Raw genomic sequence first — 112304 nt, forward strand, 5'->3', positions numbered from 1 at the left:
TCGTTGTGCAGCAGGGCGCGGCCCAGGGCGTTGGGCACGAAGGCCAGCACCCCGCCCGCGGCGGAGAGGATGACGCCGGTGCCGATCACGCTGCACGACACCACCGTGCCCACGCCGTAGGCCGTGGCGCTGGCGGCGCGGCCGGTGAGTTCAATGCTGGCCTGGGCCCCATCCGAGGCGCGCTCCAGCACGATCACCGTGCCCGTGGCCGAGGCCTGCACGGCCTTCACCGTGAGCACGGCGCCGCCCGCCGACAGCGCCACCGGCAGCGCCGCCACCGCGCCGGCCGTGGCCGATGCCGCCCCCGACGCCACCACCACCGAAGCCACCGGCATCAGCGACAGGGCGGCCGAGGCCTCGCTTTGCGCCTGGGCGGCGCTGCCGCAGGCCAGGCCGGCAGCCAGCAGTGCCTGGGCTGCCAGGCGATGTATCCATGAAGGCATGTCGTTTCTCCTGAAAACCGGGTAAAGGGTGGGCACCGGCCGGTTCACTGGCCGGCCTCGCGGCGGCCCTGCAGGCGCGCCTCGCACAGATCGGCCTCGTGGCGGTCGCGCAGCATCTTGGCCAGGGTGAAGGCGGTGGTGATGAGGTAGAGCCAGCTCACGCCCAGGAAGGCCTTGTAGGTCGGGTTCACCTCCATGCCCCACAGGCCCCACCCGGTCAGGGCCATGGCGGTGCCGAAGCCGCCCCATACCACCAGCTTCCACAGCGGGGTGTCGCCGTCGCCGCTCTGGCTGTCGCGCACGAACTTGGCCAGCACGAAGGCCGCCGACAGGCAGAACACATAGCCCATGAACATGAAGGCGCGCGCCAGGGGCTCGCCGGGCAGCCAGGCCAGGCCCGTGGCGCAGAGCAGCAGGGCGATGCCGAAGGAGGCCCAGACCTGGAACTGCCAGGCCTTGGTGTCGCGCTGGAGGGGGAGAGGAGCGGTTTGCATGGTGGCTGCACTCGGGCGTTGGTTGAACATGGAACGCATGGTGCAGCGGGCGGGGCTTTAAAGTCTCATTTTTTGCACCAAGTTGCAAACCATTCACCACACGGCATCAAAAAACGATACTTCTATGCCGCCGCCAGCAGCCCCGCCACCTGCGCACGCAGCGGCTCCGGCTGCACGGCGGACGACGCCACGGGCACGCCCACGTTCAGCCCCACACGGTTCCAGATGCCGCGGCGGAACGGCCGCACCATCGCCCCGCCCTGCTCGATGCGGCTGAAGAACGAGCCCCAGAGGTTGGTCAGCGCCATGGGCACCACGGGCGCCTCCACACCCTCGGCGCGGGCGCGCTCGATGATCTTCATGATGCCGCCCTTGAACGGCTGCAATTGCCCGTCGCGCGTGATACCGCCCTCGGGGAAGATGGCGAGCAGGTCTCCTTCGCGCAGCACCTGCGCGGCGCGCTCAAACGCGGCCTCGTAGGTGGCGGCGTCCTCCTTCTGCGGAGCGATCGGAATGGCCTTGGCCAGGCGGAACAGCCAGCCCAGCACGGGCACGCGGAAGATGCGGTGGTCCATCACGAAGTAGATGGGCCGGGGGCTGGCCGCCATGAGCAGCACGGCATCGACGAAGCTCACATGGTTGCACGCCAGGATGGCCGCGCCCGTGGCGGGAATGTGCGCGTCGCCGCGCACCTTGAAGCGGTAGATGCAGCGCGACAGCACCCAGGCCACGAAGCGCAGCAGGTACTCGGGCACCAGCAGGAAGATGTAACCCGCCACCACGGCATTGGCGATGCCGGTGAGCAGGAACACCTGCGGCACCGAGAACCCGGCCGACAGCAGCGCCCCGGCCAGCAGCGCGCTGGCGATCATGAACAGCGCGTTGAGGATGTTGTTCGCGGCGATGATGCGCGCGCGGTGCGTGGGCTGGCTGCGCATCTGGATCAGCGCGTACATGGGTACGCTGTACAGCCCGGCGAACAGGCTCAGCAGCAGCAGGTCGGCCATCACGCGCCAGTGCGCCGCCTGCGCCAGGAAGGCGGCCAGCCCCATGATGGGCGATGCCGGCAGCGCGCGCGAGGCGAAGTACAGGTCCACGGCGAACACGCTCATGCCGATGGCGCCCAGCGGCACCAGGCCGATCTCGACGTGGCGGCGGCTCAGCACCTCGCACAGCAGCGAGCCGGTGCCGATGCCCACCGAGAACACCACCAGCAGCAGCGAGGCCACCTGCTCGTCGCCGTGCAGCACCTGCTTGGCGAAGCTGGGGAACTGGCTCAGGAACACCGCGCCGAAGAACCACATCCACGAAATGCCCAGCAGCGAACGGAACACCACGATGTTGCCGTGCGCCAGCTTCAGGTTCCGCCAGGTCTCGCTGAACGGGTTCCAGTTGATGACCAGGCCCGGGTCGGTGGCGGGCACGCTGGGAATGAACTGCGCCACGGCGCGCCCCGCCAGGGCCACGGCCACGCAGGCCACCGCCACGCTGGCGTGGCCCACGCCGGGCAACGCCACCAGCAGCCCGCCGGCCACCTGGCCCAGCAGGATGGCGACGAACGTGCCCATCTCCACCATGCCGTTGCCGCCCGTGAGTTCGCGCTCGGACAGCACCTGCGGCATGTAGGCGAACTTCACCGGCCCGAACAGCGTGGAGTGCAGGCCCATCAGGAACGTGCAGGCCAGCAGCACCACCGGGCTGCCCGCGTAGAAGCCCCAGGCCGCCAGCAGCATGATGGCGATCTCCAGGTTCTTCACGAAGCGGATCATGCGCGTCTTGTCCACCTTGTCGGTGAGCTGGCCCGAGGTGGCCGAGAACAGCAGGAACGGCAGGATGAACAGCGCCCCGATCACCAGCCCCGCCATGCTTGGTGGCATCCACGACACGCCGAGCTGGTAGGTCACCATCACCGTGAAGGCGAACTTGAACAGGTTGTCGTTGGCAGCGCCGGCGAACTGCGTCCAGAAAAACGGCGCAAAGCGCCGCTGGGTGAGCAGGGCGAACTGGTTGGGGTGGCCGTCATGGGCCACGGACGCGGCATGCGGGTTGGCCTGGGCTCGGCTCATCGTGCGCTCCCTCGCTGGATGGTGAACGCCCTTGCGGCGCGCAAAGGCAGGCTGGCGATTGTGCCCTCGCTTCCAGCCCCCCAGGGCCGCAGCGCCAGCACCAGCGGCAGCGCGGCAGCAGCGGCCACCACATGCTTGAGGCTGTGCCCGGACACCAGCATCTGCGTGGCGGCAAATACGGCGGCGTCGCCCGCTTCGAGCGCCTTGGCCACGGCATACACCGCCACCACCACGCCCCAGCGCACCGGCAGCGCCCCCGGCCGCGGCGCCACGCAGGCCAGCCCCAGCAGCACCAGCACGCCCCCGCCCTGCAGCACCGCCCAGGGCAGCAGGTTGCCCGTGGCCGTCCACACCTGCAGCGCGGCCACGCCCCCCAGCAGCACGGCCGCCGCCACGGCCCAGGCGGCGCGCGCATCCACGCGGGTGTGCACGGCCAGCCCCAGCAGCCCGGCAAAGGCCCAGAGCATGCCGAAGCGGTCCCACCACAGCGTGGCGTCGTGCGGCGCCCAGTGGTACCAGGCCGAGACGCCGCCGGTCAGCGCCAGCCCCGCAAAGCACAGCGCCGCCAGGGCACGCGGCGTGGCCGGCAGGCGGCGCGCCTGCGGCCCGTGCAGCGCCCAGGCGCCCAGCAGCGCGGCCAGCACGAAGGCGGCATTGCTCAGCACGTCCAGCGCGCAGGGCAGGCCCGCCCAGGCGCGCTGGTCGGCAAAGGCGTGGTAGTGGGGCGCCTGGGCCAGCGGCGGCAGCCCGCAGGCCAGGCCCAGGAAAGCGGCCACGGCAGCGGCCAGGAGCCAGCGCAGGCGCTGGGCGGAAAGGGTCGGCAGGTGCATCGCACACTCCTTCGGTCAGCGGCGCCCCCCTGCGGGACGCCATGGCGCGCAGTGTCGGCAGGCACGGCATTTTCGGCATTGCCTGGATGCACCAGCACAAACCATGGACGCTGCGGGTATCCATAATCGATACCCATGAGCACCACCGCCGACCTCGTTACCGCCCTGAAAAAGGAACTCAAGGCCGCCCAGATGACCTATGCCGACCTGGCGCAGGCCATCGGCATGGCCGAATCCAGCGTCAAGCGCATGCTGGCCAAGGGCGACATGCCGCTGTCGCGCATCGACGCCATCTGCCGCGCACTCAAGCTCGACTTCGCCGACCTGGCGCGGCGCGTGGCCGACAGCCAGCCGCTGCTGCAGGAACTGTCGGCCGAGCAGGAGCGCGCCGTGGTGGCCGACAAGAAGCTGCTGCTGATGGCCATCTGCGTGCTCAGCCAGTGGACGCTGGAGCAGGTGCTGGCCACCTACCGCCTCACCGAGGCCGAGGGCGTGAAGTACCTCGCGCAGCTCGACCGCATCGGCATCATCGAGCTGCGCCCGAGCAACCGCTACCGGCTCAAGCTCGCCAAGACCTTCCGCTGGCGCCCGCACGGCCCGGTGATGGACTACTTCCGCGAGCACGCGCTGCTGGACTACTTCGCCGGCGGCTTCGACGGCCCGGGCGAAGGCGTGCTGCTGGTGCACGGCAGCATCGGCCGCAGCCTGGCACCCGCCTTCATGGAGCGCATGCAGCGCGTGGCGCAGGACTTCGCCCAGCAGCACCTGGCCGACCAGCGCCAGCCCGAGGCCCAGCGCGAGGGCTACACGCTGCTGCTGGCCATGCGCAGCTGGGAGTTCGAGGCTTTCACGGGCATGCGGCGCGGCACGGCGGCCCCGAAAAACTCCTGATTCGATAGCTGCCAGCGCTTGATGGATAAGCGCTGGAGGCCATTTTGGCTATATATGGAGCGCCTGCCGCTCAACCCGCCGATTTGCGCGCCGGGCGGCGTGCCGGCGCCTTGGCCGTGGCCTTCGCCGCAGGTTTTGCCGCCTTCGCCGCAGGCTTCTTGGCGGCAGGCTTTGCGGCCTTCTTGGCGGGGGCCTTCTTGGCTGGCGCGGCCGGTTTCACACCCGCCGCCTCCTGCATGCTCTGCACGCCCTTGGCGGCGAACTGGGTGGCCATGTCGCTGGCCGTCTTGAAGGCTTCCTTGGCCAGCCCCGTGGCCACGTTGCGCGTGGTGTCCATGGCGCTCTGGCGTGCCGCATCCTTGAGCGCGTTGCCGGCGATCTGCTGGAACTGCGTGGTCAGCGCGCCCCACCACTGCAGCGGGTCGATCAGGCCGGCGTCGGCGGCGCCCTTGGCGGCCTTCGCGGCGGCGTCGGGCACGGCCTCGGCCGCGGCGCGCGCGGCGCCCGTCACGGCCTGGGCCGCGCTGGCGGCCGTGTCGCCCGCCTTCTGCACGCCCGAGGCCACGGTGTCCACCGCCTTGAGCTTGAAGGCGTTGGCCACGTCACCCATGCTGAAGTTCATGCCCTGCAGCGTGGCCAGGGTCATCTTCTGCACCTCCAGCGCCTGGACGGTGGCGGCCAGCGCGCGCGAGTTCTGCTCCAGCCAGAACTGCACCGACTTGAGCTCGGCGATGCGCTTGTCCAGTTCCTCGACGTTGAGCGTGGGTGCGACCCAGTTGGACAGGTTGGGCAGTTGCGGCACCCGGTCGGCCGCGCCCTTGGCAAGGTTCTGCAGGAAATCGAAACCGGGAACCAATTTGGCAAAACCAAAGGCGTTGTTGTCGCTCATGACCGCTCCGTGCTGGTTGTGATGGTGATGCGTTACAGCTTACTCCAAGCCAGCCGCGCATGGCACCCGGCGCGGGCCCTACACTGCACGCCATGCTGCGCTGGCTTCTCGTCGTCTTCCTGGCCCTGGTGCTCATCAACGGGCTGGCGCCGCTGCTGCGCCGCTGGGGCTTCGGGCGCCTGCCGGGCGACCTGCGCTTTCGCCTGGGCGGGCGCGAATGGGACATTCCGCTCGCTTCCACCCTGCTGCTGAGCTGGGTGGTCAGCCTGCTGGCGCGGTTGTTGTAAGCGGCCTGCCCACCCCCATCTGGGGGGCAGAAATGCAACTCCGGAGAACCGCACCGATGACCCCGCCCGACACCCTGCACATCGTCTGCCCGCACTGCCACGGCACCAACCGCGTGCGCGCGGCCGCCCTGGAGCACGCGCCCGACTGCGGCCACTGCCACCGCCCGCTCGTAACCGGCGCGCCCGTGGCGCTGGACGGCGCCACGTTCGACAAGCACGTGGGCCGCAGCCACCTGCCGGTAGTGGTGGATTTCTGGGCGCCCTGGTGCGGCCCCTGCCGCCAGATGGCGCCGGGCTTCGCCCAGGCGGCGCAGGCGCTGGCGCCGCAGGTGCAGTTGGCCAAGCTGGACACGGAGGCCCACCCGGAGATCGCCGGGCGCTATCAAATACGCAGCATCCCGACGATGATCGTGTTCCGCGCGGGGCGCGAGGTGGCGCGTGTCTCGGGCGCGCTGCCATCCGGCGAGATCGTGCGCTGGGTGCGCTCCGCGCTCTGACTCTGCGCTACGCCGACAGCCACGCCGCGATGGCGCGCTGGCGCGCCTGGGCCACGGCCTCGCCCACGGCGGGGCCGCGCAGCCCGCGCTGCGCCGCTGCGCGCGCCACGGGCGCGGTGTCCACGGCCAGGGCGGCCTGCAGCGCGGCCGCCAGGCGCGGGCGCTGCGGGTAGGGCACATCCTCCATGCCCAGCCGCCCGCGTGCGTCGCATTCGCAGGCCCACAGCGCCTGGGCAAAACGCTCAGGCCGGCGTAGCGCGTCGCAGCGCGTGAACAGGCGCAGCAGCGCGGCCGGCCCCAGGTCGCCGCTGCGGTGGATGTTGCCGTGCTCGCGCGCCACGATGCCGGCCAGCTCGCGGCATTCGAGCGGCACGCGCCAGCGCTCGCACACGGCCTGCAGCAGTTGCGCGCTGCGCTCCTCGTGGCCGATGTGGCGCGGCAGCACGTGCACCGGCGTGGTGCCCTTGCCGAAGTCGTGGCACAGGCAGGCGAAGCGCACGGGCAGCGGCGCCCGCAGGCGCGCGGCCATGTCGAGCACCAGCATGGCGTGCACGCCGGTGTCCACCTCGGGGTGGTAGTCGGCGCGCTGGGGCACGCCCCACAGGCGGTCCAGCTCGGGCAGCAGCACGGCCAGCGCGCCGCACTGGCGCAGCACCTCGAACATGCGCGCGGGCCGGTCTTCCATGAGGCCGCGCGCCACCTCCTGCCACACGCGCTCGGGCACGAGATGATCCACCTCGCCATCGGCCACCATCTCGCGCATCAGCGCCAGCGTTTCGGGGGCGACGGCGAAATCGCTGAAGCGCGCGGCGAAACGCGCCACGCGCAGGATGCGCACCGGGTCTTCGCGGAACGCATCGGTGACGTGGCGCAGCACGCGCGCGTGCAGGTCGCGCACGCCGTTATACGGGTCAAAAACGGCTCCAGCGCCCGTCCAGTCTGCGCTGGCAGCTATCGCATTGATAGTGAGGTCGCGCCGCGCCAGGTCTTCTTCGAGCGTGACGCCGGGCGCCGCCTGCACGACGAAGCCACGGTAGCCGCGCCCGCTCTTGCGCTCGGTGCGTGCCAGCGCGTATTCCTCGTGCGAGCCGGGGTGCAGGAACACCGGGAAGTCGCGCCCCACGGGCGTGAAGCCCCGGGCCACCATCTGCTCGGGCGTGGCGCCCACCACGACCCAGTCGCGGTCATTGACCGGGCGGCCCAGAAGCCGGTCGCGCACGGCGCCGCCCACCATGTAGATCTGCATGGGCGGCAGTGTAGGGCCGTGGCGGCCCGTGGTCAGGCCACGCGCCGCATGGGCTGCGCGGCGGCGGGCGCGAGCAGCGCGCGGTAGTAGCCGGGCAGGGCGAACAGGGCGGGATGGACCTCGGGGTTGTAGTACTGCAGATCGCCCACGCCGCGCTCGGCCAGGCGCTGGCGCACCTGCGCGGGCGCGAGGGCGGCCGCGTCCAAGTCCTGCGAGACCACGGCCATGCCCCAGTAGGCGCCGTACAGCGGGATGTACAGCCCCATGCAGCGCACCGTGGTGAAGCGCGCGCGCAGCGTGGCCGCCAGCGCGGCCACCTGCTGCGGGTGGAACACCGGGCTGCCCAGGTGCAGCACCAGGGCGCCGCCGGGCGCCAGCACGCGCTGCATGCGGGCCAGCGCGGCGTCGGAGTACAGCGCGCTGGCCGGGGTGTCGGGGTCGGTCAGGTCCATCAGCACGAGGTCGAAGCGCTCCTGCGTGGCATCGACGAAGGCCATGCCGTCGCCCAGGTGCAGTTGCACGCGCGCATCGTCGAGCGCGCCGCGGTGCACGGCCTGCAGGTGCGTGCGCGCGGCCTCGACCACGGCGGCGTCCAGTTCGGCCAGCACCACGCGCTCGATGCTGGGGTGCTTGAGCAGCTCCTCGGCCGCGCCGCCATCGCCGCCGCCCAGGATCAGCGCCTTGCGCGGCGCGGGGTGGGCCACGGCGGCGGGGTGCACCAGGGCCTCGTGGTAGAAAAATTCCTCGCGCTCGCTGGTCATGAAGCGGCCGTCCAGGCGCAGCACGCGGCCAAAGCGCGGGGTCTCCAGCAGCTCTAGCGTCTGGTAGGGCGTGCGCTGCTGCGTGCGCCGCGTGGCGGCGAAGGCAAAGCAGGCGTCGGGCGTGAGCTGCTCCTGCACCCACTCGGTGGGGCTGGCGGCACCGGGGCCGATGTCGCCGCGCTGCAGCTCCTGGCACACGCGGCGCCCGGGCGCGTAGGCGGCGATCACGCCCTCCATCAGCGCGCGCGCCTTGCCGGAGTTGTCGGCGGAGAAGTTGCACACGTACACGTCGATGGTGACGTTGCCGGTCTCGGGCCAGGTGTGGATGGCCAGGTGCGACTCGGCCAGCAGCACCGTGCCGGTGACGCCGCCGGGCTGGCCGTTGTAGGGCGGGAAGGTGACCCAGCGTTCGTCCACCAGGGTCAGGCCGCTGGCCTGGACCTGGGCACGGCACAGGGTGGCGATGGTGTCTGCGCACAGCATGTACGCCGTGTCGCCAGCGCATTGGTACAGATCGGCGGTCAGGTGCAGGCCTTGCATGGCGTCGCGGTTCCTCCAAGGGCCGGGCGCCCGGGGCCGGTCAGGCCATGGGCGCCATGGGCAAAACCCCGCATTCTAGCCAACCCACAAAAATCAATTTTTGCAAGCAGATAAAAACCGATAAAAGCAAGAAAAAGCAGCTTGCAAACCGTTGCCGGCAGCAACACCGAATCCCCGGGGCCAGCGCGCGCCCAGCGCCGTGGCGGGCGCGCCGCAGTACGCCTTCCGGCATTGATAAAAGTCATTTCAAACTCCTCTTTCTGTGGCATGCTTCGCAAATACGAATTGCTTCTATTCATATTTCGCATCCATCCGCCATGGCCCTGACCTTCCCCTTCCTCCGCACCCCCGTGGCGCGCGCCCTGTGGCCCGCCCTGCTGGCCGCTTCCTCCTGGGCCGCCGAGCCGGCCACGGCCTTGCCTCCCGTGACGGTGCGCGCCGAGCCCGGCAGCACGGCGCCGCTGGCCACATCGGCGCAGGCCGAACGCGAGCGCCTGGAGCGCGTGCCGGGCGGCACCAACCTGGTGCAGCCGCAGCAGGAGGCGCGCCTGGCCACGCTGCGCGATGCGCTGGACTACCAGCCCGGCATCGTGATCCAGGACTTCTTCGGCGCCACCGACCAGCCGCGCCTGTCGATCCGCGGCTCTGGCATCCAGAGCAACCCGCTGAACCGCGGCGTGCTGCTGCTGCAGGACGGCCTGCCGCTGAACGAGGCCGACGGCTCGTTCATCATCGGCCTGCTGGAGCCGCGCAACACCGCGCTGGTGAGCGTGCGCCGCGGCGCCAACACGCTCGCGCCCGGCGCCACCACGCTGGGCGGGGAGCTGGACTTCCAGTCGCTCACCGGCAGCGACGAGCGCGGGCGCGCCCGGGTGGAAACGGGCAGCTTCGGCCGCCACGCGCTGCAGGGCGCGGTGGGCCTGCAGGGCGGGCCGTGGGACGGGCGCATCAGCGTCAGCGGCGACCGCTTCGACGGCTGGCGCCACCATTCGGCCTCGCGGCGCGACGCGCTGCACGCCAACCTGGGCTTCAAGGGCGACGGCGGGCTGGAGAACCGCAGCTACCTGTCGTGGACCGATCTGCACTTCGACATCCCCACCGTCGTGCCCAAGGAGCGCGTGTACTCCAACCCGCAGGGCATCATGGGCGACGGCAACACGCCGCAGGACCAACTGCTCAACGTCTACCGGCGCGACCCGCACCGCACCGCCAAGCAGTTACGCCTGGCCAACCGCACGCGCTGGGGCGACGCGGCGCTGCGCCACGAGCTGGGCGTGTACTGGCAGGACACCGACGACACCTTCAACAACCAGACCAGCTACACCCTCACGCGCAGCCGCACCACGGGCGCGCAGTGGCAGGCCACCGGCCAGGCGGGCGCAGCGCTGCAGTGGCGCACCGCGCTGGCCTGGTCGCGCAGCCGCATGGACCGCGACCTGGACGCCACCAGCCCGCAAACCGGCGCGCCGCTGCAGCGCTTCGGCACCTACGGCCTGGTGGCCGACAACCTGCAGGCGCAGGCCGGCGCCGACTGGCGCCTGGCCCCGGCCTGGACGCTGGCGGGCCAGCTCGGCTGGAGCCGCCAGTCGCGCGACGCCGAGAACCTGCGCAACGGCCAGGCGCTGAACCAGCAGTGGAACTTCGCCACGCCCAAGGTGGGCGTGAACTGGGCGCCCACGCCCGCCACGCGCTGGTGGGCGAACGTGAGCCGCAGCCAGGAGGCCCCCACGTTCTGGGAGATCGTCGCCGCCACGGTGGCGCCCAACAACCCCGCTGGCGCCAGCAGCGAGCTGGTGCGGCTGAACCTGCAGCGCGCCACCACGCTGGAGGTGGGTGGCCAGGGCCGCTGGGGCGAAGGCAGCCACGCCACGCAGTGGACGCTGGCCGTGTACCGCAGCGAGGTGGACGATGAGCTGATGAGCACCACCGACGCCAACGGCATCAAGGTGGGCACCTACAACTACCAGGGCGGCACGCGCCACCAGGGCATCGAGGCCGGGCTCTCGGGCAGCTGGCCACTGGGTGCGGATGCGGGCGCGCTGCAGTGGCGCGGCGCATGGACGTTCAGCGACTTCCGCTTCAAGGGCGGCGAGTACGCGGGCAACCGCATCGCCGGCGTGCCGCGCCATCTGCTGAGTGCCGAACTGCTGTGGCGCGTGCACAGCGGCGCGGGCACCTGGCGCGTGGGCCCCAACCTGCGCTGGATGCCGACCGACACGCCCACCGACCACGCCAACACCCCCGGCAGCGAACAGGACGCCTACGCGCTGCTGGGCTTCAAGCTGGAATGGCAAAGCGGCCCCTGGTCGGCCTACCTGCTGGCCGAGAACCTGACCGACCGGCGCTACGCCAGCAGCTACGCCATCCGCAACCGCGCCACGCCGGACCAGCCGGGCTACCTGCCCGGCTTGGGGCGCAGCGTGGCGGCGGGCGTAAGCTACCAGTTCTGACCACCCGCTTTCACGCCATGCATCCCTCATCCCCACCCGAGCGCCGCCAGTGGCTGCGCCAGGCCGCCGCGCTGGCGCTGGGCGGACTGCCGCTGGCGCAGGCCGCGCGCGCCGCAACGGCCGCGCCGCTGCCGCGCATCGTGCTGGCCGGCCCGCCCGCCATCGTTTCGGCACCGCTCATCCACATGGCGCAGAGCAACGCGCTGGCCGGTGTGGCGCAGGCCACCGAGTTCACCCTCTGGCGCGACCCCGACCAGTTGCGCGTGATGGCGCTGGGCCGCAAGGCCGACGTGCTGGCCATGCCGAGCAACGTGGCGGCCAACCTCTACAACCGGGGCGCGGGCGTGCGCCTGCTGAACATCTCCACTTGGGGCGCGCTGTGGATCGTCACGCGCGACGCCCAGCGGCGCCAGTTGGACGACTACCGGGGCGAGGAAATCGCCGTGCCCTTCCGCGGCGACATGCCGGACCTGATGCTGCAGCTGCTCGCCGCCAAGCAGGGGCTGGACCTGCGGCGCGACCTGCGCCTGCGCTACGTGCCCACGCCCATGGAGGCGCTGCAACTGCTGCTGACGCGGCGCGTGCGCCACGCGCTGCTGGCCGAGCCGGCCGTGTCGCTGGCGCTGCGCAAGACGCAGTCCTTCCCCATCGGGCTGGTGGCGCCCGAACTGCACCGGGGCCTGGACGTGCAGCAGGAGTGGGGGCGCCTGTTCGCGCGCGCGCCACGGCTGCCGCAGGCGGGCATCGCCGCCGTGGGCGCGGTGCGCGAGCAGCCGCAGGTGCTGGCCGCCGTGCAGCAGGCCTACGCCCATTCGGTGGCCTGGTGCCGCACGCACCCGCTGGAATGCGGCCAACTGATGACGCAGCGCATCGACATGCTGACGCCCGACGCCGTGGCCGACGCCATCGCCACCAGCCAGCTCGATGCCGTGCCCGCAGCGCAGGCGCGGCCGGAGCTGGAATTCTTCTTCGCCCAGCTGCATGCGCGCGACCCGGCCTTGCTCGGCGGCAAGCTGCCGGACGCGGGCTTTTTCGGGGTCTGACATGCGCCTGCTGTGGCATGGGCTGCGCGGCCTGCCCGCCTACCTGTGGAGCGGCTGGGGCGCCATCGCCAGCCTGCTGCTGTTCATCGCGCTGTGGGAGGCGGGCGCGGGCTTCTACGGGCCGCTGATCCTGCCCGATCCGCTCACCACCTTCGCCACGCTGGGGCAGTTGCTGCAATCGGGCGCGGCCTGGCCCGAGCTGCGCACCACCGCGCAGCGCGCGCTGCTGGGCCTGCTGCTGGCGGCGGGCGTGGGCAGCGCGCTCGGGCTGCTGGCCGGGCTGTCGATGACGGCGGCCATGATGGCGCGCCCCTGGGTCACGCTGCTGCTGGGCATGCCGCCCATTGCCTGGCTGGTGCTGGCCATGCTGTGGTTCGGCGCGGGCGACGGCACGCCGGTGTTCACCGTCTTCGTGGCCTGCCTGCCGGTGGTGTTCACCGGCGCGCTGCAGGGCACGCGCACGCTCGACCTGCACCTGCGCGACATGGCGCGCGCCTACCGCCTGCCCTGGCGCATGCGCCTGATCGACCTGTATCTGCCGCACGTTGCGGCCTACCTGTTCCCGGCCTGGATCACGGCGCTCGGCTCGTCGTGGAAGGTGGCCGTGATGGCCGAGCTGCTGGCTACCAGCGACGGCGTGGGCGCGGCCCTGGCTGTCACGCGCGCGCACCTGGACATGGGTGCCTCGCTGGCCTGGATCTGCGCCGTCGTCGGCAGCCTGCTGCTGCTCGAATACGGGCTGCTGGAACCCATCAAGCGCGCGCTGGAGCGCTGGCGCGAGGCGGGCGCATGAGCGCCGACGGCCTGCAGGTGCGCGCGCTGCGCCACGCCTACGGCCCCACCGTGGTACTCGATGGCGTCGATCTGGCCGTGCCGCCCGGGCGCACCGTGGCGCTGGTCGGCCCCTCTGGCTGCGGCAAGACCACGCTGCTGCACCTGTGCGCGGGGCTGCTGGCACCGCAGCAGGGCGAGATCGTGCAACCCCTGGAGCCCGCCGCCGTGATGTTCCAGCAGCCGCGCCTGCTGCCGTGGATGAACACGCTCGACAACATCGCGCTGGGCCTGAAGGCGCGCGGCATGGGCCAGCAGGCACGCCACCAGCGCGCACGGGACATGGCGCTGGCGCTCGATCTGCCGGACCAGGCCCTGGCACAGTACCCGGCCGAGCTGTCCGGCGGCATGCAAAGCCGCGCGGCGCTGGCGCGCGCGCTGGTGCTGCAGCCCGCGCTGCTGCTGATGGACGAGCCGTTCGCCGCGCTGGACGTGGGCCTGCGCTACCAGCTGCACCAGTTGCTGCTGGCGCGCCAGGCCCAGACCGCGATGGCGGTGCTGCTGATCACGCACGACCTGATGGAAGCCGTGCGCCTGGCGGACGACGTGCTGGTCATGGCCCCGGCGCCCGGGCGCATCGTGGCCCATTACCAGCCGCCCGGCGCCGCCCTGGCGCGCGACGACGCCCTGGTGCACCAATGCGCCGCCGAACTGCAGCAGCACCCGGCGGTGCGCACCGCCTTCAGCCTGCCGGGCGCGGGGCAGATGCCCGCCAGCGGCCCCGGCGCCTGGCATGCGCCGTGATGCACCCATTACAAGCCAAATTGGCCTCCAGCCCTTGCCAGCCAAGCGCTGGCAGCTATGGTTTTTGAAAATGCCCGTTCCCCTGAACCCCTTGCGCATCCGCCATCCGGTATGGATCTGCGGCATGCGCCCCTTCTTCCTGCTGGCCATGGCCAGCGCGGTGCTGCTGCTCGGCCTGTGGAGCCTGGCGCTGGCCGCCGGCTGGCCGCTGCCGCCGGTGGCGGGCGGTGCACTGGTGTGGCACGTGCACGAACTCATCATGGGCTTTGCCATGGCGGGCGTGGCCGGCTTCGTGCTCACCGCCCTGCCGGAATTCACCGGGGAACCCGGCGCCACCCCAGCCCAGTTGCGCGCCCTGGCCGGGCTGTGGTGGTGCGCGCGCCTCGGGCTGTGGACCTCGGGCCTGCTGGGGCCGGGCGCGCTGGCGCTGGCGGCGTTCGGCCAGGTCGGCCTGGCGCTGGCGCTGCTGGCCGTGGCCCTGCCCGCCCTGCGCTCGCCGGCGGGGCGCAAGCATGCGTCGTTCGGCTGGCTGCTGGCCGGGCTGGCCTGCACCAGCGCGGGCTTCTACATCGACGCGCTGCGCGGCCTCGGCGGCCTGCGCTGGCTGCATGCCAGCCTGGGGCTGCTGATGCTGCTCATCGTGGTGGCCGCCAGCCGCATCTCCATGCGCATCGTCAATGCAGCCATCGACCAGGTCACGCCTGGCACGGCGCCCTATCTGGCGCGCCCGCCCCGGCGCAACCTGGCAGCGCTGTGCATCGCGCTGTACACGGCGGCCGAGTTCTGGGTGGGCGCCAGCGCCCTCACGGGCTGGCTCGCACTGGCCGCATCCGCCGCCATGCTGCACCTGCTCAACGACTGGCACATCGGCCCCGCGCTGTGGCGCAGGCGCTTTCCCTTGCTGCTGTACACCATGTACGTCTGCATGGCGCTGGGCTACGGCGCCCTGGGGCTGGGGGCGCTCGGCCTGCAGCCGAGCGCCACGGCCGGGCGGCACCTGCTGGGCATGGGCGCCATGGGCCTGGGTATCTTCATCGTGATCGCCATCGCCGGCCGCGCCCACGCGGGCCTGCACCCGGACACCGGCCCCTGGATACCGCTGGGGGCCGCCCTGCTGTTACTGGCAACGGCACTGCGCGCCATTGCCGCCTGGAACGGCCTCGGCCAGGCCTGGCTGGCCGCGGCAGGCGGCAGCTGGTGCGCGGCCTTTGGCGTGCTGGCGTGGCGCGTGGGGCCCGGCCTGTGGCGGCCGCGCACGGATGGGCGCAGCGGCTGCGCCGGCCCGGCCTGAGTGAGCCGGGCAAAGAAAAAGGCCCTTGCTTTTCAGCAAGGGCCTTTTCATGTTGGTTGCGCGGGAAGGATTTGAACCTCCGACCTTTGGGTTATGAGCCCAACGAGCTACCAGGCTGCTCCACCGCGCGTCAAGACAGTTAGTATAACCTATTTTCAGGCTGCTGCGGAAGAATCTGCAGCTTGTGCGTTTTCTTCCGCACGGTCGACCAGTTCGACGTAGGCCATCGGGGCGTTGTCGCCCACGCGGAAGCCCATCTTCAGGATGCGCGTGTAGCCACCAGGACGGGCCTTGAAGCGCGGGCCCAGGTCGTTGAACAGCTTGGTCACGCTGTCGCGGTCGCGCAGGCGGTTGAAGGCCAGGCGGCGGTTGGCCACCGAGTCTTCCTTGGCCAGGGTGATCATGGGCTCGATCACGCGGCGCAGTTCCTTGGCCTTGGGCAGGGTGGTCTTGATGGCCTCGTGCTCGATGAGCGAGTTCATCATGTTCTGCAGCATCGCGAGGCGGTGCGAGCTGGTGCGGTTGAGTTTGCGAAGGCCGTTTCCGTGGCGCATGGTGCTTTCCTTTTACATAGTTAAATCGGGCAGCCGTATCAGGTACTGCCCGATGCACTGGCTCTTGCGAGGGAGCCGAAGATTATAGATCAACGCTTGTCGAGGCCTGCGGGCGGCCAGTTCTCGAGCTTCATGCCCAAGGTCAGGCCGCGCGATGCCAGGACTTCCTTGATTTCGTTCAGCGACTTGCGGCCCAGGTTCGGGGTCTTGAGCAGCTCGTTCTCGGTGCGCTGGATGAGGTCGCCGATGTAGTAGATGTTCTCGGCCTTGAGGCAGTTGGCCGAACGCACGGTGAGTTCCAGCTCGTCCACGGGGCGCAGCAGGATCGGGTCGAACGTCGTCGCGCTGCTGCGCGAGGCGCCGGAGCCGGCCAGCACGCCATCGATGTCGCCGCCTTCGAGCTGGGCGAACACCGCCAGTTGCTCCACGAGGATCTTGGCCGAGGCGCGAACTGCTTCTTCCGCCGTGATGGCGCCGTTCGTCTCGATCTCCACCACCAGCTTGTCGAGGTCGGTGCGCTGCTCCACGCGCGCGCTTTCCACGGTGTAGCTCACGCGCTTGACCGGGGAGAACGATGCGTCGAGGACGATGCGGCCAATGGTCTTGGTCGGCTCGTCGCCATAACGGCGCACGTTGCCGGGCACGTAGCCGCGGCCTTTTTCCACCTTGATCTGCATGTCCAGCTTGGCGCCTTGCGACAGGTGGGCGATGACGTGGTCAGGATTGATGATCTCGACGTCATGGGGCGTCTGGATGTCACGGGCCGTGACCACGCCTTCGCCGTCCTTGCGCAGGGAGAGCGTGACCTCGTCGCGGTTGTGGAGCTTGAACACCACGCCCTTGAGGTTCAGGAGGATGTTGACCACATCTTCCTGCACGCCGTCGATCGAGGAGTACTCGTGCAGCACCCCGGCAATGGTGACTTCCGTCGCTGCGTAACCCACCATCGACGAGAGCAGGACGCGGCGCAGAGCGTTGCCCAGCGTGTGGCCGTAGCCACGCTCGAACGGCTCGAGCTCGACCTTGGCACGGTTGTGGCCCAGCTGTTCGACCTGGATCGTCTTGGGTTTCAGCAGATTGGTTTGCATGCAGACTTCCTCTCAATACCCCCAGCTCGTTACGCCGGTAAGGCTGACGCAGCGCCTGGACCACGATGCCTCGTGGTCCAGGAACTCTTTTGACGAATGATTAACGCGAGTACAACTCAACGATCAGCGATTCGTTGATGTCGGCACCGAACTCGTCGCGATCTGGCACCTTCTTGAAGGTACCTTCGGCCTTGTCGGCGGCCACTTCGACCCATGCGGGGAAACCCACTTGCTGCGCCAGTTGCAGCGCTTCGACGACACGGCCCTGCTTCTTCGACTTCTCGCGCACGGTCACGACATCGCCAGCCTTGATCAGGAACGAGGGGATGTTCACAGCCTGGCCGTTTACCAGAATGGCCTTGTGCGACACCAGCTGGCGCGCTTCGGCGCGGGTGGAGCCGAAGCCCATGCGGTACACCACGTTGTCCAGGCGGCACTCCAGCAAGGCCAGCAGGTTGGCGCCGGTGTTGCCCTTGCGGCGGTCAGCCTCGGCGAAGTAGCGGCGGAACTGCTTTTCCATCACGCCGTACATGCGCTTGACCTTCTGCTTCTCGCGCAGCTGCAGGCCGTAGTCGGACGTGCGCTGGCCAGAAGTACGGCCATGCTGGCCGGGCTTGGAGTCGAACTTGGCCTTGTCCGCGATCGAGCGGCGGGCGCTCTTCAGGAACAGGTCGGTGCCTTCACGGCGGGAGAGTTTGGCCTTGGGGCCGAGATAACGTGCCACTTGAGCTTCCTTGTGTCATCTTCCGCAAACCATTGCGGGAGCCGCCGGCGGCTTGTTCAGCTGCAGGCGGCGGTGGGCTTATGAAAAGATCAGATACGGCGGCGCTTTTGCGGGCGGCAGCCGTTGTGGGGCACCGGCGTCACGTCGGAAATGGACGTGATGCGGATACCCAGTGCGCCCAGGGCGCGCACCGAGGACTCGCGACCCGGGCCGGGGCCCTTGATCTCGACGTCCAGGTTCTTGATCCCCTGTTCCATGGCGGCGCGGCCAGCCACTTCCGAAGCTACCTGTGCAGCGAACGGCGTGGACTTGCGCGAGCCCTTGAAACCCTGGCCACCCGAGGAAGCCCACGACAGGGCGTTGCCTTGGCGGTCGGTGATCGTGATGATGGTGTTGTTGAACGAAGCATGCACGTGGGCGATGCCGTCGGAAATGTTCTTGCGAACCTTCTTGCGGACGCGTGCTGCGGCGTTATTGGCAGGAGACTTGGCCATAGTGATCTTTCAATCTCTTATTTCTTCAGAGCCGCTGCACCCTTGCGCGGACCCTTGCGGGTACGGGCGTTGGTACGCGTACGCTGGCCGCGCATGGGCAGGCCACGGCGATGGCGGAAACCACGGTAGCAACCGATGTCCATCAGGCGCTTGATGTTCATCGTGGTTTCACGGCGCAGGTCACCTTCGATGGTGAACTGGGCGATCTGGTCGCGGATTTTTTCCAGATCACCGTCCGTGAGGTCCTTGACCTTCTTGGAGTACTCGATGCCACAGGCTTCGCAAATCTTGCGAGCGCGGGTGCGACCGATGCCGTAGATGGCGGTCAGGCCAATCTCAGCATGCTTATGCGGCGGGATATTGATGCCAGCGATACGTGCCATATGCGTCCTCTAATACTTTCCAAATCAACCTTGGCGCTGCTTATGGCGCTGATCCGTGCAGATCACGCGCACCACACCCTTGCGGCGGATGATCTTGCAGTTGCGGCAGATTTTCTTGACCGAAGCCGAAACTCTCATTTCATTCTCCTAAAACTAGTCCATCCGTTCCGGCCAACTTCCCGGAACTTGGCTTCCCTGACTGGGCAGGGAAGCCGGTTTACCTCACGGGCCCCGCCATGCGTTGGCGCAAGGGGGACATTTTCCTCTATCTCAGCCGTTGAGCGTCGTCTTGAAGTTGGCCTTCTTCAGAAGCGACTCGTACTGCTGGCTCATCATGTAGTTCTGCACCTGGGCCATGAAGTCCATGGTGACCACGACGATGATCAGGAGCGACGTACCACCAAAGTAGAACGGAACGTTGTACTTCAGGATCAGGAACTCCGGCAGCAGGCACACGAAGGTGATGTACACCGCACCCACCAGCGTCAGCCGAACCAGGATCTTGTCGATATAGCGCGCAGTCTGCTCACCAGGGCGGATGCCCGGGATGAAGGCGCCGCTCTTCTTCAGGTTGTCTGCCGTCTCGCGGCTGTTGAAAACCAGCGCGGTATAGAAGAAGCAGAAGAAGATGATGGCCGCTGCGTACAACAGGACATAGATCGGCTGGCCGGGGGTCAGCGTGCTGGAGATGTCGCGCAGCCAGCGCATCGACTCGCCTGCGCTGAACCAGTTCACGACCGTCGCGGGCAGCAGGATGATCGACGAAGCGAAGATCGGAGGAATCACCCCCGCCATGTTCAGCTTCAGCGGCAGATGCGAAGACTGGCCGCCATACACCTTGTTGCCCACCTGGCGCCGCGCATAGTTCACGAGGATCTTGCGCTGGCCACGTTCGACGAACACCACGAAGTAGGTCACCAGGCCCACCACCACCACGATGAAGATGGCCGCGATGATGCTCATGGCACCGGTACGCACCAGTTCCAGCAACCCGCCGATGGAGCCTGGCAGACCCGCGGCGATACCGCCGAAGATCAGGATCGAAATCCCGTTGCCCAGACCGCGCTCGGTGATTTGCTCGCCCAGCCACATCAGGAACATGGTCCCCGCCGTGAGGCTGACCACCGCCGTGAGGCGGAAGCCGAAACCAGGGCTCAACACCAGGCCGGCAGAGCTTTCCAGCGCCACGGCGATGCCGAGGGACTGGAAAATCGCCAGGCCCAGCGTCCCGTAACGGGTGTACTGGGTGATCTTGCGGCGGCCCGCTTCGCCTTCCTTCTTCAGTTGCTCGAACGTCGGAACGACGTAGGTCATCAGCTGCATGATGATCGATGCCGAGATGTACGGCATGATCCCCAGCGCGAAGACCGTGAAGCGCGAAAGCGCCCCACCCGAGAACATGTTGAACAGGTTCAGGATGCCGCCTTGCTGGCCATTGAACAGCTGCTGCAGTTGCGCCGGGTCGATGCCCGGAACGGGGATATGCGCCCCGATGCGGTACACGACCAGCGCGAGCAACAGAAAAACCAGGCGGCGACGCAAATCGCCGAACTTGCCGGTTTTTGCGATCTGAGCTGCGCTAGTAGCCACGGATGTCCTCTTTCAGAACGGCTATCAGGCCAAGCTGCCGCCAGCCGCCTCGATGGCAGCCTTGGCACCTGCGGTGGCACCGACGCCCGTGAGCTTCACGGCCTTGGTGAGTTCACCGCGCTTGACGACCTTCACCACCTGGGCAATGGCGGGCACGAGACCTGCCTGCTTCAGGGCGGCGACATCGACTTCGGCCAGGCCGAGCTGCTCCAGCGTGCGCAGGGTCACTTCGGCATTGAACTTCAGCGACTGCGACTTGAAACCGCGCTTGGGCAGACGACGCTGCAGCGGCATCTGGCCGCCTTCGAAGCCTACCTTGTGGTAGCCGCCCGAACGCGACTTCTGGCCCTTGTGGCCACGGCCGGCGGTCTTGCCCAGGCCGGAGCCGATGCCACGGCCCACGCGGCGCTTGGCGTGCTTGGCACCCGCTGCAGGCTTGATGCTATTGAGTTCCATCATCAACCTCTCAGAGGACTTTGACCAGATAGCTGATCTTGTTGATCATGCCGCGCACCGCAGGCGTGTCCTGCAGCTCGCTCACGCTGTTCAGCTTGCGCAGGCCCAGGCCACGCACCGTGTCGCGGTGCGACTGCTTGGTGCCGATCGGGCTGCGAACCAGCTGAATCTTGACAGTTTGTTGTGTCGTCATTTCACACTCCGATCAGACGAACAGGTCTTCGACCGACTTGCCGCGCTTGGCTGCCACTTCCGCCGGGGTGGTGGAGTTGGTCAGGGCGTCGAACGTGGCGCGGACCATGTTGTAGGGGTTGGACGAACCATGGCTCTTGGCCACGATGTCGGTGATGCCCATCACTTCGAACACGGCGCGCATCGGGCCGCCGGCGATGATGCCGGTACCCTTGGGAGCCGGAGCCATCATCACGACCGCAGCGCCATGGTGGCCGGTCACGTTATGGTGAATCGTGCCGTTCTTCAGCGACACCTTCACCATGTTGCGGCGGGCTTCTTCCATTGCCTTCTGCACGGCAGCGGGCACTTCCTTCGACTTGCCCTTGCCCATGCCAACGCGGCCGTCACCGTCGCCGACCACCGTCAGTGCTGCGAAGCCGAGGATACGGCCGCCCTTCACGACTTTGGTCACGCGGTTGACCGCGATCATTTTTTCGCGCAGACCGTCGTCACGACCTTCGTCTTGCACCTTGGGGGAAAATTTAGCCATTTTTATCCGCTCCGCTTAGAACTGCAGACCTGCTTCACGGGCTGCGTCGGCCAGGGCCTTGACGCGGCCGTGGTAGGCGAAACCTGCACGGTCGAAAGCAACCTTCTCAACACCGGCGGCCTTCGCCTTCTCGGCAATGCGCTTGCCGATCAGCGTGGCGGCGGCCACGTTGCCACCCTTGCCAGCGGCACCCAGCTGGGTGCGCACTTCGGCTTCCGCCGTGGAGGCAGAGGCCAGCACCTTGGTGCCGCAGCCAGAAATCACGCTGGCGTAGATGTGGAGGTTGGTGCGGTTCACCGACAGGCGGGCAACGCCTTGCTGGGCGATGCGAATACGGGTCTGACGGGCACGACGCAGACGCTGCTCTTTCTTGTTCAACATGCTGCAGCTCCTTACTTCTTCTTGGTCTCTTTGATCACGACCTTCTCATCCGAGTAACGGATGCCCTTGCCCTTGTAGGGCTCGGGAGGACGAACGGCGCGGATCTCAGCGGCCAGCTGGCCAACGACCTGGCGATCGGCACCCTTGACCACGATTTCGGTCGGGGTCGGGGTAGCGACGGTAACGCCGGCGGGCATCTCGAAATTCACGGGATGCGAGAAGCCCACGCTCAGGTTCAGCTTCGAGCCCGATGCGGCGGCCTTGAAGCCCACGCCGATCAGCGACAGCTTCTTCTCGAAGCCCTTGCTCACGCCGACCACCATGTTGTTCACCAGCTGGCGCACGGTGCCGCTCATGGCATTGGCTTCGCGGGAGTCGTTCACGGGCTCGAACGAAAGCTTGCCTTCGTTGTTGGCCACCTTGACCAGCGCGTTCTGAGCGACGGACAGCGCGCCGCCCGAGCCCTTGACGTTGATCTTCTCTGCGGTGAGGGCCACTTCCACGCCTGCGGGAATGACCACGGGGGATTTTGCTACGCGAGACATTTCAGTATTTCTCCTTCAATGCTCGGTTAGGCCACGTAGCACAGCACTTCGCCGCCGACGCCGGTGGCACGTGCCTTGCGATCCGTCATCACGCCCTTGGGAGTGGTGACGATGGCCACGCCCAAGCCATTCATGACCTGGGGGATGGCGTCGCGGCCCTTGTACACGCGCAGGCCAGGACGGCTCACGCGCTCGATACGCTCGATCACGGGACGGCCGGCGTAGTACTTCAGGGTAATTTCGAGTTCGGACTTGCTGCCTTCGGTCTTCACCTGGAAGCCGTCGATGTAGCCCTCATCCTTCAGCACCTGGGCGATGGCGACCTTCACTTTGGAGGAAGGCGCCGTCACGGTGGCCTTGGAGACCATCTGGGCGTTGCGGATGCGGGTCAGCAGGTCAGCGATGGGATCACTCATGCTCATGTTGTTCTCTCCTGCTCGACTTACCAGCTGGCCTTGGTCACACCGGGGATGTCACCGGCGAAGGCCATTTCACGGATCTTGGCGCGGCCCAGGCCAAATTGGCGGAAGGTGCCGCGCGGGCGACCGGTGATCTCGCAACGGTTGCGCTGGCGCGTGGGGTTGGCGTTACGGGGCAGCTTCTGCAGGCCCAGGCGAGCGGCGTCGCGCTCTTCGTCGGAACGCTTGGCGTCGCCGGCGATGGCCTTCAGTTCTGCATACTTGGCAGCGTACTTGGCGGCCAGTTTTTCGCGCTTGAGTTCGCGCTCGATCAAAGCTTTCTTAGCCATGCGCCACCTCAGTTCTTGAAGGGGAATTTGAATGCCGACAGCAGCGCCTTGCACTCGTCGTCGGTTTTAGCCGTCGTGGTGATGCTGATGTTCAGACCACGCAGCGCATCCACCTTGTCGTATTCGATTTCCGGGAAGATGATCTGCTCTTTGACGCCGACGTTGTAGTTGCCGCGGCCGTCGAAAGCGCGGCCGGAGATACCACGGAAGTCACGCACGCGCGGCAGGGCCACGGTGACGAAACGGTCCAGGAATTCGTACATCTGAACGCCACGCAGCGTGACCATGCAGCCGATGGCCTGGCCTTCGCGGATCTTGAAGCCGGCGATGGCCTTCTTGGCCTTGGTCACCACGGGCTTCTGGCCGGCGATCTTGGTCAGGTCGCCCACGGCGTTGTCCAGCACCTTCTTGTCGGCCACGGCCTCGCCCACACCCATGTTCAGGGTGATCTTGGACAGGCGCGGGACTTCCATGATGGATTGGTAGCCGAACTTTTCCTTCAGTTCAGCCGCGATCTTTTCGCGATAGAGTTTTTGCAGTCGTGCCATGTGTTACCCCTTAGGCAGCCTTGATTTCGGCGCCGTTGGACTTGAACACGCGAACGCGCGCGCCGTCAGCCTGCACCTTGATACCGACGCGATCAGCCTTGCCGGTCGCTGCATTGAAGATGGCCACGTTGGACTGGTGGATAGGCATGGCCTTTTCCACGATGCCGCCGGTGGTGCCCTTCATGGGATTGGGCTTGACGTGCTTCTTCACCAGGTTGATGCCTTCGATCACCAGGTGGGAGTCGTCCTTGCGCAGCGAAACGGTGCCACGCTTGCCCTTGTCACGGCCAGCCAGCACGATGACTTCGTCGCCCTTGCGGATCTTGTTCATGGTGCGTCCTTCAGAGAACTTCAGGGGCCAGGGACACGATCTTCATGAACTTCTCGGTGCGCAGTTCACGTGTCACGGGGCCAAAAATGCGGGTACCGATAGGCTCTTGCTTGGCGTTGAGCAGCACAGCGGCGTTGCCATCGAACTTGACGAGCGAGCCATCGGCACGGCGGATGCCCTTGGCCGTGCGCACCACCACCGCGCTGTAGATCTCGCCTTTCTTGACGCGACCACGCGGAGCAGCTTCTTTCACGCTCACCTTGATGATGTCACCAACGCTGGCATAGCGACGCTTGGAGCCGCCGAGCACCTTGATGCACAGGACGGACTTGGCGCCGGTGTTGTCGGCAACCTCTAACCGAGATTCTGTTTGGATCATTTCAATATTCCCAACTTGCACCAGCACATCCCGACAGCCCCAGAGTCCTTCTCTCGGGCCGCGAGCAGCCAGTCAGTCTTGGGCCCGTCGTCCACGCCGCGAACCATTTCACGGCGCTTCCACTGGGCAGAAACCTCGCATAATTTTTACGCGAAGCCTGGCATTGTTGCAGAGCCGACCGAGCAAGTCAAGCCCTGCGCAGGCAGGAATCAGGCGGGCAGCTGCAGATACTGTTGCGCCAACGCCAAAAAGGCCGGCAGCCGCGGCTCGCCCTGGCCTTCTTCCTGCAGGATTTCCGCCACGCGCGGCGCCAGCCGGGCCGCCAGCCGGGCGTCGAGGAACAGCAGGCGGCAGCGCCGGGCCAGCACATCCTCCACGGTGCGCGCGTATTCGTGGCGCACGGCAAAGCGCACCATGGCCTCGCTCAGCCCCTCGGCCAGCCAGGCCTGCGCGCCCGGCAGGGCCTGCACCGCGGCGGCCTCGCTGCCATATGAATGCCAGCCCTGGGCCTCGTAGATGCGGTGGCGCACCGGGGCCGCGGGCGCCCCCACGAGGCGCAGCTGCACGGTGGCGCCAGCGGGCCGCGCCGGCAGCAGGCCTTCGTCGAAGCACTTCGCCAGCACGTCCTCGGCCATGGCGCGGTAGGTGGTCCACTTGCCGCCCGTCACGGTCACCAGCCCGCTGCGGCTGGCCAGCACGGTGTGCTCGCGGCTCAGGGCCTTGGTGTTGCCGCCTTCGTCGTCGGGCGGCCGCACCAGCGGACGCAGGCCGACCCAGATGCTGCGCACGTCCTCGGCGCGCGGCGCGCGGCGCAGGTACTTGGCCGACTCGCTGAGGATGAAATCCACCTCCTCGCGGAAGGCCTGCGGCTCGCGCGCCAGGTCCTGGCGCGGGCTGTCGGTGGTGCCCAGGATGAGCTTGCCCAGCCAGGGCACGGCGAACAGCACGCGCCCGTCGGCCGTCTTGGGCACCAGCAGCGCGTGGTCCGAGGGCAGGAAGTCGCGGTCCACCACGATGTGCACGCCCTGGCTGGGCGCCACCATGGGGCGCACGGGCCTGCCCAGCGCCTCGGCGTCCTGCTGGCGCAATGCATCGACCCAGACGCCCGTGGCATTGACCACGGCGCGCGCGCGCAGCGTGAAGCGCTGCCCGCTCTCGGCGTCTTCACAGACCAGGCCCGCCACCTTGCCGCCTTCGTGCAGCAGCTCGCGCGCCGGGCAGTAGTTGACCAGCAGCGCCCCCTGGGCCGCCGCGGTACGCGCCAGCGCCAGCGCCAGGCGCGCGTCGTCGAACTGGCCGTCCCAGTACTTGACGCCGCCCTTGAGCCCTTCGGCGCGCGCCGTGGGCAGGCAGTGCAGGGTGCGGGCGCGGCCCATGAATTCGGTGGCGCCCAGGCCGGCCTGGCCGGCCAGGGCGTCGTACATCTTCAGGCCGACGCCGTAGAACGGCGTCTCCCACAGGTGGTACGAGGGCATGACGAACGGCAGCGGCTGCGCCAGGTGCGGCGCGTTGCGCAGCAGCGTGGTGCGCTCGTGCAGCGCCTCGCGCACCAGCGCGATGTTGCCCTGCGCCAGATAGCGCACCCCGCCGTGCACCAGCTTGGTGGCGCGCGAAGAGGTGCCCTTGGCGAAGTCGTCCGACTCCACCAGCACCACCGAGAAACCACGCGCCGCCGCATCCAGCGCCACGCCCAGGCCCGTGGCACCGCCGCCGATGACCGCGAGGTCGTAGGTGATGGGCTGGGCCAGGCGGGCGAGCAGTTCGGCGCGCGGGGTGGGTGCGGGGGAGTCAGTGGTCATCTCGGTCATCCATGGTGTTCCCCCCAGCCCACGCAACCGGCGCGGCCCAAGCCAGCAGACGCCGCGCAAGGGCCGCCCCGCCGCGCTGGCGGCGTCCCCCTGCCCGCAGTGCGCAGCACTGCGAGAGCGGGGGGAAGCGGCGCAGCCGCTCAGGGGGGTGTGCATTTACATCAGCGCACCTTGCCGTTCTTCCAGGCCTGCAGCAGCGCGTCGTAGGCGATGGTTTCGCCCTTCGGCTTCTCGTTGTCGAGCTTCTTCCAGGGCGCGTGCTTGTCGCTCAGCCACTTGGCCGGGTCTTCCTTCTTGTTCAGCTTGGGCGCGCAGTGGGCCATGCCGGCGCGCTCCAGGCGGGCCATCACCTGGTCCATTTCGTCGGCCAGCGTGTCCATGGCGGCCTGCGGGGTCTTCTCGCCGGTGACGGCCTGGGCCACGTTCTTCCACCAGAGCTGGGCGAGCTTGGGGTAGTCAGGCACGTTGGTGCCGGTGGGCGACCAGGCCACGCGCGCCGGGCTGCGGTAGAACTCGACCAGGCCGCCGAGCTTGGGCGCCATGTCGGTCATGGCCTTGGAGCGGATGTCGGACTCGCGGATCGGCGTGAGGCCGACGATGGTCTTCTTCAGCGAGGTGCTCTTGGCTGTCACGAACTGCGCGTAGAGCCACGCGGCGGCCAGGCGGTCGGGGTTGTGGTCCTTGAAGAAGGTCCACGAGCCCACGTCCTGGTAGCCGTTCTGCATGCCCTGCTTCCAGTAGGGGCCGTTGGGGCCGGGGGCCATGCGCCACTTGGGCGTGCCGTCGGCGTTCACCACGGGCAGGCCGGGCTTGACCATGTCGGCGGTGAAGGCGGTGTACCAGAAGATCTGCTGCGCGATCTGGCCCTGGGCGGGCACGGGGCCGGCTTCGCCGAAGGTCATGCCGGTGGCTTCCTTGGGCGCGTACTTCTTCATCCAGTCCACGTACTTGGTGAGCGCGTAGACGGCGGCGGGCGAGTTGGTGGCGCCGCCACGGGCCACGCTGGCGCCCACGGGGGTGCACTTGTCGTCGGCCACGCGGATGCCCCATTCGTCGATCGGCAGGCCGTTGGGGTTGCCGATGTCGGCGCTGCCGGCCATCGAGAGCCACGCATCGGTGAAGCGCCAGCCCAGCGACGGGTCCTTCTTGCCGTAGTCCATGTGGCCGTAGATGGGCTTGCCGTCGATCTGCTTCACGTCGTTGGTGAAGAACTCGGCGATGTCCTCATAGGCGCTCCAGTTCAGCGGCACGCCCAGGTCGTAGCCGTACTTGGCCTTGAACTTCTGCTTGAGGTCCTTGCGCTCGAACAGGTCGGCGCGGAACCAGTACAGGTTGGCGAACTGCTGGTCGGGCAGCTGGTACAGCTTGCCGTCGGGCGCGGTGGTGAACTTGGTGCCGATGAAGTCGGCGATGTCGATGCCGGGGTTGGTGTATTCCTTGCCCGTGCCCGTCATGTAGTCGGACAGGTTCAGGATCTTGCCGTAGCGGTAGTGCGTGCCGATGAGGTCGGAGTCGCTGATCCAGCCGTCGTAGATGGACTTGCCCGACTGCATCGAGGTCTGCAGCTTCTCGACCACGTCGCCTTCCTGGATCAGGTCGTGCTTGACCTTGATGCCGGTGATTTCCTCGAACGCCTTGGCCAGCGTCTTGGACTCGTACTCGTGCGTGGTGAGGGTCTCGGACACCACCGAGACGTCCTTCACGCCCTTGGCCTGCAGCTTCTTGGCGGCGTCGATGAACCACTTCATCTCGGCCATCTGCTGGTCCTTGGAGAGCGTGGAGGGCTGGAACTCGCTGTCGATCCACTTCTTGGCCTCGGCCTCGCCGGCCCAGGCAGCCTGCCCCAAAGCCAGGGCCGCGGTGGCGAAAGCGATCGCCTTGAACTGCATCTTCATTGCTGTCTCCTCATTTTGAGACCCCCATTGGTGGATCGGCGCCTGCCCAGGGGGGAACCGGGCCGGGCCTGTGAAACCTGCAAAAACCATAGCTGGCAGCGCTTGCTGCACAAGGTTTTCAGCATCTTTTCTCTGTCAAACCCTTATGCAACAAGCGCTGCCAGCTCTCTTTTTCATATCACCCCTTGCGCAGCACCAGGGCCAGCGCCAGCATGGACAGCACGAAGCTGATCCACACCGAGGGCTCGGCCTCCAGCGAAAACCACTGCGCCATCTTCTCGCCCAGGCCCACCCAGATCAGGTTGATGTAGGCGGCGGTGAGCAGGCCGATGAACAGGCGGTCGCCGCGCGTGGTGGAAATGGGCAGGAAGCCCTTGCGCTCCACCGTGGGGCATTTGATTTCCCACACCGTCATGCCGACCAGCATGAGCGCGATGCAGGTGAAGAACACGGCCACCGGGGTGGTCCAGGCCATCCAATCGAACATGGGCGTTTCTCCTTCAGACACGGCCCATCGCGAAGCCCTTCGCGATGTAGTGGCGCACGAACCAGATGACGATGGCGCCGGGCACGATGGTCAGCACCCCGGCGGCGGCGAGCGTGGCCCAGTCCATGCCGCTGGCGCTCACGGTGCGCGTCATCGTCGCCACGATGGGCTTGGCGTTCACGCTGGTGAGCGTGCGCGCCAGCAGCAATTCGACCCACGAGAACATGAAGCAGAAGAACGCCGCCACGCCCACGCCGGCCTTGATGAGCGGCAGGAAGATGGTGAGGAAGAAGCGCGGGAACGAGTAGCCGTCGATGTACGCCGTTTCGTCGATCTCGCGCGGAATGCCGCTCATGAAGCCTTCGAGAATCCACACCGCCAGTGGCACGTTGAACAGCAGGTGCGCCAGCGCCACGGCGATGTGCGTGTCCATCAGACCCACGGTGGTGTAGAGCTGGAAGAACGGCAGAAGGAAAACTGCGGGCGGCGTCATGCGGTTGGTGAGCAGCCAGAAGAACACGTGCTTGTCGCCCAGGAACTGGTAGCGGCTGAACGCATAGGCCGCGGGCAGCGCCACGGTGAGCGAGATCACGGTGTTGATGGCCACGTAGATCAGGCTGTTGATGTAGCCCGAGTACCAGCTTTCGTCGGTGAAGATGGTCCTGTAGTTGTCCCAGGTGAAGTGCTGGGGCCAGAGCGAGAAGCTCGACAGGATCTCCTCGTTGGTCTTGAAGCTCATGTTGACCATCCAGTAGATCGGCAGCACGGCGAAGACGAGGTAGGCGATCAGGAACAGCGTGCGTTTCTGGAAGCGGGGCTCATTCATGGCCTGCGCCCTCCTTCGGCGTGGTGCCGACGCGCTGCATCCAGTTGTAGAGGATGAAGCACAGCAGCAGGATGATGAAGAAATAGATCAGCGAGAAGGCGGCCGCCGGGCCCAGGTCGAACTGGCCCACGGCCTTCTGCGTGAGGTACTGGCTCAGGAACGTGGTCGCGTTGCCCGGCCCGCCGCCGGTGAGCACGAAGGGCTCGGTGTAGATCATGAAGCTGTCCATGAAGCGCAGCAGCACCGCGATCATCAGCACGCCGCGCATCTTGGGCAGCTGGATGTAGCGGAACACCGCCAGCTTGCTCGCGCCGTCGATGCGCGCAGCCTGGTAGTAGGCATCGGGAATGGAACGCAGCCCGGCGAAGGCCAGCAGCGCCACCAGCGGCGTCCAGTGCCACACGTCCATGGCCAGCACCGTGAGCCAGGCCTGCGTGGCGTTGCCGGTGTAGCTGTACTCGATGCCCGCCGCCTTGAAGGCGGCGCCGAGCAGGCCGATGTCCGAGCGGCCGAAGATCTGCCAGATGGTGCCCACCACGTTCCACGGGATCAGCAGCGACAGCGCCACCACCACCAGCACGGCGGACGACTTCCAACCCTGCGCGGGCATGGACAGCGCCAGCAGGATGCCCAGCGGAATCTCCACCAGCAGCACGGCCAGCGAGAAGGTGATCTGCCGCAGCAGCGCGCTGTGCAGCTCCTCGTCGCGCATCACGGCGGCGAACCATTCGGTGCCCACGAACACGCGGCGCTCGGGGCTGATGATGTCCTGCACGGAGTAGTTCACCACCGTCATCAGCGGCAGGATGGCCGAGAACGCCACGCAGAGGATGACCGGCAAGATAAGGAACCAGGCTTTCTGGTTCACCGGCTTGGTCGTGGTGCTCATGGCAAAAGCTCCTCGTTTTGGTAGAAGCAGGTGTGCTCGCCCAGCACCTGCAGCCAGACAGTCCCCCCCTCACCGGGCAGCACCTGCTCGGGCGCGCAGCGCGCCTTGAGCACCTCGCCGCCGAGGGTGGCGGTCAGCATCTGGTGCGTGCCCAGGTCCTGCACGCGCGCCACGGCGCACGGCAGCGCACCGGCCTGCCCCGGCGCGGCCAGCGCCAGGTATTCGGGGCGCACGCCCAGGCGCAGCGCGCCATCGGGCAGCGCACGCGGCAGCGGCATGCGCTGGCCTGCCACCGCCAGCGCGCCGTCCTGCACCTGCGCGGGCAGGAAGTTCATGCCCGGCGAACCGATGAAGTGGCCGACGAAGGCGTGGCGCGGGCGCTCGAACAGTTCGTCGGGTGCGCCCACCTGCACGGCGCGCCCGCGCGTCATCACCACCACCTTGTCGGCGAAGGTCAGCGCCTCCACCTGGTCGTGCGTGACGTAGATCAGCGTCAGCTTCAGCTCGTGGTGGATCTGCTTGAGCTTGCGCCGCAACTGCCACTTCAGGTGCGGGTCGATCACGGTGAGCGGCTCGTCGAACAGCACCGCCGCCACGTCCTCGCGCACCAGGCCGCGGCCGAGCGAGATCTTCTGCTTGGCGTCGGCCGACAGGCCGGCCGCGCGCTGGTCGAGCTGGCCACTCATCTCCAGCATCTCGGCGATCTGGCCCACGCGCTGGCGGATGCGCGCCTCGGGCACCTTGCGGTTCTTCAGCGGGAACGCCAGGTTCTCGGCCACCGTCATGGTGTCGTAGATCACCGGGAACTGGAACACCTGCGCGATGTTGCGCTCCTGCGGGCTGGCGCGCGTCACGTCGCGTTCGTCGAACAGCACGCGCCCCTGCGAGGGCACGAGCAGGCCCGACATGATGTTCAGCATGGTGGTCTTGCCGCAGCCCGAGGGGCCGAGCAGCGCGTAGGCGCCGCCGTCATCGAACACCATGCTCAAGGGCAGCAGCGCGTAGTCGCTGTCCTGCTGCGGGTTCGGCCTGTACGAGTGCGCCAGATCGAGTGTGATGCGTGCCATCGCTCAGTTCCTTCCAGGCCGTGCCGGGGCCAGCAGCAAGGCCCCGTCCGCGCCGAATACGTAGGCCTGGGCCGGGTCCAGGTGCAGCGCCACGCTGCTGCCCAGCTCCAGGTAGTGCACACCGGTGATCTGCGCCACCAGCTCGCCCCAGGGCGTGGCGGCGTGCACGAAGGTGTCGGAGCCCGAAATCTCCGCCAGCTCCACCGTGCCCTGCACCGCCACGTCGCCGGGGCGTGCGTGCAGGCGCAGCGCGCTCGCGCGCAGGCCCAGGGTCACGTCGCCGCGATCGTTGCCGTGGCCGCCGGGCAAGGCCACCGGCAGTTCGGTGCCGCCGGGCAGGCGCAGGCCGCCGAGGGTGGCCTGCGCCCGCACCAGGTTCATCGGCGGGTCGCTGAAGGCGCGCGCCACGCGCAGCGAGTTCGGCGCGTGGAACACCTCGGCCGTGGGGCCGTACTGCAGCAGCCGCCCCTCGTGCAGCACGGCGGTGTAGCCGCCCAGCAGCAGCGCCTCGCCCGGCTCGGTGGTGGCGTAGACCACCGTCGAGTCGCCCGTGGCGAAGAGCTGCGTGAGCTCCTCGCGCAGTTCCTCGCGCAGCTTGTAGTCCAGGTTCACCAGCGGTTCGTCGAGCAGCATCAGCGGCGCGCCCTTGGCCAGCGCGCGCGCCAGCGCCACGCGCTGCTGCTGCCCGCCCGACAGCTCCGACGGGTAGCGCTGCAGGAACATCTCGATGTGCAGGCGCTCGGCCAGTTCGCGCACGCGCCGGGCCACGCCCTTTTCGCCGCGCAGCTTCAGGGGCGAGGCGATGTTGTCCGCCACCGTGAGCGACGGGTAGTTGATGAACTGCTGGTACACCATGGCCACGTTGCGCTCGCGCACCGGCATGCCGGTCACGTCCACACCATCGACGCGCACCCGGCCCTCGGTGGGTTCGTCCAGTCCTGCCATGATGCGCATCAAGCTGGTCTTGCCGGCCTGCGTGGCGCCCAGCAGCACCGTGACGGCGCCCGGCTGCAGCGCCATGCCGATGCCATGCAGCCACACCTGCGCGCCAACCCGCTTGACTATGCTGTCCAGAACCAAATCCATCTGTGTCTTTCCTGCCCCCGGGGAGCGGCCAATGCCTGCGCGAATCCGGCACGATACCAGAGACGAATTGCGTATCCGTTCATTTTTGTTCCTTATTGATCGAATGTCCTTCGGGATAACCCTCGGTTTTTTCGTTTTGGTTCGCTTTTAAAGTCAACGCTCTCATTGGGAGTCCATCCGCGTGAACAATCCCCGCCAACTCCAGCTGCTCGAAGAAGTGCGCCAGCGCCACACGGTCAGCGTCGAACAGCTCGCCGACACCCTGGGCGTGACACTGCAAACCGTGCGCCGCGACGTACAGCGCCTGGCCGAACAAGGCCTGCTGATGCGCTTCCACGGCGGCGTGCGCATGCCCGGCTCCACCGTGGAGAATCTGGCCCACACCCAGCGCGAAACGCTGCACGCCGAGGGCAAGGCGCGCATCGCGCGCGCCGTGGCGGCGCAGGTGCCGCACGGCTGCTCGCTCATCCTGAACATCGGCACCACCACCGAGGCCATCGCGCGCGCGCTGCTGCACCACCGCGGCCTGCGCGTGCTCACCAACAACCTCAACGTGGCCGCCATCCTCAGCGGCAACCCCGACTGCGAGGTGATCGTGGCCGGCGGCGTGGTGCGCCCGCGCGACCGCGGCATCGTCGGCGAGGCGGCGGTGGACTTCATCCGCCAGTTCCGCGTGGACATCGCGCTCATCGGCATCTCCGGCATCGAGCCCGACGGCACGCTGCGCGACTTCGATTACCGCGAGGTGAAGGTGGCGCAGACCATCATCGAGCACGCGCGCGAAGTGTGGCTGGCCGCCGACCACAGCAAGTTCAACCGCCCGGCCATGGTGCAGCTGGCCACGCTGGAGCAGATCGACCGCCTGTTTACCGACGCCGCGCCGCCCGAGCCCTTCCCCAGCCTGCTGCAGGCGGCCGAGGTGGTCTGCACCGTCTCCGGCTGAACGCCCCCCCTTCCACCCCCACCGCCTTTCCCGCCATGACCTACCTCCTCGCCCTCGACCAAGGCACCTCCAGTTCGCGCAGCATCGTCTTCGACGCGCACGGCCACATCGTGGCCCAGGCCCAGCAGGAGCTGCCGCAGATCTACCCCCAGCCCGGCTGGGTGGAGCACGACCCGATGCTGATCTGGCGCACCCAGCTCGCCACCGCGCGCCAGGCGCTGGCACAGGCCGGCATTGCGGCCGGCGACGTGCGCGCGCTGGGCATCACCAACCAGCGCGAGACCACCGTGCTGTGGAACCGCAAGACCGGCGCGCCCGTGCACCACGCCATCGTCTGGCAGGACCGGCGCGCCGAACCCGCCTGCGCGCAACTGCGCGCGCAGGGCCACGCCGACGCCATCCAGGCCAAGACGGGGCTGCTGATCGACGCCTACTTCTCCGGCACCAAGCTGCAGTGGCTGCTCGACAACGTGCCCGGCGCGCGCGCCGCCGCCGAGCGCGGCGAGCTGGCCTTCGGCACGGTGGACAGCTGGCTCATCTGGCAGCTCACCGGCGGCCAGCGCCACGTCACCGACGTGAGCAACGCCAGCCGCACCATGCTGCTGAACGTGCACACCAACCAGTGGGACGACGAACTGCTGGCGCTGCTGCGCATCCCGCGCGCGCTGCTGCCCGAGGTGCTGCCCTCCAGCGGCGACTTCGGCCGCACGGACGCCGGGGTGCTGGGCGCTTCGGTCGCCATCGGCGGCGTGGCCGGCGACCAGCAGAGCGCGCTGTTCGGCCAGGCCTGCTTCAAGGCCGGCATGGCCAAGAACACCTACGGCACGGGCTGCTTCATGCTCATGCACACGGGCCAGACCTTCCAGACCTCGCGCAATGGCCTGCTGACCACCAGCGCCGCGCAGCCCGGCCACACGCCCGAATTCGCGCTCGAAGGCAGCGTGTTCGTCGGCGGCGCCGTGGTGCAGTGGCTGCGCGACGGGCTGCGCGCCATCTCGGCCAGCTCCGAGGTGCAGTCACTGGCCGAGAGCGTGCCCGACTCGGGCGGCGTGATGATGGTGCCCGCCTTCACCGGCCTGGGCGCGCCCTACTGGAAGCCCGACGCGCGCGGCACCATCACCGGCCTGACGCGCGGCACCACGCTGGCGCACATCGCGCGCGCGGCGCTCGAATCCATCGCCTACCAGAGCGCCGCGCTGCTCGCCGCCATGGGCCGCGACGCCGTGGCCGCGGGCGGCGCCCCGGTGAGTGAGCTGCGCGTGGACGGCGGCGCCTGCGTGAACGACCTGCTGATGCAGTTCCAAGCCGATCTGCTGGGCATCCCCGTGGTGCGCCCGGCCGTGGTGGAAACCACCGCGCTGGGCGCGGCCTACCTGGCCGGGCTGTCGTGCGGCATCTACGCCGACACCGAGGAACTGGCGCACCTGTGGCGCGCCGAGCGCCGCTTCCTGCCCACGCTGGAGCGCGCCTGCGCCGCCGAACGCATGGCGCGCTGGGAGCATGCGGTGGCGCAGACCGCGCTCGGCCATGGCTGAGGGATATTCACGCTCATAAAAGAATAGCTTCTAGCGCTTGCTGGCCTTTGGTTTTTGGCTGTTTTTATGCTTGTGGTGGGTTTGCTTCCCGGAGCCGGGACTCGCCCCGGCGGGCGACCTCCTTTCTTGTCGCGCGACAAGAAAGGAGGCAAAGAAACGCGCCCCGCAGTCTGCGACCCCCACGCTGCGCGTGGGGGCACACCTGGGGCGAGACGCTGGCGGGGTGCGCTGCGGAACTCGCTGCGCGCTACGCGCTTCGCTCAAACAGCCGCAGCGAGTCAGTTCACGAAGCATGCGCGACTTCGCGCATGCCACCCCACCACCGCCTCGCCCCAGGCGCAGCCTGAAAGGGGGTGGAGACCGACACGGGCCATCGCTGCGCTCGGCCTCGCGGGCGCGGGCGCTACGCGCCGCGAAGTCCAGGCCGAGCGCAGCGATGGCCCGTGTCGTCTTCAACCCCCTTCTGGCCGTACCGAGGAGCGCAGGGCGTGGGGCGGGCGCGTGTGCCGAAGGACACACGCGCTTCGTGATCTGACTTGCCGCGTCTGTTTGAACGGAGCGCCGCAGGCGCGCAGTGAGTTACGCGGCACCGCCCCACGCCCGAGCACCGCAGGCTGCCCCGGAGCGAAGCGCAGGGGATACGGACAGCAGGGGCGTGCTTCTTTTGCCTCCTTTTCTTGCACGAGCAAGAAAAGGAGGTCGCCCGCCGGGGCGAGTCCCGGCCCCGGGAAACAAACCCACAAAACCACTACAAAAAAGAGAGCTACCAGCGCAATCCCCACGGGGATTTTGCACCCTATATACCCGCAATTTGCGCACAGACGCGCGCGGGCTGCTCCGTTTTTGGTAGTCTGCCGTCCGCAACCATCCACGGACCCGCCCATGACCACCCCCTTCACCATCGAAACCCCCATCGCCTTCATCGGAGGCGGCAACATGGCCAGCGCCATCATCGGCGGCCTGCTGCGCCAGGGCCTGCCGGCCGAACGCATCGACGTGGTCGAACCCTCCGCCGAGGCCAGCGCCGCGCTGCAGCGCCAGTTCGGCATCACGGCGCAGGAAAAGGCCGGCCCGCAGCTGGCCCGCGCACGGCTGGTGGTGTGGGCCATCAAGCCGCAGAACTTCCAGGAGGCCGCGCGCCAGGTGGCCGCGCACACGCCCGGCGCGCTGCACCTGAGCGTGGCCGCCGGCATCCGCACCGGCAGCATCGCCCAGTGGCTGGGCAGCGAGCGCATCGTGCGCGCCATGCCCAACACGCCGGCGCTGATCGGCCAGGGCATGACCGGGCTGTTCGCGCGCTCGGGCGTCAGCGCGGGCGAGCGCACCCTGGTGGAGCAGGTCGTGGCCACCACCGGCGCCTACCTGTGGGTCGAGGAAGAGGCGCTGCTGGACGCGGTGACGGCGCTGTCCGGCTCGGGTCCGGCCTATGTGTTCTATTTCCTCGAAGCCATGGCCCAGGCCGGCGTGGACATGGGCCTGACGCGCGAGCAGGCGCACCAGCTCGCGGTGGGCACCTTCGCCGGCGCGGCCGAGCTGGCGCGCCGCTCTGACGATCCGCCCCAGGTACTGCGCCAGCGCGTCACCTCCAAGGGCGGCACCACGCACGCGGCCATCGAGTCGATGGAGGCCGACGGCGTGGCCCAGCGGTTCATGCGCGCGCTCGACGCCGCCGAGGCGCGCGCGCACGAACTCGGCGACGAATTCAAGTAAAAAAGCCCTCCAGCGCTTTCCAGGCAAGCGCTGACAGCTATCAAAACAGGAGTTACTGCAGGGCGTAGCCGAGCGCCACACCGGCGAACAGGGCCACGCCGATCCAGTGGCTTTTGCTGAACGCGGTGAAGCAGCCCGCGCGCGTGCGTGCGCGGATCAGCGTGTAGTGCCATGCCACCTGCGCCGCCGCCGCGCCCAGGCCCAGCGCCAGCGGCCAGCCGGGCACCAGCGGCCACAGCGCCCAGGCCGTGAGCGCCAGGCACAGCGCGAAGAACACCATGATGCCGGCCACGTCGAAGCGCCCGAGCGTGATGGCCGAGGTCTTCATGCCGATCTTCAGGTCGTCGTCGCGGTCCACCATGGCGTACTCGGTGTCGTAGGCCAGCACCAGGAACAGGTTGGCCAGCCACAGCACCCAGGCCGTGGCCGGCACCTGGCCCTGCACGGCGGCGAAGGCGATGACGATGCCGAAGTTGAACGCGATGCCCAGGAACGCCTGCGGCATGGCGAAGAAGCGCTTGGTGAACGGGTACAGGATGGTGAACAGCACCGCGGGCACCGCCCAGGCGACGGCCTCCCAGCGCGTGGTCAGCACCAGCGCCAGGGACACCAGCGCGAGCGCGGCGCCCAGCAGCGCGGCCTCCTTCACCGACACCTGCCCGCTGGTGATGGGGCGCGCCTGGGTGCGCTTGACATGGCGGTCGAAGTCGCGGTCGGCGATGTCGTTGATGCAGCAGCCGCTGCTGCGCATCAGCACCGTGCCTGCCACGAACACCACCAGCAGGTGCCAGCCCGGAAAGCCGCCCGCCGCCACCCACAGCGCCACCAGCGTGGGCCAGACGAGCACCAGCCAGCCAGCGGGGCGGTTGAAGCGGACCAGGTCGAGGTAGAGCGAGAGGCGGCTGCGCCGCGGTGTATCCGGCATGTGCGTGATCCAAAGAAAAAAGGGCCGAAGCCCTTTTGCAGCTTGCGCTGACTGCTATCAATCTTCCAGCAGCGAGCGCAGCATCCACGCCGTCTGCTCGTGCACCGTCAGGCGCTGGGTCAGCAGGTCGGCGGTGGGCTCGTCGCCAGCCTTGTCGGCCAGCGGGAACAGCGCGCGCGCGGTGCGCGCCACGGCCTCGTGGCCTTCGACGAGGATGCGCACCATCTCCAGCGCATGGGGCGGCTTGACGGGCGCGTCGGCCAGCGAGGTCAGCTTGCCGAACTCGGCGTAGGAGCCGGGCGCGGCGTGGCCCAGCGAGCGGATGCGCTCGGCCACCGGATCGACGGCGTTCCACAGCTCGGTGTACTGCGCCATGAACATGGCGTGCAGCGAGTTGAACATCGGGCCGGTGACGTTCCAGTGGAAGTTGTGCGTGGTCAGGTACAGCGTGTAGGTGTCGGCCAGCAGGCGCGACAGGCCCTGGGCGATGGCGGCGCGGTCCTTGTCGCCGATGCCGATGTTGATGCGCGGCGCGCCGCCCTTCGCGGTGGCTGCTGCGGCGGCCGATTTGCTGCTGGATTTGGCCATGGGGTTACCTCCTGGTTGGGTTGCGGGACTTCAAGACAAACGGGTCACGCCAGGCAGTTCGCAGGCGTAGATGGCGTTGCGCAGCGCGGCGATGGCCTCGTAGCGCGTGAAGCTGCGGCGCCAGGCCAGCACCACGCGGCGCATGGGCGGGCCGGCGCCGTCGGCGTCCTGGATGGGCAGGTAGCGGATGTGGTTGTCGTCGCTCTTGCGGCGGCGCACGCCGCGGTGCAGCGCGTCGCGCGGCACCGACAGGCGCGGCACCAGCGTGACGCCCATGCCGGCCGACACCATGTGCTTGATGGTCTCCAGCGACGAGCCCTCGAAGGTGCGGCGGATGCCCTCGGCGTTGCTGGCGTAGCGCGCGAACTCGGGGCAGACCTCGAGCACGTGGTCGCGGAAGCAATGGCCCGTGCCCAGCAGCAGCATGGTCTCGTTCTTCAGCTCCTCGGTGGAGACGCTGTCGCGCTCGGCCAGCGGGTGGCTGCTGGGCACGGCGGCCATGAAGGGCTCGTCGTACAGCGTCGCCATGGCCAGGCCGGTGTCGGGGAAGGGCTCGGCCAGGATGGCGCAGTCGATCTCGCCGGTGCGCAGCATCTCCAGCAGCTTGATGGTGAAGTTCTCCTGCAGCATCAGCGGCATCTGCGGCGTACGCGCGATGGCCTGGCGCACCAGCTCGGGCAGCAGGTAGGGGCCGATGGTGTAGATCACGCCGAGCGTGAGCGCGCCGGCCAGCGGGTCCTTGCCGCGCTTGGCGATCTCCTTGATGGCCGCGGCCTGCTCCAGCACGCTCTGCGCCTGGCGCACGATGTCCTCGCCCAGCGGGGTGACGGTGACTTCGCCCGCGCTGCGCTCGAAGATCTTCACGTCCAGCTCGTCCTCGAGCTTCTTCACGGCCACCGACAGCGTGGGCTGCGACACGTAGCAGGCATCGGCAGCGCGGCCGAAGTGCTTTTCACGGGCCACGGCGACGATGTACTTGAGTTCGGTCAGTGTCATGGGTGCCATTGTGCCGCCTCGGAACGCTGGCACATTCTCAGGCTTTCAGAAAGTCGGATTTACCACCAAGCCAGCGGGCGATATGCCGCTGGGCCAGCGCCGGGTGGCGGTCCAGCATCAGCGGGGCGGTTTCGCGCGCCCATTCGAGCAGGGCCTTGTCGGCCTCCAGGTCGGCGAAGCGCAGCAGCGGCGCGCCGGACTGGCGCGCGCCGAGGAATTCGCCGGGCCCGCGGATCTCCAGGTCGCGCCGCGCGATCTCGAAGCCGTCGCTGGTCTCGGCCATGGCGCGCAGGCGGTCCCGGGCGGTCTCGCCCAGGCGCCCGCTCTCGCCCGTGGCGTACAGCAGCACGCAGGCCGACGCGGCGGCGCCGCGCCCCACGCGCCCGCGCAGCTGGTGCAGCTGCGACAGGCCGAAGCGCTCGGCATGCTCGATCACCATGAGCGAGGCGTTGGGCACGTCCACTCCCACCTCGATCACGGTGGTGGAGACCAGCACGCCCATGGCGCTGCTGGTGAACTGCGCCATCACGGCCTTCTTCTCGGCGCTGGGCATGCGCGAGTGCAGCAGGCCCACCTGCACGCCCGGCAGGGCTTCGCTCAGGTCGGCGTGCGTGGCCGTGGCGTTGGACAGGTCCAGCGCCTCGCTTTCCTCGATCAGCGGGCACACCCAGTACACCTGGCGACCCTGCGCCACCTGGGCGCCGATGCGCGCGATGACCTCGTCCTTGCGGCTGTCGGCGATCAGCTTGGTGACCACGGGCGTGCGCCCGGGCGGCAGCTCGTCGATGGTGGAGACGTCAAGGTCGGCGTAGTAGCTCATGGCCAGCGTGCGCGGAATGGGCGTGGCGCTCATCATGAGCATGTGCGGCTCCATGCGCTGGTCTTCGAGCTTTTGCCGCAGCGCCAGGCGCTGCGCCACGCCGAAGCGGTGCTGCTCGTCGATCACCGCCAGCCCCAGGCGCGCGAACTGCACCTGCTCCTGGATCACGGCGTGCGTGCCCACCACCAGCGCCGCCTCGCCGCTGGCCACCAGCGCCAGCATGGCGGCGCGCTCCTTCTTCTTCTGCGCGCCCGCCAGCCAGGCCACGCGCAGGCCCCGGGGCGCGAGCAGCGGCTCCAGCCAGCCCACGAGCTTGCCGAAGTGCTGCTCCGCCAGGATTTCGGTGGGCGCCATGAGCGCGCACTGCCAGCCGGCGTCGATGGCGATGACGGCCGCGAGCGCCGCCACCACGGTCTTGCCCGCGCCCACGTCGCCCTGCAGCAGCCGGTGCATGGGGCGGCTGCGCGCCATGTCGTGGGCGATTTCGCCGCACACGCGGCGCTGCGCCGCCGTGAGCGCGAACGGCAGCGCCGCCAGCAACTGCTCGTGCAGCGCCAGCCCGGGCGCGTCCTGCGCTGGCGCGGGCCGCAGCACGGGCGCGCGCAGGTGGTCGCGCTCGCGCTTGGCGGTGAGCTGCGACAGCTGCTGCGCCAGCAGCTCCTCGGCCTTCAGGCGCTGCCACGCCGGGTGGCTCTGGTCCTCCAGCGTGGCCAGGGCCACGTCGGGCGTGGGGTGGTGCAAAAAAAGGAGCGCCTCGCGTAGATCCCACGGGCGCTGCAGGCCGTTTTGGCCCCAAAAACAGGGCGGCGCCACGCCGGCCGGCAGGGTCTCGGACAGGTCGGCGCGCTGCAGCCCGCCCACCACCGCGCGGCGCAGGTAGGCCTGCGGCAGCTGCGCCACCGTCGGATACACCGGCGTCAGGGCCTGGGGCAGCTCGCCCTCGGCCTTGCGGAAGGCCGGGTGCAGCATCTGCCGCCCCCAGAAGCCGCCGCGCACCTCGCCACGCAGGCGCAGGCGCGCGCCCACGGCCAGGGTTTTCTGGTGCGAGGGGTAGAAGCTGAAGAAGGTCAGCTCGCAGGTGCCGGTGCCGTCGTCCACCACCACCTTGAGCAGGCGGCGCGGGCGCAGTTGCACCTCGCACGCGGTCACCGTGGCCTCGATCTGCGCCGCCTCGCCATCGCGCAGCGCGCGGATGGGAGTGATGCGCGTCTCGTCCTCGTAGCGCAGCGGCAGGTGCAGCGCCAGGTCGATGTCGCGCACCAGCCCCAGCTTGCGCAGGGCCTGCTGGGCGGGGCTGGGCGCGGGTTTAGGCTTGGCGCCCGTCGCGGGCGCGACGGGACCGGAGGGGGGCGATTTCTGGCGGGGCACGCAAAAAGGCTACCATGGCTTGTCGCGCGATTTGCCGATTTCCGTTTCGTTTCGTTTCCGCCATGCTCAAGCGCATCCACGTAGAAGACCTCACCCTGGGCATGTACCTCCACGAATTCTGCGGATCCTGGATGGAACACCCGTTCTGGCGCACGCGCTTCCTGCTGGAGGAGCCCAGGGACCTGGAGCGCATCCACAGCACCGCGGTGCAGGAGGTCTGGATCGACGTCTCGCGCGGCAAGGACGTGGCCGTGGGCAAGCCGTCCCTGTCCCCCGAAGAGGTGGAGGCGCGCATCGCCACCGACTTCGGCGCGCTCGACGGCCTGGCGCCGCTGCACGTGGTATCGCCCGAGCTGCCGCCCCCGCCGGCGCACGACCTGGATCCCACCTGCACCCAGATGGAGATCCGCCGCGCCGCGCAGATCTGCAGCAACGCCAAGCAGGCCGTGGTTTCGATGTTCAAGGAAGCGCGCATGGGCAAGGCCATGGACGTGGCCGCGGCGTCCAGCCTGGTGGAGGAGATTTCCGACTCGGTGCTGCGCAACCCCGGCGCGCTCATCAGCCTGGCGCGGCTGAAGACCGCCGACGACTACACCTACATGCACTCCGTGGCCGTGTGCGCGCTGATGGTGGCGCTGGCGCGCCAGATCGGCCTGAGCGCGGGCCAGGTGCGCACCGCCGGCCTGGCCGGGCTGCTGCACGACCTGGGCAAGGCCGCCATTCCGCTGGAAGTCCTGAACAAGCCAGGCAAGCTCACCGACGAGGAGTTCGAGCTGGTCAAGAGCCACCCGGTGGAGGGCTGGAAGATGCTGCGCCGCGGCAGCGACGTGGAGCCCGCCGTGCTCGACGCCTGCCTGCACCACCACGAGAAGACCGACGGCACGGGCTACCCCGACCGCCTGGGCAACGACAAGCTCAGCACCATCGCGCGCATGGCCGCCATCTGCGACGTGTACGACGCCATCACCTCCAACCGCCCCTAAAAGAATGGCTGGGACCCTGCCGAATCCATCCGGCGCATGGCCGACTGGACGCGCGGGCACCTCGATTCGCGGCTGTTCCAGGCCTTCGTGAAAAGCCTGGGCATCTACCCCATCGGCTCGCTGGTGCGCCTGGACTCGGGGCGCCTGGGCGTGGTGGTGGAGCAGAATCCCGCCACCCTGGTGTCGCCGAAGGTCAAGGTGTTCTTCTCCACCCGGTCCGGCCTGCGCATCGTGCCCGAAACCGTGGACCTGGCCACCCCCGGCTGCAGCGACCGCATCGCCGCGCGCGAGGACCCGGCCAAGTGGCACTTCCCGGACCTGGACGAACTCTGGTCCGGGCTGCCCCAGCAGCCCTGGTAAGACACGCGCACACATCCTAAGAACAATTATCATTATTGTTTTAGGCTTTCGCGCTGCCGTGCCCGCACGGCGCGCCCGACACCCATGTCCCTCGTTCCCGCCGCCGCGCTGGCCCTGCTGCTCGCCAGCCTGGCCGCCATCTTCGCCACCGAGCGTGCCGCAAGCCGCATCACCGGCCCGCTGGGCTGGAGCCTGTTCCTCCTGCTGGCCGCCGGTGCCGCCTGGCTGCTGCGCGGCCCGGTGGGCACGGGCGAAGCCCTGGCCGTGGCCACCGTCGGCCTGATGGCCGTGGTGCCCGTGTGCGCCACGCTGCTCGGCTGGCGCCGCCGCCAGAAAGGCCCCCATGGCCGCCGCTGATCCCCGTCCGGCCCGCCGGGCCACGCCGCCGCTGGACCTGCTGCACCACGGCCTGGTGGGCGCCCTGCTGGGCTTTCCGCTGGCGGTCTGGCTCAGCGGCGCGCTGGTGTACCACGCGCCCTACGCGGCCGGCACGCTGAACGACATTTCCACCTACCAGGTGACGATGTGGGTGGTGCCGCCGCTGTGGGCCACGGTGATCGCCCTGGCCTTCCTCGCGCCCGGCAAGCGCGCCTGCTGGGCCGCGCTGCTGGCGGGCAATGCGCTGGCCTACGGCCTGCTGCGGGCGGTGCAGGCATGAAGGCCGCGACGCTGCGCGACTACCTGTCGGTGCACACCTGGACGGGCATCCTGGCGGGCACGCTGCTGTTCATCGCGTTCTACGCCGGCGGGCTGTCCATGTTCGCGCCCGAGATCACGCACTGGGCGCGCGCCGAGCCCGCGCGCGTCGGCGCCAGCCAGGACGCCGACGCGCTCGCCACCGCGTTCTTCGCCGCGCACCCGAAGGTCGAGCGCGCCACGCTGGTGCTCGCGTCCGACACCAACGCCGCCCCGCTGATGCGCTGGGGCAAGCGCGGCGAACCGCCCCAGCAGGTGGAGCTGGACGCCCAGGGCCAGTTGCGCCCCGTGGCCGCGCCCGCCGGCGAGGCGGGCCACTTCGTGGACTACCTGCACCGCAAGGGCGGGCTGCCCGTGGCGCTGGACACCTCGGAGCCCGTGATCGGCATCGTCTCGCTGCTGTACGCGCTGGCGCTGATCTCGGGCGTGGTCGTGCTGCTGCCCTCGCTGGTCAAGGACCTGCTGGTGGTGCGCTTCGGGCGCAACGTCAAGCGCCTGTGGCTCGACCTGCACAACCTGCTGGGCGTGGCCAGCCTGCCGTTCCACGTGGTGATGGCGCTGTCGGCCGCCGTGTTCTGCCTGCACGACTGGATCTACGACGCCCAGGGCGCGCTGATCTACCCCCAGGGCCTGCGCCCCGTGGTGGCGCGCACCGAGGTGCCGCGCCCGCCCGTGGCGCTGGAGCGCGCCGCCTGGCGCACGCCCACGCAGCTCGCGCAGGACGCGGCGCGCGCCGTGCCCGGCTTCGCCGCCACGGCGCTGGACTACCGGGGCCTGGGCACGCCGAAGGCCAGCGTGTTCATGGCAGGCACGGATGACACGCACTTCAAGCGCCGCCCGCGCGAGGGTTTCGCCGTGCTCGACCCGGCCACGGGCGCGCTGGTGCAGGACACCATGGCGCCGGGCCAGGGCTCGGGCATGGCGCGCGCGGTGGTCAGTTTCTTCGCGCTGCACTTCGGCGCCTACGGCGGCGAGCCCGTGCGCGTGCTCTACGCCGTGCTCGGCGTGATGGGCGCGCTGCTGTTCTACACCGGCAACGTGCTGTGGATCGAGAGCCGCACCAAGCGCCTGCGCCAGCCGCCCGGCGCCGTGGAGCAGCCGCGCCACGTGCGCTGGATCGCCGCGCTCAACGTGGGCGCGTGCCTGGGCTGCGTGGCCGGCCTCTCCGTGGCGCTGGTGGCCGCGCGCTGGCTCGGCGCCACGGCGCTCGCGCCCGACACGGTGCTGCACGGCGCCTACTACGCCGTCTTCGCCGCCTGCCTGGGCTACGCCTTCGCGCGCGGCGCGCAGCGCGCCGCCGTGGGCCTGCTGGCCTGTGCCGCGCTGGCCACGGCGCTGATCCCGCTCACCAGCGCGGCGCTGCCGCTGCTCGCCACGCTGGCGCCCTGGGCCGAGGTGCTGGACAAGCCTTACACGCGCGGCCTGGCCTACGTCGATGGCCTGTCCGCCGCCGGCGCGGCGCTGCTCGCCTGGATGGCTTGGCGCACGGCACGGCGCGCCGCCGCGCCCGCCGGCCAGGCCGGTTTCTCCACACCCGCACTGACGACATGACGATCTCCACAACCCCACGGCAGCGCCCCCTGGCGCGCGCCGCGCTGCGGGCCGGCGCGCTGGCGTGCGCCGCCCTGGCACTGGCCGCCCCGGCGGCCGAGCCACCCCTGGACGTGGGCGCCGCGCCGCACGGCACGCTCGCCCCGGGCCAGGCGCTGCGCTGGCCGGTGGCCGTGCCGCCCGGCCACGTGGTGCAGGGCGACTTCGACGCCCCCGGCGCCGTGCTCGACCTGCTGGACGCCGAGGGCCGCCACCTGCGCCGCCTGGTTGCCGAGGGCAGCAGCCCCCAGGGCTTCACCTGGCAGGTGGCCCCCGGCCAGCAGCTGCAGGTGCGCGCAGGCGCCGAGGGTGGCCAAGGCAGCGAAAGCGGCAGCTATGCGCTGCACCTGCGCCGCGCGCTGGCCCCTGCTGCTGCTGCCCCGGCCGGCGCCGCGCCCGAGAGCCAGCGCCTGCGCGCGCTCGCGCAGGCGCTGGCGCAAGGCGGCGGCACGGACGCTTTCTGGGCCGAGCGCGCGCGCGAGGGCACGCCACTGGTCGAGCCACTGCCGGGCCGCGAGGCGCTCGTCACCTTCCTGTGGCGCGGCACGCCGCACACGCGCAGCGTGCGCCTGTTCGGCAGCCCCTCGGGCAACCACGACCCGCTGCAGCGCCTGGACGGCAGCGACGTGTGGTGGGCAAGCTTTCGCATGCCGCTGGGTGCGCGCCTGTCCTACCGCCTGGCGCCCGACGTGCCGCAGGTGCAGGGCTCGGCGCAGGACCAGCGCCGCATGGTCCTGGCCACGGCGCAGCGCGACCCGCTGAACCCGCGCGTCTTCCCCGCGCGCGCCGATGCCGCGCTCGATGCCTTCCAGGGCTTTTCCGTGCTGGCGCTGCCCGCGGCGCCAGCGCAGCCCTGGGTGGCGCCGCGCCCCGGCGTGGCACCAGGCCAGCTCACGCGCCACGTGGTGGACAGCCGCATCCTGGGCAACCAGCGCCCGGTCTGGCTCTACCGCCCGGCGGGCGCCGCGCCCCAGGCGCTGCTGGTGCTGTTCGACGCGCACGCCTACCGCGAGGACGTGCCCACGCCGCGCATCGTCGACAACCTGCTGGCCGATGGCCTGATCCCGCCCACGGCCGTGGTGCTGGTGTCCAACCCCAGCCCCGAGGCGCGCGCCGCCGAGCTGCCGCCCAACCCGGCGTTCGCGCGCTTCCTCGACGAGGAACTGATGCCCTGGGTGCAGGCGCAAGGGCTGGCGCAGCCACCCGAGGCCACGGTGATCGCCGGGTCGAGCTACGGCGGCCTGGCCTCGGCCTACGCCGGCCTGGTGCTGCCGCAGCGCTTCGGCCGCGTGCTGAGCCTGTCGGGCTCGTACTGGTGGGCGCCGCCGGGCGAGCTGCCGGGCTGGATGATGCGCGCCTACGCCGGGGCGCCGCCGCGCGCCGTGCGCTTCTACCTCGACGCCGGGCGCTACGAGGGCGCGCGCGGCGGGCAGGACGGCATCCTGGAGACCAACCGCCACCTGGGCGACGTGCTGCGCGCCAGGGGCTACGCCGTGACCCAGCGCGAGCACGCCACGGGCCACGACTACCTGCACTGGCAAGGCGCGCTCGGCTGCGGGCTGGTGGCGCTGCTGAACCCGGCGCGCTTCGCGCAGGGGCTGGCGGCGTGCGATGCGCCCGCAGCCACGCCCGACCCCGCTATGTAATCAATAGCTGGGAGCGCGCGGCAGGCGGACGATTCGGGGTTAAAACCCATGGAATCTATCGCCAGCAAAGCGCAAGAAGCTATCGTTTAAGTAGCAAAAGCAGGCTGTCATGCGCGTGCGGGGCGAATACCCTTACATTTGCACACATTGGTGGTTTTGCCGAAGGACCGACACATGGGGCTGAACGATGTCTGCGCACCGCACACCGCCCGGGCAGCCCGGGGCGGGCCGCCGCCATGGCGGCCGCGCGGAGCCTGACCCGGCCATGGCGCCCCCGCCCACGACCACGCCCCCCGGGCCGCGCCGGCTGCGCCGCGCGCTGTCCTGGCTGGGCCACCGCAGCAACCGCTCGGCGCTGGCGCTGTCGGTGCTGCTGGGCGTGGTGTTCGCCGTGTCGTCGGTGTACCTGGCGCGCGTGCAGACGCTGGACGAATACCGCGCCATCGCCGTGCAACTGGCGCACTACGCGGTGCAGCGCACCGACCGCATCCGCGAGCACACCTTCCACGCCTTCCAGGTGCTGCGCACCCAGGGCACGGCCGACCCCTGCGCCAACGCCAACCTGGCGCTGATGCGCCGCCTGAGCTACGGCAGCGACCTGGTGGTCGACATCGGCTACGTGCGCGACGGGCGCCTGCTGTGCTCCACGGCCGGCCGCCACGGCGCGGGCATCCCCCTGCCCGCGCCCGACTACCTCAGCCCCTCGGGCGCACAACTGCGCCTGGGCGTGCAGCTGCCGTTCGCCGGCGAGGCGCGCTACACCCTGTCCACGCTCGACGGCTACACCACGATCATGCGCGCCGAGTGGTCGGAAGACGTGCTGGGCTGGATGCCCGACGCCGGCATCGCCATCGGCACGCTGCACCCGCGCAGCCGCAAGCTGCTGTTCTCGCGCGGCGCACTGGATGCGCAGCTCATCGACGCGCTCAGCGCCACGCCGCCGCGCGTGAACGAGCACGAGCGCCTGGTGGTGCTGCAGGGCTCGGCCTTCGATTACGTGGGCTTCGCCGTGATCCCCACGCGCGAGCTGCAAAGCCGCTGGCGCGCGCGGGCGCTGCAGATGATGCCGGTGGGCCTGCTGCTCGGGCTACTGCTGGCGGGGCTGGTGTTCTGGGTCATGTGGCGCCAGACCTCGATGCCCGCCATGATCCGCTCGGCGCTGCGCCAGGACGAGTTCAGCATGGTCTACCAGCCCGTGGTGGAGCTGGCCACGGGCCGCTGGGTGGGGCTGGAGGCGCTGATGCGCTGGCGCCGCCCCGACGGCACCATGATCTCGCCCGACGTGTTCATTCCCGCCGCCGAGCGCAGCGGCCAGATCAGCGCCCTCACGGCCTGGGTGGCCGCGCGCGTGCTAGCCGAGACGCGCCCGCTGCTGCAGGCGGACCCGCAGTTCCACCTGGCCATCAACGTGACGGGCGACGACCTGCTGGACGGGCGCTTCCACGCCAGCCTGTCGGCGCTGCTGCAGCGCCACGGCGTGGCCGCGTCGCAGCTCATCGGCGAGATCACCGAGCGCGTGTTCATGCACACCGGGCAGACGGGCGAGCAGATCCACGCGCTGCGCGCGCTGGGCATGCGCATCGCCATCGACGACTTTGGCACCGGCTACTCCAGCCTGGCGTACCTGACGCGCCTGGAGCTGGACTACCTGAAGATCGACAAGACCTTCGTCGATCCGATCGGCACCGGCGCGGTGACGGCCAACGTGGTCAGCCACATCATCGCCATGGCCCAGTCGCTGGGCCTGACCATGATCGCCGAGGGCGTGGAGACCCAGGCGCAGGCCGACTTCCTGCGCGCCCAGGGCGTACAGCAGGCGCAGGGCTGGCTGTTCGCGCGGCCCATGCCGATCGACGAGGTGCGCCAGCGCATGGCCGGGGGCGCTACGTAATCCATAGCTGGCAGCGCTTGGCTGGCCTGGTTTTAGAAGAATAAAGTGCCGCGATCCGGCATTGGTCAAGCGCTACCAGCTACTTTTTCAGGAGCACTCAGCTACCACCGCGCGGTTGCGGCCCTGGTGCTTGGCCGCGTACAGCGCCGCATCGGCGCGGGCGATGAGCGCGGCCGAGCCGCTGGCGCCGCCCGGGGCCGCGTTGGGCACCTGGCTGCACATGCCGGCGCTGATGCTCACCCAGGGCCCGGCCAGCGAGTCGGCGTGCGGCAGGTCGAGCGCGCGCACCGCCTGCACCATGCGCTCGGCCATGGCCTGGGCGCCGGCCGCGTCGGTCTCGGGCAGCACCACGGCCAGTTCCTCACCGCCGTAGCGCGCCACCAGGTCGGTGCCGCGGCGCACGCAGCCGGCCACGGCGCGCGCCACGGCCTGCAGGCAGGCGTCGCCCTGCTGGTGGCCGTAGCGGTCGTTGTAGCGCTTGAAGCAGTCCACGTCGATCATCACCAGGCCCACGGGGCGCTGGGCGCGCCGCGCCAGCGCGCAGGCCTGCTCCAGCCATTCGTTGAAATGCGCGCGGTTGGCGATGTTCAGCAGCGCGTCGGTGCGCGAGAGCGTGCGCAGGCGCTCGTTGGCCTCCTCCAGCTCGCGCGTGCGCTGGGCCACGCGCGCCTCCAGGTGCTGGTTGGCCTCGGCCAGCTGCGCGTTCTGCACCGACAGCGCGGCGTACAGCTTGCTGATCATCTTGAGCAGCGCCTGGATGCCGTTGTCGTGCGTCTCGCGCTCGCGCTCGAACGCCTGGGCCGCACTCAGCCCCTGGCGCACCGAGACGATCTGCCGCGCCATCGACTGGTCGATGCCCAGGATGTGCAGGCCCAGCCAGGAGGTGAGGAAATCGACCAGCGTGGTGCCCGCGTCGGCCAGCGAGGCGCGCTGCGTCCACAGCATGCGCACCTGGTCCACGAACTGCTGGTGCAGCATGCGGTGCGCTTCCAGGTGGCGCGGGTCGAGCCCGGCGGCGGCCATCATCTCCTCCTCCTCGCGGAAGTGGTAGGCGGTGTAGGCCAGCAGGCGCGCATACACGTCGGCCAGCACCGGCTCGCTGTCGGCGGTTTGCGAAAACAGCGCACGGCTGAGCTCGTTGAACAGGTCCACCAGGGCGCGGTGCTGCTCGTCCACCGCATCCAGGCCGGTGACGAAGCCGTCGTCCCAAACAAAAGAGGTATCCATGGCACATAACCACGTCATGACAGGGGCTGTGAGTGTAAGGCGGGCACTTTTCGCGGCGTTGACACCCATCAAGCGCGCAGGGGCACCCCTATGCCAGCGCCCGCGCCAGCACGCCCAGCAGCCCGATGACGGCCAGCCCCAGCAGCGTGGCCACCGTCTGCCAGAACGCCACCGGGTCGCGCTCGGCCAGCGGCGGCGCGCGGCGGCGGTGGAAGTCGGGCCCGGGCGCGCGCAGGTCGTGCACGAACTCGGCCGCCGCCTGCTGGCGCCGGGCGGGCTGCGGGTGCAGGGCCTTGCGCAGCACGGCGTCCAGCCAGGCGGGCAGGTCGGGGCGGTGGTGGGCGAGCGGCACGTAGCGCAGGCGGCGCGGGTCGTCGCCGGGGCGCAGGCGCGCGGGCTGCAGGCCGTAGGGTAGTTGGCCGGCGAGCATCTGGTAGGCGATGGCGGCGAGCGAGAACAGGTCCGAGCGTTCGTCGCCGCCCTGGCCGGCGAGGTATTCGGGCGCGGTGTACTGCAGCGTGCCTTCGATGGCCATGGGCCGCGCCTCATCGGCGGCGTACAGGCCGGGCACGTGGGCGCTGGCCAGGTCGATGATGCGCGCCGTGCCCTGCGCGTCGATCACCACGTTGGCCGGGCGCAGGTCCTGGTGCAGCATGCCGCGCCGGTGCAGCGCCTGCAGGCCGCGCGCCACCTGCTCCACGATGGCGCGCACCTCCTCCAGCGCGGGGCGCGGGTGGTCCACCATCCATTGCGCCAGGGTCTGGCCGGGCACGTATTCCAGCGCCGCGAACAGGTGGCCGCGCGGGCGCCGGGGCGCGCGGGCGCGCACCACGTGGGGGCTGTCGATGCGGCTGGCCACCCATTCGTCGAGCAGGAAGCGGTCGAGGAAGGCCGCGTCGTCGTGCGCGCTGGCGGCGGGGGTCTTGAGCACCACGGTCTCGCCGCTGGCGTCGTCGGTGGCCAGGTGCACGTGGCTGCGCGCGCCCACGTGCAGCGCGCGCACGATGGTGTAGCCCTCGAAGGCCATGCGCGGCGCCAGGGCGGACGGCAGGCGCAGGCCGTCGCGCGGCAGCAGGGTGCTCAAGCCGGTTTTCTCGGGCAGCGTGTCGATGCGCAGCAGTTGCACGGTGGCGTCGTCGTCGCTGCCGTGCGCGCGGGCGTGTTCGCACAGGGCGCGGGCGGCGGCGTCCAGGTCGTCGCCATGCTGGTGCAGCGCGGCGTGCACGGCGGGGGCGTCGATGTGGCCGTGCGCGCCGTCGGTGGCCAGCAGGTAGAGCGCGCCCGCCTCGGCGGGCCAGCAGCGCGTGTCGATCTCGACGTGCGCGTGCAGGCCCAGCGCGCGCGCCAGGTACGACTGGCCCGCGCCCACGTGCAGGCGGTGGTCTTCGGTCAGCGGCTCCAGCGCCTGCGGGTGCACGCGGCAGATGCGCGCGTCGCCCACGTGCAGCAGGTGCAGGTCGTGCCCGTGCAGGATGAGCGCGCTGAAGGCGCAGACATAGCCGCTGTCCTTGTCGAAGCGCGCCGCGCCGCGCTGATTCTGCGCATGCAGCCAGGCGTTGGTGGCGGCCAGCACCTGCTGCGCGGCGCGGCGCACGGGCCAGGCATCGGGCGTGGCGTAGTAGTCCTCCAGGAAGCCGCGCACCGCCGCGCTGCTGGCCACCTGGCTCACGCGGCTGGACCCTATGCCGTCGGCCACCGCCAGCGCGATGCCGCGCGCCACGCGCGCGTGGCCGGTGGGCAGCATGGCGCCGTGGAAGTCCTGGTTCGGACCGCCGGGCTTGGCCAGGGAGTGCTGGCCCAGCGTGACCTTCATGCCGCGCGCTTGGGTGCGGTCTTGTAGTGCGTCGAGTAGAGCGTGGCGCCGACGAACGTGAGGCCGCCGACGAGGTTGCCGAGCACGGTGGGAATCTCGTTCCAGATCAGGTAATCCATGATCGTGAAGTTGCCGCCCAGCATCAGCCCCGTGGGGAACAGGAACATGTTCACGATGGAGTGCTCGAAGCCCATGTAGAAGAACACCATGATCGGCATCCACATGCCGATGGCCTTGCCCGAGACGCTGGTGGACATCATGGCCGCGACCACGCCGGTGGAGACCATCCAGTTGCACATGACGGCGCGCACGAACAGCGTGAGCATGCCCGCCGCGCCGTGCGCCGAGTAGCCCAGCGTGCGCCCCTCGCCGATGTGGCCGAGCTTCTGGCCGACGAGGTTCGGCGCCTCCGAGAAGCCGAAGGTGAAGATGATGGCCATGAACACCGCCACGGTGAACGCGCCGGCGAAGTTGCCCACGAACACCAGCCCCCAGTTGCGCAGCACGCCGGCCGAGGTGGCGCCGGGGCGCTTGTCGATGACGGCCAGCGGCGCCAGCGTGAACACGCCGGTGAGCAGGTCGAACCCCATCAGGTACAGCAGGATGAAGCCGACCGGGAACAGCACCGCGCCGAGCAGCGGATTGCCGGTGTTGACGGTGACGGTGACCGCGAAGGCCGCCGCCAGCGCCAGGATGGCGCCGGCCATGTAGGCGCGGATCAGCGTGTCGCGGGTGGACATGAGCAGCTTGGATTCGCCGGCATCGACCATCCTGGTGACGAATTCGGCGGGGGCGACGTAGGCCATGAAGATTCTCCTTGGGTGAGAAAACGAAAAAAGGCGTCCCTGCGCACGGCCCTGCCATGCAGGGGGTGCGAGGGGACGCCTTCATCCCGGAAAACGCGGCCGCCTTGGGCCCCGTTGCGAGGGAGAGAGCAGGTTCCGTGCCAGCGTGGTGCGATGCGCGCTATCCAAACAGGAGCTGCTTGCGCTTGCTGGATAAGGGCTGGAGGCCAAAAACACTCATATTTCCGCGGGCCGCGCGAACGCGATGTCGGGCAGCGCCAGCGCGGCCTCGGCCACGTCGAGCAGGCGGCGGTTCTGGTCCATCGAGGTCTTTTGCAGCATGCGGAAGGCGGCTTCCTCGCTGAGGTTCAGGCGCGCCATCAGCATGCCCTTGGCACGCTCGATCACCTTGCGCTCGGAGAGGGCGCGGCGCGCGGCCTGCAGCTCGGTTTCGGTGCGCGCCAGGCGCTCGGCCTGGGTTTGCAGCAGCGCGTGCAGCGCGGCGGCCTCGCCGGGTGCATCGGCGGGCGTGCTGCCGGGCGGCTGCGCACGCAGGCGGTGCAGCAGGCCCTCGGAATCGTGCAGCGCCTGGCGCGCCTCGGCGGCGTGGCGCACGCATTCGGTGCGCAGGTGGCGCACCAGCGCGCACTCGAAGCCGCCCAGCGCCCCGATGCGCGCGCTGGCAGCGGCGAACCAGGCCTCGCTGTCGGCGGCGTCCAGCACGGTGCCGGGGCGCGCGGCGCACAGCACGCGGCGCAGGCGCTCCAGGCGCACGGCGCCCTCGCCGTGCTGCAGCGCCTCCCAATCGGCGCGCAGCGCGGCGCCGGCGAAGTCGGCGAACACGCGCAGGCCACGCTCCTGCGCGTCGATGAGGTGCGCCAGGTGCTCCTGCTGCTGGGCGCCGCAGCCGCCCGAAGCGAACAGGTGCGCGCCCGCCGCGCGCTCCTGGCCCGCGGCCTCCTTGGCCTGCACCAGGTGCAGCAGCGCCACCAGCGGGCGCAAAACGCTGGGCACGCCGGGCAGCAGGCTGGCGTCGGCCAGGTGCGAGAGCAGCTGCACCAGGCTGGCGATGCGCGCGGTGTAGGCGGCGATGGCGTCCTGCGCGCTGGTCTGGCGCGCCTGCACGGCGGCGCGCTGCGCGGGCAGCGCCTCCAGCCCCAGCAGCACCCAGGCCATGCGGCAGAGCATGGGCGCATCGACCTCCGCGTCGGCCTGGGCATTGTCCTCATCGGCCTCGCCCTGCGCGGCCAGCAGCGCGGCCAGGCGCGCCAGCGCGGGCGCGCCGGCGGCAATGGCATCGAGCCGCTCCTGCGCGAAGCGCTCGCCGCCCGAGGCCAGGTAGACGCTGCTGGCGCCGCGCTCGTGCTGCAGCGCGTGGATGCACTCGCGCAGCGCGTCCACCAGCGCGATGCGCTCGCCCAGGCGGTGCGCGGCCTGCATCTCCAGCCGCTTGGCGCGCAGCACCAGGCGGCTGACGGCGCCGGCGGGGGGCGGCACCGTGCTCATGCGCGGGCCACAAGCACCCGGCCGCCATCGACGCGCACCGGGTAGGTGCGCACCGACTGCGCGGGCGCTTCCAGGCATTCGCCGGTGGCCAGGTCGAAATGCTGCTTGTACAGCGGCGAGGCGACCACGGTGCGCCCGCCCAGGCTGCCCACCAGCCCGCGCGCGAGCACGCTGGCGCCGGACTGGGGGTCGATGTTGTCGATGGCGAAGAAGCCTCCGGTGCCGATGCGGAACACCGCCACGTGGCGGTCCTCGACGCGGGCGCACACGCCCGTGTCGGGCACGATGTCGTCGGCCTGGCACACGGTGGTCCAGGGGTGGGTCTTGGCGAGCATGGGGTGGTTCTCCTGTCAGGCGGGGATTTCATCGGCGCGCGCGGGGCGCTTCTGGCCGCGCTCGGGCACGAAGACGATGTGTTCGTCGGGCGCGTCGCTGTTGACGAAGCTCCTGAAGCGCTGGCGCACGGCGGGCGTGGTGACGGCGGTCTTCCACTCGCACTGGTAGGTGCCCACCACGTGGCGCATCTGCGCCTCCAGCGCTTCGCCCAGGCCCAGGCTGTCGTTCACCACCACGTCCTTCACGTAGTCCAGCCCGCCTTCGAGCGACTCGCGCCAGGTGCTGGTGCGCTGCAGCCGGTCGGCGGTGCGCACGTAGAACATCAGGAAGCGGTCGATGAGCTGGACCAGGCGCTCCTTCGTCAAGTCGCTGGCGAGCAGCTCGGCGTGGCGCGGCTTCATGCCGCCGTTGCCGCAGACGTAGAGGTTCCAGCCCTTTTCGGTGGCGATCACGCCCACGTCCTTGCCCTGCGCCTCGGCGCATTCGCGCGTGCAGCCGGAGACGCCGAACTTGATCTTGTGCGGCGCGCGCAGGCCCTTGTAGCGGTTCTCCAGCTCCACGGCCAGGCCCACGCTGTCCTGCACGCCGTAGCGGCACCAGGTGCTGCCCACGCAGCTCTTCACGGTGCGCAGGCTCTTGCCGTAGGCGTGGCCGCTCTCGAAGCCGGCGGCGATCAGTTCCTCCCAGATCAGCGGCAGCTGCTCCAGCCGGGCGCCGAACATGTCCACGCGCGCGCCGCCCGTCACCTTGGTGTACAGGCCGTACTTCTTGGCCACCTGGCCCACGGCAATCAGGCCGTCGGGCGTGACTTCGCCGCCCGGCATGCGCGGCACGACCGAATAGGTGCCGTCCTTCTGGATGTTGCCGAGGAAGTAGTCGTTGCTGTCCTGCAGCTTGGCGAGCTGCGGCTGCAGCACGAATTCGTTCCACACCGAGGCCAGCACGTTCGCGGCCACGGGCTTGCACACGTCGCAGCCCAGGCCCTGGCCGTGCCTGGCGAGCAGTTCGTCGAAGGTCTTGATGCCGCCCACGCGCACCAGGTGAAAGATTTCCTGGCGCGAATGGGCGAAGTGCTCGCACAGGTGGTTGTTCACCGCCAGGCCGCGCTTGCTCATCTCGGCCTTCATCACCTGCGTGACCAGCGGCACGCAGCCGCCGCAGGTGGCGCCCGCTTTCGTGCAGGCCTTGATCTCGGCGATGGTGCAGGCGCCTTCGCCCACAGCAGCGCAGATGGCGCCCTTGCTCACGTTGTTGCATGAGCAGATTTGCGCCGTATCGGGCAGCGCATCCACGCCCAGGCCGGGCCGGGCCTTGCCGTCGCTGCTGGGCAGGATGAGGAATTCGGGCTCCTCGGGCAGCGCGATGCCGTTCAGCGCCATCTGCAGCAGCGTGCCGTATTCGTCGGCGTTGCCCACCAGCACGGCGCCCAGCAGGCGCTTGCCGTCCTCGCTCACCACGATCTTCTTGTAGATCTGCTTGCGTTCGTCGATGTACTGGTAGCTGCGGCAGTGCGGCGTCTTGCCCTGCGCGTCGCCGATGCTGGCCACGTCCACGCCCATGAGTTTCAGCTTGGTGCTCATGTCGGCACCGGCGAAGCTGGCCTGCGCATCCCCGGCGATGTGCCGCGCCGCCACGCGCGCCATCTCGTAGCCGGGCGCGACCAGGCCGTAGAGCTGCTCGTTCCACGACGCGCATTCGCCGATGGCGTAGACGTTGCGGTCGCTGGTGCGGCAATGGTCGTCGATGGCCGCGCCGCCGCGCGGGCCGGTGGCCAGCGCGCACTGGCGGATCAGGTCGTCGCGCGGGCGGATGCCGGCGGAGAAGACGATCATGTCCGTCTCCAGCCAAGTGCCGTCGGCGAACACCATGCGGTGGCGCGCCGTGGCGCCGTCGGTGATCTCCACCGTGTTGCGGCCCGTGTGCACGTGCACGCCCAGCGCCTCGATCTTGGCGCGCAGCACGCGCCCGCCGCCTTCGTCCACCTGCACCGCCATCAGGCGCGGGGCGAATTCGACCACGTGCGTCGTGAGCCCCATGTCGCGCAGCGCCTTGGCACATTCCAGCCCCAAGAGGCCCCCGCCCACCACCACGCCGCTTCTCGATTTGGCGCCCGCCGCCGTCATGGCCTCCAGGTCCTCGATGGTGCGGTAGGTGAAGCAGTACGGCCGCTCGCGCCCCGGCACCGGCGGCACGAAGGGGACGGAGCCCGTGGCCAGCACCAGCTTGTCGTAGGGCAGCACCTCGCCGTCGGCGGTGGTGACGGTGTTCTTGCGCCGCTCCACGGCCACGGCGCGCGCGGCCAGGCGCAGCGAGAAGCCGGTCTTGTCGAAGAAGCCGGGCGGCACCAGCGAGAGGTCGTCCGCCGTCTTGCCGGCGAAGAATTCGGACAGGTGCACCCGGTCGTAGGCCGGGCGCGGCTCCTCGCACAGCACGGTGACCTGCGCGCCCGCGATCTTGCGTTCATCGAGCTGTTCGAGAAACTGGTGGCCCACCATGCCATGGCCGATCACGACGATTTTCATGTCTAACTCCTGCTGCATCAGTTGGGATCAACCGGGCCGCCAGGGATGCCATGCATCCCGCAGCCCGTTCGTCCGCCGTCGTTAGCGGAGTTGCCACCTGCCCGGCCACGCTACCGGCCAGATGGCATGGCAGAGCTCAGCAAATGCCATGCCAGCGTGCCGCACCATTTTGGTGCGTGCGCAATTTGCGAGAATTCGGGGCTTTTTTCCGGCCCCGCCCCGCATGCACACCCTCAGCGACTTCGACTTCGTGCTGCCCGAGCAGCTCATCGCCCAGCACCCCGCGCCCGAGCGCAGCGGCTCGCGCCTGCTGGACGGGCGCGCGCCCACGCCGGTGGACCGCGTCTTCCGCGAACTGCCCGCGCAGTTGGCGCCCGGCGACCTGCTGGTGTTCAACGACACGCGCGTGCTCAAGGCGCGCGTGTTCGGCGAAAAGGCCAGCGGCGGCAAGCTGGAGCTGCTCATCGAGCGCGTGCTCACAGGCAATGAGGTCGTGGCGCACATGAAGGTCAGCAAGAAGCCGCTGCCCGGCGCCACCGTGCACATGGCGGGCGGCGCGGCGGCAGGCGGCTTCGACGCCACGCTGCTGGCGCGCTGGCCCGACGCCGACGGCCCGCTGTTCCGCTTCGCCCTGCGCGGCCCGGCCGGCGAGACGCCGTGGGAACTGATGGAGCGCCACGGCCACCTGCCGCTGCCGCCCTACATCGAACGGCAGCAGAACGCCGCCCACGATCCCGACGAAGCCGAGGACAGCGAGCGCTACCAGACCGTCTTCGCCCGCGCGCCCGGCGCCGTGGCCGCGCCCACGGCGGCGCTGCACTTCGACGAAGCGGTGCTCGCCGCGCTGGCCGCGCGCGGCGTGGAGCGCGCCAGCGTGACGCTGCACGTCGGCGCCGGCACCTTCCAGCCCGTCAAGACCGAGAACCTGGCCGAGCACCGCATGCACAGCGAGTGGTACGAGGTGCCGCCGGCCACGCTGGCGGCGCTGGAGCGCTGCCGCCTGCGCGGCGGCCGCGTGGTGGCCGTGGGCACCACCACGGTGCGCACGCTCGAATCCTGGGCCCGCAGCGGCCAGACCACGGGCGAGACCGACATCTTCATCACGCCGGGCTTTCGCTTCCAGGTGGTGGAGCTGCTCATCACCAACTTCCACCTGCCCAAGAGCACGCTGATGATGCTGGTGAGCGCCTTCGCCGGGTACGCGCACACCATGGGGCTGTACCGCCACGCCATCGCCCAGGGCTACCGCTTCTTCAGCTACGGCGACGCGATGCTGCTGCAGCGCGCCGCGCCCGCCGCCCCAGCGGACTGAGCGGGGCCGTTTTCGAGCGTTTGCCCTAGGCGCCCGGCGCGGGCGCTGTGGCACAGTGCCGGCACCCTTCTCCACCCCGCCGCGCCGCCATGCTCCCTCCGCCCCCGCCCTCCGCCCCGCGCGGGTTCGTTGCCGTGCAGGCCGTGCTGCTGCTGGCCGGGGCCACGGCCTGGGCGCTGCAGGCCGGCCAGGCGCCGTGGGCCGCCAACGCCCTGTGGCTGGCCGTGCTGCTGGCCTGCGCCACGGCGCTGGCGGCCGTGCGGCACGGGCGCCTTGGCTGCTGGGCGGCGCTGATGGTGCAGTGCGCCGCGCTGGCCACCGCCACCAGCGCGCTGGAGCTGACCGCCTGGCACTGGCTGTTCAAGCCCCTGGCCATGCTGTGCGCTATCGTTTGGGTAGCTGCCAGCGCTCACCCAGCAAGGGCCGGAGCCACTTTTTTCTCTCCATCCACCCCGGCGCTCGACGCCACCGGGCGGCGCTGGCTCACCGGCGCGCTGGCGGCCTCGCTGGCGGGCGATGCGTTCCTCATGGTGGAAGGCTTCTTCGTGCCCGGCCTGGCCTCCTTCCTGCTGGCGCACCTGGCGTACATCGCCGTGCTGCGGCGCGGGCAGCGCTGGTTCGCGCACCGGGGCGCGCTGGCCGCCACGCTCGCCATCGGCCTGGGCATGTACCTGTTCCTGTGGCACGGCGGGCTGCCGCCCGCGCTGCGCCTGCCGGTGGCGGTGTACGTCACGGTCATCGCCCTCATGGCGGCCCAGGCCCTGGGCCGCGCGCACCAGTTGCGCACGCGCGGTGCCACGCTGGTGGCGCTGGGCGCGTGCAGCTTCCTGTGCAGCGATGCCGTGCTGGCCACGAACCGCTTCGTCCAGCCCCTGCCCTGGGCCGCGCTGTGGGTGCTGGCCAGCTACTACCTGGCGCAGGGGCTGATCGTCGCCGGCCTGCTGCGCCCTGCCGCGCGGCCCGGCACCTGAAAGGCACCCCGGCCGGCGTGCGGGCCGCGCCCTTTGGGTAACATCACACCCCCTTTCCACGGGGCGCGCGCCCGCGCCGCCAGGTGCGCGCGGCCCCCTGCCATGCCATGACCCCATCGACCCCACCCTCCTTCCTCAGCCGCGTGGCCATTGCCCTCGGCAGCTTCTTCGCCCTCCTGGGCAACGGCCGCCTGGCCGCCGACGTGCAGCGCCTGCGCGCGGGCGAGCCGCTGGCCGCCGACGCGCCGCCCAAGGAGGTGCGCGTGGAGGTGCCGGTGGAGAAGATCGTCGAAGTGCGGGTGGAAGTGCCGGTGGAAAAAGTCGTCGAGAAAATCGTCGAGCGCCGCATCGAGGACACCACGCCCACCGCCGCGCTGCAGCTGCTGGGCCTGCTGCAGCGCCAGGCGCGCTTCGTCGATTTCGTGCAGGAGGACGTGGCGCAGTACAGCGATGCCGAGATCGGCGCCGCCGCGCGCGTGGTGCACGAGGGCTGCCGCAAGGTGCTGGCCGAGCACTTCACCCTGGCCCCGGTGCGCACCGAGCCCGAGGGCAGCCGCATCACGCTGCAGCCCGGCTTCGACGCCGCGCGCGTGCGCGTGACCGGCAACGTGGTGGGCCAGCCGCCCTTCACCGGCACGCTCGCCCACCGCGGCTGGCAGGCCAGCGACGTGCGCCTGCCCCAGCTCACCGACGCCCAGGCCGCGCGCACCCTGGCGCAGGCGGAGGTGGAGCTGTGAGCGCTCTGGAATCCATAGCTGCCAGCACAGGCCAGGAAAGCGCTGAAGGCCAAAATGGCCCGCAATTCAGCATCGGCATCGACCTCGGCACCACGCACTGCGCCTTGTCGTGGATCGACCACGCCGCCAGCGACGGCGAGCGCGTGGCGCAGGGCGTGCTGGACGTGCCCCAGCTCACCGCGCCGGCCAGCGTGCAGGCACTGCCGCTGCTGCCCTCGTTCCTGTACCTGCCGCACGAGAGCGAGCTGACGCCCGCCGACCGCACCCTGCCCGGCCAGGCGCCGCAGGACGGCGTGGTGGGCGAGTTCGCGCGCACGCGCGGCGCGGCCACGCCGATCCGCCTGGTCTCCAGCGCCAAGAGCTGGCTGTGCCACCCCGGCGTGGACCGGCGCGCGCCGCTGCTGCCAGCCGATGCGCCGGAGGACGTGGCGCGCCTGTCGCCGCTGGCCGCCAGCATGCGCTACCTGGAACACCTGCGCTGGGCCTGGGAGCAGGCCCACCCCGGGGCGCCGCTGGCGCGCCAGCAGGTGACGGTGACCATTCCCGCATCGTTCGACCCCGCCGCGCGCGCGCTGACGGCCGAGGCCTGCCAGGCCGCCGGGCTGGCGCACTTCACGCTGCTGGAGGAGCCCCAGGCCGCGCTGTACAGCTGGATCCAGGCCAGCGGCGGCGCCTGGCGCAAGCAGGTGGCGCACGGCGACATGCTGCTGGTGGTGGACGTGGGCGGCGGCACCACCGACTTCTCGCTCATCGCCGTGCTGGAGCAGGACGGCCACCTGGCGCTGCAGCGCGTGGCCGTGGGCGAGCACATCCTGCTCGGCGGCGACAACATGGACCTGGCCCTGGCCTACGGCGTGGCGCGCAAGCTGGCGCAGGAAGGCAAGCCGCTGGACGCCTGGCAGACCCGCGCGCTGGCGCACGGCTGCCGCGCCGCCAAGGAACAGCTGCTGGCCGACGCCCGCCTGGCCGCCGTGCCCGTGGTGGTGCCGAGCCGGGGCAGCAGGCTCATCGGCGGCAGCATCCGCACCGAAGTCACGCAGGCCGAGGTGCAGCAGGGGCTGGTGGAAGGCTTCTTCCCGCGCGTGGACGTGTCCGACAAGCCGCAGGCGCGCGCGCGCGCCGCGCTCACGCAACTGGGCCTGCCCTACGCGCAGGATGCCGCCGTCACGCGCCACCTGGCGGCCTTCCTGGCGCGCCAGCTGGACGCCACCGCGCAAACCGGCGGCCTGCAGCCGCGTGCCGGCGCCAGCTTCGTGCACCCCACGGCGGTGCTGTTCAACGGCGGCGTGCTCAAGGCGCCGCAGATCGCGCAGCGCATCCTGGACGTGCTCGGCGGCTGGCTGGCCGCCGAGGGCGCCCCGGCGCCGCGCGTGCTCGAAGGCGCGCACCTCGACCTGGCGGTGGCGCGCGGCGCGGCCTACCACGGCTACGTGGCGCGCCAGGGGCGCGGCGTGCGCATCCGCGGCGGCACGGCGCAGAGCTACTACGTGGGCGTGGAGAGCAACATGCCCGCCATTCCCGGCATGGAGCCGCCCGTCTCGGCCCTGTGCCTGGCGCCCTTCGGCATGGAGGAAGGCAGCGAGGTGGCGCTGGACGCGCAGCCGTTCGGCCTGGTGGTGGGCGAACCGGTGCGCCTGCGCTTCTTCGGCTCCAGCGTGCGCCGCCACGATGGCGTGGGCACGCTGCTCGACTTCTGGGGCCCCGAGGAGCTGGTCGAGCTGCAGGAGATCGAGGCCCTGCTGCCCGCCGAGGGCCGCAGCCCCGGCGAGGTGGTGCCCGTGCACCTGCACGCGCGCGTGACCGACATCGGCACGCTGGAGCTGAGCGCCGTGCCGGTGGGCGGCAATGCGCGCTGGAAGGTCGAGTTCGACGTGCGCGCCCCGGCCGCCGCCTGACCGAGCCCTAAACCCCACGGCTGGAGAGGCCTCCCCACACAAACGCCGCGCCTGCGGGCACCATACCGCGCCGTGCCCGTGGCGGGCCTGCGCGCAGGCTCCGCCACGGGCACGGTTTTCGCTTATGTCCCGGCCGTCCAGACCCGAATGGCCGGACAACCCGCCAGCGGCCACCCGCCCTGGCACCTGGCGCCCTCGACCCGGGGGCGTCCATCCCACGCTGAATCACCGTTTCAGGAGGTTTCACCCATGCACCCGCTCTCCACGCGCGCGCTGGCCGGCGCGCTGGCCACGGCCCTGGCGCTGCCCGCGCTCGCCGCCGACCCCACGCTCTCCAAGATCCAGTCCAGCGGCACGCTGACCATCGGCTACCGCAAGGACGCCTCGCCCCTGTCCTACGTGGACGCCAGCGGCCAGCCCATCGGCTACGCCATCGACCTGTGCCAGCAGCTGGTTGCGCGCATCCAGAGCCAGCTCAAGCTGCCCGCGCTGCAGGTGCAGTACGTGCCGGTGACCATCGCCGAGCGCTTCGACCGCATCGCCGAAGGCAAGATCCAGCTCGAATGCGCCGACTCCACCAACTCCAAGGCGCGGCGCGACCTGGTGAGCTTCGGCCTGACCTACTACTACGCCGGCGCCCGCATGCTGGTGCGCAAGGACGACAAGCGCGAGCAGTTGTCGCAGATGGCCAGCGCGCGCATTGCCGTCATCACCGGCTCCACGGGCCAGACCGTGGCCGAGCGCCACAAGGGCGCCACCCTGGTGCCCGTGGCCAGCACCGACGAAGGCGCCCGGGCCGTGGCCGAGGGCCGCGCCGACGCCTTCGTGTCCGACGACATCTCCCTCATCGACCAGGCACGCATGCTCAAGGGCGCGGTGAAGGTGGTGGGCCCGCGCATGTCGGTGGAGCCGCTGGCGCCGATCGTGCCCAAGAACGCCCCCGACTTCCAGCACCTCGTGGCCCAGGCCATGAAGGACATGTACCGCGACGGCACGGCGCGCCAGGTGTACCGCAAGTGGTTCGAGCACCCGCTGCCGGTGCGCGAGTACTCGCTCGACCTGCCGCCCGACCGCCTGCTGAGCGACACCTTCCGCCGCCCCGATACCTTCGTGACCGACTGGACGGTGCTGTAAGAACGTGTTTACGGTCTTTTCATGGAGCCCGCAAGGCAGCAAAAAGCCGCAATCTAGGCGCGCGCCGCAGGCCATGCTGGCGGCCTGGCCGAGGCGCGCAACGACGAGTGCGGCTTTTTGCTGCCTTGCCCGAAGGGTTGCCCCGCAAAAGTGGCATCTGCGGCGTTGCAAATGCTCGCCGGGCCACCAGCCCGGCTGCGCTTTGCGCCTTGCACCTGCCACTTTTGCGGGGCAACGGGCTCCATGAAAAGACCGTAAACACGTTCTAAAGCCCCCCGGCGGTTTCGGGGTAACAATCGCGGCAGCGGCCCCGCGCCGCCTGCCCCGTCCCTGAACCGCCGCATGACCACCGCCCCCACACCGCACCCCGCCACCGCCCGCTACGCCGTCGGCATCGACCTGGGCACCAGCCACACCGTGGTGGCCTGCGCGCCGCTGCACGGCGGCCCCGGGGACATCGCCCTGCTGCCCATCCCGCAGCGCACCACCGCCAGCGAGGTGCAGGCCCTGCCCCTGCTGCCCTCGGTGCGCTACCAGGCGGCCCCCGGCGAGCTGGGCGAGGCCTGGCGCCAGCCCTGGCCGCCGCTGGGCGCCAGCGACGCAGCCCCGGCCATCACCGGCCGCTGGGCGCGCGAGCTCGGCGCCAGCGTGCCCGGGCGGCTGGTGGCCAGCGCCAAGAGCTGGCTCTCGCACCCGGGCGTGGACCGCGGCGCGCCCATCCTGCCCTGGGGCGCGCCCGAGGACGTGGCGCGCATCTCGCCGCTCGACGCATCCGCCGCCACGCTGGCCCACGTGCGCGCCGCGTGGGACCTGGCCCACCCCGAGGCCCCGCTGGCCCGGCAGGCCGTGGTGCTCACCGTGCCCGCCTCGTTCGACGAAGGCGCGCGCGCCCTCACGCTGGAGGCCGCGCAGCGCGCCGGCCTGCCCCCGGTGCAATTGCTGGAGGAACCCAAGGCCGCCTTCCACGACTGGCTGGTGCTGCAGGGCGACGCCCTGGCCGCGCAACTGGCGCACAGCCGCCTGGTGCTGGTGGCCGACGTGGGCGGCGGCACCACCGACCTGACGCTGATCCGCGTCGCCCCCGGCACCGGCGGCGCCCTGCCCACGCTCACCCGCGTGGCCGTGGGCGAGCACCTGATGCTCGGCGGCGACAACATGGACCTGGCCCTGGCGCACCGGCTGGAGCCGCAGTTCGCCGGCGCCGGCCAGCGCCTGGCGCCGGGGCGCTTCGCGCAACTGGTGCAGCGCTGCCGCCAGGCCAAGGAGCTGCTGCTGGCCGAAGGCGCACCCGCGCACACCACCATCACGCTGCTGGGCGGCGGCTCGCGCCTGCTGGCGCAAACCCGCTCGGCCCCGCTCACGCAGGCCGACGTGCACGCCTGGGTGGTGGAAGGCTTCCTGCCGCCCGCGCAGCCCGGCGACGCCCCCACGCGCCGCCAGGGCGCGCTGCGCGGCCTGGGCCTGCCCTACCCGGCCGACGCCGCCATCACGCGCCACCTGGCGCAGTTCCTGGCGCAGCACGCGGGCGGCGAATGGCCCGACACCGTGCTGCTCAACGGCGGCGTGTTCCACGCCCACGCACTGGCCGAGCGGCTGACCGGCCAACTGGCGCAATGGCGCGGCGCGCCCGTGCGCGTGCTGCACAACCCCCACCCCGACTGGGCCGTGGCACGCGGCGCGGCCGCCCATGGGCTGGCGCAATACAAGGAAAAAACGGCTCTAGCCCAGGAGGGACAAGCGCCAGCAACTCCCAAAACCATAGTGCCGCGCATCGGCGGCGGCTCCGCGCGCAGCTACTGGCTGGTGCTGCCCGGCCCCCAGGGCGGCGCACGCCAGGCCCTGTGCCTGCTGCCGCGCGGCACCGAGGAAGGCGTGCGCCTGGTGCTGTCCGGGCGCCGCTTCGCGCTGCGGCTCGGCCAGGCCGTGCGCTTCGACCTGGTGGCGCGCAGCCAGGGCCAGGCCCAGGCCGGGCAGATCGCCGCGCTCGAAGGCGAGGGCTGGACCGAGCTGCCCCCCCTGGCCACCGTGCTGCCCGCGCCCGAGGGCCGGGCCACCGCGCAGGTGGAAGTGCAACTGCAGGCCTGCATGGGCGAGGTCGGCACGCTGGAGGTGCGCTGCGTGGCCGCCCACGATCCGGCGCACGCCTGGCTGCTGCCCTTCGCCGTGCGCGGCGCCATGGCGCATGACGCTTCTGAATCCATAGCTGCCAGCGCAGACCCTGCAAGCGCTGGCGCCGAAAAACGCCTGCAAGCAGCGCTGGCGCTGGCCGAGCGCATCTTCGGCCACCAGGCCCAGGAGGTGGCGCCGAAAGACGTGCGCCAGTTGCGCACCGCGCTGGAGCGCCAGATCGGCCCGCGCGAGGACTGGGACGTGGCCACCTTGCGCACCCTGTTCGACGCGCTGCTGGCGCGCGCCAAGCGCCGCCGCCGCACGCCCGAGCATGAGCGCGTGTGGCTCAACCTGGCGGGATGGTGCCTGCGCCCCGGCGTGGGCGCGCAGCTCGACGCCTGGCGCATCGGCCAGGTGTGGCAGCTCTACCCGCAGGGCCTGGGCCACGCGCAGGACAGCGCCAACTGGACCGAATGGTGGGTGTTCTGGCGCCGCGTGGCCGCCGGCCTGGACGAGACCCAGCAAATGGAGGTGCTCGAAGCCGTGGCCGGCTGCATGCAGAAAACCGTGCAGCGCGCCAGCGCCAAGGGCGCCAAGGCGCCCTGGGGCAGCTACGACGACATGCTGCGCCTGTTCGCCGCCATGGAGGCCGTGCCCTGGCAGTACCGCCAGGAGATGGGCCAGTGGATGCTGCAGCGCCTGCGCCGCCCGGACGAACCGGCGCACACCTGGTGGGCCATCGGCCGCCTGGCGGCGCGCCAGCCGCTGGCCGCCAACGCGCACCGCGTGATGCCGCCCGAGGCGGCGCAGGAATTCCTCGACGCCACGCTGGCGCAGGACTGGCGCAAGAACGAACACGCCATGTTCGCCGCCGTGCAGATCGCGCGCATGACGGGCGAGCGCACGCTCGACCTGCCCGGCGCCGCGCGCGCCGCGGTGCTCGGCAAGCTGCGCGCCAGCGGCGCGCCGCAGCGCTGGGTCGACCAGGTGGAGCAGGTGCAGGAAATGAGCCGCGAGGACCGCCAGCGCAGCCTGGGCGACAGCCTGCCGCCGGGGCTGGTGCTGGTGGGGTAGCCGCCCGGCCCGGGCTCAATACCCGTGCTGCTCCCGGAACGCCCGCGCCTGGCCGAAGTGCCCACAGCCGATGAACGGCACCGGCGGGCGCAGCGCCGACAGCGGCGAGGGGTGGTTGGCCGTGAGCACCAGGTGCCCCCGGTCACGCGGGATCAGCGCGCGCTTGGACTGCGCGTGGCTGCCCCAGAGCATGAAGACCACGGGCCGCGGCCCCTCGGCCACGGCGCGGATCACGGCGTCGGTGAGCAGCTCCCAGCCCTGGCCGGCGTGGCTGGCGGGCTGGCCCTCCTCCACGGTCAGGCAGGTGTTGAGCAGCAGCACGCCGTTCGTGGCCCATTTCACCAGGCTGCCGCCGGGCTGCGGAAACGGCGGGAAGGGCACGCCCAGGTCGCGCTGCATTTCCTTGAAGATGTTCTGCAGCGATGGCGGCAGGCGCACGCCCGGCGCCACGGAGAACGCCAGCCCCTCGGCCTGCCCCCGGCCGTGGTACGGGTCCTGCCCCAGGATCACCACGCGCACCTTGTCGGGCGGCGTGAGCTGCAGCGCGCGCAGCGGCTGCGGCGGGAAGATGGCGGCGCCCGCCTGCAGGCGCTGGTGCAGGAAGTCCAGCAGCGCCTGCCCGCGCGGGCTGGCGAAGAAGCCGTCCACCTGCGGCTGCCAGCCGGGCGCGACGGGCCACCCGGCAGGATCGGCGCTTTGCAACTGGGTCGGGTTCTCATGCATCGAATAGGCCTCCAAGGCGCTTGCATCATGCGCAAGCAGCTATTTTTACGATAGCGCACCCGTGCCATCGTCGGCACGGTTGCGGCCGCGCTGCTTGGCGCGGTACAGGTGGGCGTCGGCCTGCGCCAGCAGCGCCTCGGGGGTGGAGTCGCCGTCGGGCACCTGGCTGGCCACGCCGGCGCTGATGGTGACCACGCTGGCCACCAGCGAGCCCTTGTGCTCGAGCCCCAGGGCCTGCACGGCGCGGCACAGCGCCTGCGCCTTGTGCCGGGCCCCGGCCAGGTCGCACTCGGGCAGCAGGCAGACGAACTCCTCGCCGCCGTAGCGCGCCACCAGGTCGTGCGGGCGGGCCAGGCCCGTGCGCAGCGCCGTGGCCACGGCCTTCAGGGCCTCGTCGCCCTGCTGGTGGCCGTAGCGGTCGTTGTAGAGCTTGAAGTGGTCGATGTCGAGCATGACCAGGGCCAGCGGCTTGCCGCTGCGGCGGCAGCGGCGCCACTCGGCCTGCAGCGTCGTGTCGAAATGGCGGCGGTTGGCCAGGCCGGTCAGCCCGTCCATGTAGGCCAGCTTGCGCAGCGCCTCGCTTTGCGCCTGCTGCTCGGTGCGGTCGACGAAGGTGGCCAGGAAGTGCTTGCCGAAGACCAGGCCGCCGATGGCCATGGTGCGCAGCGTGCCGTCGCGCGCGACGATGCGGTAGTCGCGCACCGGGATTTCGCCGCCGCCCTGGGCGGCCAGGGCCATGGCCTCCTTCCAGGTGCTGCCCACGACGCGGCGGTAGTCGTCCTCGGGGTAGGCGCGCAGCGTCCATTCGTGCAGCGTGGGCGTTTCGGCCTCGGTATGGCCGAAGTCTTCGAGGAAGCGCCGGTTGCGGAAGTAGATGCGGTGCGCCTCGTCGACCATGCACAGGCCGATGGGCATGTCGTTCATCAGGTGGCGCAGCACGCGCTCGGTCTCCTGCAGCTTCAGGGCCTGCTGCGTGGCGTCGGTGACGTCGCTGTAGGTGCCGACGAGCCGCGCCGGGCGGCCCTGCGCGTCGTGCGCGATGGTGCGGCCCCGGTCATGGATCCAGCGGTAGCTGCCGTCCTTGCAGCGCACGCGGTGCGTGCTTTCGTAGAACGGGGCCGCGCCGTCCAGGTGGCGCTGCAGGGCGGCCTGCACGCGGGCGCCGTCGCTGGGGTGCAGGCGGGAGGTCCATTCGTCGAGGCGGCCTTCCAGGTCGCCATCGGCATAGCCCAGCATGGCTTTCCACACGGGCGAGAAATACACGCGGCCACTGGCCACGTCCCAGTCCCACACGCCCTGGTTGGTGGCCTGCAGCACAGCCAGCCAGCGCGCCTGCGCGTAGCGCCAGGCCTCCACGCGCCGGCGCTGCAGCAGGTGCAGCCCCGCAGCGGCGGCCAGCCCCAGCAGCACCCAGGCGCCCCCCAGGCCCCAGGCGACGGTGCGCCAGCCAGAGAAGATGGCCTGCCAGTCGCGCCCCGCGGCGACCACCAGCGCCTTGTCCATGTGCAGGCCGGGCGGCTGGATGGTGTGGATGGCGATGAGGCGCTGCGCGCCGCCCGGCTGCGTCACGCCCCGGTACACGCCCGCCGTCTGGCCGCGCGCGCGGTGCTGCATGAACACCGTGCCGGGCTGCGCCAGGTCGGCGCCAGGCGGCTCGGGATGCTCGGCCATCATCAGGAAGCGCAACCCATCGCCATGCGCCAGCCCGGCCAGCATGTCGGGCGCGTAGCGCACCGATTCGAGCAGGGTGGTGAATTCCTCGGGGTCGAGCGTCGCCGTCACCACGCCGCCAAAGGCGCCCGTGGCGTCCAGGACGGGGCGTGCCAGGATGATGGCCCACACCCCCAGCTCGGTGCGGAACGGCGGGCTGACCACCAGGGTGTCGGCTGCGGCCGCGCGCGCGGCCTGGAAATAGGCGCGCGCCGCGAAGTTCTTGCCCACCAGCGCGGTGCGGTTGACGGCGCGCGCCGTGCCCTGGGCATCGAGCCACGCCAGCGTGCGCACGCCGGTCATGGCATCGCTGAAAGCGGCCAGGCGCTCGTTGAGCCGCTGCGGATCCACCGTGGGAGTGCCTTGCAGGTCGCGCGCCAGCGTGGCCAGGACCTGGCTCACCGCGTCGAGCTGGCGCGCCAGGTTGGCGTGAACGATGCGCGCCTGGTGCGCCAGGCGCAGGCGTTCGCGCGCCTCGATGTCCTGGCGTTCCAGCCACAGGCCGCCGGCCAGCAGCACGCCCAGCGCGAGCCAGCCCAGCGCCAGCGCGTACCAGGCGCGGCGCAGCAGCGTAGCGGGAGGGCGCTGGTGCGCGGGCAAGCCAGCCTCCGTGCGCGCGCTCAGCCGAACAGCCGCGCCAGCGCCAGGCCGGGGTCGTCGGCGCGCATGAAGGCTTCGCCCACCAGGAAGGCGTGGATGCCCGCGTCGCGCAGCGTCTTCACGTCGGCGGGCGCGAGGATGCCCGACTCGGTGACCAGCAGCCGGTCTGCCGGAACGCTTTTTTGCAGGTCCAGCGTGGTCTGCAGCGTGACTTCGAAGGTGCGCAGGTTGCGGTTGTTGATGCCGACCAGCGGCGTCTTGAGCGCGAGCGCGCGCTCCAGCTCGGCGCCGTCGTGCACCTCCACCAGCACGGCCATGTCCAGGCCATGGGCGATGGCTTCGAGGTCGCGCATCTGCGCGTCGTCGAGGCAGGCCGCGATGAGCAGGATCGCATCGGCCCCCATGGCCCGGGCCTCGTAGACTTGGTAGGGGTCGATCATGAAGTCCTTGCGCAGCACCGGCAGGCCGCAGCTGGCACGCGCCTGCTTGAGGTAGTCCACGCTGCCCTGGAAGAACTGCCGGTCCGTCAGCACCGACAAGCAGGCCGCGCTCACGCGGCCGTCGCCTTCGGCATAGCTCTGCGCGATGTCGGCGGGAATGAAGTCGGCACGCAGCACGCCCTTGCTCGGGCTGGCCTTCTTGACCTCGGCGATCACGGCGGCCTGGCCAGCGGCGATCTTGGCGCGCAGCGCGCCCTCGAAGTCGCGCGTGAGCACGCGGCTCTCGGCGTCGGCACGCAGCGCGGCCAGCGAAACGCGCCTTTGCGCGGCGGCCACTTCCTCGCGCTTGACGGCGACGATTTGGTTCAGGATGTCACTCATGGGAATCTGCCTTGTCCGCCGCTGGCGGCGGCTGCTTGAGTATCTTGACGAACACGTGGTGCATGGCGAAGCCGACGACGATGAACAGCGCCGAAATGCCCAGCGCGATCCACAGGCCGGGGTCTTGCCACATCGTGCTCAGGCGGCCAGGGCGTGGGTGCGCATGACCAATTGTTCCAGCTTGGCCTGGGCCGCGCCGCTGTCGATGGCGGCGCGCGCGCGCGCGATGCCTTCGGCGATGCCGCCCACGACGTTGGCGGCATACAGCGCCACGCCCGCGTTCAGGCAGACGATCTCGCGCGCCGGGCCTTCCTCGCCCGCCAGCACGCCCAGCAGCAGGGTGCGCGACTGCTCGGGCGTATCGACCTTGAGCGCGCGGTTGCTGGCCATGGCCATGCCGAAGTCCTCGGGGTGGATCTCGTACTCGGTGATTTCGCCGTTCTTCAGCTCGCCCACGATGGTGGAGGCGCCCAGGCTGACTTCGTCCATGCCGTCGCGGCCATAGACCACCAGGGCGTGCTCGGCGCCCAGGCGCTGCAGCGCGCGCACCTGGATGCCCACGAGGTCGGGGTGGAACACGCCCATCAGAATGTTCGGCGCGCCGGCCGGGTTGGTGAGCGGGCCGAGGATGTTGAAGATGGTGCGCACGCCCAGCTCCCGGCGCACCGGGGCCACGTTCTTCATGGCCGGGTGGTGGTTGGGCGCGAACATGAAGCCGATGCCCACCTCGGCGACGCACTGGGCGATCTTCTCGGGCGGGAGGTTGATGTGCACGCCCAGCGCCTCCATCACGTCGGCGCTGCCGCTCTTGCTGGAGACGCCGCGCCCGCCGTGCTTGCTAACCTTGGCGCCCGCCGCCGCCGCCACGAACATGGCGCAGGTGGAGATGTTGAAGGTGTTGGCGCCGTCGCCGCCGGTGCCCACGATGTCTACCAGGTGCCGCGTGTCGGGCACGTGCACCTTGGTGGAGAACTCGCGCATCACCTGCGCGGCGGCGGTGATCTCGCCGATGGTTTCCTTCTTCACGCGCAGGCCGGTGATGAGCGCGGCCGTCATCACAGGCGAGAGCTCGCCGCTCATGACCATGCGCATCAGGTGCAGCATTTCGTCATGGAAGATTTCGCGGTGCTCGATGGTGCGCTGCAGCGCCTCCTGGGGGGTGATCTTGTGCATGGCGGTCTCTATGGTTTTGATAGCGGCAGGCGCTGGCCGGGTGGGCGGCGCGGTCCGATGGCGCACGATTATCGCGCGGCCATGGCGATACAGGCGAAAAACGCCTCCAGCCCTTGCCTGGCAAGCGCCAGCAGCTACCAAAAAAAGAGCGCAGCCACGCAGCAAGCGGCGCGTGCCGGCGCCCGGGTCACTTCGCCGCGGCGCGGTCCATGGCCTGGCCCGACTCCAGCAGCGCCGCCGCTTCGCGCGCCGCCACGCGGCCTTCGTCGGTGGGCACGACCCAGATTTCCACGCGGCTGTCGGGCGCGTGGATGGCCCAGGCGGCGTGGCCGTCGGCCTGGCGGTTGCGCTGCGGGTCGATGCGCAGGCCCGTCCACGCCAGGCGGTTGCACACCTGCTCGCGCAGCACGGCGTCGTTCTCGCCGATGCCGCCGCTGAAGGCCAGCACGTCCAGGCCGTCCAGGCAGGCGATGAGCGCCCCGGTCTCGCGCACCACGCGGTGCGTGAACTGGGCGATGGCGCGCTGCGCATCGGCGCTGCCGTCGGCGCGCAGCGTGCGCATGTCGGCCGAGATGCCGGACACGCCGAGCAGGCCGCTTTGCTTGTACAGCAGCTTCTCGATGCGCCCGTGGTCCCAGCCCTGCTCCAGCAGGTACAGCAGCACGCCGGCGTCGAGCGAGCCACTGCGCGTGCCCATCATCAGGCCGTCGAGCGCGGAAAAGCCCATGGTGGTGGCCACGCTCACGCCGTCCTTGCAGGCGCACAGGCTGGCGCCGTTGCCCAGGTGGGCCATGACCACGCGGCCACGCCCGCGCAGGGTCTGCGCGTGCAGCACCGACATGACGTACTGGTACGACAGGCCGTGGAAGCCGTAGCGGCGCACGCCCTGCTCGCGCAGCGCGCGCGGCAGCGCGAAGGCGTAGTCCACCTCCGGCATGGCGGCGTGGAAGGCGGTGTCGAAACAAGCCACCTGCGGCAGCTCGGGGAAGGCGGCGCGGAACTGGCGGATGCCCGCCAGGTTGTGCGGCTGGTGCAGCGGCGCCAGCGAGTTGAAGCGCGCGAGCTGCTCCAGCACCGCGTCGGTGACGTACACGCTCTCGGTGAACACGCCACCGCCATGCACCACGCGGTGCGCCACGGCCTCGATGTCGGCGCCCTGCAGCGACTGCACCAGCACGCGCAGGCGCTCCAGCGCCACGGCGAAGGGGGAAGCCGCCCCGGCGGGCACGGCCAGCGCCTCTTGCTGCTTCTGGCCCTGGTACTTCCAGTCCATGGCCGGGCTGCCGCCCGGCTCCAGGCCCTGGACGCAGCCGGAGAGCACGTGGGGCTGCACCTGCCCGTCCTTGAGCGGGTGCAGCGAGAACTTGAGCGAGGAAGATCCGGCGTTGACGGCGAGGATGGCCATGGTCGATTCCTTGGATGCTTTTAAAACAATAGCTGCCAGCGCTTGCCCCTCAAGGCTTTTCGGTTGAAAAGTACCGCAAAGCCTTGAGGGACGAGCGCCAGCAGCTCATCTTTTTGACGGATCAGCCGTGCTTCCAGGCATTCTCGGCCTGGCGCTTGCGCTGGTCGTGCGCCGCCAGCAGCGCCAGCACGGCCGAGGCCACGCGCGCCATGGGGCCGTCGGCGCGGCTGGTCAGGGCGATGGGCACGCGCGCGCCCAGCACCAGGCCCGAGCCGCTGGCGCCGGCCATGTATTCGAGCTGCTTGGCCACCATGTTGCCGCTCTCCAGGTTGGGCACGGCGAGGATGTCGGCCTGGCCCGCCACGTCGGAGGCGATGCCCTTGATGCGCACGGCTTCCATGGAGATGGCGTTGTCGAAGGCCAGCGGGCCGTCGAGCAGGCCGCCCTTGATCTGGCCCCGGTCGGCCATCTTGCACAGCGCGGCGGCGTCGATGGTGGAGGGGATCGACGGCGTGACGGTCTCCACCGCCGAGAGGATGGCCACCTTGGGCTGCTCGTTGCCCATGATGCGCGCGAACTCGATGGCGTTCTGGATGATGTCGGCCTTCTCGGCCAGCGTGGGCTGGATGTTGATCGCCGCGTCGGTCACGATGATGGGCTTGGGGTACAGCGGCACGTCGAAGCGGAACACGTGCGACAGGCGCCGGCCGGTGCGCAGCGCGGGCTGCGCCAGGATGGCCTTGAGCATCTCGTCGGTGTGCAGGCTGCCCTTCATGACGATCTCGACCTCGCGGCGCGCGGCCATGGCGGCGGCCAGCTCGGCGGCGGCGTGGCTGTGCTCCACGGAGACGATCTCGGCGCCTTCGAGGCTGATGCCGGCCTCTTCGGCCACGCGGCGGATGCGGCCCTCGGGGCCGATCAGCACAGGCTTGATGAGGCCGTGGCTGGCGGCGTCCATGGCACCGGAGAGCGAGCCCTCGTCGCACGGGTGCACCACGGCGCAGCGCACGGCCTCCAGGCCTTCGGCGCGCGCCAGCAGGTCGTTGAAGCGCGCCTCGGGGTCGAACAGCTGGATCTGCGGCGCGTTCACCTTGGGCACGCGCACCTTCTGCGTCGGCGGCATCAGGTTGGCGTCGCCCTTGAGCACGGTCTCGCCCTTCTGGTTGGTGACCAGGCAGCCCATCTTGACGCGCTTCTTCTCGTCGTCCTTCTCGGTCACGGTGGCGACCACGGTGAGCGTGTCGCCGATGCGCACCGGCTTGGTGAACTTCAGCTCCTGGCCCAGGTAGATGGTGCCGGGGCCGGGGAACTGCGTGCCGAACAGCGCCGAGATCAGCGCCGCGCCCAGCATGCCGTGCGCGATGACGCCGTGGAACATGGTGGCGTCGGCGTACTCGGGGTTCAGGTGGGCGGGGTTGATGTCGCCCGAGACGGCGGCAAACGCCTGAATGTCCTCCAGCGTCACCGTGCGCAGCAGGCGCGCGCTGCTGCCCACGCTCAGCTCGTCATAGGTGACGTTTTCCATCCACTCGATATCGCTCGCATTGGTATTCATATGCACTGCTCCGATTACAAAAACTCAAAAAGACACACACCCTCAAAAACCGGCGCGTCCCAAACCAGTGGACACCGAGCAAGGGCCGCCCCGCAGCGAGGGTGTCGTCCCCCTGCCCGCAGCGCTGCGCGCTGCGAGAGCGGGGGGAAGGCGCGCAGCGCCTCAGGGGGGTGCCGTCAGTCCATCGCGTGGACGCCCGCGTCCACGTAGATGGTCTGGCCGGTCATGCCGCTCGATGCCGCCATGCACAGGAAGGCGCTGAGCTGGGCGATTTCCTCCAGCTTCACCAGGCGCTGCAGCGGCGCCTTGGCCTGGGCCGTGGCCATCAGCTCGTCGAAGCTGGCGATGCCCGAGGCGGCGCGCGTCAGGATGGGGCCGGGCGAGACCGCGTGCACGCGGATGTTCTTGCTGCCCAGCTCCAGCGACATGTAGCGCACCACCGACTCCAGCGCCGCCTTCACCGGGCCCATGAGGCCGTAGTGCGGCACCACCTCGCCCGAGCCCAGGTAGGTCATGGCCAGCATGGCGCCGCCATCGGGCATGTGCGGCGCGCACAGCTTGCCCAGTTCGGCGAACGAGTGGCACGACACGCTGACGGCGCGCGCGAAGCCGTCGCGCGAGCTGTCCACCACGTCGCCGTGCAGGTCCTGCAGCGGCGCCCAGGCGATGGAGTGGATCACGAAGTCGAGCTTGCCGAACTTCTGCACGGCATGCTGGACGATGGCCTCCAGCTCGCCGTCGGCCTCCACGTCGCAGTTCACCAGGTCGATGCCCAGGGGCTGCGTGTGCGGCTCGACGAACTTGCGCGCCTTTTCGTTCAGGCACGACGCGACCACTTCGGCGCCCATGGCGCGCATCAGGCGGGCGCAGCCGAAGGCGATGCTGCTGTCGTTGGCGATGCCGAGGATCAGGCCTTTTTTGCCGGCCAGGCTGAACAGGTTGGTGGAGTTCATGTGTTTCCTAGAAAAACCATCGATTGCCAGCGCACAGGCCGCGCGGAACCGGCTCCATCCCTGTCGGCGAACGCCGCGCAAGGGCCGGGGCCGGCCACACTGCCACGCCGCGCTGGCGGCGCTCCTCGCCCCGCAGCACGCCGCGGGAGAGGGTGGAAGCGGCAGAGCCGCTCGGCGGGGTGTCTCAAGCCCTCAGTCTTCTATACCGTCAAAAAACGGGCGCAGGTTCATGCCCGGCGCCTCGGCCGGGAAACCCTTGCACAGCAGCCGGTCGTTGGCGCTGAGCAGGATGTCGCGCGCGGCCTGCGGGCCGACGTCGACGTTGTAGGCGAGCTGCTCGAACGCGTGGTAGCGCAGCACCAGCAGGGCGCGCAGCTCCTCGCGCATGCGCGCCTCGCGGCCCTGGTCGCGCGCGCCGTCGCACTGCAGCGCGGCCTCGATGTCCGAGGGCGTGCGCAACGGCACGCCCAGGGCCTGGGCCAGCATGGTGATGCGCGCGCCCATGGTCTCGAACTGCTTCACGAAGTGCCGCAGGTGCCGCTCGATGACGTCGCGCTCGCTGGTGTGCTTAATCGGCATAGCGCGTCATCACGTAGGTGCCGGGGGCGTCGCACACCGCATGTTCGGCCGGAATGGCCTTGGCGGCCACCGGCTTGCCCGAGCGCTCGGTGACCCAGGCGTGCATCGCCTCCCACCAAGAGCCCTGCTGCACCGGCGCCTGGGCCTTCCAGTCGTCGGGGTCGATCCAGCCGGTGTTGTCCTCCACGCTGGCGATCTGGTAGCTGCGGCGCGGACGGCCGGGCTCGCTGACGATGCCCGCGTTGTGCCCGCCCTCGGCCAGCACGAAGGTGACGTGCGTGTCGGTCTGCAGGTGGATCTTGTAGACCGACTTCCACGGCGACACGTGGTCGCGCGTGGTGGCCACGACCATCATCGGCGCGTTGATGTCCATCAGCGCCACGGTGGCCCCGGCGAAGCGGTACTGGCCTGCGGCCAGCGCGTTGTTGAGGAACAGCGAGGCCAGGTATTCCGAATGCATGCGCGCGGGCAGGCGCGTGGTGTCGGCATTCCAGCTCATCAGGTCGAAGCTGGCGTCGTCCTCGCCCAGCAGGTAGCGGCGCGTGTTGCGCCCCCACAGCAGGCCGCGCGAGGCCAGGTAGACGAACGAGCCGCCCATCTGCTTGCCCGAGAGGTAGCCGCGCTCGTTCATGGTCTGGCGCAGCGTGGCGAGCTGGTCTTCGTCGATGAACACGCCCAGCTCGCCGGGCTCGGTGAAGTCGGTCTGCGCCGCCAGCAGGATGACCGAGGCCAGCTCGGGCATGTCGGCCGGGATCAGCGCCTGTTCCTTGGCCGTGCGCTCGGCCTTCTTCTTGCGCGCCAGCCGGCCCAGCGCAGCAGCGGCGATGGCCAGGAAGGTGCCACCCAGGCAGTAGCCCACGGTGTGCAGGCGCTCGGCGCCGGTGCGCTCCTTGCACGCGGCCATGGCGGCGAGCACGCCGGTGCTCAGGTAGTCCTGCATCTTCAGGTCGCGGTCGGACGCGTCGGGGTTGCGCCACGAGATGATGAACACCGTGTGGCCCTTGTCCACCAGGTACTTGACCATGGAGTTGTGCGGCGACAGGTCCAGGATGTAGTACTTCATGATGCACGAAGGCACGATGAGCACCGGCTCAGGCAGCACCTTGTCGGTGGACGGGCTGTACTGGATCAGCTCGATCAGGTGGTTGCGGAACACCACCTTGCCCGGCGTCACGGCCACATCCTTGCCCACGGCGTATTCGAGCGGCGCCAACGATTCGGCGGGGGTGTCGGCGTTGGCGCCCAGGTACTCGCGGAAGTCCTGCAGGAAGAACTTGAAGCCCTCCTGCAGCGAACGGCCCTGGGTCTCGCGGGCCACGCGCAGCACTTCGGGGTTGGTGACGGCCCAGTTGGACGGCGACAGCGCATCGAGCGCCTGCCCCGTGAAGAAGTCCACCATGTGCTGGTGGTGGCGCGACACGCCGCCGCCCTGGTGCGCCACTTCACGCCACCAGGCGTCGGTGGCCTTGAAGCCTTCCTTGACGGCGCTGTAGGGCCACTGGCTCCAGCCGGCGTCGGCGAAGCGGCCATCCTTCTCGGGCGTGCCCTCCTCGGGCGTCACGCCGGTATTGCGCCAGGCCTGCAGCGACAGCTCCAGCGCACGCTGCGCCAGCTGCGTCTGGCGGCCCGGCGAGGCCAGCATGTGCAGGGCCCAGTCGGCATGGGCCAGGGCCAGGGCGATCGGCGACAGGCCGCTGAAGGCGCGCGCCATCTGCGCTTGCACCGACTCGTCGAGCGCGCGTGCGGCAGCGCGCTGGCGTTCCTGGAAATACTCAGATCCGGACGAGGTTTCCGTGGCCATGACCAACTCCTTGATGTAACAAAAACAACAATTGACGGCATTGTGATGACTTCCATCAAGAATTCACTTGATTGATGTCAAAACGGCAGTCCATGCTCTATAAATCCCTTTGAACGGATATGAAATTATACATACATGCATGAATGTATATTTCTGTAGCCCCATTCTGGGTTCACAATATAAAAAACCCCACCCCGGGGACGGTCACCCGCGCGTCACCGGCCGCACTGCCGGCAAGGGAACGATCCCCTGCGAGGGCCCCTATCACATGCTGGAATGAATGTAATCATTCTTTACAGACAGTAACTGACCCATAGCAACCAACCCTTTCACTCCACCATGACCTTCTCCTGGAACCAGCTGCGGATCACCCAGCGCTTCATCGTCGTCCTGTGCGCTTTCGTGCTGTCGGTCGTGGCCGTGGCCGCCACCGGCCTGTGGGGACTGTCCTCGGCACGCGACAGCCTAAAGTCCTTGCATGACGAAGCGATGGCGCGCTCCCTGCTGGCCAGCCAGTCGATCGAGCGCACGCTGCAAAACCGCATGCAGGTGCTGCTGGCCTTCCAGCACGCCCCCGCGGGCGGCCTGGCCAGCATCCACGACCATCCGGCCACCATGCACCTGGAGGCCATCGCCGCCAACCAGAGCGCCAGCAACGCGCTGCACAAGACCATGGAGCAAGGCATGGCCGACCCGCGCGAGCGCGCGCTGTACGACGCCGCCATGGAAGCGCGCAAGCCCTGGCGCGCGGAGCTGGAGAAGGCCGTGCAGGCCATCCGCAAGGAAGACTACGCTGCCGAGACCATGGCCGCCTTCCTGGCCGCGGGCCGCAAGGAGGGCGAGGCCGTGGTGAAGACCATGGACGCCCTGCGCAACTACCAGGTGGAGCATGCCAACGCCGCCTACCAGGCTGCGCAAAAGCGCTACGAGCTGGCGCTGTGGATCTTCGTGCTGGCCGCCGCGCTGTTGGTGCTGCCCTCGGTGCTGCTGGCCCTGGCGCTGCTGGTGCGGCTGAAGAATGGCTTCATGGCGGCCAACACCGCCGCCGCACACATCGCCGCGAGCGACCTCACGCACGACATCGCCTGCCAGGGCAGCGACGAGATCGGCCACCTGTGCGCGGAGATGGAAACCATGCGCAGCCACCTGGCCGAGGTGGTGGGCCACGTCAAGGCCGGCACCAGCGCCATCGCCGGCGCCTCCACGCAGGTGGCGGCGGGCGCGCTCGACCTGTCGTCGCGCACCGAGCAACAGGCCAGCGCGCTGGAGCAGACCGCCTCGGCCACCGAGCAGCTTTCGGGCACCGTGCAGCAGAACGCCGACAGCGCCGCCCAGGCCAACCAGCTCGCGGCGCAGGCCAAGGAGGTGGCGGCGCACGGCGGCGCCGTGGTCACCCAGGTGGTGCAGACCATGCAGGCCATCAACCAGTCGGCCGCGAAGATCGTGGACATCATCGGCGTGATCGACGGCATCGCCTTCCAGACCAACATCCTGGCGCTGAATGCCGCCGTGGAAGCGGCGCGCGCAGGCGAAGCCGGGCGGGGCTTCGCCGTGGTGGCCTCGGAAGTGCGGGCGCTGGCCGGGCGCAGCGCCGAGGCGGCGCGCGAAGTCAAGACGCTGATCACCGACTCCGTGGCCAAGACCCAGGCGGGCAATATCCAGGCGGCACAGGCGGGTACGGCCATGCAGGAGATCATGGACGGCATCCAGCGCGTGGCCGGCATCGTCGATGAAATCGCCCTGGCCAGCCGCGAGCAGGCCTCGGGCCTGTCGCAGATCAACCAGGCCGTGGCCCACCTCGACGGCGTGACGCAGCAGAACGCCGCCCTGGTGGAAGAGGCCTCGGCGGCATCCAGCGGGCTGCAGCAGCAGGCCCACGACCTGGCCGCGCTGGCAGGCACGTTCCGGCTGCCGCAGCAGGGCCTGCGCGCATCCGCCGCGCCTGCGCTGCCGCGTTGAGAGTTTGAATGAAATTAGTGCCGAAGCCTTATGCATAAAGCGCTGGCAGCTATTGTTTTCGTAGTTTGATACAGGGAGTCCCATGCTCGACAAGCACTACCTCACGCCCTTGTTCGCCCCCAGCTCCATCGTGGTGCTGGCGGGCCGCGCCGACGCGCCCGAGACGCTGACGCCGCAGGCCGCGGCGCTGCACGCCGCGCTGCGCGCGCAGCGCTACAGCGGCACGCTGGCCTTCCTCGACCTGCAGAACACCAGCGGCACGCTGCAGGACCTGAAGCAGACGCGCGCCGACCTCGCCGTGATCGCCCTGCCCCCGGCCGAGCAGGCGGCGGCGCTGGAGGTGGCGGGCCACCTGCACTGCCGCGCTGCGCTCATCGTGAGCAGCGGCATCGAGGCGCAGCAGGCCGCGCAGCTGCAGCGCATCGCGCGGCGCGAAGGCATCCACCTGCTCGGGCCGAACTCGCTGGGCATCCAGCGCCCGTCGCTGCAGCTCAACGCCAGCACCGCCGGCGCGCTGGCGCGCGAGGGCACGATGGCGCTGGTCAGCCAGTCGGGCGCGCTCACGGCGGCCACGCTCGACTGGGCCAACGGCAACGGCGTGGGCTTCTCCAGCGTGGTGTCGTTCGGGCCGCACGCCAGCATCGGCCTGACGGAAGCGCTCGACTTCCTGGCCAACGACCCGCACACGCACAGCATCGCCGTGTGCATGGAAGGCATCTGCAACGCGCGCCGCTTCATGAGCGCGCTGCGCTCGGCGGCCTACTCCAAGCCGGTGGTGGTGCTCAAGTCCGGGCGGCGCACCGCCGGCAGCGCGGCGGCGCTGACGCACAGCGCCACCATCGTCGGCAGCGACGACGTGTTCGACGCTGCGCTGCGCCGCGCCGGCGCGGTGCGCGTGCACTCGTTCGTGGAACTGTTCTCGGCCACCAAGTGCCTGGCCTCGCGCTACCGCCCCGTGGGGCGGCGCCTGGCCGTCATCACCAACGGCGGCGGCCCGGGCGTGCTGGCCGCCGATGCGGCCAACGACATCGGGCTGGAGCTGGGCGTGCTGTCCGAGGCCGGGCGCGCCGCGCTGGCGCCGCAGCTGCCGGCGCAGGCCACGCTGCAGGAGCTGTTCGACCTGTCGGAAGACGCCACGCCCGCGCAGTACCGCGCGGCCATCGACGCCGCGCTGGCCGAACGCCAGATCGCCGGCGTGCTGACCCTGTTCTCGCCCAAGCCCGGCAACGACGCCAGCGCCGTGGCCCAGGCCCTGGCCGACGCCAAGCGCCAGGCCGAGAAGCCGCTGCTGTCGTGCTGGCTCGGCGACGCCACCGTGGGCGAAGCGCGCGAGGTGCTGCGCGACGCCAGCATCCCCACCTTCCGCACGCCCGAGGCCGCCGTGGGCGCCTTCGGCAACATCGCCAACTACCACCAGAACCAGCAGTTGCTGCAGCAGACGCCGCCGTCGCTGGCCAACAGCCTGGCGCAGCCCGACATCGAGGGCGCGCGCCTGGTGATCGAGGGCGTGCTGGCCGAGCGCCGCAGCGTGCTCACCGAGATGGAGTCGAAGACGCTGCTGGCGGCCTTCCACATCCCAGTCACGCGCACGCTGCTGGCGCGCAGCGCCAACGAGGCCATGATGATCGCCACGCAGCTGGGCTTCCCGGTGGCGCTGAAGATCGACTCGCCCGACATCACGCACAAGTCCGACGTGGGCGGCGTGATGCTCAACGTACAGAACGCCACCGCCGCGCGCGATGCCTACGAGGCCATGGTGCAGCGCGTGGCGCGCGCCGCGCCGAACGCCCGCATCCACGGCGTCACGGTGCAGCCCATGGCGCGCGCCACGCGCGGGCGCGAGGTCTGCATCGGCCTGGTGCGCGACGACCCGTTCGGCCCCGTCATCACCTTCGGCGCGGGCGGCACCATGATCGAGCTGATCGGCGACCGCGCCATGGAGCTGCCGCCGCTGAACCAGTTCCTGGCGCGCCGCCTGATCGAGCGCTCGCGCGTGGCGCAGACCCTGGGCGAATGGCGCGGCGCCAACGCGGTGGACCACGCGGCGCTGGAGCAGGTGCTGCTGCGCGTGTCCGAGATGGCCTGCGCGCTGCCGCAGCTGCGCGAGATGGACATCAACCCGCTGATCGTGGACGAGCACGGCACGGTGGCGGTGGACGCGCGCATCGTCGTCACCGAGATCGGGCAGACCACGGGCACCGGCCACCACGGCTCCTACGGCCACCTGGCCATCATGCCCTACCCCGAGCGCCTGGAGCAGACCTGGCCGCTGCGCGGCGGCGGCGAGTACCTGGTGCGCCCGATCCACCCGAGCGACGCGCAGATGATCCAGCGCCTGGTGCGCGAGCTCTCGCCCGAGAGCCGCTACATGCGCTTCGCCTCGCGCATCGCCGAGCTGCCGCCGTCGCTGCTGGCGCGCTTCACGCTGATCGACTACGACCGCGACATGGCGCTGGTGGCCGTGCACCGCGAGCGCACCACCGGCGAGGACGGCGAGGTGCGCACCACCGAGCGCATCGTCGGCGTGTCGCGCTACGCCATCAACCCCGACCCGAGCAGTTGCGAATTCGCGCTGCTGGTGGCCGACGACTTCGCCAGCCAGGGCCTGGGCGCGCGCCTGATGTACAGCATCATGGACGTGGCGCGCGAGCGCGGCCTGGCCGAGATCCAGGGTCTGGTGCTGGTGGAGAACGCCAAGATGCTCAAGCTCATGCGCCGCCTGGGCTTCGACGTCCGCGCCTACCCCGAGGAGCCGGAGTTCAAGCTGGTGGTGCACGCGCTGTAAAGGCAAACACCGGGCGGGCGAAGCGGCACAATCGGCGCCATGCCCGCCCCCTTGCTGTTCGAAGCCCGCGACCTGCGCAAGCGCTACGGCGCCACGACCGTGGTCGATGGCCTGTCGTTCGCCATCGCCGCCGGGGAATGCCTGGGCGTGATCGGCCCCAACGGCGCGGGCAAGACCACCACCGTCCGCATGTGCCTGGGCCAGACCGCGCCCGACGCGGGCCAGGTGCGCTACCACCCGCCGCAAGGCGGCGCGCCCCTGGAGATGCCCCGCGACGCGCTCGCCATCAAGGCCCGGCTCGGCGTGGTGAGCCAGTTCGACACGCTCGACCCCGACTTCACCTGCGCCGAGAACCTCGAGGTCTTCGGCCGCTACTTCGGCCTGCAGCCCGCCGCCATGCGCGCGCGCATCCCGCGCCTGCTGGAATTCGCCGCCCTGGCGCACAAGGCCCAGGCGCGGCCCGGCGAACTGTCGGGCGGCATGCGGCGGCGCCTGTCGCTGGCGCGCGCGCTGGTCAACGAGCCGCACCTGCTGTTGCTGGACGAGCCCACCACCGGTCTCGACCCGCAGGCGCGCCACCTGATGTGGGAGCGCCTGCAGCAGTTGCTGCAGCAGGGCTGCGCCATCCTGCTGACCACGCACTTCATGGACGAGGCCGAGCGCCTGTGCGGGCGCCTGCTGGTGCTCGACCACGGCCGCAAGATCGCCGAGGGCCGGCCGCGCGAACTCATCGCCGAACACCTCGAACCCGAGGTGGTCGAGGCCTACGGCAACGGCGCACTGGCCCTGGCGCAGGACGCCACGCTGCGCGCGCTGGCGCAGCGCGTGGAGGTCAGCGGCGAAACCGTCTTCTTCTACACGCAGGACGCGCGCCCGCTGCTGCAGGCCCTGGCCGCGCACGGCCACCTGCGCACCCTGCACCGGCCCGCGAACCTGGAGGACCTGTTCCTCAAGCTCACCGGCCGCCAAATCCGCGAGGATGGCTAGGCATGAAGAAACATCCCCCTGAGCGGCTGCGCCGGTTTCATGGGCTGCGGAGAAACTGACATGGATACGCCTGCCTCGATCTGGCGCCCGCCCGACCTGTCGTGGCGCTGGTGGCCCGTGTTTCTGCGCAATCTGCGCGTGTGGCGCAAGCTCGCCATCCCCAGCCTGGTGGGCAACATCGCCGAGCCGCTGATGTGGCTGGTCGCCTTCGGCTACGGCATGGGCGCGCTTGTCGGCCAGGTCCAGGTGGGCGGCCGGAGCGTGCCCTACATCTTGTTCCTGGCCAGCGGCTCGATCTGCATGAGCGCCATGAACGCGGCGAGCTTCGAGGCGCTGTACTCCGCCTTTTCGCGCATGCACGTGCAAAAGACCTGGGACGGCATCATGAACGCGCCCATCGGCCTGGACAACGTGGTGCTGGCCGAGATGCTCTGGGCCGCCTTCAAGGCACTGTTCACCGCCACCACCATCCTGGGCGTGATGCTGGCGCTCGGCATCAGCCACGCGCCGAAGCTGCTGGTGGCCTGGCCGGTGCTGCTGTGCGTGGGCATCATGTTCTCCAGCATCGCGCTGATCTTCAACGCCCTGGCCAAGGGCTACGACTTCTTCACCTACTACTTCACGCTCGTGCTCACGCCCATGATGTTTCTCTCGGGCGTGTTCTTCCCGCGCGAGCAGCTGCCGCCGCTGGTGCGCGCGGTGTCCGACTGGCTGCCGCTGACCAACGCCGTGGAACTGGTGCGCCCGCTGTTCATGGACCAGTGGCCACAGCACCCGCTGCGCCATGGCCTGGTGATGGTGCTGACCACCGCCGCGGCCTACTGGGTGGCGCTGGCGCTCACGCGCCGGCGCTTCCGGGGCTGAGATGAAACAACACCCCCCTGAGGCGCTTCGCGCCTTCCCCCCGCTCTCGCATGGCTGCGCCATGCGGGCAGGGGGACGCCACCAGCGCGGCGGGGCGGCCCTTGCGCGGTGGCCCGCGCATGGGCCGCGCCGGTTTCATGGGCTGCGGGGCGGCCCTTGCGCGGCTGCCCGCGCTTGGGGCGCGCCGGTTTCATGGGCCGTGGGTGGCGCGCAGCAGATCCACCGCCTTCTCGGCGATCATCACCGTCGGCGCGTTGGTGTTGCCGCTGACGATGCGCGGCATGATCGACGCATCGACCACGCGCAGCCCCTCCAGGCCGTGCACGCGCAGCTGGCTGTCCACCACGTCCAGCGGCCCCGGCCCCATGCGGCAGCTGCCCACGGGGTGGTAGATGGTGTCGGCGTACTGGCGGATGTACTGCGCGATCTGCGCCTCGGTCTGCGCCTGGGCCAGCGCTTGCCCCTCGCGCCCGCCGTACTGGGCCAGCGCGGGCTGCTGCAGGATGGCGCGCGAGATCTGGAAGCCCCGCACCATGCGCGCCATGTCGTCGGGGTCGGCCAGGAAGTTCGGATCGACCAGCGGCAGTTGCAGCGGGTCGCCGCTGGCCAGGCGCACGCTGCCCCGGCTCCTGGGCTGCAGCAGGCAGACGTGGCAGGAGTAGCCGTGGCCGAACACGGTCTTGCGCCCATGGTCCACCAGCTTGCCGATGACGAAGTGCAACTGCAGATCCGGCGCCTCCTCCTCGGTGCGGCTCTTGAGAAAGCCCCCGGCCTCGGCGAAGTTCGACGTGAGCAGGCCCGTGCGCTGGCTGCGCCACTCGCGGATGCCGCGCAGCACGTTGAGCCCGCCGCGCAGCGACAGGCCGAACAGGTCGGTGAGCCCGGGCGCGTTCACCACCTGCACCACGTCGGGATGGTCGTGCAGGTGCCGGCCCACGCCGGGCAGGTGGTGCAGCACCGCGATGCCGTGGCGCTGCAGCTCGTCGGCCGGCCCCACGCCCGAGAGCATGAGCAGTTGCGGCGACAGCAGCGCGCCCGCGCTCAGCAGCACCTCGCGTCGCGCGCGCGCCTGCTGCAGTTGCCCGCCCTGGCGGTATTCCACGCCCACGGCGCGGCGCCCTTCGAACAGGATGCGCGTGGCGTGCGCGCCGGTGACGACCTGCAGGTTCGGCCGCGTGAGGTGCGGCGTCAGGTAGCCCTTGGCCGTGCTGTGGCGCTCGCCGTTCTTGTGCGTGACCTGGTACAGGCCCACGCCCTCCTGCGTGGCGCCGTTGAAGTCGCGGTTGTGCGCGTGGCCGGCCTGCACCGCGGCATCGACGAACACCTGGCTGAAGCGGTTGGGCGAGCGCAGGTCGGCCACGTTGAACGGGCCGCCCTGGCCGTGCCAGGCATCGGCGCCGCGCTCGTTGTGCTCGGCACGCTGGAAATAGGGCAGCACGTCGCTCCAGCCCCAGCCGGGGTTGCCCTGCGCGGCCCAGTGGTCGTAGTCGGCGTGCTGGCCCCGTATGTAGACCATGGCATTGACCGAGCTGGAGCCGCCCAACACCTTGCCGCGCGGCTGGTAGCCGCGCCGCCCGCCCAGCCCGGGCTGCGGCACGGTGGAGAAGCCCCAGCCGAACATCTCGTACTTGGCCATGGCGGCCAGCCCGCCGGGGCAGTGGATGAGCACGCTCTTGTCGGCCCCGCCAGCCTCCAGCAGGCACACGCGCACCTGGGGGTCCTCGGTCAGCCGGCCCGCGAGCACGGCCCCCGCCGAGCCGCCGCCGATCACGATGTAGTCGAACATGGGAAACCGTCTCCTTCTCGGTGTCAGGCGCAAGACATTGCCCGACTGATCGATTCACGATAACCGAAGCTCCCCGCGAATGCCGGTACCATGCCCGGTGTTCGTTTCACTTTGAAGAGAGTTCTCTATATGACGATCCAAACCGTCGGCATCATCGGCGCAGGCACCATGGGCAACGGCATCGCCCAGGCCTGCGCAGTCTCTGGCATCAACGTGGTCATGGTGGACATCTCCGATGCCGCCGTGCAAAAAGGCATCGCCACCGTGGCCGGCAGCCTCGACCGCCTGATCAAGAAGGAAAAGATCACCGCCGCCGACAAGGACGCCGCGCTGGCGCGCATCAAGGCATCGACCAGCTACGACGACCTGAAGGCCGCACAGCTCGTCATCGAGGCCGCCACCGAGAATCACGAGCTGAAGCTCAAGATCCTCAAGCAGGCCGACGCGCTGCTGGCGCCCGAGGTCATCATCGCCTCGAACACCTCGTCCATCTCCATCACCAAACTGGCCGCCGCCACCAGCCGTGCCGACAAGTTCATCGGCATGCACTTCTTCAACCCGGTGCCGATGATGGCGCTGGTGGAGATCATCCGCGGCCTGCAGACCTCCGACGCCACGCACGACGCCGTGAAGGCGCTGGCCGAGCGCCTGGGCAAGAGCCCCATCACCGTGAAGAACGCGCCGGGCTTCGTGGTCAACCGCATCCTGGTGCCCATGATCAACGAGGCCTTCTTCGTGCTGGCCGAGGGCCTTGCCACGCCCGAGGACATCGACGCCGGCATGAAGCTGGGCTGCAACCAGCCCATCGGCCCGCTGGCGCTGGCCGACATGGTGGGCCTGGACGTGTGCCTGGCCGTGATGGACGTGTACCTGGCCGAGTTCGGCGACAGCAAGTACCGCGCCTGCCCGCTGCTCAAGGAATACGTGGCCGCCGGCCGCCTGGGCCGCAAGACCGGGCGCGGCGTGTACAGCTACTGAGCGCGCCACCGCTCCTGATTAGATAGCTGCTGGCGCTTGCCTACTCCGGGTTTGAGATGGTTTTTCATCTGAAACCCGCGAATGGCAAGCGCCAGCAGCTCTTTTTTTGATAGTACCCGTTGACCCCTTTCGTTTCATGGCCTCCTGCAATTGAATTGCACACAATTTAATTGCCAGCAATAATTCACCCATGCACACGACGCCCTCCCCCTCCGAACTGCTGCGGCTGGACAACCAGGTCTGCTTCGCGCTGTATTCGGCGTCCCTGGCCATGACCAAGCTGTACAAGCCGCTGCTCGACGCGCTCGGCCTGACCTACCCGCAGTACCTGGTGATGCTCGTGCTGTGGGAGCAGGACGGCCTCGGCGTGTCCGAACTGGGCGAACGCCTGTACCTGGACTCGGGCACGCTCACGCCGCTGCTCAAGCGGCTGGAGGCAGCCGGCCTGGTGGCGCGCCAGCGCGACGCGCAGGACGAGCGCCGCGTGCGCGTCGCGCTCACGGCCCCGGGCCGCGCGCTGCGCCAGCAGGCCGAAGGCATTCCCGCCTGCATGCTGCAGCGCATGCAGTGCAGCCCGCCGGAACTCATGGAACTCAAGACCCGGCTGCACACCCTGCGCAGCCACCTCGCCGGCGCGTAGCCCCGCGCGCGCCGGCCCCTCCCGCCCGCACCGGGCACTCCCCTGAAAGGAAAGCACCATGGCATCGCTCGACAAAGTCCTCTACACCGCCCGCGCCCACACCACCGGCGGCCGCGACGGCGCCTCGCGCACCGACGACGGGCGCCTGGACGTGACCCTCTCCTCCCCCGGCACCAGCGGCAGCGGCACCAACCCCGAGCAGCTCTTCGCCGCGGGCTACTCGGCCTGCTTCATCGGCGCGCTCAAGGCCGTGGCGGCGCGCCAGAAGCTGGCGCTGCCGCAGGACGTGGCGATCGACGCCGAGGTGGACCTGGGCACCATCCCCAACGCCTACGGCATCGCCGCGCGCCTGACGGTGCACCTGCCCGGCATGGAGCGCGCCGCCGCCCAGGCACTGGTGGAAGCAGCGCACCAGGTCTGCCCCTACTCCAACGCCACGCGCGGCAACATCGACGTAACCCTCACCGTCGCCTGAGCCGCACCCAGGTTTTCCCTAGGTGCCGGCGCAAGATTGCGCTCAGCTTGGCGCGCCATGATGGGGGCTGGAGCCCCCCATGAAAATCGCCCTGCTGTCCGACATCCACGCCAACCGCCAGGCCCTGGACGCCTGCCTCGCACACGCCCGCGCCCAGGGCGCCCGGCAATTCGCGCTGCTCGGCGACCTGGTGGGCTACGGCGGCGAACCGGCGGCCGTGCTGGACCAGGCCATGGCCCTGGCGCAGGAGGGCGCGCTCATCGTGCAGGGCAACCATGACGCTGCCGCCGTCACCCCGCCCGCGCAGGCCGAGCAACTGGGCGAGCAGAGCGCGCAGTGGACGCACGCGCAGCTCAGCGCCGCGCAGCGCGAATTCCTCGCCAGCCGCCCGCTCACCGCGCGCCTCGGGCCCTACGCGCTGCTGGTGCACGCCAGCGCCGACCAGCCCGGGCGCTGGCACTACATCAGCGACGGCAGCGCCGCCGAGCGCAGCATGTCGGCCGCCAGCCTGCTCGACCCGTCGATCCGCTACGTCTTCAGCGGCCACGTGCACGAGCAGGCGCTGTACTTCCTCACGCCCACAGCCAAGCTCATGCGCTTCACGCCACAGCCCGGCGTGCCCGTGCCCGTGCCCATGCACCGGCAGTGGCTGGCCATCGTCGGCTCGGTGGGCCAGCCGCGCGACCACGACGCGCGCGCCATGTACGCGCTGTTCGACGAGCAGGCCTGCAGCCTCACCTTCCACCGCGTGCCCTACGACCACGCGGCTGCTGCCGCCGCCATCCGCGCCGCGCCGCTGCCCGCGTTCTTCGCCGACCGGCTGGAGGCCGGCCGATGAAGCTGCTCGACCCCGGCACCGAAGTCGATGGCTTCGTGGTGCGCGAGTGCATCCACGCCGGCGGCATGGCGCACATCTACGCCGTGGCCTACGCGCAGCAGGCGCGCGACCCCGGCTTCTCCCTGGCCATGAAGATCCCGCGCATGACGGCGGGCGACGGCGCCGAGAACATCGTCAGCTTCGAGGTCGAGCTGCAGATCCTGCCCGTGCTCAGCGGCCCGCACGTGCCGCGCTTCGTCGCCGCGGGCGATCTGCTGCGCCTGCCCTACCTGGTGATGGAATACGTACCCGGCCAGACGCTGCAGCACTGGCTCGACCAGCCCGAGCGCCCCGGCGCCACCACCGTGGCCCAGCTCGGCGCCGCCATGGCGCTGGCCGCGCACAGCCTGCACCAGCAGAACTGCTGCCACCTCGACCTCAAGCCCGGCAACGTGCTCATCCGCCCCGACGGCAGCGCCGTGCTGCTCGACTTCGGCCTGTCGTGCCACGCGCACTACCCCGACCTGCTGGCCGAGGAAATGCGCAAGGCCGTCGGCTCGCCCGCCTGGATCGCGCCCGAGCAGGTGGTGGGCGTGCGCGGCGACCTGCGCAGCGACATCTTCGCCATCGGCGTCATGCTCTACGAGCTGGCCACGGGCGAACTGCCCTTCGGCGCGCCCACCACGCAGGGCGGGCTGCGCCAGCGCCTGTGGATGACGCCCGCGCCGCCGCGCGAGCACCGCCCGGACCTGCCCGAGTGGCTGCAGGAAATCATCCTGCGCTGCCTCGAGCCCGAGGCCGCGCAGCGCTACCCCTCGGCTGCGCACCTGGCGTTCGACCTGGCCAACCCCGGCCAAGTGGCCATCACCGAGCGCGGCCGGCGCACACGCGGCCCCGGCGTGCGCGCGCACCTCAAGCGCTGGATCAAGGCCGCCGGCATGCACTACCAGCCCAGCCCGCTGCCCACCAGCCAGATCGAGGAGGCGCCCATCCTCATGGTCGCCGTGCCACACCAGGACGTGCAGGACGCCACCCTGTACTCGCTGCGCGAGGCCGTGGCGCGCTCGCTCGGCATCCGCCCCGGCGCGCGCCTGGCCTGCGTCACCGTGCTCTCGCCCTCGGCCAGCAGCGCCTCGGACGCCGAGCGCAGCGAAACCACGCTGCACCGCACCCACCTGGCGCGGCTCAAGGCCTGGGCGCAGCCCCTGCCGCTGGCTGGCCACAGCGTGAGCTACCACGTGCTGGAGGCCAGCGACGTGGGCCAGGCCCTGGTGCGCTACGCCGAAGGCAACCGTGTCGGCCTGATGATCCTGGGCGCGGCCACGCACGGGCTGCAGCTGCAGCGCTTCATCGACACCGTGCCCATCCGCGTGGCGCGCGAGGCGCCGTGCACCGTCATCCTGGTCAAGCAGCAGTTGCCGTTCGAGCAGCTCCACGCATGAAGCGAAGCACCTCGGGCCTGCACGTGCCACAGCCACCCAGGCGCAGTGGACGCAGGAGCAGGCCACCAGCGGCGGTTGATCGCCTTGCTTCTTTTCCGGCGCCTACAATGAAGCGGCCTCTGCACGAAGCCCGACAACATGCTTCTCGACCAGCTCCACGCCCGCAAGGACACCATTGCCGCACTGGGCAGCCGCTACGGTGCCCGGCGCATCCGCGTGTTCGGCTCCGTGGCGCGCGGCCAGGAGCGGCCCGACAGCGACGTGGATTTCCTCGTGGCGTTCGACCCCGGCTATGACCTGTTCGCACAGCGCCTGCCGCTGACGCGGCAGTTGGCCGATCTGCTGGGGCGCCCGGTCGATCTGGTGCCCGAGCACGAACTGAATCGCCATCTGCGCGACAGCATCCTGCAGGAAGCCGTCGAGCTATGAGCAAGAACGAGAGCTGAACCCGCTGCTTCACTCCGCCACATTGGCCGCCGCATAGAAGCAGTAGCCGCTGCCGCGCAGCGTCTTCACCGGCAGCCTCTGGCCGCTTTCTTCCAGCACCTTGCGGCGCAGGCGGCGCATCTGCGTGTCCAGGCGGCGCTGGTCGTAGTCCAGTACGTTGCCACCCAGCGCCTGCACGATCTGGCGGCGGCTCACGCTCCGGCCCTCGGCGCGCATCAGGCACTGCAGCACCAGCGCGTCCTGGTGCGACAGCGCGATGGGCGGCACGCCCGGCGGCTGCAGGCGCTGCGGCCCCAGCTCCAGCAGCCAGCGCGCCTGGCTGCTCTGCAGCCCCAGGCGGCGCGCCAGCGCGGCCAGCGTGGCCTCCAGCTCGTCGAGGTCGCAGCCCTTGCCCAGGTAGTGGTCGGCGCCGGTGGCCAATCCGTCGATGCGGTCGGCGCTAGTGTTGTGCGCGCTGAACACCACGATGCCCAGTTGCTGCCCGTCCTGGCGCAGCCGCTGGATCAGCGCCAGCCCGCTGCCGTCGGGCAGGCCGATGTCGATCACCGCCAGCCGGTGGCGTCGCGCGTCGAAGTGGCGCTCCCATTCCGCCAGGCTGGCCACGCACTGCGGCGCGTAGCCGGTCTGCTCCAGGAATTCGCCCAGCTCCGCGCGCAGCACGGGTTCGTCTTCGAGAAGGATGACTTCGATCATGGACAGGGGTGTTACGCTCGCGCCCACCTTGGAGCTTGAATGCCGGATTATCGTGCGCTGACCGCCGCCCTGGCCTTGCTGGCGGCCCTGTGGCTGGCCCTGCTGGCGCCGGCGCATGCGCAGGCGCCGCTGCGGCTGGCGCCCAATGCCCAGGTGCTGGGCACGGCGGGCCACCTGGAGCGCCTGGACGACCCCACGGGCACCCTGGACGCGGCGCAGGCCGGCGCCGCGCCCGGCTGGGCAGCGCTGCCCGGCAGCCTGAACGCGGGCTACACCAGCACCACCGTGTGGCTGCGCCTGCGCCTGGAAGCGCCGCAGCCCGGCGCGTGGATGCTGCAGGCGGGCAACGCCGTGATCGACGACATGCATGTATACGTGCAGGCGCCCGGCGGCGGCGGCTGGCGCAACGCCGGCAGCAGCGGCGAGGACATTCCCCGGCACCTGTGGCCCGTGGACTACCGCAGCCCCGTCCTGCAACTGGAGCTGGCGCAGGCGGGCGAATACACCGTGCTGGTGCGCCTGGCCACGCGCAACGCGCTCAAGACCCGGCTCGAAATCTGGCAGCGCCTGGCGTTCGACAACCACTCGCGCCGCGAGGGCCTGCTGTTCGGCCTGTACTTCGGCTTCTACCTGCTGCTGATCTGCCTGCACGCGCTGTTCTGGCACTTCACGCGCGCGCCGCTCAGCGGCCTGTTCGTGGCCTACCTCGGCACCTGCGTGTCCAACGAAGCGCTCTCGCTCGGGCTGGTGCAGCAGATCACCGGCATGAGCGGCGCCGTCAGCGACCGGCTGCTGGGCACCGGCATCGCCTGCGTCATGGCGATTGCCCTGCACCTCTCCAGCGGACAGTTGCTGCTAGCGCAGCAGTTTCCGCGCACGGCGCGCGCCCTGGCCCTGGGCAGCACCGCCGCCAGCGCACTGGCCGTGCTGGCCGTGCAGTTGGGCCACTACAGCGCGGGCACGGTGCCGATACAGATGCTGTCGCTGGCGCTCATCGGCGTCTTCACCGGCATGGCGCTGGCACTGCTGCGACGCGGCCACCGGCCCGCGCGCTTCTTCCTCATGGTGTTCGGCAGCTTCTACGCCAGCGTGCTCATCACCTACGCGCGCAACCTGGGCTGGCTGCCGGTGAATGCCTTCACCGAGAACATCTCCGCCATCGGCACCATGCTGCACATGGTGCTGCTGAGCCTGTGGATCGTGGGCGGCTACGAGCGCCAGCGCCGCGCGCGCGAACGCCAGCGCATGCAGCTCGAAGCCGAACTCGCGCAGCGCCAGCAGCGCGAGGACGAACTGCTGCACACGCTGGAGCTGGAGCGGCGCGTGCGCGAGGAGCAGCGCGACTTCGTGGCCATGGTGTCGCACGAATTCCGCACGCCGCTGGCCGTCATCACCACCAGCGCCCAGCAGCTCGGGCGCAACCTGGATGCACCGCCTGACAAGACCCTGGCGCGCAGCCGCAACATCCGCACCGCCGCCCAGCGCCTGCTGGCCCTGGTGGACGACTGCCTGGCCGACGACCGCATGGCCGAGCCCCACACCACGCCGCAGCGCGCGCCCTGCGACCTGCACGCCCTCACCGACGAACTGCGCCAGGACTTCGCGCCCGGCCGCATCGCCTGCACGCATGGCGAAGGCACCCGGCACCTCGCCACCGACGCCGCGCTGCTGCGCATCGCCCTGCGCAACCTGCTGGCCAACGCCGACCGCCACGCGCCCGAAGACGCCGTGGTGCAGCTCGACACCCGCCTGCACGGCGCGCACCTGCGCATCCAGGTCAGCCACCCCGCCGCCGCCATACCGCCCGAGGAGCAGCCCCACCTGTTCGCGCGCTACTGGCGCGGCAGCGGCGCGCAGCACCGCCCCGGCGCCGGGCTGGGGCTGTACCTGGTGCGGCGCATCGCCGAGAAGCTGGGCGGCAGCGTGGCCCTGGCCAGCGCCGGGGGCGATGCGCCGGTGTGCTTCCTGCTGGAACTGCCGGCAGCGCCGCACGCGCTTCCAAAAGCATAGCTGCTAGCGCTTTCCGGGCAAGGGTTACAGAGCGATTTTCACAAAAATCGCCCTGCACACGCTGACCCGTATCCGCTCAGATTTGCTCAGATTCGCGGGTGTTTCCGTTGGTAGCCTGTGGAGCCCAAAAACCCGGCTCACGAGATGCCCATGAAACCACTCCATTGGATTACCCGCCCGCTGGCCTGGGTCGCACTGTCACTGCCAATCACAGCCCTGTCTGCTACCTACACACTGGCCCCGCGCAGCTACGTGGAGTTCCAGGGATGCCCCGATGCCACTGCCGAACCGGGCTGCGCGGTGTACACCACGGCCATGGGCGCAGGCGGCCAGTTCACCGTGGCGGCCCCCCTCCCGTCCGGCCAGACCACCGCGGTCACGCCCACGGCCTTCACGTTCTCGGACGGGGTACGTACCTACGACGAAAACAATGCGTGGCTCAAGTTCTTTAACGTCTCTACGGATGCCTCGGGCGCCGTCACCAGCTTCTTCCTGGAAGCCAGAACCTGGCTGACCGGCGCACCGCCGCACGCGGTGGGTGACCGCCTTGCCACCCTCTACATGGACCAGACCCTGGTTTCCGCCACCAACAACGTCGTCTGCTACTTCATTCCCGTCGGCAAGACGGCACAAGCATGCACGGAGAGCATAGATTCCTGGAACAGGGTTCACAACGCCGCCGCTACCAACACGCCGGGCACGTTCACGACGATACCGGCCGTGCCTGGCGCACCCGCCAGCACCACTGCCGTGGGCGGCGACGGCGCCGTGCGCGTGGGCTGGACGCCGCCCGCGTCCGACGGCGGCTCGCCCCTCACCGGCTACGCCGCCAGCGCCTGGACGCTGGGGGACACACGCGTGGGCGGCTGCACGGCGGCGGCGGATGAGACGAGCTGCGTGATCAGCGGCCTGGACAACGGCACGCCTTATGTGCTCGAAGTGCGCGCTGTCAATGCCCAGGGCGAAGGCCCGGCGCAGGCCGCGCCCGGGCCGGTCACACCCTCCTGGATCGCCTTCCCCGCCACGGCGCCGGGCACCACCGGCACCACCAGCGTGACCATCCGCGGCGGCCAGCCTGGCTGCGCCATCACGGGCACGCCGCAGTTCAGCGGCACGGGCATCCCGCCCGGCGCGCCCGCCAACGCGGACTTCCCCGTGGGCGCCTTCAGCTTCAACGCCAGCGGCTGCAAGCAGGACACGCTCACCGTCTCCATCACCTACCCGCAACCCCTGGCGGACAACGTGCAGCTGATGAAGTTCGGTCCCAGGACCGCCCTGGCGCCCACCAGCGAGTGGTTCCCCGCGCCGGGCGCCAACATCAGCCCCAACCGCATGACGGTGACCTACACCGTGGCCGACAACGGCCCCGGCGACAGCGACTCCGCCGAGGGCGCCATCGCCGATCCGTTCGCCCCCATGGCCCTGCCACTGCCGCCGGCAACGCCCGCCAGCATTCCCACGCTGTCCGAATGGGGCCTGGCGCTGCTGTCGCTGCTGGCGGCGGCCTTCGGCCTGCGCGCGGCACGGCGCCGTCTGGTTTGAAACGATTTCTGGCCCTACCCCTTAACCAGAAAGCGTCAGCAGCTATCAAAACCATTGCAAAAGCCATGAAGTACGCACCAGCCCCCCTGCGCCGCTACGGTCTTGCCCTGGCTCTTTCCGCCACCCTGGCCGCCTGCGGCGGCGGTGATGACGGCCCGCCACCGCCACTGCCCCCGCTACCGGCCCCAGGCGCGCATCGCGTAGCGCTGCCGGGCGATGCCGACGTGGTGAACATCGAACTGGTCGACCTGCCCGACCTGGATCTGCCCGAAATCCCCCTGCAGTCCGGCGGGGCCTTTGCCGCCAGCGTGCCCGCGCAGTACCTGGACGAAGTGCTGCTGCTGCGCCTGCGCAAGCGCGACGCATCCGGCAGCGCCGCCGCGGCCGGGGCGGAAACCAGCGACGGCAGCCCCGGCACCACGCGCGCCTACCTGCTGGCCACGGGACGCGACCTGGAAGCGGGCAGCGTGGCCTTCAACCCGGTTACGGACTACATCACGCGCCAGTTGCTGGCATTCACCGACCGCCTGCCGCCCGAGCGCCTGCGCTACTACCAGGACACGCTGGCGGCAGCGCTGATCGCGCAGGACCTGACAGGCGACGGCATGGTGGACTACCGCGACGCGCTGGCCTTCGACCCCGGCAGCCGCGCGCACCTGGCACGGCTGGACTTCGACTACCAGGCCGCCGTGCAAACGCCACTGGACGGCGGCCCGAGCCTGCTGCAAACCTACGCCGCGCCGCCGGCCGGGCGGGAGGATCCGGCCGGCAACGCCACCGGACAGGCGCTCACTGCCGTGTTCGACCCGTTGGAGACGGTGCCCCTGCCCAACCCGAACGACCTGCGCGTGGCGGTGCTGGAATTCGACGCCGACTACGGCGGCAGCGTGGTCATCGACGAATTGCCGGGCATGCGGCTCGACGCCGAGAACCCGCGCCTGCTGCGCCGCGTGGAGATGGGCGATGCGCCCCCCGGTTTCACCCTGCGCGCCACGCCGCGCGCGGGCATGCGCTTCGCGCGCTGGGTGGGCTGCCCGCAAGAGCAGGCCGATGGCGCCTGCCGCGTCACCGCCGCGCAGGATGCGCGCGTGGGCGCGCAGTTCCAGCTCGACAGCGAGGCTCTCGGCCCCGGCATCGCCGGCGTGGTCAAGCTGGGCCAGTTTCCGGACGCCAGCTACACCGTGGACATGGACACGGCGGGCCTGCTGCGCGTGGGCCGGGTCACCGCGCCCGCGCTGGCGCAGCAGCTCGCCGCCGCCGTGCCGGGGCACGTGATCGCCACGCTGAACTGGCGCTACCCGCTGCGCCGCATTACTGCCGTGCAGGGCCGGGCCGCGGACGGCAGCATTGTCTTCGCCACCGCGCCGGTGGCCATCCATGAGGTGTACCAGGCCTTCTCCACGCTGGAGACGGGGCGCGCGCCCACAATCGACGACGTGCAGGCGGTGCGCCTGGATGTGGACGACGGCAGCCAGAGCAAGGCGGCCTTTCTGAAGTCGGCGCACGCGCCCGACGCCACCTCGGCCAGCGTGTGGATTCCCGGCTACGGCAAGGCACTGGAGGCGGGCGGAGGCTTCTACCTGGCGCAGAACCCCGCGGGCCGGGGCTTCGTGCTGGTGAACGCGCCGGGCGGCGGCCAGGCCGCCGAAGGCGCGCAGGCCGAACGGGCGCTGCGCGCGGCCTGCGCCGCCTCGGCCAGCGCCCCGGACTGCGCGGTGCTCAAGGAGGCCCTGCTGACGCGCCCGCTGGGCGAGATCAAGCTGGTCAAATACAAGGTGCTGACGGGCACCTTCAAGGTGACGCTGGAGGTGGACGTCACCGACTCGCACGGCTCCTTCACCTTCCTGTGGTCCACCATCGGGCCGGGGTTCGACCTCAGCGGCAACATGCGCGGCAACCTCACGGTGTCGCTGCTGGCGGAGGCATTCCTGGGCTTCCAGGGCGAGAAGGACTTCGCCAAGAGCCTGAGCACCAAGATGTGCGGCACGGGCCAGCAGATCGCGGTGAATAACCCCAAGGCCAGCTCGCCCGAGGCGCTGGCGGACAAGGTGAAGAACCCCGGCGGCGATGCGGACGCGCTGGGCCAGGCCGGCGCGGCGCTGGGCCAGGCGGCGGAGATCAACGTGTCGTTCTGCGCCGAGAACGGCCAGTCGGCCTCGACCGGCGGCCGGGGCGCCATGGACCTGATCGAGCCCGACAAGCTGCGCCTAGCGATCCAGCTCAACAACACCACGCCCGACGGGGTGGTGCTGCCGCTCAAGGTGGGCATCGGCATCACCGCCAAGGCCCAGGGCAAGCTAGGCCTGGACGCAGAGTACCGCGTGCGCCAGACCATTCCGTACGACGTGGACGTGGACCTGGGCAGCGCCTGCACCAAGGTGCTGGGCGTGACGGCCTGCACCCCGCCCGGCATAGCCGGGCTGGCGGGCCTGAAGAAGCAGCGCGCCGAGGGCAAGATGGGCTCGTACACCCACCAGAAGTGGCGCATGGGCCTGGTGGCCAATGCCGAATACGCGCCCGGCGTCGATCTCACGCTCACCTGGGGGCCGCGCGCCATCTCGGAGAGCCTGGTGACGATTGGCGCGGGCATCAGCATGCCCGTGAGCGTGGTGGGCCAGCTCACGCTGTTCCAGAATTCCAACTTTCCCGAGGACGTGGCCGCGCAGTTGCCGGGCGGCTGCAGCGAGGGCTACAGCTACGCCATCGGCCAAGCGCTGCGCGTGGGCGTGTACGGCAAGATCGTGCCCAAGATCGACGTGCCGCTGCTGGCGGGGCTGCGCTACGGCCTGGACGAGGTGACCATCTTCAGCAAGAGCCACGACTTCCCCATCAAGCCGCCCGTGCTGCACCTGCTGGGCTGGAACAGCGAGGGCGCGGACAGCGTTCACGCGGGCGAATCGTGCCGCTCGCTGGCCGAGCGCCCGGCGCGCTTCTTCCGGGAAAGCTATGCCTGGGGCCGCGGGGAGTTGAACTGGGACACGCCCAAGATCCTCTACACCCGCAACCGCAAGCTGGCGCTGCAAAGCGACGGCAACTTCGTGCTCTATGCGCTCCAGCGCACCAACGGCGGCCAGGGCGGCATCACCGGCGAAACGGCGCTGTGGTCCAGCAACACCTACGGCATGCCGGGCGCGCGCGTGGCCTTCAACGGCGCGGGCCTGCTTACGGTGCACGACCTGCGCGAGCGCCAGCGCTTCACCTCCGGCGTGCTGGGCGAACGCCTGGAACTGCGCGCCGACGGGGCGCTGGTGCTGCTGGATGGCGCCGGGCGCGTGGTCTGGCGCGCCGCAGGCACTTGATAGGCGCAGTCACGGCCCGTGGCCCGACAATCGGGAGCATGCACAACACCCCCTGCTCCCCCAGCACCCCTGGCTACGCGGGCCTCACGCCCGACGTGGTGCTCGACGCCCTGGCCAGCGCCGGCCTGTACGGCGACGGGCGCCTGATGGCGCTGGGCTCCTATGAAAACCGCGTGTACCAGGCCGTGCTGGAAGACGGCACGCGCGTGGTCGCCAAGTTCTACCGCCCGGGGCGCTGGAGCGAGGCCCAGATCCTGGAAGAACACGCCTTCGCGCAGGAGCTGGCCGCCGCCGAGGTGCCCATGGTGGCGCCGCTGCTGCTGGGCGGCCGCACGCTGCACCACCACGCGGGCTTCGCCTTCTCGGTCAGCCCCTGGCGCGGCGGGCGCACGCCGGAGCTGGAGGATTTCGAGACGCTGGAGTGGCTGGGCCGCTTTCTCGCGCGCATCCACAACGTGGGCGCGGCGCGCCCCTTCGCGCACCGGCCCGCGCTGGACCTGCGCCACTTCGGCCAGGCGCCGCGCGATACGCTGCTGGCCGGGCAGCACATTCCCCTGGACCAGCAGTCCGCCTGGCGCACCGCCTGCGACGAAGCTCTTGATTTGATAGCTGGAAGCGCTTGTTCCACGGGCGCTGAAGACCGATTTGGCTTGCAAGATGCAAACACTATCCGCCTGCACGGCGACTGCCACCCCGGCAACGTGCTGTGGACGCCCGTGGATGCGCACGGCGGCGGCCCGCATTTCGTGGACCTGGACGACGCGCGCATGGGCCCTGCCGTGCAGGACCTGTGGATGCTGCTGTCGGGCGAGCGGCGCCAGCGCACGCAGCAGCTCGCGGCGCTGCTGGACGGCTACGAGCAGCTGCGCCCGTTCGACCGGCGCGAACTGGCGCTGATCGAGCCGCTGCGCACGCTGCGCCTGATCCACTACAGCGCGTGGCTGGCGCAGCGCTGGAGCGACCCGATCTTCCCGATCAACTTCCCCTGGTTCGGCAGCAGCGCCTACTGGCAAGGCCAGGTGGACATGCTGCGCGAGCAGATCGAGGCCATGCGGGAGCCGCCGCTGGCGGCGTGAAAACGTGTTGACGGAAGCTCAGCGCCGGCGCGACGGCAGCACGGCGGCGGCGCTGGAGGAAACCTCGCCGCGCTGCGGCGCGGGCTGCGCCACCACCGGGGCCACGGCGGGCGGCGGCACCGGCGCGGCCACGGCGGGCGCGGGCGCCAGCGAGGCGCGCCAGGCGCTCACCAGCACGTCGTTGACGAAGCGCCGCTCCAGCCACAGCCAGACCAGCACGGGCGCGAGCGTGGGCACCACCAGCGCGCCGAGCTGGTAGCCGTAGATGATGGCCTCCATCTGGCCCTGCTCGACCTTGAGCACGCGCGCGTCCAGCCCCGTGGCCAGCAGCAGCTGCATCAGCAGGTACATCGCCAGGCTGAACGCCTGCGCCGGCTGCAGCAGCGCGTAGCCCGCCAGCACGCGCCATGCGCGCCCGCGCGAACGCTGCAGCACCTGCGCCGCCAGCATCAGCGCCAGGAAGATGGGCAGGCCGTAGGCATAGCGGCCCGGCTCGGCATCAAGCGTGATCTCGGCCTGGCGCCAGCCCGTCTGCGCGGTGGCGATGGCCACGGACGAATCCAGCGTCACCTGCTCGCCGGGCAGCACGTGCACCACGCGCACCCACTGCGGCGCCGCCTGCTCCAGCCCGGCCTTGGCCAGCAGCGCGGCGGGGTACGCGCTCACGCGCGCCACCTGGAGCCAGGCCAGCGTGAACAGAATCACGCCGAGGAAGGCCGTGAACGCGAAGCGCCACAGCGGTGGCAGACGGGTAAGCAAGCGCACCTTCGCCCCTCCCTCAAGCCGCCACGGCGGCCGGCGGCACGGGCGGCTCCTGCGGCGGCGCGGCCGGGGCCTTGCTGCCCGCGCGCACCCACACCAGCCAGACGACCAGCACGTCAAGCATGATCAGCGCCTGCCACAGGTACTCGTGCGCGAAGTTGAACACATCCATGTTCCACTGGCCCAGGTAGAACAGGCTGATGACGCGCACCACGTTCAGCGCCTGCACGGCGACGAAGCCCGCCACCAGCCCGACCAGCTTGTGGCGCCAGGAGGCCGGGAACGCCATGATGGCAGCAAAGAGCACGATGCAGGCCTCGATGCCGTTGCAGCCCGGCTCGATCGACACGCCAAAGCCTGTCTGCGCATTCCACAGCACCTTGCCCGCCGCCGTGGCCGTGCTGTCGAACCACGTCACCAGCCCGGCGCAGATGCGCGCCAGCAGCGCCGTCCAGGGCAGCACCAGATGCTGCTGCACCCACCCGAGCATGTTGATGCCGAACAGGGTGAGCTGCAGCGCCAGAAAGACCAGAAAGAAACGCAACATGGCGGGCATTATCCCCGGCGGCCACGCAGGGCGCCACTCACGGATGCGCACGCGGCCTGCCGCATCCCCGTACACTCTCGCACGCTTTCGACCGCCTCCATGAATTTCCCCCCGCCGCCGCGCCGGGCCGGCCCCCTGCCCATCGACCCCGACGATCCGCGCCACATGGCCTGGCTCACGCTCGGCTTCATCGCGCTGCACCTGCTGGTGTGGACGCTGCTGCCCGCGCTGAGCCACCGCGCGCCGCCGTGGGACAACATCGAGCAGTTGGTCTGGACGCAATCGCTGCAGTGGGGCTACTACAAGCACCCGCCCGCACCCACCTGGTGGATGGTTTTCTGGACCGAGCTGCTCGGGCGCCAGGTGTGGGTCACCTTCCTGGCCGCGCAGCTCAGCGTGGCGGGCATGCTGCTGTGCGTGTGGCGCATCGCCCTGATGGTGACCACGCCGCTGCGCGCCTTCGTCAGCGTGGTGCTCACGGCGCTGGTGGCCTACCACGGGCTGCGCGGCATCATGGCCAACCACAACACGCTGCAGCTGCTGCCGGTAGGGCTGCTGCTGTGGGCCCTGCTGGGCGCCGTGCGCGCGCCGCCGCACGGCGCCGCGCGCTGGTGGCTGTGGGCCGCCGCCGGGGCCGCGGGGGCGCTGTGCATGCTGTCCAAATACAGCGCGCTGGTGTGGTTCGCCGTGGCCGGGCTGTGGCTGCTGCTGGAGCCGCGCATGCGCAGCCTGCGCGCCTGGGGGCCGGTGCTGCTGGGCGCCGCCGTGTGCCTGGCGCTGCTGGGGCCGCACATCGCCTGGATGGTGCAGTCGGACTTCGCCACGCTGCGCTACGCCCAGGATTCGTTTGAAAACAGCGGCCCCGGCACCGCCGGCCTGCCCGGCTACTGGGCCGACCTGTGGTTCTTCGCCACCGCCCAGCTGGGCCGCCTGGCGCCGGCGCTGATCGCCCTGGGCGTGCTGCGCTGGTGGCTGCGCCGCGCGCCCGCCGCGCCGCAGCCCGGCCCGGATGGCGAGCGCCTGTTCGTGCGCCTGCTGGGCCTGGGCCCGCTGCTGCTGACGCTGTGCCTGGGCCTGGGCGGCATGCACCTGGCCTCCTCCTGGGCCACCACCTTCTTCGTGCTCGCGGGCCTGCTGCTGCTGCGCTGGGTGCCCGCCGTGGCGCCCGCGCGGCTGCTGGGCGCGACGCTGGCCGTGGGCCTGGCGGCCCAGCTGCTGCTGGCCGGCGGCCTGGCCCTGGGGCGCGGCGTGCTGGTGGACCAGCTGGGGCGCAACGCGCGCTCCAACTTCCCGGCGCCGGCCATGGCGCAGGCGCTGCAGCAGGTCTGGCGCCAGCACGCGCGCACGCCGCTGCGCGTGCTGGCGGGCGAGACCTGGCTGGCGGGCAACCTGTCGATCCACCTGCCGTCGCAGCCGCTGGTGTTCATTGACGCCGAGCCGCGCCACGCGCCCTGGATCGACACCGCCGCGCTGCCGCGCTGCGACCTGCTGGTGGTGGTGGACCGCAGCCCCGACGCGCCCGCGCCGAGCGCGCAGACGCTGCAGCTGCTGGCCCGCGCCGGCGCCCACGGCCAGCTCAGCGTGCCATGGACCTCCCAGCCCGGCGGGCCGCAACTGACGGTGGACTGGGGCATCGTGCCAGCCACGCAGCCGGGCTGCGCGCAGTAAAAACCATAGCTGCCAGCGCTTGCCAGATAAGGGTTAGCGCCATTTTTTATGTTTATTCGCTAGCGCACAGCCGACGCAGCTTGACGAAGGCCAGCGCCGCCATCACGGCGTCGTTGAGCGCGTCGTGCGCGTCGCGCTGCGGCAGGCCGAGGTCGCGCATCAGCGTGTCGAAGCGCAGGTCGATCTCGGGGTTCTGCTGCTGCAGCGGCGGCATGCGGTGGAATTTGTAGTCGTAGTACATCGCCGAGACCTCGATGCGCTGCTGCGGCAGCCCCATGCCCAGCAGCGGCCACACGGCGCGGTTGAGCATGGCCACGTCGAACTCCAGGTAGTAGCCCACCAGCGGGCGGCTGCCGATGAAGCGCATGAGCTGGCGCATGGCCTCGTGCAGCGGCAGGCCGCCGGCCAGGTCGCGCTCGCGCAGGCGGTGGATGCGCACGCTGTCGGCCGTCACGCCCTTTTCCGGGCGCACCAGCAGCTCCAGGCGCTCGCTGGTCAGGATGCGCTCGCCCACGATGCGCACCGCCCCGATGGAGACGATCTCGTCGCTGCGCGGGTTCAGGCCGGTGGTTTCGCAGTCCAGCGCCACCCACTCGCCCGGCGGCGGCGGCTCGAACATGAAGGCGAACTCGGGCTCGCCCAGGTGGTACAGCATCCATTGGCGGCGCAGGCGCGCCCACCATGCGGCGGCGGCGTTCATACCGCGTCCAGCCGCAGGCGGTGGTGCAGCACGGCCTTGAAGCGCTTGACGGCCGAGAGCGCGTCCTTCAGCAGGTCGCGCTCCAGCGTGCTCAGGCGCGCCGGATCGACGTTACCCGTGACCTCGCGCTTGAGCGCCAGTTCCGCCAGCCCGGCCTGCAGGCGCAGGCCCATGAGGAAGTGCAGGCCCTGCAGCAGCTCCTGGCCGAGGCCGGCGTCGAGCGTGCCGTCGGCCACCAGCGCGGTGATGCGCTCGGCCGTGCCGGTGGCCATGACGCGCCGCGCCAGCGCCAGGCTGCGCACGCCGTGCACGATGGGGAAGATGCCGGCCTTCTTCAGGTTCACCGGCCCCTCCTCGCCCAGGCCCAGCAGCCGGTTCCACCAGCCCGCCGGGTTGCCGAAGGCGTCCACGGCCATGGCGAAGCGGGCGATCAGCGCGTCGCTGTCGGTGGCCAGTTGCAGCAGGCGCTGGCGCACCTCGGCCAGCAGCGCGGCGTCGCCCGCGACGGCGTGGGCGTCGAGGAAGATGGCCAGGTGCATCAGGCTGTCGCCCTCGGGCTGCAGCAGCCAGTCGCGCACGCGCGTGCTCCATTCGCCGACCGTGCCGCGCCAGGCCGGGTTGCGCAGCATGATGCCGCCCTTGCACTCGGGGTAGCCGAAGCAGGTCAGCGCCTCGGAAAAGCGCTCGCAAATGTCCTGCAGGTCGGGCGGCGGCACGTAGCCGTCGCGCAGCATCAGGCCGTTGTCCTGGTCGGTTTTCAGCAGTTGCTCGCCGCGTCCCTCGCTGCCCATGACGAACAGGCAGCTGTTGGCCACCAGCGCGGGCGGGGCGATCATCTGCCAGGCGCGCTCGAACAGGCGCGCGTTGAGCTGCTGCACGAGCTGCGCCATCAGCGCCATGCGCGTGCCGCCGCGGTGCAGCACCGACACCAGGCGCGTGACCTGGGCGGCGGCGCGGTCGAGCATCTCCAGGTCGCGCGCCTGCTCGATCTGCACCGAGATCAGGTGCGACTGGTTGGCCACGAAGCTGAACAGGTCGAGCGCGCGCAGCAGCCCGAGCACGCGGCCCGCGCCATCGACCACCACCAGGCGGTGCACGCGCGAGCGCAGCAGCAGCGCCATGGCGTCGCCGATGGTGTCGCTGGCGCGCACGGTGACCACCGGGTACGCGGCCAGCTCGCCCACGGCCAGGGTGTGCAGCGAGCGCCCGTCGAGGATGGCGCGCTGCAGCGAGGTGGAGGTGAAGATGCCCAGGCCCTCGGGCGCGTTTGGCAGGCCTTCCACCAGCACGCTGGTGGTGCGCTCCTCGTGGAACAGGCGCGTCACCGACACGATGTCGGCCGCCGCGTGCACGCGGTGCGCCGGGCGCAGGTAGGCCTGGTCCACGCGCGCCATCAGGAGCGACTGCATCTCGTGCTGCTCGGCGCGTTGCGCCAGCGTGCTGAGCTTGTGCCCCAGGTCGGAGAACAGCAGCGCGCCGAAAGCGGCGTTGCGCGCGATCAGCTCCTGCACGGTGGCACGCGCGAGCTGGTAGGCCACCAGCTCCTCGGCCACCACGAAGCGGCTGCTGACGCGCCCGGCCACCAGGCCCCGGCCGTCGAAGCAGTCGTCCGGCCCGTAGGTGGCGAGCACTTCCTCGCCCTCGGTCTGGGTGACGTAGCCCTTGATGATGACGAACAGGTGCTCGGGCACGGCCCCCACGTCGAGCACCACGGCGCCTTCGGGGTAGTAGGCGATGTCCACGCTGGCGCGCACCAGCGCCTGTTCGTCGGGGCTCAGGCAGTCGAACGGCGAGGCGGAGAAATTGAAGGCATTGGGCATGGCGGGGTATTCAACCCCCCAGGCCTTGCTCCACGCTTGCAGCCCCGGCCCGCGACACGCCGGCCCTTGTCCACCGTCAAAATGAACACAGCGCCGCCGCATGCCCTTGCCACAGGAGTACTTCGCGGTAAGAATGCGGGCCCTTGCCTTGACGCAAGCGTGCACTCTGCTTCTGGCACTGTCCCTGGCCACCCGCTCCGCAACTCCATTCATGCGTTTGTCCCAGACCACACTGCGCACATGCACCGCCTGGCTGCTGGCGGCGCTGGTGTTTGCATGGCTGCATCCGGCGTTCGCGGCGATGGCGGTGTTGGCCCAAGGCCCCCAAAGCATGCTGGTGGAGGTCTGTACCCACCAGGGTGTGCGCTGGGTCAGCGTGGACAGCACCGAAAGCGCACAGGCGGCCGATACCGACGAGGACGGCAACGCCGCGTCGTCGCACTGCCCGCTGTGCCGCGTGCTGGGCGACCTGCCCCTGGATCTGGGACGGGACGACCTGCGCTTTGCGCCCCCGGCTTGGCTGCGCCAGCCACCACCCGACAGCCACCACCCCACCCAGGCCCTGCGGTGGGTGGTGCGCATCTCTCCCGCGCGGGCGCCGCCTGGCGCGTATTTCTTCGTCTGAACGCCCCGGTGCTGCGCCACATGCGCAGCGCCTGCCTGTGTTCGCCCCGCTGGCGGGGTACGGCCTGCCACGCCCCGCCCACACCTTGACGCCCATGGCCTGACGCACCTGCCGGTACGCCCCCGGCAGGATGGCCCCTGCCCGAACAAACCAGGCGGGTCACGGCGTGCGCGTCACTTTTTTAGAAGAAATACGCAAACCATGAAGCACCCCCAACTGAACCGTTTCCCCCTGCGCGCCACGGCGCTGACCGCTGTTCTGCTCCCCCTCTTCCTGACTGCCTGCGGCGGCGGCTCCGGCAGCGGCGCAGACCCTGCCCCCACCGGTCCGCAAAACATCGCCATCGAGTTCGCCGCCAAGGCCGGCAACGTGCCCGTGCAGTGCGGCAGCAAGATCGCCGGCCTGGGGACAGGGAACGTCGGCGCCGAGCTGCGCGACTTGCGCTTTTACGTGAGCAACGTGGCACTGATCAACGACAAGGGCGAAGCCGTGCCACTGACGTTGCAGGCCAACGACTGGCAAAGCAAGGAAGTGGCCCTGGTGGACCTGGAAGACGCCACGGGCACCTGCGCCGAAGCTGGCACTGCCGGCATGAACAAGCAGATCCTGGGCACCGTGCCTGGGGGCACCTACAAGGGCGTGCAGATGACCATCGGCGTGCCATCGAGCGTGAACCATTCGGACTACGCCGTGGCCGCCAAGCCCCTGGATATTCAGGCCATGGGCTGGTCATGGCAGGCGGGCCGCAAGTTCGCCAAGATCGAAATCAACCCCGACGGCGGCGTGGCACGCCCCGCCCCGGCTGCGGCGGGCAAGAGCTTCTTCGTGCACCTGGGATCGACGGGCTGCGCGGGCAATCCGGTCACCGGCGAAACCGTGAGCTGTGCCCGCTCAGACCGCATGGACTTCAAGCTCGATAGTTTCGATGCCACGAAGCAGAAAGTGGTGCTGGACATCGCGCAATTGTTCAAGGGCTCGGACGTAAGCAAGGACGAGGGCGGCGCCGTGGGCTGCATGTCGGGCGCCACTGACCCCGAGTGCCCTGCGATTTTCAACGCCCTGAAGATTGACCTTGCCTCCGGGCAGTCGGTCAGCCAGGGCGCGGGCCAAGCCGTGTTCCGCACCGAGGCGAAGTGATGCAAAGGCCCCATTCGCCCCTGCGGATGGCGGCCTGGGTTGTCGGCGCAAGCCTGGCCGGGGCCTTGGCCCTGGCCAGCTGCGGCGGAGGCGGGACCTCCGTCAGCGACACCTCGGGCCACGGCGCCAGCTGGACCTGGAGCCTGCCATCGTTCTTCCCGACCCCCAAGGTTCCCGCAACCAACCCGATGACGGCGGAAAAGGTGGAGCTCGGCCGTTTCCTGTTCTACGACCGCCGCCTCTCGGGCAACGGTACCCAGGCCTGCGCCAGTTGCCACCTGCAGTCCAAGTCCTTCACTGATGGCCTGCCCACGGCCATCGGCTCCACGGGCGAGTCCCACCCGCGCAACGCCCAAGGGCTGGCCAACGTGGCGTACCACGCCACGCTGACCTGGGCCAACCCGTCGCTGGTCACGCTGGAAAAGCAGATGGAAACCCCGCTGTTCGGCAATGACCCCATCGAGATGGGCGTCAACGACGCCAACAAGCAGGAGATCCTGACCCGCCTGGCAGCGGACACGGGCTATCCCGCGCGGTTTGCCAAGGCCTTTCCCGGACAAGGCGACACCATCAACTGGGCCAACGTGATCCACGCCATCGCCGCGTTCCAGCGCAGCCTGGTCTCGGGCAACAGCAAGTACGACCAGTACCTCCGTGGCGCGGTCCGGCTCAGCGCGGGGGAGGAGCGCGGCATGAACCTGTTTTTTGGCGAGAAGGCCGAGTGCTTTCACTGCCACAGCAGCTTCAACTTCAACGACCAGATCGTGCACGCCGGCAGCCGCCTGGTGGAAACGCCGTTTCACAACACCGGCCTCTACAACATCGGTGGCACCGGTGCCTTCCCCGAGCCCAACCGGGGGGTATTCGAGCTGACACACCTGGCCAAGGACATGGGCATGTTCCGTGCCCCCAGCCTGCGCAATGTCGAAGTCACCGGCCCCTACATGCACGACGGCAGCATCGCCACGCTGGAAGACGTGCTGGCGTTCTACGCAGCGGGGGGGCGCAACATCACCTCGGGCCCCCACGCGGGTGACGGACGCGCCAACCCGAACAAGAACGACTTCATCACCCAGATCGACCTGAACGCCCAAGAGCAGGCCGACATCGTGGCCTTCCTCAAAACCCTGACCGACCATGAATTCCTCACCAACCCGCGCTTTGCCGACCCGTTCGCCGCACAGCAGACGCCTTGACCGCCACGCCGTGGGAGCGGCGATGGCTCTGGCGCTGGGCACCTGGTGCTGCGCCACGGCCGACGCCCACGAAATGGGGGACGGAGGCATCCCCGACACGCCGGGCCTGCGTATCGACGCTACGGCGGCCGTCGCGGCCTACCACGCGGACACCCCCGTCCCCACCCAGCGCCTGGGCGGGGTACTGGGCCTGGGAGACACCCCCGCCGACCAGCGCGGCACCCAGTTGGAGCACGCCACACTGGGCATGGGCGTGCGCCTGCTGCCCCAAGTGGGCGCGAACGTGGCCGTAGGCTGGCATGGCAGCGAGCCTGGCCACGTCGAGGCCGCCTGGCTGCAGGCAAGGCCGTCGGAGGACTCGCCCTTCGCCATCGGCGCCGGCCGCAACCGGGTGCCCATCGGCACCGTGCTGCGCAACGCCGGACACCTGGACCGCTACGGACAGATGCCGCTGGCCAAGCGCGCCACCTTCAATGGCGACTGGATCGAAGACGGCGTCAACGCCGCCTGGCGCCCGCACCTCGACGGCCCACTGGCCTGGCTGGAAGCGGTGGACGTGGGGCTGTGGAAAGCGCAGCGTTTTCCCGGCAGCGCGGGGAGCGATTGGGCCCCGGTGGCGCACCTGCGCGGGGCCTGGAGCGACTGGGCCGTGGACGCCTTCTACAGCCGCCTGCGCCCCCAGGGACGCGGTGCCTACGTGCAAAGCACCACCAGCGGCCACGTCCACACCGCCCCCACGTGCGATGCCAGCCTGCGCGGCATTGCCTGCTTTGACGGCACCGTGGACCTGCTGGGCGGCAGTGCCACCTGGGCCACGCCGCTGCCCGGCGTGCAGCTCAGCGGGGCAGCGCTTTGGCGGCGCGAACGGGGGGCGCTGTACTCCCAAAACGGCGATACGCGCTACGAGGGAAAGACCCTCGGTGGGTGGCTGGAAGCCCTGTGGCAGCCCTCGGCCCGCTGGGACTTTGGCGTGCGCCAGGAATGGCTGCAAAGCACCCACGACGTGAACGGCCCTGGCGCCTACGCCGTGGCCACCGACGCCAACTTGCTGCCCAGCACGCCGGCACGCCGCTTCACCGCCATGGCCGGCTGGCGCCCCGCGCCAGGCTGGCTGGTGGCCCTGGAGGCCGGGCACGAACGCATCGCCGACCGTGGCAACACCATCGTGGGCCTGCGCCTGGTATGGACCCCTTCTGACGCACTCTGGAAAAGGAACTGGTAATGAACAACACCCCTGTCACCCGCCGCCGCACCCTGGCAACCCTGGGCAGCACCCTGCTGGCCGCCACGCCCTGGGCCCAGGCCCACGATTTTCGCGCTGGCGACCTGGTCATCGACCACCCCTATGCCACCCCGTCGATTCCAGGCGCCGCCAACGGCGCAGCGTACTTTCGCGGCATCCGCAACCGGGGCAGCGCGCCCGACCGCCTCATCGCCGCCAGCAGCCCGGTGGCCCAGCGGGTGGAGCTGCACGAGATGGCCATGGAAGGCGGCATCATGCGCATGCGCGAAGTGGACGGCATTGCACTGCCCCCTGGGCAAACCGTCTCCATGCGCCACGGCCAGGGCTACCACCTGATGCTCATGAACCTGAAGGCCCCGCTGGCCGATGGCGAGCGTTTTGACCTCACCTTGCGTTTCGAGCGCGCAGGCGAGGTCACGGTCAAAGCTTGGGTGCAACGCCCCAGCACCAAGGCACCAACGCACAGCCACGACCACTCGCACTGATCCGCGCCAGTTGCCATATAAAAAACCATAGCACCTAGCGCTCTCTGCATAAGGCTTGCAGCCCGAAAAGGCTGCAAGCCTTGTTACTTGGCCAAACCGTTCGGCACCTCGGCCGCCGTGTCCCACTGCGTGGCGAACCACGCATCGCCCAGCAGGCTGGCGCGCAGCATGGGCAGGCTGTCGTAGCCCCAGAACAAGCGGCCATCGGCCTCGAACGTGGGCACGCCGAACACCCCGCGCGCCGCCGCCGCGTCGGTGTTGGCGCGCAACAGCTGCCTGGCCTGCTCGGGGTCGCCGCGCAGTTGCTCGGCCAGTTCGGCGCGCAGCGCGTCCAGCCGCGCCGGGTCGAGCGCATCGTGCCCGCCCTGCCAGACGTGGCGCAGGATGGCGCCCGCCGTGAAGCGGTTGATGCTGCCGTCCTGGCTGCATTCCAGCGCCAAGCGCAGCAGCGGCAGCGGGTGGAAGGGGTGGCGCGCGGGCATGTCCAGCCCGACCCCGGTGCTATGGCCCAGCCAGGTGGCGTGGCGATAGGTCCAGTCGCGCTTGGGCGCGATGCCCGCCGGTCCGGGGTTGCCGTGCGCCTTGAGCAGCGCCCCCAGCAACACCGGGCGGTACACCACGCGGTGGCTGATGCCTTCGAGCACCTGCGGCAACTGCGCGAATGCCAGCCAGGCGTAGGGGGAGACGAAATCGAGGTGGAAGGTGATTTCCTTCATCGCGGGGCTCCTTTCATGCCGTTTTTCCAAAGCGCAACGCACCACCCGCAGCCCATGCAACCGGCGCCGCCCAGGCCAGCGGACGCCGCGCAAGGGCCGCCCCGCCGCGCTGAGCATGAGTCCCCCTGCCCGCAGTGCGCAGCACTGCGAGAGCGGGGGGAAGCGGCGCAGCCGCTCAGGGGGGTGTCGTTTCATGCCAGTCCTTGGGGCAGCGCAATGCCCGCACGCCGCAGGGCCTGGGCCCAGATGGCGCGCCGCTCGCCGTTGCCGGCCTGGGACCAGGCGCGAATGTCGTCGAGCGTGCGAAAGCACCCCTCGCAGTGGCTGCGGTCGGCGCTCATGCGGCACACCGAGACGCAGGGCGAGGGTACGGGTTCCGTGCTTTGTGGATCGAATTGGCCTGCAGCGCTTATCTGGCAAGCGTGGGCAGCTAGCAATTTGGTAGCTTTCATGGCGCTTGCACCACATCGGCCAGGGGCGCGCCGGTCAGCCCCTGCAGGTCCTGCGGACGCAGCTGGAACACGCCGTGCGGGTGCCCCGCCGCCGCCCAGATCCAGTCGAAGCGCAGCAGCTCGCGGTCGATCAGCGTCACCGGCGGCGTGGCATGGGCCACGGGGGAGACGCCGCCGATCGAGAAGCCGGTGCGCGCCTTGACGAAGTCGGCATCGGCGCGGCCCGTCTTGCCCACCAGGGCGTCGACCTTCTTCTCGTCCACGCGCCGGTCGCCGGAGGTGATGACAAGCACCGCCGCGTCGTCGCTCTTGCGCCGGAAGATGATGCTCTTGGCGATCTGGCCCAGCGCCACGCCGAGCGCATCGGCCGCCTGCTGCGCGGTGCGCGCGGCGCCGTCGAGCATCACGGGGGCGTGCGGGTGGCCCGCTTCCTTCAGCGCGGCGGCCACGCGCTGGGTGCCTTCGGGTAAATCGTTCATGGCAGGTTTCTGTAAAGCGGCGCGGTTACATTGTGAGTGTTCTTACTATTTTCCATGAAGCTGCTTCGCATCTATCTGCTGCTGGGCCTCCTGCTGGGCCATTGGGCGGCTGCGTGGGCCGCGCCCATCGTGCTCGACGCGCACCCGCGCGGGCTGCTGCTGTGCGAAACCGGCCAGTTGCAATGGCTCGCCGACGCCGGCGGCACGCTGACGCTGGACGACGTGCGCGCACCAGCCCAGGCCGCGCGCTTCGCGCCCGCGCCGCACCCGCAGCGCCGCGGCGGCGGCGCGCAGGCCCACTGGTTCAAGGTGGAGCTGACACAGCGCGCGGCCACCGGCGACTGGGTGCTCGCCACGCACACCACGGCGCTCAAGGACGTGCGCTTCTACGGCCCGTTCGACGCCGCCGGCCAGGCGCTGGCGCCGCCGGTGCACACCGGCCTGTCGCAGCCCTTCGCCACCCGGCCGCTGGACAGCGAGCGCTATCTGCTGCGCCTGCAACTGCCCAGCCCGGGCACCTACACCGTCTACGCCCGGCTGCTGAACGAGACGGCCGCCACGCTCGACCTGTCGGTCTGGGACACCGCCGAATACCTGCAGTGGCGCCAGCACAAGCGGCTGTTCGACGGCATCTGCTACGGCATCCTGCTGGCGCTGCTGGTCTACAACCTGGTGCTCGCGGCCATCTTCCGCGACCCGGCCTACGGCTTCTACATCGGCCAGTGCGCGTTCGCCCTGCTGACGCTGGCCAGCTTCAACGGCCACGCGGCCCACTACCTGTGGAGCGGCTGGCCCTGGTGGTCCGAGCGCGGCAACGTGGTGCTGCCCAGCCTGTGGCTGCTCCTGGGCACGCTGTTCGCGCGCAGCTTCCTCGAAACGCGCCAGGTGCCCTGGCTGGACCGGCTGGTGCAGGCCGTCGCCGTGCTGGCGGTGGGCACGGCCCTGCTGGGCCTGGCCGGCCGCTTCGGCATGGCCCAGATGCTGAACGAGCTCCTGGCCTGCGCGGGCGCGCTGCTGGCCACGGTGGCGGCCGTGGTCACCATGTGGCGCGGCTTCGTGCCCGCGCGCTGGTACCTGGGCGGCCAGGCCCTGCTGTTCCTGTCGGTGCTGGGCGTGGTGCTGGTCAACTGGCAGGTCATCGACGCGCCGTTCGTGCTGGCCAACGGCCTGCAGATCGGCGTGGCGGCGGAAATGGTGGTGTTCGCCATTGCCCTGAGCAGCCGCATCAGCAGCCTGCGCGCGTCACAGGCCATGCTGCGCCTGCACGCCGAGCACCTGGCCCAGGCCGCCGCCACGGACCCGCTGACCGGCCTGGCCAACCGCACCGGCCTGGCGCAGAGCGCCACGCGCATGCTGGCCGACGGCCTTCCCCATGCGCTGATGCTGCTCGACCTGGACCGCTTCAAGCCCATCAACGACCGCTACGGGCACGACGCGGGCGACATGGTGCTGCGCGCCGTGGCCACGCGCCTGCAGGCCCAGGTGCGCGCCGCCGACGTGGTGGCCCGCCTGGGCGGCGACGAGTTCGTGATTTTGCTGGCAGACCCCTTGCCCGGGGAGCGCCTGGCGGCCCTGG

General features: G+C 70.2%; 104 protein-coding genes, 1 tRNA gene and 1 pseudogene (2 of these 106 running past the window's edge). 44 read left to right on the top strand and 62 right to left on the bottom strand.

Annotation, left to right across the window (positions count from 1 at the left end):
• The 4 genes from YS110_11935 to YS110_11950 form a co-directional block, all read right to left on the bottom strand.
• Nucleotides 1-443, bottom strand: partial view of a hypothetical protein gene (locus YS110_11935; protein ID UJB65407.1) — the 5' portion only. Its footprint begins 10 nt before the window's first position; 443 of the gene's 453 nt are visible here — the first part of the coding sequence; its start codon is at nt 441-443; the stop codon falls past the left edge of the window.
• A gap of 44 nt (nt 444-487) precedes the next feature.
• Entirely contained in the window at nt 488-937 is a 450-nt protein-coding gene (locus YS110_11940) for a hypothetical protein (GenBank protein ID UJB65408.1), read from the bottom strand.
• 122 nt (nt 938-1059) lie between these two features.
• Entirely contained in the window at nt 1060-3003 is a 1944-nt protein-coding gene (locus tag YS110_11945; GenBank protein ID UJB65409.1) for an MFS transporter, read from the bottom strand.
• On the bottom strand, nt 3000-3833 hold the full coding sequence (locus YS110_11950; GenBank protein UJB65410.1) for a hypothetical protein: 834 nt from the start codon (nt 3831-3833) through the stop codon (nt 3000-3002). Before YS110_11950 ends, YS110_11945 begins: the two co-directional genes overlap by 4 nt.
• Before the next feature lie 135 nt (nt 3834-3968).
• Between YS110_11950 and YS110_11955 the strand changes: the two genes are divergently transcribed.
• On the top strand, nt 3969-4724 hold the full coding sequence (locus YS110_11955; GenBank protein UJB65411.1) for a helix-turn-helix transcriptional regulator: 756 nt from the start codon (nt 3969-3971) through the stop codon (nt 4722-4724).
• Between the two features lie 70 nt (nt 4725-4794).
• Here the strand turns inward: YS110_11955 and YS110_11960 are convergent, their stop codons facing one another.
• Entirely contained in the window at nt 4795-5613 is an 819-nt protein-coding gene (locus tag YS110_11960) for a hypothetical protein (GenBank protein ID UJB65412.1), read from the bottom strand.
• 92 nt (nt 5614-5705) lie between these two features.
• Here YS110_11960 and YS110_11965 point away from each other — a divergent pair, with 92 nt between their 5' ends.
• Complete coding sequence (locus tag YS110_11965) at nt 5706-5900, top strand: DUF2905 domain-containing protein (GenBank protein ID UJB65413.1); 195 nt, start codon at nt 5706-5708, stop codon at nt 5898-5900.
• Nucleotides 5901-5956: 56 nt separating this feature from the next.
• Entirely contained in the window at nt 5957-6397 is a 441-nt protein-coding gene (trxC, locus tag YS110_11970; protein ID UJB65414.1) for a thioredoxin TrxC, read from the top strand.
• 7 nt (nt 6398-6404) lie between these two features.
• On the opposite strand, the gene YS110_11975 is transcribed toward trxC, so the two are convergent.
• Genes YS110_11975 through YS110_11985 form a run of 3 tightly spaced genes read right to left on the bottom strand, consistent with a single transcriptional unit; the run spans nt 6405 to nt 9213 of the window.
• Complete coding sequence (locus tag YS110_11975; protein UJB65415.1) at nt 6405-7643, bottom strand: multifunctional CCA addition/repair protein; 1239 nt, start codon at nt 7641-7643, stop codon at nt 6405-6407.
• A 32-nt stretch (nt 7644-7675) separates the two neighbouring features.
• Entirely contained in the window at nt 7676-8944 is a 1269-nt protein-coding gene (gene speE, locus YS110_11980; protein UJB65416.1) for a polyamine aminopropyltransferase, read from the bottom strand.
• The gene (locus YS110_11985) at nt 8926-9213 is read right to left on the bottom strand and encodes a hypothetical protein (protein ID UJB65417.1); all 288 of its coding nucleotides are present in this window, start codon (nt 9211-9213) and stop codon (nt 8926-8928) included. Before YS110_11985 ends, speE begins: the two co-directional genes overlap by 19 nt.
• 48 nt (nt 9214-9261) lie before the next feature.
• Between YS110_11985 and YS110_11990 the strand changes: the two genes are divergently transcribed.
• The 5 genes from YS110_11990 to YS110_12010 all read left to right on the top strand — a co-directional run bounded on the left by YS110_11990 (nt 9262) and on the right by YS110_12010 (nt 15303).
• Complete coding sequence (locus YS110_11990) at nt 9262-11394, top strand: TonB-dependent receptor (GenBank protein ID UJB65418.1); 2133 nt, start codon at nt 9262-9264, stop codon at nt 11392-11394.
• 17 nt (nt 11395-11411) lie between these two features.
• The gene (locus YS110_11995; protein UJB65419.1) at nt 11412-12437 is read left to right on the top strand and encodes an ABC transporter substrate-binding protein; all 1026 of its coding nucleotides are present in this window, start codon (nt 11412-11414) and stop codon (nt 12435-12437) included.
• A 1-nt stretch (nt 12438) separates the two neighbouring features.
• Entirely contained in the window at nt 12439-13230 is a 792-nt protein-coding gene (locus YS110_12000) for an ABC transporter permease subunit (protein UJB65420.1), read from the top strand.
• Nucleotides 13227-14012, top strand: a complete 786-nt coding sequence (locus YS110_12005) for an ATP-binding cassette domain-containing protein (GenBank protein UJB65421.1) — start codon at nt 13227-13229, stop codon at nt 14010-14012. Before YS110_12000 ends, YS110_12005 begins: the two co-directional genes overlap by 4 nt.
• Nucleotides 14013-14082: 70 nt before the next feature.
• Nucleotides 14083-15303 (top strand): NnrS family protein, encoded by a 1221-nt coding sequence (locus YS110_12010; GenBank protein UJB65422.1) that lies wholly within the window; start codon nt 14083-14085, stop codon nt 15301-15303.
• A gap of 53 nt (nt 15304-15356) precedes the next feature.
• Here YS110_12010 and YS110_12015 read toward each other — a convergent pair.
• The 25 genes from YS110_12015 to YS110_12135 all read right to left on the bottom strand — a co-directional run bounded on the left by YS110_12015 (nt 15357) and on the right by YS110_12135 (nt 32306).
• A tRNA-Met gene (locus YS110_12015) sits at nt 15357-15433 on the bottom strand.
• 25 nt (nt 15434-15458) lie between these two features.
• Nucleotides 15459-15857: a 50S ribosomal protein L17 gene (rplQ, locus tag YS110_12020; GenBank protein UJB65423.1), complete on the bottom strand. Its 399-nt coding sequence runs from the start codon at nt 15855-15857 to the stop codon at nt 15459-15461.
• Nucleotides 15858-15946: 89 nt separating this feature from the next.
• Nucleotides 15947-16945, bottom strand: coding sequence for a DNA-directed RNA polymerase subunit alpha (gene rpoA / locus YS110_12025; protein ID UJB65424.1), 999 nt, complete (start codon nt 16943-16945; stop codon nt 15947-15949).
• Between the two features lie 100 nt (nt 16946-17045).
• A complete protein-coding gene (gene rpsD / locus YS110_12030; GenBank protein ID UJB65425.1) occupies nt 17046-17669 on the bottom strand; it encodes a 30S ribosomal protein S4 in 624 nt (207 codons plus the stop codon).
• Nucleotides 17670-17758: 89 nt separating this feature from the next.
• Nucleotides 17759-18163 carry a 30S ribosomal protein S11 gene (gene rpsK / locus YS110_12035; GenBank protein UJB65426.1) on the bottom strand — a complete coding sequence of 135 codons (405 nt, stop codon included), beginning with the start codon at nt 18161-18163 and terminating at the stop codon, nt 17759-17761.
• Nucleotides 18164-18180: 17 nt separating this feature from the next.
• Nucleotides 18181-18546 carry a 30S ribosomal protein S13 gene (gene rpsM / locus YS110_12040; protein UJB65427.1) on the bottom strand — a complete coding sequence of 122 codons (366 nt, stop codon included), beginning with the start codon at nt 18544-18546 and terminating at the stop codon, nt 18181-18183.
• Nucleotides 18547-18570: 24 nt separating this feature from the next.
• Nucleotides 18571-18684 carry a 50S ribosomal protein L36 gene (gene rpmJ, locus YS110_12045; protein UJB65428.1) on the bottom strand — a complete coding sequence of 38 codons (114 nt, stop codon included), beginning with the start codon at nt 18682-18684 and terminating at the stop codon, nt 18571-18573.
• A 132-nt stretch (nt 18685-18816) separates the two neighbouring features.
• A complete protein-coding gene (gene secY, locus YS110_12050; protein ID UJB65429.1) occupies nt 18817-20136 on the bottom strand; it encodes a preprotein translocase subunit SecY in 1320 nt (439 codons plus the stop codon).
• Between the two features lie 24 nt (nt 20137-20160).
• Nucleotides 20161-20592 (bottom strand): 50S ribosomal protein L15, encoded by a 432-nt coding sequence (gene rplO, locus YS110_12055; GenBank protein UJB67436.1) that lies wholly within the window; start codon nt 20590-20592, stop codon nt 20161-20163.
• Nucleotides 20593-20602: 10 nt separating this feature from the next.
• The gene (gene rpmD / locus YS110_12060) at nt 20603-20785 is read right to left on the bottom strand and encodes a 50S ribosomal protein L30 (protein UJB65430.1); all 183 of its coding nucleotides are present in this window, start codon (nt 20783-20785) and stop codon (nt 20603-20605) included.
• Nucleotides 20786-20797: 12 nt separating this feature from the next.
• Nucleotides 20798-21316, bottom strand: a complete 519-nt coding sequence (gene rpsE / locus YS110_12065) for a 30S ribosomal protein S5 (protein UJB65431.1) — start codon at nt 21314-21316, stop codon at nt 20798-20800.
• A gap of 15 nt (nt 21317-21331) precedes the next feature.
• Nucleotides 21332-21697, bottom strand: coding sequence for a 50S ribosomal protein L18 (gene rplR / locus YS110_12070; GenBank protein UJB65432.1), 366 nt, complete (start codon nt 21695-21697; stop codon nt 21332-21334).
• 11 nt (nt 21698-21708) lie between these two features.
• Nucleotides 21709-22242 (bottom strand): 50S ribosomal protein L6, encoded by a 534-nt coding sequence (gene rplF / locus YS110_12075; GenBank protein UJB65433.1) that lies wholly within the window; start codon nt 22240-22242, stop codon nt 21709-21711.
• Between the two features lie 26 nt (nt 22243-22268).
• Entirely contained in the window at nt 22269-22664 is a 396-nt protein-coding gene (gene rpsH / locus YS110_12080; GenBank protein UJB65434.1) for a 30S ribosomal protein S8, read from the bottom strand.
• Between the two features lie 20 nt (nt 22665-22684).
• Nucleotides 22685-22990: a 30S ribosomal protein S14 gene (gene rpsN / locus YS110_12085; protein UJB65435.1), complete on the bottom strand. Its 306-nt coding sequence runs from the start codon at nt 22988-22990 to the stop codon at nt 22685-22687.
• A gap of 8 nt (nt 22991-22998) precedes the next feature.
• Nucleotides 22999-23538, bottom strand: coding sequence for a 50S ribosomal protein L5 (gene rplE / locus YS110_12090; GenBank protein UJB65436.1), 540 nt, complete (start codon nt 23536-23538; stop codon nt 22999-23001).
• Between the two features lie 10 nt (nt 23539-23548).
• Entirely contained in the window at nt 23549-23869 is a 321-nt protein-coding gene (gene rplX, locus YS110_12095) for a 50S ribosomal protein L24 (GenBank protein ID UJB65437.1), read from the bottom strand.
• 10 nt (nt 23870-23879) lie between these two features.
• On the bottom strand, nt 23880-24248 hold the full coding sequence (gene rplN / locus YS110_12100) for a 50S ribosomal protein L14 (protein ID UJB65438.1): 369 nt from the start codon (nt 24246-24248) through the stop codon (nt 23880-23882).
• Between the two features lie 209 nt (nt 24249-24457).
• Nucleotides 24458-26047, bottom strand: a complete 1590-nt coding sequence (locus tag YS110_12105) for a glycerol-3-phosphate dehydrogenase/oxidase (protein ID UJB65439.1) — start codon at nt 26045-26047, stop codon at nt 24458-24460.
• A 170-nt stretch (nt 26048-26217) separates the two neighbouring features.
• Complete coding sequence (locus YS110_12110; GenBank protein UJB65440.1) at nt 26218-27951, bottom strand: carbohydrate ABC transporter substrate-binding protein; 1734 nt, start codon at nt 27949-27951, stop codon at nt 26218-26220.
• A 178-nt stretch (nt 27952-28129) separates the two neighbouring features.
• On the bottom strand, nt 28130-28438 hold the full coding sequence (locus YS110_12115) for a DUF2160 domain-containing protein (protein UJB65441.1): 309 nt from the start codon (nt 28436-28438) through the stop codon (nt 28130-28132).
• A 13-nt stretch (nt 28439-28451) separates the two neighbouring features.
• Nucleotides 28452-29264 carry a carbohydrate ABC transporter permease gene (locus YS110_12120; protein ID UJB65442.1) on the bottom strand — a complete coding sequence of 271 codons (813 nt, stop codon included), beginning with the start codon at nt 29262-29264 and terminating at the stop codon, nt 28452-28454.
• A complete protein-coding gene (locus tag YS110_12125) occupies nt 29257-30153 on the bottom strand; it encodes a sugar ABC transporter permease (GenBank protein UJB65443.1) in 897 nt (298 codons plus the stop codon). Before YS110_12125 ends, YS110_12120 begins: the two co-directional genes overlap by 8 nt.
• Nucleotides 30150-31220 carry an ABC transporter ATP-binding protein gene (locus YS110_12130; protein UJB65444.1) on the bottom strand — a complete coding sequence of 357 codons (1071 nt, stop codon included), beginning with the start codon at nt 31218-31220 and terminating at the stop codon, nt 30150-30152. Before YS110_12130 ends, YS110_12125 begins: the two co-directional genes overlap by 4 nt.
• Nucleotides 31221-31223: 3 nt before the next feature.
• Complete coding sequence (locus YS110_12135) at nt 31224-32306, bottom strand: ABC transporter ATP-binding protein (protein ID UJB65445.1); 1083 nt, start codon at nt 32304-32306, stop codon at nt 31224-31226.
• Between the two features lie 175 nt (nt 32307-32481).
• On the opposite strand from YS110_12135, the gene YS110_12140 reads away from it, so the two are divergent.
• From YS110_12140 to YS110_12150, 3 genes are all read left to right on the top strand, one after another.
• Complete coding sequence (locus YS110_12140) at nt 32482-33249, top strand: DeoR/GlpR transcriptional regulator (GenBank protein ID UJB67437.1); 768 nt, start codon at nt 32482-32484, stop codon at nt 33247-33249.
• A 35-nt stretch (nt 33250-33284) separates the two neighbouring features.
• The gene (glpK, locus tag YS110_12145) at nt 33285-34784 is read left to right on the top strand and encodes a glycerol kinase GlpK (GenBank protein ID UJB65446.1); all 1500 of its coding nucleotides are present in this window, start codon (nt 33285-33287) and stop codon (nt 34782-34784) included.
• Nucleotides 34785-35666: 882 nt separating this feature from the next.
• On the top strand, nt 35667-36494 hold the full coding sequence (locus tag YS110_12150) for a pyrroline-5-carboxylate reductase (GenBank protein ID UJB65447.1): 828 nt from the start codon (nt 35667-35669) through the stop codon (nt 36492-36494).
• Between the two features lie 52 nt (nt 36495-36546).
• Here the strand turns inward: YS110_12150 and ubiA are convergent, their stop codons facing one another.
• Genes ubiA through recG form a run of 4 tightly spaced genes read right to left on the bottom strand, consistent with a single transcriptional unit; the run spans nt 36547 to nt 41191 of the window.
• A complete protein-coding gene (ubiA, locus tag YS110_12155; protein ID UJB65448.1) occupies nt 36547-37419 on the bottom strand; it encodes a 4-hydroxybenzoate octaprenyltransferase in 873 nt (290 codons plus the stop codon).
• Between the two features lie 57 nt (nt 37420-37476).
• Entirely contained in the window at nt 37477-38007 is a 531-nt protein-coding gene (locus YS110_12160) for a DNA starvation/stationary phase protection protein (protein UJB65449.1), read from the bottom strand.
• Nucleotides 38008-38037: 30 nt separating this feature from the next.
• Nucleotides 38038-39003 carry a LysR family transcriptional regulator gene (locus tag YS110_12165; protein UJB65450.1) on the bottom strand — a complete coding sequence of 322 codons (966 nt, stop codon included), beginning with the start codon at nt 39001-39003 and terminating at the stop codon, nt 38038-38040.
• A gap of 37 nt (nt 39004-39040) precedes the next feature.
• On the bottom strand, nt 39041-41191 hold the full coding sequence (gene recG / locus YS110_12170; GenBank protein UJB65451.1) for an ATP-dependent DNA helicase RecG: 2151 nt from the start codon (nt 41189-41191) through the stop codon (nt 39041-39043).
• A 62-nt stretch (nt 41192-41253) separates the two neighbouring features.
• Here recG and YS110_12175 point away from each other — a divergent pair.
• The 6 genes and pseudogenes from YS110_12175 (at nt 41254) to YS110_12200 (ending at nt 48357) form a co-directional block, all read left to right on the top strand.
• Nucleotides 41254-42534 (top strand): annotated as a pseudogene (locus YS110_12175) (HD-GYP domain-containing protein).
• 84 nt (nt 42535-42618) lie between these two features.
• Nucleotides 42619-42891: a hypothetical protein gene (locus YS110_12180; GenBank protein UJB65452.1), complete on the top strand. Its 273-nt coding sequence runs from the start codon at nt 42619-42621 to the stop codon at nt 42889-42891.
• Nucleotides 42878-43192 carry a hypothetical protein gene (locus YS110_12185; GenBank protein UJB65453.1) on the top strand — a complete coding sequence of 105 codons (315 nt, stop codon included), beginning with the start codon at nt 42878-42880 and terminating at the stop codon, nt 43190-43192. The genes YS110_12180 and YS110_12185 overlap by 14 nt, the downstream gene beginning before the upstream one ends.
• Nucleotides 43189-44781, top strand: coding sequence for a PepSY domain-containing protein (locus YS110_12190; protein UJB65454.1), 1593 nt, complete (start codon nt 43189-43191; stop codon nt 44779-44781). Before YS110_12185 ends, YS110_12190 begins: the two co-directional genes overlap by 4 nt.
• A complete protein-coding gene (gene fes, locus YS110_12195) occupies nt 44778-46466 on the top strand; it encodes an enterochelin esterase (protein ID UJB65455.1) in 1689 nt (562 codons plus the stop codon). Before YS110_12190 ends, fes begins: the two co-directional genes overlap by 4 nt.
• A gap of 187 nt (nt 46467-46653) precedes the next feature.
• Nucleotides 46654-48357, top strand: coding sequence for an EAL domain-containing protein (locus YS110_12200; GenBank protein ID UJB65456.1), 1704 nt, complete (start codon nt 46654-46656; stop codon nt 48355-48357).
• Nucleotides 48358-48444: 87 nt separating this feature from the next.
• On the opposite strand, the gene YS110_12205 is transcribed toward YS110_12200, so the two are convergent.
• The 6 genes from YS110_12205 to nirB form a co-directional block, all read right to left on the bottom strand.
• Nucleotides 48445-49584: a bacteriohemerythrin gene (locus YS110_12205; GenBank protein UJB65457.1), complete on the bottom strand. Its 1140-nt coding sequence runs from the start codon at nt 49582-49584 to the stop codon at nt 48445-48447.
• 88 nt (nt 49585-49672) lie between these two features.
• The gene (locus YS110_12210; protein UJB65458.1) at nt 49673-51397 is read right to left on the bottom strand and encodes a protein kinase; all 1725 of its coding nucleotides are present in this window, start codon (nt 51395-51397) and stop codon (nt 49673-49675) included.
• Complete coding sequence (locus YS110_12215; protein UJB65459.1) at nt 51394-52203, bottom strand: formate/nitrite transporter family protein; 810 nt, start codon at nt 52201-52203, stop codon at nt 51394-51396. Before YS110_12215 ends, YS110_12210 begins: the two co-directional genes overlap by 4 nt.
• Before the next feature lie 216 nt (nt 52204-52419).
• Nucleotides 52420-53688 carry a nitrate- and nitrite sensing domain-containing protein gene (locus YS110_12220; protein UJB65460.1) on the bottom strand — a complete coding sequence of 423 codons (1269 nt, stop codon included), beginning with the start codon at nt 53686-53688 and terminating at the stop codon, nt 52420-52422.
• Nucleotides 53685-54023, bottom strand: coding sequence for a nitrite reductase small subunit NirD (gene nirD / locus YS110_12225; GenBank protein ID UJB65461.1), 339 nt, complete (start codon nt 54021-54023; stop codon nt 53685-53687). The genes YS110_12220 and nirD overlap by 4 nt, the downstream gene beginning before the upstream one ends.
• A 15-nt stretch (nt 54024-54038) precedes the next feature.
• Nucleotides 54039-56546, bottom strand: coding sequence for a nitrite reductase large subunit (nirB, locus tag YS110_12230; GenBank protein ID UJB65462.1), 2508 nt, complete (start codon nt 56544-56546; stop codon nt 54039-54041).
• Between the two features lie 223 nt (nt 56547-56769).
• Between nirB and queA the strand changes: the two genes are divergently transcribed.
• From queA to YS110_12260, 6 genes are all read left to right on the top strand, one after another.
• A complete protein-coding gene (queA, locus tag YS110_12235; protein UJB65463.1) occupies nt 56770-57858 on the top strand; it encodes a tRNA preQ1(34) S-adenosylmethionine ribosyltransferase-isomerase QueA in 1089 nt (362 codons plus the stop codon).
• Between the two features lie 89 nt (nt 57859-57947).
• Nucleotides 57948-58829 (top strand): lysoplasmalogenase, encoded by an 882-nt coding sequence (locus tag YS110_12240; protein UJB65464.1) that lies wholly within the window; start codon nt 57948-57950, stop codon nt 58827-58829.
• 107 nt (nt 58830-58936) lie between these two features.
• The gene (locus tag YS110_12245) at nt 58937-59566 is read left to right on the top strand and encodes a DUF2760 domain-containing protein (GenBank protein ID UJB65465.1); all 630 of its coding nucleotides are present in this window, start codon (nt 58937-58939) and stop codon (nt 59564-59566) included.
• Between the two features lie 5 nt (nt 59567-59571).
• On the top strand, nt 59572-61461 hold the full coding sequence (locus tag YS110_12250; protein UJB67438.1) for an Hsp70 family protein: 1890 nt from the start codon (nt 59572-59574) through the stop codon (nt 61459-61461).
• Between the two features lie 249 nt (nt 61462-61710).
• On the top strand, nt 61711-62595 hold the full coding sequence (locus YS110_12255; protein UJB65466.1) for an amino acid ABC transporter substrate-binding protein: 885 nt from the start codon (nt 61711-61713) through the stop codon (nt 62593-62595).
• A 342-nt stretch (nt 62596-62937) separates the two neighbouring features.
• Nucleotides 62938-65778, top strand: coding sequence for a hsp70 family protein (locus tag YS110_12260; protein ID UJB65467.1), 2841 nt, complete (start codon nt 62938-62940; stop codon nt 65776-65778).
• Nucleotides 65779-65793: 15 nt separating this feature from the next.
• Here the strand turns inward: YS110_12260 and YS110_12265 are convergent, their stop codons facing one another.
• From YS110_12265 to YS110_12310, 10 genes are all read right to left on the bottom strand, one after another.
• Nucleotides 65794-66501, bottom strand: coding sequence for a uracil-DNA glycosylase (locus tag YS110_12265; protein ID UJB65468.1), 708 nt, complete (start codon nt 66499-66501; stop codon nt 65794-65796).
• 45 nt (nt 66502-66546) lie between these two features.
• Nucleotides 66547-68811: a diguanylate cyclase gene (locus YS110_12270; GenBank protein UJB65469.1), complete on the bottom strand. Its 2265-nt coding sequence runs from the start codon at nt 68809-68811 to the stop codon at nt 66547-66549.
• A gap of 20 nt (nt 68812-68831) precedes the next feature.
• The gene (gene trpC / locus YS110_12275; protein UJB65470.1) at nt 68832-69632 is read right to left on the bottom strand and encodes an indole-3-glycerol phosphate synthase TrpC; all 801 of its coding nucleotides are present in this window, start codon (nt 69630-69632) and stop codon (nt 68832-68834) included.
• Nucleotides 69625-69765: a hypothetical protein gene (locus YS110_12280; GenBank protein ID UJB65471.1), complete on the bottom strand. Its 141-nt coding sequence runs from the start codon at nt 69763-69765 to the stop codon at nt 69625-69627. The genes trpC and YS110_12280 overlap by 8 nt, the downstream gene beginning before the upstream one ends.
• Nucleotides 69766-69770: 5 nt before the next feature.
• Complete coding sequence (trpD, locus tag YS110_12285; protein ID UJB65472.1) at nt 69771-70805, bottom strand: anthranilate phosphoribosyltransferase; 1035 nt, start codon at nt 70803-70805, stop codon at nt 69771-69773.
• Between the two features lie 187 nt (nt 70806-70992).
• The gene (locus YS110_12290) at nt 70993-72210 is read right to left on the bottom strand and encodes an acetate/propionate family kinase (protein UJB65473.1); all 1218 of its coding nucleotides are present in this window, start codon (nt 72208-72210) and stop codon (nt 70993-70995) included.
• Between the two features lie 121 nt (nt 72211-72331).
• On the bottom strand, nt 72332-73765 hold the full coding sequence (locus tag YS110_12295) for a bifunctional enoyl-CoA hydratase/phosphate acetyltransferase (GenBank protein ID UJB65474.1): 1434 nt from the start codon (nt 73763-73765) through the stop codon (nt 72332-72334).
• A 176-nt stretch (nt 73766-73941) separates the two neighbouring features.
• A complete protein-coding gene (fabI, locus tag YS110_12300; protein UJB65475.1) occupies nt 73942-74718 on the bottom strand; it encodes an enoyl-ACP reductase FabI in 777 nt (258 codons plus the stop codon).
• Nucleotides 74719-74910: 192 nt separating this feature from the next.
• Complete coding sequence (locus YS110_12305; GenBank protein ID UJB65476.1) at nt 74911-75297, bottom strand: hypothetical protein; 387 nt, start codon at nt 75295-75297, stop codon at nt 74911-74913.
• Nucleotides 75287-77098: an alpha/beta fold hydrolase gene (locus YS110_12310; protein UJB65477.1), complete on the bottom strand. Its 1812-nt coding sequence runs from the start codon at nt 77096-77098 to the stop codon at nt 75287-75289. The genes YS110_12305 and YS110_12310 overlap by 11 nt, the downstream gene beginning before the upstream one ends.
• Nucleotides 77099-77437: 339 nt before the next feature.
• Between YS110_12310 and YS110_12315 the strand changes: the two genes are divergently transcribed.
• From YS110_12315 to YS110_12330, 4 genes are all read left to right on the top strand, one after another.
• Complete coding sequence (locus tag YS110_12315) at nt 77438-79057, top strand: Tar ligand binding domain-containing protein (GenBank protein ID UJB65478.1); 1620 nt, start codon at nt 77438-77440, stop codon at nt 79055-79057.
• 82 nt (nt 79058-79139) lie between these two features.
• Entirely contained in the window at nt 79140-81842 is a 2703-nt protein-coding gene (locus YS110_12320; protein ID UJB65479.1) for a bifunctional acetate--CoA ligase family protein/GNAT family N-acetyltransferase, read from the top strand.
• A gap of 39 nt (nt 81843-81881) precedes the next feature.
• Nucleotides 81882-82829, top strand: a complete 948-nt coding sequence (locus YS110_12325) for an ATP-binding cassette domain-containing protein (protein ID UJB65480.1) — start codon at nt 81882-81884, stop codon at nt 82827-82829.
• A 60-nt stretch (nt 82830-82889) separates the two neighbouring features.
• The gene (locus tag YS110_12330) at nt 82890-83693 is read left to right on the top strand and encodes an ABC transporter permease (GenBank protein ID UJB65481.1); all 804 of its coding nucleotides are present in this window, start codon (nt 82890-82892) and stop codon (nt 83691-83693) included.
• A 190-nt stretch (nt 83694-83883) separates the two neighbouring features.
• Here the strand turns inward: YS110_12330 and YS110_12335 are convergent, their stop codons facing one another.
• A complete protein-coding gene (locus YS110_12335) occupies nt 83884-85479 on the bottom strand; it encodes a choline dehydrogenase (protein UJB65482.1) in 1596 nt (531 codons plus the stop codon).
• 129 nt (nt 85480-85608) lie between these two features.
• Between YS110_12335 and YS110_12340 the strand changes: the two genes are divergently transcribed.
• The 6 genes from YS110_12340 to YS110_12365 all read left to right on the top strand — a co-directional run bounded on the left by YS110_12340 (nt 85609) and on the right by YS110_12365 (nt 90260).
• Nucleotides 85609-86457 (top strand): 3-hydroxybutyryl-CoA dehydrogenase, encoded by an 849-nt coding sequence (locus YS110_12340; GenBank protein ID UJB65483.1) that lies wholly within the window; start codon nt 85609-85611, stop codon nt 86455-86457.
• A gap of 190 nt (nt 86458-86647) precedes the next feature.
• The gene (locus YS110_12345; protein ID UJB65484.1) at nt 86648-87097 is read left to right on the top strand and encodes a MarR family transcriptional regulator; all 450 of its coding nucleotides are present in this window, start codon (nt 86648-86650) and stop codon (nt 87095-87097) included.
• 58 nt (nt 87098-87155) lie between these two features.
• Entirely contained in the window at nt 87156-87572 is a 417-nt protein-coding gene (locus tag YS110_12350; protein UJB65485.1) for an organic hydroperoxide resistance protein, read from the top strand.
• A 79-nt stretch (nt 87573-87651) separates the two neighbouring features.
• On the top strand, nt 87652-88410 hold the full coding sequence (locus tag YS110_12355) for a metallophosphoesterase family protein (GenBank protein ID UJB65486.1): 759 nt from the start codon (nt 87652-87654) through the stop codon (nt 88408-88410).
• A complete protein-coding gene (locus YS110_12360; protein ID UJB65487.1) occupies nt 88407-89831 on the top strand; it encodes a protein kinase in 1425 nt (474 codons plus the stop codon). Before YS110_12355 ends, YS110_12360 begins: the two co-directional genes overlap by 4 nt.
• Nucleotides 89832-89969: 138 nt before the next feature.
• Nucleotides 89970-90260 carry a nucleotidyltransferase family protein gene (locus YS110_12365; GenBank protein UJB65488.1) on the top strand — a complete coding sequence of 97 codons (291 nt, stop codon included), beginning with the start codon at nt 89970-89972 and terminating at the stop codon, nt 90258-90260.
• A gap of 27 nt (nt 90261-90287) precedes the next feature.
• Here YS110_12365 and YS110_12370 read toward each other — a convergent pair whose 3' ends face one another.
• Entirely contained in the window at nt 90288-90971 is a 684-nt protein-coding gene (locus YS110_12370) for a response regulator transcription factor (protein UJB65489.1), read from the bottom strand.
• A 39-nt stretch (nt 90972-91010) separates the two neighbouring features.
• Here YS110_12370 and YS110_12375 point away from each other — a divergent pair, with 39 nt between their 5' ends.
• The 4 genes from YS110_12375 to YS110_12390 all read left to right on the top strand — a co-directional run bounded on the left by YS110_12375 (nt 91011) and on the right by YS110_12390 (nt 98898).
• Nucleotides 91011-92981 carry a sensor histidine kinase gene (locus tag YS110_12375; protein ID UJB65490.1) on the top strand — a complete coding sequence of 657 codons (1971 nt, stop codon included), beginning with the start codon at nt 91011-91013 and terminating at the stop codon, nt 92979-92981.
• A gap of 150 nt (nt 92982-93131) precedes the next feature.
• Nucleotides 93132-94523 (top strand): fibronectin type III domain-containing protein, encoded by a 1392-nt coding sequence (locus YS110_12380; GenBank protein UJB65491.1) that lies wholly within the window; start codon nt 93132-93134, stop codon nt 94521-94523.
• Nucleotides 94524-94588: 65 nt separating this feature from the next.
• Nucleotides 94589-97822, top strand: coding sequence for a hypothetical protein (locus tag YS110_12385; GenBank protein UJB65492.1), 3234 nt, complete (start codon nt 94589-94591; stop codon nt 97820-97822).
• A 38-nt stretch (nt 97823-97860) separates the two neighbouring features.
• Nucleotides 97861-98898 carry a serine/threonine protein kinase gene (locus tag YS110_12390; protein ID UJB65493.1) on the top strand — a complete coding sequence of 346 codons (1038 nt, stop codon included), beginning with the start codon at nt 97861-97863 and terminating at the stop codon, nt 98896-98898.
• An 18-nt stretch (nt 98899-98916) separates the two neighbouring features.
• On the opposite strand, the gene YS110_12395 is transcribed toward YS110_12390, so the two are convergent.
• Both YS110_12395 and xrtH read right to left on the bottom strand, forming a co-directional pair.
• Complete coding sequence (locus tag YS110_12395; protein ID UJB65494.1) at nt 98917-99663, bottom strand: hypothetical protein; 747 nt, start codon at nt 99661-99663, stop codon at nt 98917-98919.
• Between the two features lie 13 nt (nt 99664-99676).
• The gene (xrtH, locus tag YS110_12400) at nt 99677-100207 is read right to left on the bottom strand and encodes an exosortase H (protein UJB65495.1); all 531 of its coding nucleotides are present in this window, start codon (nt 100205-100207) and stop codon (nt 99677-99679) included.
• A gap of 99 nt (nt 100208-100306) precedes the next feature.
• On the opposite strand from xrtH, the gene YS110_12405 reads away from it, so the two are divergent.
• Entirely contained in the window at nt 100307-101875 is a 1569-nt protein-coding gene (locus YS110_12405) for a glycosyltransferase family 39 protein (protein UJB65496.1), read from the top strand.
• A 52-nt stretch (nt 101876-101927) separates the two neighbouring features.
• Here the strand turns inward: YS110_12405 and YS110_12410 are convergent, their stop codons facing one another.
• Both YS110_12410 and YS110_12415 read right to left on the bottom strand, forming a co-directional pair.
• Entirely contained in the window at nt 101928-102575 is a 648-nt protein-coding gene (locus tag YS110_12410; protein ID UJB65497.1) for a 3'-5' exonuclease, read from the bottom strand.
• The gene (locus YS110_12415) at nt 102572-104395 is read right to left on the bottom strand and encodes a CBS domain-containing protein (protein UJB65498.1); all 1824 of its coding nucleotides are present in this window, start codon (nt 104393-104395) and stop codon (nt 102572-102574) included. Before YS110_12415 ends, YS110_12410 begins: the two co-directional genes overlap by 4 nt.
• 217 nt (nt 104396-104612) lie before the next feature.
• Between YS110_12415 and YS110_12420 the strand changes: the two genes are divergently transcribed.
• The 5 genes from YS110_12420 (at nt 104613) to YS110_12440 (ending at nt 109081) form a co-directional block, all read left to right on the top strand.
• Complete coding sequence (locus YS110_12420) at nt 104613-105020, top strand: DUF2946 domain-containing protein (GenBank protein ID UJB65499.1); 408 nt, start codon at nt 104613-104615, stop codon at nt 105018-105020.
• A gap of 201 nt (nt 105021-105221) precedes the next feature.
• Nucleotides 105222-106157 (top strand): metallo-mystery pair system four-Cys motif protein, encoded by a 936-nt coding sequence (locus tag YS110_12425; protein ID UJB65500.1) that lies wholly within the window; start codon nt 105222-105224, stop codon nt 106155-106157.
• Entirely contained in the window at nt 106157-107353 is a 1197-nt protein-coding gene (locus tag YS110_12430) for a di-heme enzyme (protein UJB65501.1), read from the top strand. The genes YS110_12425 and YS110_12430 overlap by 1 nt, the downstream gene beginning before the upstream one ends.
• A gap of 22 nt (nt 107354-107375) precedes the next feature.
• On the top strand, nt 107376-108575 hold the full coding sequence (locus tag YS110_12435) for a hypothetical protein (protein UJB65502.1): 1200 nt from the start codon (nt 107376-107378) through the stop codon (nt 108573-108575).
• A complete protein-coding gene (locus YS110_12440) occupies nt 108575-109081 on the top strand; it encodes a copper chaperone PCu(A)C (protein ID UJB65503.1) in 507 nt (168 codons plus the stop codon). The genes YS110_12435 and YS110_12440 overlap by 1 nt, the downstream gene beginning before the upstream one ends.
• Before the next feature lie 83 nt (nt 109082-109164).
• Here the strand turns inward: YS110_12440 and YS110_12445 are convergent, their stop codons facing one another.
• From YS110_12445 to YS110_12455, 3 genes are all read right to left on the bottom strand, one after another.
• Complete coding sequence (locus tag YS110_12445; GenBank protein ID UJB65504.1) at nt 109165-109797, bottom strand: 2-hydroxychromene-2-carboxylate isomerase; 633 nt, start codon at nt 109795-109797, stop codon at nt 109165-109167.
• Nucleotides 109798-109988: 191 nt separating this feature from the next.
• Complete coding sequence (locus tag YS110_12450) at nt 109989-110249, bottom strand: DUF1289 domain-containing protein (GenBank protein UJB65505.1); 261 nt, start codon at nt 110247-110249, stop codon at nt 109989-109991.
• Nucleotides 110246-110728, bottom strand: a complete 483-nt coding sequence (locus YS110_12455; protein ID UJB65506.1) for a YbaK/EbsC family protein — start codon at nt 110726-110728, stop codon at nt 110246-110248. The genes YS110_12450 and YS110_12455 overlap by 4 nt, the downstream gene beginning before the upstream one ends.
• A 54-nt stretch (nt 110729-110782) precedes the next feature.
• On the opposite strand from YS110_12455, the gene YS110_12460 reads away from it, so the two are divergent.
• Nucleotides 110783-112304, top strand: the 5' portion of a protein-coding gene (locus YS110_12460) for a GGDEF domain-containing protein (protein ID UJB65507.1). It continues 194 nt past the right edge of the window; 1522 of the gene's 1716 nt are visible here — the first part of the coding sequence; the start codon lies at nt 110783-110785; its stop codon lies off the right edge, out of view.

This window comes from Acidovorax sp. YS12 (assembly GCA_021496925.1).
In the GTDB taxonomy this organism is placed as follows: domain Bacteria; phylum Pseudomonadota; class Gammaproteobacteria; order Burkholderiales; family Burkholderiaceae_C; genus Paenacidovorax.

Excerpts from the sequence above, each read along its gene's own strand:
- YS110_11940 (UJB65408.1), bottom strand. The coding sequence starts at position 937 with ATGCAAACCGCTCCTCTCCCCCTCCAGCGCGACACCAAGGCCTGGCAG.
- YS110_11945 (UJB65409.1), bottom strand. The coding sequence starts at position 3,003 with ATGAGCCGAGCCCAGGCCAACCCGCATGCCGCGTCCGTGGCCCATGAC.
- YS110_11950 (UJB65410.1), bottom strand. The coding sequence starts at position 3,833 with ATGCACCTGCCGACCCTTTCCGCCCAGCGCCTGCGCTGGCTCCTGGCC.
- YS110_11955 (UJB65411.1), top strand. The coding sequence starts at position 3,969 with ATGAGCACCACCGCCGACCTCGTTACCGCCCTGAAAAAGGAACTCAAG.
- YS110_11960 (UJB65412.1), bottom strand. The coding sequence starts at position 5,613 with ATGAGCGACAACAACGCCTTTGGTTTTGCCAAATTGGTTCCCGGTTTC.
- YS110_11965 (UJB65413.1), top strand. The coding sequence starts at position 5,706 with ATGCTGCGCTGGCTTCTCGTCGTCTTCCTGGCCCTGGTGCTCATCAAC.
- trxC (UJB65414.1), top strand. The coding sequence starts at position 5,957 with ATGACCCCGCCCGACACCCTGCACATCGTCTGCCCGCACTGCCACGGC.
- YS110_11975 (UJB65415.1), bottom strand. The coding sequence starts at position 7,643 with ATGCAGATCTACATGGTGGGCGGCGCCGTGCGCGACCGGCTTCTGGGC.
- speE (UJB65416.1), bottom strand. The coding sequence starts at position 8,944 with ATGCAAGGCCTGCACCTGACCGCCGATCTGTACCAATGCGCTGGCGAC.
- YS110_11985 (UJB65417.1), bottom strand. The coding sequence starts at position 9,213 with ATGCCACAGAAAGAGGAGTTTGAAATGACTTTTATCAATGCCGGAAGG.
- YS110_11990 (UJB65418.1), top strand. The coding sequence starts at position 9,262 with ATGGCCCTGACCTTCCCCTTCCTCCGCACCCCCGTGGCGCGCGCCCTG.
- YS110_11995 (UJB65419.1), top strand. The coding sequence starts at position 11,412 with ATGCATCCCTCATCCCCACCCGAGCGCCGCCAGTGGCTGCGCCAGGCC.
- YS110_12000 (UJB65420.1), top strand. The coding sequence starts at position 12,439 with ATGCGCCTGCTGTGGCATGGGCTGCGCGGCCTGCCCGCCTACCTGTGG.
- YS110_12005 (UJB65421.1), top strand. The coding sequence starts at position 13,227 with ATGAGCGCCGACGGCCTGCAGGTGCGCGCGCTGCGCCACGCCTACGGC.
- YS110_12010 (UJB65422.1), top strand. The coding sequence starts at position 14,083 with ATGCCCGTTCCCCTGAACCCCTTGCGCATCCGCCATCCGGTATGGATC.
- rplQ (UJB65423.1), bottom strand. The coding sequence starts at position 15,857 with ATGCGCCACGGAAACGGCCTTCGCAAACTCAACCGCACCAGCTCGCAC.
- rpoA (UJB65424.1), bottom strand. The coding sequence starts at position 16,945 with ATGCAAACCAATCTGCTGAAACCCAAGACGATCCAGGTCGAACAGCTG.
- rpsK (UJB65426.1), bottom strand. The coding sequence starts at position 18,163 with ATGGCCAAGTCTCCTGCCAATAACGCCGCAGCACGCGTCCGCAAGAAG.
- rpsM (UJB65427.1), bottom strand. The coding sequence starts at position 18,546 with ATGGCACGTATCGCTGGCATCAATATCCCGCCGCATAAGCATGCTGAG.
- rpmJ (UJB65428.1), bottom strand. The coding sequence starts at position 18,684 with ATGAGAGTTTCGGCTTCGGTCAAGAAAATCTGCCGCAACTGCAAGATC.
- rplO (UJB67436.1), bottom strand. The coding sequence starts at position 20,592 with ATGGAACTCAATAGCATCAAGCCTGCAGCGGGTGCCAAGCACGCCAAG.
- rpmD (UJB65430.1), bottom strand. The coding sequence starts at position 20,785 with ATGACGACACAACAAACTGTCAAGATTCAGCTGGTTCGCAGCCCGATC.
- rpsE (UJB65431.1), bottom strand. The coding sequence starts at position 21,316 with ATGGCTAAATTTTCCCCCAAGGTGCAAGACGAAGGTCGTGACGACGGT.
- rplR (UJB65432.1), bottom strand. The coding sequence starts at position 21,697 with ATGTTGAACAAGAAAGAGCAGCGTCTGCGTCGTGCCCGTCAGACCCGT.
- rplF (UJB65433.1), bottom strand. The coding sequence starts at position 22,242 with ATGTCTCGCGTAGCAAAATCCCCCGTGGTCATTCCCGCAGGCGTGGAA.
- rpsH (UJB65434.1), bottom strand. The coding sequence starts at position 22,664 with ATGAGCATGAGTGATCCCATCGCTGACCTGCTGACCCGCATCCGCAAC.
- rpsN (UJB65435.1), bottom strand. The coding sequence starts at position 22,990 with ATGGCTAAGAAAGCTTTGATCGAGCGCGAACTCAAGCGCGAAAAACTG.
- rplE (UJB65436.1), bottom strand. The coding sequence starts at position 23,538 with ATGGCACGACTGCAAAAACTCTATCGCGAAAAGATCGCGGCTGAACTG.
- rplX (UJB65437.1), bottom strand. The coding sequence starts at position 23,869 with ATGAACAAGATCCGCAAGGGCGACGAAGTCATCGTGCTGGCTGGCCGT.
- rplN (UJB65438.1), bottom strand. The coding sequence starts at position 24,248 with ATGATCCAAACAGAATCTCGGTTAGAGGTTGCCGACAACACCGGCGCC.
- YS110_12105 (UJB65439.1), bottom strand. The coding sequence starts at position 26,047 with ATGACCACTGACTCCCCCGCACCCACCCCGCGCGCCGAACTGCTCGCC.
- YS110_12110 (UJB65440.1), bottom strand. The coding sequence starts at position 27,951 with ATGAAGATGCAGTTCAAGGCGATCGCTTTCGCCACCGCGGCCCTGGCT.
- YS110_12115 (UJB65441.1), bottom strand. The coding sequence starts at position 28,438 with ATGTTCGATTGGATGGCCTGGACCACCCCGGTGGCCGTGTTCTTCACC.
- YS110_12120 (UJB65442.1), bottom strand. The coding sequence starts at position 29,264 with ATGAATGAGCCCCGCTTCCAGAAACGCACGCTGTTCCTGATCGCCTAC.
- YS110_12125 (UJB65443.1), bottom strand. The coding sequence starts at position 30,153 with ATGAGCACCACGACCAAGCCGGTGAACCAGAAAGCCTGGTTCCTTATC.
- YS110_12130 (UJB65444.1), bottom strand. The coding sequence starts at position 31,220 with ATGGCACGCATCACACTCGATCTGGCGCACTCGTACAGGCCGAACCCG.
- YS110_12135 (UJB65445.1), bottom strand. The coding sequence starts at position 32,306 with ATGGATTTGGTTCTGGACAGCATAGTCAAGCGGGTTGGCGCGCAGGTG.
- glpK (UJB65446.1), top strand. The coding sequence starts at position 33,285 with ATGACCTACCTCCTCGCCCTCGACCAAGGCACCTCCAGTTCGCGCAGC.
- YS110_12150 (UJB65447.1), top strand. The coding sequence starts at position 35,667 with ATGACCACCCCCTTCACCATCGAAACCCCCATCGCCTTCATCGGAGGC.
- ubiA (UJB65448.1), bottom strand. The coding sequence starts at position 37,419 with ATGCCGGATACACCGCGGCGCAGCCGCCTCTCGCTCTACCTCGACCTG.
- YS110_12160 (UJB65449.1), bottom strand. The coding sequence starts at position 38,007 with ATGGCCAAATCCAGCAGCAAATCGGCCGCCGCAGCAGCCACCGCGAAG.
- YS110_12165 (UJB65450.1), bottom strand. The coding sequence starts at position 39,003 with ATGACACTGACCGAACTCAAGTACATCGTCGCCGTGGCCCGTGAAAAG.
- YS110_12180 (UJB65452.1), top strand. The coding sequence starts at position 42,619 with ATGTCCCTCGTTCCCGCCGCCGCGCTGGCCCTGCTGCTCGCCAGCCTG.
- YS110_12185 (UJB65453.1), top strand. The coding sequence starts at position 42,878 with ATGGCCGCCGCTGATCCCCGTCCGGCCCGCCGGGCCACGCCGCCGCTG.
- YS110_12190 (UJB65454.1), top strand. The coding sequence starts at position 43,189 with ATGAAGGCCGCGACGCTGCGCGACTACCTGTCGGTGCACACCTGGACG.
- fes (UJB65455.1), top strand. The coding sequence starts at position 44,778 with ATGACGATCTCCACAACCCCACGGCAGCGCCCCCTGGCGCGCGCCGCG.
- YS110_12200 (UJB65456.1), top strand. The coding sequence starts at position 46,654 with ATGTCTGCGCACCGCACACCGCCCGGGCAGCCCGGGGCGGGCCGCCGC.
- YS110_12205 (UJB65457.1), bottom strand. The coding sequence starts at position 49,584 with ATGGATACCTCTTTTGTTTGGGACGACGGCTTCGTCACCGGCCTGGAT.
- YS110_12210 (UJB65458.1), bottom strand. The coding sequence starts at position 51,397 with ATGAAGGTCACGCTGGGCCAGCACTCCCTGGCCAAGCCCGGCGGTCCG.
- YS110_12215 (UJB65459.1), bottom strand. The coding sequence starts at position 52,203 with ATGGCCTACGTCGCCCCCGCCGAATTCGTCACCAGGATGGTCGATGCC.
- YS110_12220 (UJB65460.1), bottom strand. The coding sequence starts at position 53,688 with ATGAGCACGGTGCCGCCCCCCGCCGGCGCCGTCAGCCGCCTGGTGCTG.
- nirD (UJB65461.1), bottom strand. The coding sequence starts at position 54,023 with ATGCTCGCCAAGACCCACCCCTGGACCACCGTGTGCCAGGCCGACGAC.
- nirB (UJB65462.1), bottom strand. The coding sequence starts at position 56,546 with ATGAAAATCGTCGTGATCGGCCATGGCATGGTGGGCCACCAGTTTCTC.
- queA (UJB65463.1), top strand. The coding sequence starts at position 56,770 with ATGCACACCCTCAGCGACTTCGACTTCGTGCTGCCCGAGCAGCTCATC.
- YS110_12240 (UJB65464.1), top strand. The coding sequence starts at position 57,948 with ATGCTCCCTCCGCCCCCGCCCTCCGCCCCGCGCGGGTTCGTTGCCGTG.
- YS110_12245 (UJB65465.1), top strand. The coding sequence starts at position 58,937 with ATGACCCCATCGACCCCACCCTCCTTCCTCAGCCGCGTGGCCATTGCC.
- YS110_12255 (UJB65466.1), top strand. The coding sequence starts at position 61,711 with ATGCACCCGCTCTCCACGCGCGCGCTGGCCGGCGCGCTGGCCACGGCC.
- YS110_12260 (UJB65467.1), top strand. The coding sequence starts at position 62,938 with ATGACCACCGCCCCCACACCGCACCCCGCCACCGCCCGCTACGCCGTC.
- YS110_12265 (UJB65468.1), bottom strand. The coding sequence starts at position 66,501 with ATGCATGAGAACCCGACCCAGTTGCAAAGCGCCGATCCTGCCGGGTGG.
- trpC (UJB65470.1), bottom strand. The coding sequence starts at position 69,632 with ATGAGTGACATCCTGAACCAAATCGTCGCCGTCAAGCGCGAGGAAGTG.
- YS110_12280 (UJB65471.1), bottom strand. The coding sequence starts at position 69,765 with ATGTGGCAAGACCCCGGCCTGTGGATCGCGCTGGGCATTTCGGCGCTG.
- trpD (UJB65472.1), bottom strand. The coding sequence starts at position 70,805 with ATGCACAAGATCACCCCCCAGGAGGCGCTGCAGCGCACCATCGAGCAC.
- YS110_12290 (UJB65473.1), bottom strand. The coding sequence starts at position 72,210 with ATGGCCATCCTCGCCGTCAACGCCGGATCTTCCTCGCTCAAGTTCTCG.
- YS110_12295 (UJB65474.1), bottom strand. The coding sequence starts at position 73,765 with ATGAATACCAATGCGAGCGATATCGAGTGGATGGAAAACGTCACCTAT.
- fabI (UJB65475.1), bottom strand. The coding sequence starts at position 74,718 with ATGAACTCCACCAACCTGTTCAGCCTGGCCGGCAAAAAAGGCCTGATC.
- YS110_12305 (UJB65476.1), bottom strand. The coding sequence starts at position 75,297 with ATGCCGATTAAGCACACCAGCGAGCGCGACGTCATCGAGCGGCACCTG.
- YS110_12310 (UJB65477.1), bottom strand. The coding sequence starts at position 77,098 with ATGGCCACGGAAACCTCGTCCGGATCTGAGTATTTCCAGGAACGCCAG.
- YS110_12315 (UJB65478.1), top strand. The coding sequence starts at position 77,438 with ATGACCTTCTCCTGGAACCAGCTGCGGATCACCCAGCGCTTCATCGTC.
- YS110_12320 (UJB65479.1), top strand. The coding sequence starts at position 79,140 with ATGCTCGACAAGCACTACCTCACGCCCTTGTTCGCCCCCAGCTCCATC.
- YS110_12325 (UJB65480.1), top strand. The coding sequence starts at position 81,882 with ATGCCCGCCCCCTTGCTGTTCGAAGCCCGCGACCTGCGCAAGCGCTAC.
- YS110_12330 (UJB65481.1), top strand. The coding sequence starts at position 82,890 with ATGGATACGCCTGCCTCGATCTGGCGCCCGCCCGACCTGTCGTGGCGC.
- YS110_12335 (UJB65482.1), bottom strand. The coding sequence starts at position 85,479 with ATGTTCGACTACATCGTGATCGGCGGCGGCTCGGCGGGGGCCGTGCTC.
- YS110_12340 (UJB65483.1), top strand. The coding sequence starts at position 85,609 with ATGACGATCCAAACCGTCGGCATCATCGGCGCAGGCACCATGGGCAAC.
- YS110_12345 (UJB65484.1), top strand. The coding sequence starts at position 86,648 with ATGCACACGACGCCCTCCCCCTCCGAACTGCTGCGGCTGGACAACCAG.
- YS110_12350 (UJB65485.1), top strand. The coding sequence starts at position 87,156 with ATGGCATCGCTCGACAAAGTCCTCTACACCGCCCGCGCCCACACCACC.
- YS110_12355 (UJB65486.1), top strand. The coding sequence starts at position 87,652 with ATGAAAATCGCCCTGCTGTCCGACATCCACGCCAACCGCCAGGCCCTG.
- YS110_12360 (UJB65487.1), top strand. The coding sequence starts at position 88,407 with ATGAAGCTGCTCGACCCCGGCACCGAAGTCGATGGCTTCGTGGTGCGC.
- YS110_12365 (UJB65488.1), top strand. The coding sequence starts at position 89,970 with ATGCTTCTCGACCAGCTCCACGCCCGCAAGGACACCATTGCCGCACTG.
- YS110_12370 (UJB65489.1), bottom strand. The coding sequence starts at position 90,971 with ATGATCGAAGTCATCCTTCTCGAAGACGAACCCGTGCTGCGCGCGGAG.
- YS110_12375 (UJB65490.1), top strand. The coding sequence starts at position 91,011 with ATGCCGGATTATCGTGCGCTGACCGCCGCCCTGGCCTTGCTGGCGGCC.
- YS110_12380 (UJB65491.1), top strand. The coding sequence starts at position 93,132 with ATGAAACCACTCCATTGGATTACCCGCCCGCTGGCCTGGGTCGCACTG.
- YS110_12385 (UJB65492.1), top strand. The coding sequence starts at position 94,589 with ATGAAGTACGCACCAGCCCCCCTGCGCCGCTACGGTCTTGCCCTGGCT.
- YS110_12390 (UJB65493.1), top strand. The coding sequence starts at position 97,861 with ATGCACAACACCCCCTGCTCCCCCAGCACCCCTGGCTACGCGGGCCTC.
- xrtH (UJB65495.1), bottom strand. The coding sequence starts at position 100,207 with ATGTTGCGTTTCTTTCTGGTCTTTCTGGCGCTGCAGCTCACCCTGTTC.
- YS110_12405 (UJB65496.1), top strand. The coding sequence starts at position 100,307 with ATGAATTTCCCCCCGCCGCCGCGCCGGGCCGGCCCCCTGCCCATCGAC.
- YS110_12410 (UJB65497.1), bottom strand. The coding sequence starts at position 102,575 with ATGAACGCCGCCGCCGCATGGTGGGCGCGCCTGCGCCGCCAATGGATG.
- YS110_12415 (UJB65498.1), bottom strand. The coding sequence starts at position 104,395 with ATGCCCAATGCCTTCAATTTCTCCGCCTCGCCGTTCGACTGCCTGAGC.
- YS110_12425 (UJB65500.1), top strand. The coding sequence starts at position 105,222 with ATGAAGCACCCCCAACTGAACCGTTTCCCCCTGCGCGCCACGGCGCTG.
- YS110_12430 (UJB65501.1), top strand. The coding sequence starts at position 106,157 with ATGCAAAGGCCCCATTCGCCCCTGCGGATGGCGGCCTGGGTTGTCGGC.
- YS110_12435 (UJB65502.1), top strand. The coding sequence starts at position 107,376 with ATGGCTCTGGCGCTGGGCACCTGGTGCTGCGCCACGGCCGACGCCCAC.
- YS110_12440 (UJB65503.1), top strand. The coding sequence starts at position 108,575 with ATGAACAACACCCCTGTCACCCGCCGCCGCACCCTGGCAACCCTGGGC.
- YS110_12445 (UJB65504.1), bottom strand. The coding sequence starts at position 109,797 with ATGAAGGAAATCACCTTCCACCTCGATTTCGTCTCCCCCTACGCCTGG.
- YS110_12450 (UJB65505.1), bottom strand. The coding sequence starts at position 110,249 with ATGAAAGCTACCAAATTGCTAGCTGCCCACGCTTGCCAGATAAGCGCT.
- YS110_12455 (UJB65506.1), bottom strand. The coding sequence starts at position 110,728 with ATGAACGATTTACCCGAAGGCACCCAGCGCGTGGCCGCCGCGCTGAAG.